General features: G+C 68.9%; 84 protein-coding genes and 6 pseudogenes. 43 read left to right on the forward strand and 47 right to left on the reverse strand.

Annotated elements, in window-relative coordinates:
• Positions 1–76: 76 nt before the first annotated feature.
• On the reverse strand, positions 77–451 hold the full coding sequence (locus tag ACYVO6_RS27765) for a peptidoglycan-binding domain-containing protein (protein WP_461065773.1): 375 nt from the start codon (positions 449–451) through the stop codon (positions 77–79).
• Between the two features lie 179 nt (positions 452–630).
• Between ACYVO6_RS27765 and ACYVO6_RS27770 the strand changes: the two are divergent.
• A pseudogene (locus ACYVO6_RS27770) lies at positions 631–2,289 on the forward strand (AfsR/SARP family transcriptional regulator); the annotation flags it as partial.
• A 738-nt stretch (positions 2,290–3,027) separates the two neighbouring features.
• Here ACYVO6_RS27770 and mqnP read toward each other — a convergent pair.
• Both mqnP and ACYVO6_RS27780 read right to left on the reverse strand, forming a co-directional pair.
• Positions 3,028–3,930 carry a menaquinone biosynthesis prenyltransferase MqnP gene (gene mqnP, locus ACYVO6_RS27775; protein ID WP_461065985.1) on the reverse strand — a complete coding sequence of 301 codons (903 nt, stop codon included), beginning with the start codon at positions 3,928–3,930 and terminating at the stop codon, positions 3,028–3,030.
• The gene (locus tag ACYVO6_RS27780) at positions 3,927–5,381 is read right to left on the reverse strand and encodes a menaquinone biosynthesis decarboxylase (protein ID WP_461065775.1); all 1,455 of its coding nucleotides are present in this window, start codon (positions 5,379–5,381) and stop codon (positions 3,927–3,929) included. The genes mqnP and ACYVO6_RS27780 overlap by 4 nt, the downstream gene beginning before the upstream one ends.
• Positions 5,382–5,466: 85 nt before the next feature.
• On the opposite strand from ACYVO6_RS27780, the gene ACYVO6_RS27785 reads away from it, so the two are divergent.
• Entirely contained in the window at positions 5,467–5,859 is a 393-nt protein-coding gene (locus ACYVO6_RS27785) for a PLD nuclease N-terminal domain-containing protein (RefSeq protein WP_461065777.1), read from the forward strand.
• On the opposite strand, the gene erm is transcribed toward ACYVO6_RS27785, so the two are convergent.
• Positions 5,856–6,635 carry a 23S ribosomal RNA methyltransferase Erm gene (gene erm, locus ACYVO6_RS27790; RefSeq protein ID WP_461065779.1) on the reverse strand — a complete coding sequence of 260 codons (780 nt, stop codon included), beginning with the start codon at positions 6,633–6,635 and terminating at the stop codon, positions 5,856–5,858. The two genes, ACYVO6_RS27785 and erm, sit on opposite strands and share 4 nt — an antisense overlap.
• A 259-nt stretch (positions 6,636–6,894) precedes the next feature.
• On the opposite strand from erm, the gene ACYVO6_RS27795 reads away from it, so the two are divergent.
• On the forward strand, positions 6,895–7,353 hold the full coding sequence (locus tag ACYVO6_RS27795; protein ID WP_461065781.1) for a nucleoside deaminase: 459 nt from the start codon (positions 6,895–6,897) through the stop codon (positions 7,351–7,353).
• Positions 7,334–8,311, forward strand: a complete 978-nt coding sequence (locus ACYVO6_RS27800; protein ID WP_461065783.1) for an isopenicillin N synthase family dioxygenase — start codon at positions 7,334–7,336, stop codon at positions 8,309–8,311. Before ACYVO6_RS27795 ends, ACYVO6_RS27800 begins: the two co-directional genes overlap by 20 nt.
• Before the next feature lie 34 nt (positions 8,312–8,345).
• On the opposite strand, the gene ACYVO6_RS27805 is transcribed toward ACYVO6_RS27800, so the two are convergent.
• The 5 genes from ACYVO6_RS27805 to ACYVO6_RS27825 form a co-directional block, all read right to left on the reverse strand.
• A complete protein-coding gene (locus tag ACYVO6_RS27805; RefSeq protein ID WP_461065785.1) occupies positions 8,346–9,962 on the reverse strand; it encodes an FAD-binding oxidoreductase in 1,617 nt (538 codons plus the stop codon).
• 316 nt (positions 9,963–10,278) lie between these two features.
• Complete coding sequence (locus ACYVO6_RS27810; protein ID WP_461065787.1) at positions 10,279–11,229, reverse strand: phosphotransferase; 951 nt, start codon at positions 11,227–11,229, stop codon at positions 10,279–10,281.
• Between the two features lie 80 nt (positions 11,230–11,309).
• Positions 11,310–12,956: a ribosomal protection-like ABC-F family protein gene (gene abc-f, locus ACYVO6_RS27815; protein WP_461065789.1), complete on the reverse strand. Its 1,647-nt coding sequence runs from the start codon at positions 12,954–12,956 to the stop codon at positions 11,310–11,312.
• Between the two features lie 140 nt (positions 12,957–13,096).
• Positions 13,097–13,489: a DUF7848 domain-containing protein gene (locus ACYVO6_RS27820; protein ID WP_461065791.1), complete on the reverse strand. Its 393-nt coding sequence runs from the start codon at positions 13,487–13,489 to the stop codon at positions 13,097–13,099.
• Entirely contained in the window at positions 13,489–13,716 is a 228-nt protein-coding gene (locus ACYVO6_RS27825; protein ID WP_461065793.1) for a hypothetical protein, read from the reverse strand. Before ACYVO6_RS27825 ends, ACYVO6_RS27820 begins: the two co-directional genes overlap by 1 nt.
• Before the next feature lie 141 nt (positions 13,717–13,857).
• On the opposite strand from ACYVO6_RS27825, the pseudogene ACYVO6_RS27830 reads away from it, so the two are divergent.
• Together ACYVO6_RS27830 and ACYVO6_RS27835 are read left to right on the forward strand one after the other, a co-directional pair.
• Positions 13,858–14,601 (forward strand): annotated as a pseudogene (locus ACYVO6_RS27830) (helix-turn-helix domain-containing protein); the annotation flags it as partial.
• Positions 14,602–14,686: 85 nt separating this feature from the next.
• A complete protein-coding gene (locus ACYVO6_RS27835; RefSeq protein WP_461065795.1) occupies positions 14,687–14,953 on the forward strand; it encodes a DUF397 domain-containing protein in 267 nt (88 codons plus the stop codon).
• Between the two features lie 22 nt (positions 14,954–14,975).
• Here ACYVO6_RS27835 and ACYVO6_RS27840 read toward each other — a convergent pair whose 3' ends face one another.
• The 4 genes from ACYVO6_RS27840 to ACYVO6_RS27855 are packed head-to-tail and all read right to left on the reverse strand — an operon-like array spanning position 14,976 to position 16,835.
• Complete coding sequence (locus tag ACYVO6_RS27840; protein WP_461065797.1) at positions 14,976–15,386, reverse strand: DUF7144 family membrane protein; 411 nt, start codon at positions 15,384–15,386, stop codon at positions 14,976–14,978.
• A 39-nt stretch (positions 15,387–15,425) separates the two neighbouring features.
• Positions 15,426–16,058: a GAP family protein gene (locus ACYVO6_RS27845; RefSeq protein WP_461065799.1), complete on the reverse strand. Its 633-nt coding sequence runs from the start codon at positions 16,056–16,058 to the stop codon at positions 15,426–15,428.
• 9 nt (positions 16,059–16,067) lie between these two features.
• On the reverse strand, positions 16,068–16,337 hold the full coding sequence (locus tag ACYVO6_RS27850; protein ID WP_461065801.1) for an SHOCT domain-containing protein: 270 nt from the start codon (positions 16,335–16,337) through the stop codon (positions 16,068–16,070).
• A 30-nt stretch (positions 16,338–16,367) separates the two neighbouring features.
• Positions 16,368–16,835: a DUF6325 family protein gene (locus tag ACYVO6_RS27855; RefSeq protein ID WP_461065803.1), complete on the reverse strand. Its 468-nt coding sequence runs from the start codon at positions 16,833–16,835 to the stop codon at positions 16,368–16,370.
• 186 nt (positions 16,836–17,021) lie between these two features.
• On the opposite strand from ACYVO6_RS27855, the gene ACYVO6_RS27860 reads away from it, so the two are divergent.
• The 5 genes from ACYVO6_RS27860 (at position 17,022) to ACYVO6_RS27880 (ending at position 21,567) form a co-directional block, all read left to right on the forward strand.
• On the forward strand, positions 17,022–18,821 hold the full coding sequence (locus ACYVO6_RS27860; protein ID WP_461065805.1) for a cation:proton antiporter: 1,800 nt from the start codon (positions 17,022–17,024) through the stop codon (positions 18,819–18,821).
• A gap of 69 nt (positions 18,822–18,890) precedes the next feature.
• A complete protein-coding gene (locus ACYVO6_RS27865; RefSeq protein WP_461065807.1) occupies positions 18,891–19,205 on the forward strand; it encodes a hypothetical protein in 315 nt (104 codons plus the stop codon).
• Positions 19,206–19,328: 123 nt separating this feature from the next.
• Positions 19,329–20,627, forward strand: coding sequence for a hypothetical protein (locus ACYVO6_RS27870; protein WP_461065809.1), 1,299 nt, complete (start codon positions 19,329–19,331; stop codon positions 20,625–20,627).
• A 70-nt stretch (positions 20,628–20,697) separates the two neighbouring features.
• A complete protein-coding gene (locus tag ACYVO6_RS27875) occupies positions 20,698–21,045 on the forward strand; it encodes a carboxymuconolactone decarboxylase family protein (RefSeq protein ID WP_461065811.1) in 348 nt (115 codons plus the stop codon).
• 108 nt (positions 21,046–21,153) lie between these two features.
• Positions 21,154–21,567 (forward strand): SHOCT domain-containing protein, encoded by a 414-nt coding sequence (locus tag ACYVO6_RS27880; RefSeq protein WP_461065813.1) that lies wholly within the window; start codon positions 21,154–21,156, stop codon positions 21,565–21,567.
• Between the two features lie 54 nt (positions 21,568–21,621).
• On the opposite strand, the gene ACYVO6_RS27885 is transcribed toward ACYVO6_RS27880, so the two are convergent.
• The 9 genes from ACYVO6_RS27885 to hemL form a co-directional block, all read right to left on the reverse strand.
• Positions 21,622–22,701 (reverse strand): CU044_5270 family protein, encoded by a 1,080-nt coding sequence (locus ACYVO6_RS27885; RefSeq protein WP_461065815.1) that lies wholly within the window; start codon positions 22,699–22,701, stop codon positions 21,622–21,624.
• On the reverse strand, positions 22,698–23,306 hold the full coding sequence (locus ACYVO6_RS27890; RefSeq protein WP_461065817.1) for an RNA polymerase sigma factor: 609 nt from the start codon (positions 23,304–23,306) through the stop codon (positions 22,698–22,700). Before ACYVO6_RS27890 ends, ACYVO6_RS27885 begins: the two co-directional genes overlap by 4 nt.
• A 122-nt stretch (positions 23,307–23,428) precedes the next feature.
• Positions 23,429–24,532: a c-type cytochrome biogenesis protein CcsB gene (gene ccsB / locus ACYVO6_RS27895; protein ID WP_461065819.1), complete on the reverse strand. Its 1,104-nt coding sequence runs from the start codon at positions 24,530–24,532 to the stop codon at positions 23,429–23,431.
• Positions 24,529–26,391 carry a cytochrome c biogenesis protein ResB gene (resB, locus tag ACYVO6_RS27900; protein WP_461065821.1) on the reverse strand — a complete coding sequence of 621 codons (1,863 nt, stop codon included), beginning with the start codon at positions 26,389–26,391 and terminating at the stop codon, positions 24,529–24,531. The genes ccsB and resB overlap by 4 nt, the downstream gene beginning before the upstream one ends.
• Before the next feature lie 3 nt (positions 26,392–26,394).
• Positions 26,395–27,132, reverse strand: coding sequence for a cytochrome c biogenesis CcdA family protein (locus tag ACYVO6_RS27905; protein WP_461065987.1), 738 nt, complete (start codon positions 27,130–27,132; stop codon positions 26,395–26,397).
• Positions 27,133–27,186: 54 nt separating this feature from the next.
• On the reverse strand, positions 27,187–27,828 hold the full coding sequence (locus ACYVO6_RS27910; protein WP_461065823.1) for a TlpA family protein disulfide reductase: 642 nt from the start codon (positions 27,826–27,828) through the stop codon (positions 27,187–27,189).
• A 66-nt stretch (positions 27,829–27,894) separates the two neighbouring features.
• Complete coding sequence (locus tag ACYVO6_RS27915) at positions 27,895–29,184, reverse strand: polysaccharide deacetylase family protein (protein ID WP_461065825.1); 1,290 nt, start codon at positions 29,182–29,184, stop codon at positions 27,895–27,897.
• Positions 29,185–29,376: 192 nt separating this feature from the next.
• Positions 29,377–30,051 carry a histidine phosphatase family protein gene (locus ACYVO6_RS27920; RefSeq protein WP_461065827.1) on the reverse strand — a complete coding sequence of 225 codons (675 nt, stop codon included), beginning with the start codon at positions 30,049–30,051 and terminating at the stop codon, positions 29,377–29,379.
• Complete coding sequence (hemL, locus tag ACYVO6_RS27925; protein ID WP_461065829.1) at positions 30,048–31,364, reverse strand: glutamate-1-semialdehyde 2,1-aminomutase; 1,317 nt, start codon at positions 31,362–31,364, stop codon at positions 30,048–30,050. The genes ACYVO6_RS27920 and hemL overlap by 4 nt, the downstream gene beginning before the upstream one ends.
• Before the next feature lie 147 nt (positions 31,365–31,511).
• On the opposite strand from hemL, the gene ACYVO6_RS27930 reads away from it, so the two are divergent.
• Entirely contained in the window at positions 31,512–32,171 is a 660-nt protein-coding gene (locus ACYVO6_RS27930) for a hypothetical protein (RefSeq protein WP_461065831.1), read from the forward strand.
• A 67-nt stretch (positions 32,172–32,238) separates the two neighbouring features.
• Here ACYVO6_RS27930 and ACYVO6_RS27935 read toward each other — a convergent pair.
• The 3 genes and pseudogenes from ACYVO6_RS27935 to ACYVO6_RS27945 all read right to left on the reverse strand — a co-directional run.
• Positions 32,239–32,539, reverse strand: a pseudogene (locus ACYVO6_RS27935) (tyrosine-type recombinase/integrase); the annotation flags it as partial.
• Between the two features lie 53 nt (positions 32,540–32,592).
• Complete coding sequence (locus ACYVO6_RS27940; RefSeq protein WP_461065833.1) at positions 32,593–33,789, reverse strand: helix-turn-helix domain-containing protein; 1,197 nt, start codon at positions 33,787–33,789, stop codon at positions 32,593–32,595.
• A 6-nt stretch (positions 33,790–33,795) separates the two neighbouring features.
• Positions 33,796–34,272, reverse strand: coding sequence for an NUDIX hydrolase (locus tag ACYVO6_RS27945; RefSeq protein WP_461065835.1), 477 nt, complete (start codon positions 34,270–34,272; stop codon positions 33,796–33,798).
• A gap of 168 nt (positions 34,273–34,440) precedes the next feature.
• On the opposite strand from ACYVO6_RS27945, the gene ACYVO6_RS27950 reads away from it, so the two are divergent.
• The 7 genes from ACYVO6_RS27950 (at position 34,441) to ACYVO6_RS27980 (ending at position 39,083) form a co-directional block, all read left to right on the forward strand.
• Complete coding sequence (locus ACYVO6_RS27950; RefSeq protein ID WP_461065837.1) at positions 34,441–35,265, forward strand: TauD/TfdA family dioxygenase; 825 nt, start codon at positions 34,441–34,443, stop codon at positions 35,263–35,265.
• A gap of 41 nt (positions 35,266–35,306) precedes the next feature.
• Entirely contained in the window at positions 35,307–35,489 is a 183-nt protein-coding gene (locus tag ACYVO6_RS27955) for a hypothetical protein (protein ID WP_461065989.1), read from the forward strand.
• Entirely contained in the window at positions 35,477–35,722 is a 246-nt protein-coding gene (locus tag ACYVO6_RS27960; protein ID WP_461065839.1) for a DUF7848 domain-containing protein, read from the forward strand. Before ACYVO6_RS27955 ends, ACYVO6_RS27960 begins: the two co-directional genes overlap by 13 nt.
• Before the next feature lie 297 nt (positions 35,723–36,019).
• Entirely contained in the window at positions 36,020–36,166 is a 147-nt protein-coding gene (locus tag ACYVO6_RS27965; protein ID WP_461065841.1) for a hypothetical protein, read from the forward strand.
• A gap of 16 nt (positions 36,167–36,182) precedes the next feature.
• Entirely contained in the window at positions 36,183–37,376 is a 1,194-nt protein-coding gene (locus ACYVO6_RS27970; protein WP_461065843.1) for a cupin domain-containing protein, read from the forward strand.
• Positions 37,373–38,278, forward strand: a complete 906-nt coding sequence (locus ACYVO6_RS27975) for an aldo/keto reductase (protein WP_461065845.1) — start codon at positions 37,373–37,375, stop codon at positions 38,276–38,278. Before ACYVO6_RS27970 ends, ACYVO6_RS27975 begins: the two co-directional genes overlap by 4 nt.
• Positions 38,259–39,083: a phosphotransferase gene (locus ACYVO6_RS27980; RefSeq protein ID WP_461065847.1), complete on the forward strand. Its 825-nt coding sequence runs from the start codon at positions 38,259–38,261 to the stop codon at positions 39,081–39,083. The genes ACYVO6_RS27975 and ACYVO6_RS27980 overlap by 20 nt, the downstream gene beginning before the upstream one ends.
• A gap of 432 nt (positions 39,084–39,515) precedes the next feature.
• Here the strand turns inward: ACYVO6_RS27980 and ACYVO6_RS27985 are convergent, their stop codons facing one another.
• On the reverse strand, positions 39,516–41,645 hold the full coding sequence (locus ACYVO6_RS27985) for an amylo-alpha-1,6-glucosidase (protein WP_461065849.1): 2,130 nt from the start codon (positions 41,643–41,645) through the stop codon (positions 39,516–39,518).
• A 121-nt stretch (positions 41,646–41,766) separates the two neighbouring features.
• On the opposite strand from ACYVO6_RS27985, the gene ACYVO6_RS27990 reads away from it, so the two are divergent.
• From ACYVO6_RS27990 to ACYVO6_RS28015, 6 genes and pseudogenes are all read left to right on the forward strand, one after another.
• The gene (locus tag ACYVO6_RS27990) at positions 41,767–42,840 is read left to right on the forward strand and encodes a LacI family DNA-binding transcriptional regulator (RefSeq protein WP_461065851.1); all 1,074 of its coding nucleotides are present in this window, start codon (positions 41,767–41,769) and stop codon (positions 42,838–42,840) included.
• 222 nt (positions 42,841–43,062) lie between these two features.
• Positions 43,063–44,307: a sugar ABC transporter substrate-binding protein gene (locus ACYVO6_RS27995; RefSeq protein ID WP_461065853.1), complete on the forward strand. Its 1,245-nt coding sequence runs from the start codon at positions 43,063–43,065 to the stop codon at positions 44,305–44,307.
• Between the two features lie 225 nt (positions 44,308–44,532).
• Positions 44,533–45,543, forward strand: a complete 1,011-nt coding sequence (locus tag ACYVO6_RS28000) for a carbohydrate ABC transporter permease (RefSeq protein WP_461065991.1) — start codon at positions 44,533–44,535, stop codon at positions 45,541–45,543.
• Entirely contained in the window at positions 45,540–46,439 is a 900-nt protein-coding gene (locus ACYVO6_RS28005) for a carbohydrate ABC transporter permease (RefSeq protein WP_461065855.1), read from the forward strand. The genes ACYVO6_RS28000 and ACYVO6_RS28005 overlap by 4 nt, the downstream gene beginning before the upstream one ends.
• Positions 46,440–46,498: 59 nt before the next feature.
• A complete protein-coding gene (locus ACYVO6_RS28010) occupies positions 46,499–48,127 on the forward strand; it encodes a glycoside hydrolase family 13 protein (RefSeq protein ID WP_461065857.1) in 1,629 nt (542 codons plus the stop codon).
• 208 nt (positions 48,128–48,335) lie between these two features.
• Positions 48,336–48,974 (forward strand): annotated as a pseudogene (locus ACYVO6_RS28015) (phosphotransferase); the annotation flags it as partial.
• 159 nt (positions 48,975–49,133) lie between these two features.
• On the opposite strand, the gene ACYVO6_RS28020 reads toward ACYVO6_RS28015, so the two are convergent.
• The gene (locus ACYVO6_RS28020; protein ID WP_461065859.1) at positions 49,134–49,658 is read right to left on the reverse strand and encodes an AAA family ATPase; all 525 of its coding nucleotides are present in this window, start codon (positions 49,656–49,658) and stop codon (positions 49,134–49,136) included.
• 158 nt (positions 49,659–49,816) lie between these two features.
• On the opposite strand from ACYVO6_RS28020, the gene ACYVO6_RS28025 reads away from it, so the two are divergent.
• From ACYVO6_RS28025 to ACYVO6_RS28035, 3 genes are all read left to right on the forward strand, one after another.
• On the forward strand, positions 49,817–50,290 hold the full coding sequence (locus ACYVO6_RS28025) for an HIT family protein (RefSeq protein WP_461065861.1): 474 nt from the start codon (positions 49,817–49,819) through the stop codon (positions 50,288–50,290).
• A 50-nt stretch (positions 50,291–50,340) separates the two neighbouring features.
• Positions 50,341–51,318: a phosphotransferase gene (locus ACYVO6_RS28030; protein ID WP_461065863.1), complete on the forward strand. Its 978-nt coding sequence runs from the start codon at positions 50,341–50,343 to the stop codon at positions 51,316–51,318.
• 86 nt (positions 51,319–51,404) lie between these two features.
• The gene (locus tag ACYVO6_RS28035; RefSeq protein WP_461065993.1) at positions 51,405–52,319 is read left to right on the forward strand and encodes an aminoglycoside phosphotransferase family protein; all 915 of its coding nucleotides are present in this window, start codon (positions 51,405–51,407) and stop codon (positions 52,317–52,319) included.
• Between the two features lie 167 nt (positions 52,320–52,486).
• On the opposite strand, the gene ACYVO6_RS28040 is transcribed toward ACYVO6_RS28035, so the two are convergent.
• From ACYVO6_RS28040 to ACYVO6_RS28055, 4 genes are all read right to left on the reverse strand, one after another.
• The gene (locus tag ACYVO6_RS28040; RefSeq protein WP_461065865.1) at positions 52,487–53,278 is read right to left on the reverse strand and encodes a phosphotransferase family protein; all 792 of its coding nucleotides are present in this window, start codon (positions 53,276–53,278) and stop codon (positions 52,487–52,489) included.
• A 128-nt stretch (positions 53,279–53,406) separates the two neighbouring features.
• A complete protein-coding gene (locus ACYVO6_RS28045; protein WP_461065867.1) occupies positions 53,407–53,958 on the reverse strand; it encodes an HIT family protein in 552 nt (183 codons plus the stop codon).
• A 372-nt stretch (positions 53,959–54,330) separates the two neighbouring features.
• A complete protein-coding gene (locus ACYVO6_RS28050) occupies positions 54,331–54,747 on the reverse strand; it encodes an SHOCT domain-containing protein (protein WP_461065869.1) in 417 nt (138 codons plus the stop codon).
• Between the two features lie 24 nt (positions 54,748–54,771).
• Positions 54,772–56,172, reverse strand: a complete 1,401-nt coding sequence (locus ACYVO6_RS28055; protein ID WP_461065871.1) for a DUF2252 domain-containing protein — start codon at positions 56,170–56,172, stop codon at positions 54,772–54,774.
• A gap of 243 nt (positions 56,173–56,415) precedes the next feature.
• Between ACYVO6_RS28055 and ACYVO6_RS28060 the strand changes: the two genes are divergently transcribed.
• From ACYVO6_RS28060 to ACYVO6_RS28075, 4 genes are all read left to right on the forward strand, one after another.
• Complete coding sequence (locus ACYVO6_RS28060; protein ID WP_461065873.1) at positions 56,416–56,685, forward strand: hypothetical protein; 270 nt, start codon at positions 56,416–56,418, stop codon at positions 56,683–56,685.
• A 249-nt stretch (positions 56,686–56,934) separates the two neighbouring features.
• Entirely contained in the window at positions 56,935–57,090 is a 156-nt protein-coding gene (locus ACYVO6_RS28065) for a DUF7144 family membrane protein (RefSeq protein WP_461065875.1), read from the forward strand.
• A 403-nt stretch (positions 57,091–57,493) separates the two neighbouring features.
• The gene (locus ACYVO6_RS28070) at positions 57,494–59,068 is read left to right on the forward strand and encodes a hypothetical protein (protein ID WP_461065877.1); all 1,575 of its coding nucleotides are present in this window, start codon (positions 57,494–57,496) and stop codon (positions 59,066–59,068) included.
• Positions 59,069–59,093: 25 nt separating this feature from the next.
• Complete coding sequence (locus tag ACYVO6_RS28075; RefSeq protein WP_461065879.1) at positions 59,094–59,489, forward strand: hypothetical protein; 396 nt, start codon at positions 59,094–59,096, stop codon at positions 59,487–59,489.
• Between the two features lie 19 nt (positions 59,490–59,508).
• On the opposite strand, the pseudogene ACYVO6_RS28080 reads toward ACYVO6_RS28075, so the two are convergent.
• The 4 genes and pseudogenes from ACYVO6_RS28080 to ACYVO6_RS28095 all read right to left on the reverse strand — a co-directional run.
• Positions 59,509–59,784, reverse strand: a pseudogene (locus ACYVO6_RS28080) (flavoprotein); the annotation flags it as partial.
• Between the two features lie 251 nt (positions 59,785–60,035).
• Positions 60,036–60,710: a hypothetical protein gene (locus ACYVO6_RS28085; RefSeq protein WP_461065881.1), complete on the reverse strand. Its 675-nt coding sequence runs from the start codon at positions 60,708–60,710 to the stop codon at positions 60,036–60,038.
• On the reverse strand, positions 60,707–61,930 hold the full coding sequence (locus tag ACYVO6_RS28090) for an AAA family ATPase (protein WP_461065883.1): 1,224 nt from the start codon (positions 61,928–61,930) through the stop codon (positions 60,707–60,709). The genes ACYVO6_RS28085 and ACYVO6_RS28090 overlap by 4 nt, the downstream gene beginning before the upstream one ends.
• Before the next feature lie 142 nt (positions 61,931–62,072).
• Positions 62,073–62,471 (reverse strand): ATP-binding protein, encoded by a 399-nt coding sequence (locus ACYVO6_RS28095; protein WP_461065885.1) that lies wholly within the window; start codon positions 62,469–62,471, stop codon positions 62,073–62,075.
• A gap of 212 nt (positions 62,472–62,683) precedes the next feature.
• Here ACYVO6_RS28095 and ACYVO6_RS28100 point away from each other — a divergent pair, with 212 nt between their 5' ends.
• The 4 genes from ACYVO6_RS28100 to ACYVO6_RS28115 all read left to right on the forward strand — a co-directional run bounded on the left by ACYVO6_RS28100 (position 62,684) and on the right by ACYVO6_RS28115 (position 64,853).
• Positions 62,684–63,529: a helix-turn-helix domain-containing protein gene (locus ACYVO6_RS28100; RefSeq protein ID WP_461065887.1), complete on the forward strand. Its 846-nt coding sequence runs from the start codon at positions 62,684–62,686 to the stop codon at positions 63,527–63,529.
• A 10-nt stretch (positions 63,530–63,539) separates the two neighbouring features.
• Positions 63,540–63,725 (forward strand): DUF397 domain-containing protein, encoded by a 186-nt coding sequence (locus ACYVO6_RS28105; protein WP_461065889.1) that lies wholly within the window; start codon positions 63,540–63,542, stop codon positions 63,723–63,725.
• A complete protein-coding gene (locus ACYVO6_RS28110; protein ID WP_461065891.1) occupies positions 63,722–64,495 on the forward strand; it encodes a transglutaminase domain-containing protein in 774 nt (257 codons plus the stop codon). The genes ACYVO6_RS28105 and ACYVO6_RS28110 overlap by 4 nt, the downstream gene beginning before the upstream one ends.
• 154 nt (positions 64,496–64,649) lie before the next feature.
• The gene (locus tag ACYVO6_RS28115) at positions 64,650–64,853 is read left to right on the forward strand and encodes a hypothetical protein (RefSeq protein WP_461065893.1); all 204 of its coding nucleotides are present in this window, start codon (positions 64,650–64,652) and stop codon (positions 64,851–64,853) included.
• A gap of 18 nt (positions 64,854–64,871) precedes the next feature.
• Here the strand turns inward: ACYVO6_RS28115 and ACYVO6_RS28120 are convergent, their stop codons facing one another.
• The 4 genes and pseudogenes from ACYVO6_RS28120 to ACYVO6_RS28135 form a co-directional block, all read right to left on the reverse strand.
• Positions 64,872–66,068, reverse strand: coding sequence for a MalY/PatB family protein (locus tag ACYVO6_RS28120; protein WP_461065895.1), 1,197 nt, complete (start codon positions 66,066–66,068; stop codon positions 64,872–64,874).
• A gap of 60 nt (positions 66,069–66,128) precedes the next feature.
• Positions 66,129–67,439: an FtsX-like permease family protein gene (locus tag ACYVO6_RS28125; protein WP_461065995.1), complete on the reverse strand. Its 1,311-nt coding sequence runs from the start codon at positions 67,437–67,439 to the stop codon at positions 66,129–66,131.
• Positions 67,440–67,451: 12 nt separating this feature from the next.
• Positions 67,452–68,240: an ABC transporter ATP-binding protein gene (locus ACYVO6_RS28130; RefSeq protein WP_461065897.1), complete on the reverse strand. Its 789-nt coding sequence runs from the start codon at positions 68,238–68,240 to the stop codon at positions 67,452–67,454.
• A 217-nt stretch (positions 68,241–68,457) separates the two neighbouring features.
• Positions 68,458–68,837 (reverse strand): annotated as a pseudogene (locus ACYVO6_RS28135) (response regulator transcription factor); the annotation flags it as partial.
• Positions 68,838–69,029: 192 nt separating this feature from the next.
• Between ACYVO6_RS28135 and ACYVO6_RS28140 the strand changes: the two are divergent.
• Positions 69,030–70,268, forward strand: coding sequence for a glycosyltransferase family 4 protein (locus ACYVO6_RS28140; RefSeq protein ID WP_461065899.1), 1,239 nt, complete (start codon positions 69,030–69,032; stop codon positions 70,266–70,268).
• 24 nt (positions 70,269–70,292) lie between these two features.
• Here the strand turns inward: ACYVO6_RS28140 and ACYVO6_RS28145 are convergent, their stop codons facing one another.
• From ACYVO6_RS28145 to ACYVO6_RS28155, 3 genes are all read right to left on the reverse strand, one after another.
• Positions 70,293–70,463, reverse strand: a complete 171-nt coding sequence (locus tag ACYVO6_RS28145; protein ID WP_461065900.1) for a hypothetical protein — start codon at positions 70,461–70,463, stop codon at positions 70,293–70,295.
• The gene (locus ACYVO6_RS28150; RefSeq protein WP_461065902.1) at positions 70,463–71,233 is read right to left on the reverse strand and encodes an SDR family NAD(P)-dependent oxidoreductase; all 771 of its coding nucleotides are present in this window, start codon (positions 71,231–71,233) and stop codon (positions 70,463–70,465) included. The genes ACYVO6_RS28145 and ACYVO6_RS28150 overlap by 1 nt, the downstream gene beginning before the upstream one ends.
• Positions 71,234–71,351: 118 nt before the next feature.
• The gene (locus ACYVO6_RS28155; protein ID WP_461065904.1) at positions 71,352–71,690 is read right to left on the reverse strand and encodes a YnfA family protein; all 339 of its coding nucleotides are present in this window, start codon (positions 71,688–71,690) and stop codon (positions 71,352–71,354) included.
• 98 nt (positions 71,691–71,788) lie between these two features.
• On the opposite strand from ACYVO6_RS28155, the gene ACYVO6_RS28160 reads away from it, so the two are divergent.
• Positions 71,789–72,313: a MarR family winged helix-turn-helix transcriptional regulator gene (locus ACYVO6_RS28160; RefSeq protein ID WP_461065906.1), complete on the forward strand. Its 525-nt coding sequence runs from the start codon at positions 71,789–71,791 to the stop codon at positions 72,311–72,313.
• On the opposite strand, the gene ACYVO6_RS28165 is transcribed toward ACYVO6_RS28160, so the two are convergent.
• Positions 72,261–72,674: a winged helix-turn-helix transcriptional regulator gene (locus ACYVO6_RS28165; RefSeq protein WP_461065908.1), complete on the reverse strand. Its 414-nt coding sequence runs from the start codon at positions 72,672–72,674 to the stop codon at positions 72,261–72,263. The genes ACYVO6_RS28160 and ACYVO6_RS28165 overlap by 53 nt on opposite strands.
• A 135-nt stretch (positions 72,675–72,809) precedes the next feature.
• Between ACYVO6_RS28165 and ACYVO6_RS28170 the strand changes: the two genes are divergently transcribed.
• Complete coding sequence (locus ACYVO6_RS28170; RefSeq protein WP_461065910.1) at positions 72,810–73,703, forward strand: NADP-dependent oxidoreductase; 894 nt, start codon at positions 72,810–72,812, stop codon at positions 73,701–73,703.
• Here ACYVO6_RS28170 and ACYVO6_RS28175 read toward each other — a convergent pair.
• Positions 73,700–74,536 carry a DUF6597 domain-containing transcriptional factor gene (locus ACYVO6_RS28175; protein WP_461065912.1) on the reverse strand — a complete coding sequence of 279 codons (837 nt, stop codon included), beginning with the start codon at positions 74,534–74,536 and terminating at the stop codon, positions 73,700–73,702. The genes ACYVO6_RS28170 and ACYVO6_RS28175 overlap by 4 nt on opposite strands.
• Positions 74,537–74,600: 64 nt before the next feature.
• Between ACYVO6_RS28175 and ACYVO6_RS28180 the strand changes: the two genes are divergently transcribed.
• Positions 74,601–75,218, forward strand: coding sequence for a TIGR03086 family metal-binding protein (locus ACYVO6_RS28180; protein ID WP_461065914.1), 618 nt, complete (start codon positions 74,601–74,603; stop codon positions 75,216–75,218).
• 156 nt (positions 75,219–75,374) lie between these two features.
• On the opposite strand, the gene ACYVO6_RS28185 is transcribed toward ACYVO6_RS28180, so the two are convergent.
• The 3 genes from ACYVO6_RS28185 to ACYVO6_RS28195 form a co-directional block, all read right to left on the reverse strand.
• The gene (locus ACYVO6_RS28185) at positions 75,375–76,241 is read right to left on the reverse strand and encodes a carbohydrate deacetylase (RefSeq protein ID WP_461065917.1); all 867 of its coding nucleotides are present in this window, start codon (positions 76,239–76,241) and stop codon (positions 75,375–75,377) included.
• 425 nt (positions 76,242–76,666) lie between these two features.
• Positions 76,667–77,905, reverse strand: a complete 1,239-nt coding sequence (locus ACYVO6_RS28190) for an RNA-guided endonuclease InsQ/TnpB family protein (protein ID WP_461065919.1) — start codon at positions 77,903–77,905, stop codon at positions 76,667–76,669.
• Positions 77,906–78,295: 390 nt separating this feature from the next.
• Positions 78,296–79,489: an RtcB family protein gene (locus ACYVO6_RS28195; protein WP_461065997.1), complete on the reverse strand. Its 1,194-nt coding sequence runs from the start codon at positions 79,487–79,489 to the stop codon at positions 78,296–78,298.
• A gap of 170 nt (positions 79,490–79,659) precedes the next feature.
• Here ACYVO6_RS28195 and ACYVO6_RS28200 point away from each other — a divergent pair, with 170 nt between their 5' ends.
• From ACYVO6_RS28200 to ACYVO6_RS28210, 3 genes are all read left to right on the forward strand, one after another.
• Positions 79,660–80,571, forward strand: a complete 912-nt coding sequence (locus tag ACYVO6_RS28200) for a DUF3558 domain-containing protein (RefSeq protein WP_461065921.1) — start codon at positions 79,660–79,662, stop codon at positions 80,569–80,571.
• Between the two features lie 118 nt (positions 80,572–80,689).
• Positions 80,690–81,541, forward strand: a complete 852-nt coding sequence (locus ACYVO6_RS28205) for a DUF3558 domain-containing protein (RefSeq protein WP_461065923.1) — start codon at positions 80,690–80,692, stop codon at positions 81,539–81,541.
• 148 nt (positions 81,542–81,689) lie between these two features.
• A complete protein-coding gene (locus ACYVO6_RS28210; protein WP_461065925.1) occupies positions 81,690–83,093 on the forward strand; it encodes a DUF2637 domain-containing protein in 1,404 nt (467 codons plus the stop codon).
• Positions 83,094–83,114: the final 21 nt, after the last annotated feature.

An 83,114-nucleotide genomic window follows, 5' to 3' on the forward strand; every position in this document is an offset into this window, starting at 1 on the left:
GATCCCAGGGGTCCCGGGGGATCAGCGGCCGGGAGTGCTACGACAGTGCGTCAGCACGCATGGGCACGACAGCTCGTCAGCACACATAACTGCTCGACGCGGCCCAGGAATTGAGCCGTCCCCAAGTGATGGGGCCGATGATCGCGTCGTCGTCGATGCCCGCACAACGCTGGAACCTCACCACCGCGGCCCGGGTGTCCGAGCCGAAGTAACCGTCCACCGCGATGTTGGCGCCGGTCATGGACCAGTTCAGCTCGCACTGCGCCTGCTTCACCGCGAGCTTGTACGTGTTGGGTGCGTACGAGAGCTGGGGCTGGCTGGAGGTGTACTCGCAGCGGCCCGGGATGATCGCGGCATGGGCGGGTGCCGCGATGGCGAGCGGCAGCGCGCCGGCGACACCCACAGTCGCGAGACCGGCCACCATCAGCGAGACGATTCGCTTACGGATCACTTGTTTCCCCCTGTTAGAGATACCTGCGGTGGGACCGGAGCGCTCCCGCTTGCGCTGCGGGCATGCGCTCGGCCGGAACCACTGTCGGACCGGGCGCCGCAACCGGAGCGCAGTTCCGGTGCAGCCCTGGTGCAGTGGCGGTGCAGTGACGGCTGGTTCTGGGGTTGTTCGATCGGCTCATGAGCGCCGATCCTGGACAGCGGCGGGCTGGTACCTCTGGACGCCCGGCGGACTGTCGGGCGGACCGCCGGGCGGACGTCATCAGGGGATATCCGGGGGACATTTCGGGGGGAAATGTGGAGTTCCGTCTGCTCGGTCCTGTGGAGGTATGGGCCTCTGGCCGGCCGCTGGCGCCGTTCGCGCGGAAGCCGACCGCGCTGCTGACGGCCGGACTACTCGACGCCGGGCGGGTGGTGTCGGTCGACCGGCTGATCGACGCCGTGTGGGGTGAGGGCCCCCCGGACACGGCCGCCAAGCTGGTGCAGAGCTATGTGTCCCGGCTCAGACAGGTGCTGCACCGGCCGGACCGCCCCGAGGTGATCGTGACCCGGCCCGGCGGCTACCTCTTCCTGGCCGGGCAGGACGGACTCGATGTGCGCCGCTTCCAGGAACTGCTGGAACGCGGCCGTACAGAGGCGGGGAAGGGCGAGCACACGACTGCCGCGAACACCCTGAAGGCGGCGCTCAGCCTGTGGCGCGGTCCCGCGCTCGGCGGCCCGGCGACCTCGTCGCTCCAGTTGGAGGCGGCCCTGCTGGAGGAGATGCGGATGACCGCCGTCGAGGAGATGCTCGACGCGCGGCTGGCGGCGGGCGGCGGGGCCGAGCTGGTCGGCGAGCTGACCCGGCTCGTGGCCGGACAGCCGCTGCGGGAGCGGCTGCGCGGCCTGCTCATGGCGGCCCTGCACCGCTGCGGGCGCCGGGCAGAGGCCCTGCGGGTGTACCGGGACGGCCACCGGGTGCTCCGTACGGAACTGGGCATCGAGCCGAGCCACGCGTTACGGGACCTGCACGCGCGGCTGCTGACCGGTGATGCCCGGGACACCGCCCGCCCGGCAGACGGTGTCCCGGGCATCGGGAACCGCACCCGTACCCCGGCCACCACCCCTGCTGAGCACCAGGAGGAACACCAGAAGGAGACCAGGAGGAGCACCGCTCCTTCCGCCCCGGTACCGACTCCCACCCGCGCCGTCCCACCAGTACGACGCGGACGACCGGGCAGGAGACCCGGCCTGCCACCGCCCGCGCAGCTCCCCGCCCCTCCTCGCCGGCTGACCGGCCGCGACGCCGAGGCCGACCACCTCGTATCCGCCCTGCTCGACACCGACACCGACACCGGCCCACGCCTCTGCGTCGTCCACGGCATGGCGGGCGTCGGCAAGTCCGCGCTCACCTTGGAGGTGGCCAACCGGCTGGCGGCGGCCTTCCCGGACGGACAGTTGTACGCCGAGCTGTGCGGCGCGGACCCCGCACAGGCGGTGCCGCCGGACAGGATCCTCGGCGGATTCCTCCGCGCACTGGGCGTACGGCCCGCCCGCCTCCCCGCGTCGACGGCCGAACGCGCCGCCGCGTATCGCAGTCTCCTGGCCGGCCGACGCGTCCTCGTCGTACTGGACGACGCCGCCGGAGAGCACCAGGTTCGGCCGCTCTTCCCGGGCGCCGGTGCCAGCGCGGTGCTGGTCAGCAGCCGCCGGACCCTGCCCGGCCTCGAGGTGACAGCCCGTGTCGGTCTGGAGGTGCTCGACCGGGAGCAGACGCTCCGGCTTCTCGGCCGACTGGTGGGCCACGACCGGCTCACCGCCGAGGCCACCGCCGCCGCCGAGATCGCCCGGTTGTCCGGTGGCCTGCCGCTCGCCGTACAGGTCGTGGGGTCCCGGCTCCGCACCAGCGACCGGTGGCGGCTGCGGACACTCGCCGACCGGCTCCGCGACGAGAGCCACCGGCTGGACGAGCTGGCCTGCGGGGACTTGGACGTCCGCGCCAGCATCGAGGTCGGTTACCGGGCCCTGCCGGAGCGGGAACGCCGCGCCTTCCACCGACTGGGCATGCTGGACCTGCCCGACTTCGCGGCCTGGGTCGCCGGACCGCTGCTGGCCGTGGACCTGCCGTCCGCTCAGCACCTGGTCGAACGACTGGCGGAGGCGCGGCTGCTGGAACCGCTCGGCGTGGACGAGGCCGGGCAGACCAGATACCGGTTCCACGACCTGGTACGGCTGTACGCGCGGGAGCGGGCCGAGCGGGAAGTGACCCCCGAGCAGCGCCGCGCGGCGGTGTCACGGCTGCTGCACTCCTGGCTGACGCTGGTCTGCCGGGCCGGTGCCATCGAGGCCGGCGGCACCGTTCACCTCAAGCCCCGGGCCGCGGGCGACGCGGCCGATCCCACGCTCGCGGCGATGCTGCTCGACCGGCCGAGGGCCTGGCTCGCGTCCGAACACACGTCGCTGGTGACCGCCGTGGACCGGGCCGCCGGGCTCGGCCTCGACGAGCAGGCGTGCGGACCTGGCGACGGCGCTCGTTCAGATGTGCTTCCGGGTCGCCAATCAGTTCGACGCATAGTGGTGCACCCCCGCCACGGCCCTCTACGGCGTGAGGCCCCGCACCAGCAGGTCCAGCAGCGCGCACACGAACAGGGCGATGCCGATGAAGCCGTTGACCTGGAAGAACGCCCGGTTGAGGCGGGACAAGTCGTGCGGCTTGACGATCGTGTGCTCGTACACGAACGCGGCCGCGACGACCACCAGGCCCAGCCAGAGGAAGGCACCCGCCTCCGTGGCCAGGGCGTACCAGACGAAGAGGGCCGTGGTGAGTGCGTGGCACCCCCTGGCTCCCCAGACCGCGGCCGGGATGCCGAAGCGGGCCGGGACCGACATGACGCCGATCTCGCGGTCCGTCTCGACGTCCTGGCAGGCGTAGATCAGGTCGAAGCCGCCGATCCAGATTCCCACCGCGAGGCCGAGGATCACCGCGTCCCAGGACCACTCGCCGGTGATCGCCAGCCAGCCGCCGACCGGGCCCATGGCCTGGGCGAGACCGAGGATGGCCTGTGGGAAGTTCGTGAACCGCTTGCCGTAGGGGTAGACCACCATCGGGATCACGGCGATGGGGGCCAGCGCGAGGCAGAGCGGGTTGAGCAGGGCCGCGGCGCCGAGGAAGAAGACCAGGGCGACCAGCGCGCCCGTCCACGCGTGCCTCACCGTCATCGCGCCGGTGACCAACTCCCGTTGCGCGGTACGGGGGTTGCGGGCGTCGATCTCGCGGTCGATGATCCGGTTCGCGGCCATGGCGAACGTCCGCAGCCCGACCATCGCGACGGTGACGAGGAGCAGCCGGCCCCAGTGAATGTTCCGGTCTAGCTGGAACATCGCCGTCAGCGCCGCGATGTACGCGAAGGGCAGCGCGAAGACGGAGTGCTCGATCATGACGAGGCGAAGGAAGGCCTTCGTACGGCCGGGTTGCGGGATCGCCGCGGAAGCACTGCTCACGAGAGTCCGTACTCCTTCCAGCGGCGGTCGACCGTCGCCGCCGTCTCCGGGTCGGACAGCACCATGTCCGGCCAGCCGCCGTCCCGCGTATAGCCCTCCTCGGGCCACTTCTTCGTCGCGTCGATACCCGCCTTGCCGCCCCAGAACTGCTGGTAGGAGGCGTGATCGAGGTGGTCGACCGGGCCTTCGACGACCGTGAGATCGCGGGCGTAGTCCGTGTTGCCCAGCGCGCGCCACGCGACCTCGTGCAGATCGTGGACGTCACAGTCCGAGTCGACGATCACGATCAGCTTGGTCAGGGACATCATGTGCGCGCCCCAGATCGCGTGCATCACCTTCTGGGCGTGCTTCGGATACTTCTTGTCGATCGCGATGATCGCGCAGTTGTGGAAACCGCCCGCCTCAGGGAGGTGGTAGTCCACGATGTCGGGAACGATGATCTTGAGGAGCGGCAGGAAGAACCGCTCCGTAGCCCGCCCCAGCGGTCCGTCCTCCGTCGGCGGCCGGCCGACCACGATCGACTGGAGCAGCGGCCGCTTGCGCATCGTGACGCAGTCGATGGTCAGGGCGGGGAAGGGTTCCTGCGGCGTGTAGAAACCGGTGTGGTCGCCGAAGGGCCCCTCCGGGAGCATCTCGCCCGGCTCCAGCCATCCCTCCAGTACGACCTCTGCCTGAGCCGGCACCTGGAGCGGCACCGTCTTGCAGTCGACCATCTCGATCCGCTTGCCCTGGATGAACCCGGCGAAGAGGTACTCGTCGATGTCGCCGGGGAGGGGAGCGGTGGAGGCGTAGGTGACGGCGGGCGGGCACCCGAACGCGATCGCGATCGGGAGCTTCTCGCCTCGCCGCGCGGCCACTTGATAGTGGTTGCGGCTGTCCTTGTGGATCTGCCAGTGCATGCCGATGGTGCGCTTGTCGTGGCGCTGGAGGCGATAGAGCCCGAGGTTGCGGATGCCGCTCTCCGGGTCCTTGGTGTGGGTGAGGCCGAGGTTGAAGAAGGACCCGCCGTCCTTCGGCCAGGTGAAGAGGGCCGGGAGCTGCTCCAGATCGACGTCGTCGCCGCGCAGTACGACCTCCTGCACGGGGGCGTCCTTGACCTTCTTCGGCGGTACGTGCGTCATGGCGCCGAGCTTCCCGAAGGCCTCGCGCACACCGACGAACCCGTGCGGCAGCTCGGGCTTGAGCAGCCCGCCGATCTTCTCGCTGATCTCGCCGTACGACTTCAGGCCGAGCGCCTTGAGGAGCCGCCGGTCGGTCCCGAAGACGTTCATGGCGAGCGGCATGGCCGACCCGCGTACGTTCTCGAAGAGCAGCGCCGGGCCGCCCGACTTCTGTACCCGGTCGACGATCTCCCCCACTTCCAGATACGGGTCGACCTCGGCCTTGACACGCTTGAGGTCGCCCTCGCGTTCCAGTGCCCTGAGCAGGGAGCGAAGATCGTCGTAAGCCATGCGTCCCAGTATCGGCTACGGGCTACCCTGGCCCCGTAACGGGGCCTGGTCCAGTGGCCCCGATCGCAACGCAAGGGGAGTGCTCATGCTCAGGGTGCTGATGGTGCTGGTACCGCTGGGGCTCAGCATCTACGCGTTCATCGACTGCATCAGCACCGATGAGAAGCAGATCCGGTACATCCCGAAGCCGCTCTGGGCCATGCTCGTACTGCTCTTCCCGCTGGTGGGCTCCATCTCCTGGCTGCTCGTGGGCAAGGAGCGCACGGCACCGCGCCCCGCCGGCGGACGCCGCCGCGACGGCTGGGTGGCGCCGGACGACAACCCCGAGTTCCTGAAGTCCTTGAAGGACGAGGAGTTCCCGAAGGGCTCCTCCGATACCTCCGACTCCTCCGACTCCTCCAAGGACGCGCCGAAGGACTCCCCCGAGGACTCCCCGAAGGGCGAGAAGCGCGAGCGGGACGAGGGTGGCGAGAGCTAACGCTCCTGCCGCAGCCGGAACAGCTCCGCCCACTGCTCCGCCGTCAGGCTCTTCGGCAGGGCGTTCGGCGCGATCCGGTGCTGTCGCGTCCAGTGGCGGATCCGTTGGCGTGGCAGCTCGGGTGCGGCGGTGGCGAGCATCTGTGGCAGGCCGCGTCCCTTGCCGGTGAACACCCGCTGTACGAAGTCCTGGTAGCGACGCTGGTCTCGGCGGTCGACGAGAGGGCGTTCCCGGCGGGACACCGTCATCAGCCCGCCGTCGACTCCGGGACGCGGCCGGAACGCCGCGGCCGGAACGCGTCGTACGAGCCGGAACTCGAACCACGGCCACCACTGCGCCGTCATCATCGTCGCCCCGCCCACACCGGCCCGCCGCCGCGCGACCTCCCACTGCACGAGCAGGACGGCCTCGGTCCAGCCGGGGGCGTGCAGGATGCGCCGGAGCATCGCGGTCGTCTGGTGGAAGGGCAGGTTGCCCACCAGGACATGGGGTGTGGTGGGGACCGTATAGCGCAGGAAGTCCGCCTGGACGATCGCGGTCGACGGGCGCGTACGGCGATCGAGCCGGGCCGCGCGACGGTCGTCGAGCTCGATACCGGTCAGGGGCCGGGCGAGGCGTTGCAGGGGCAGGGTGAGCGCGCCGTCGCCCGCGCCGATCTCGATGATCGGGCCGTCGGTACGGGTCACAAGGTCGACGATGGTGTCGATGACGCTCTGGTCGATGAGGAAGTTCTGGCCGAGTTCGTGACGGCCAGGACGAGGATGCTGGGTGCGCACAGGATCTCCGCGGCTTCGAAGGGAAGCCGGGCAGCACGGCAGGGACCGCCCGGCGGAAGGTCTCCGGAGCGGCGGATGCTCTCGATACGCGCGATCGTTACGCGCTGCGTGTGAGAGTGCCGCCGCTAGAAGCGGCGGATCCTGGTCATAGCTGCGGCTGCGCACATGCCGATCAAGCTACGTCACCCCAAGTACCCCTCGGCAACTGATTTTTCCCGCAGGAGATTTCCCCGTAGGAGACCCGTAGGAGAGTGGAGTCATGGAGCGCTTGGATCAGGCACAGGCACGCGCGTGGCTCGCCACCGCCGTCGAGGAGGCGCGGGCGGGGCTCGCCGAGGGCGGTATCCCCATCGGGGCCGCGCTCTACGGCGCCGACGGCACGCTCCTCGGGCGCGGCCACAACCGCCGCGTCCAGGACGACGACCCCTCCATGCATGCGGAGACCGCCGCCTTTCGCGCTGCCGGGCGGCAGCGGACGTACCGCGGTACGACGATGGTGACGACCCTCTCGCCGTGCTGGTACTGCTCCGGCCTGGTGCGGCAGTTCGGCATCTCGCGGGTGGTGATCGGCGAGGCGGCCACCTTCCACGGCGGCCATGACTGGCTGGCCGAACACGGCGTGGAGATCGTCCTGTTGGACGACCCCGAGTGCACCGACCTGATGCGCGACTTCATCAAGAACAACCCGGCCCTGTGGAATGAGGACATTGGTGAGTGACGCCCGTATCCCCACGATCGACCTCCGCCCCTGGCTCTCCGGCGACCCCGAGGCCCGCAAGGAGATCGCCCGTACGGTCGACGAGGCCCTGCAGACGGCCGGGTTCCTGCTCGTGACGGGCCACGGCGTGGACCCGGCGCTGCGGACGGCCATCCGGGACTCCGCCCGCGCCTTCTTCCGGCTGCCCGCCGAGGTCAAGCAGCGGTACGCCGCCCAGGTCGGCGGGCGTGGCTGGCTCGGCCCTGGCGCGGAGGCCAACGGCTACTCGGAGGGGACCGAGACCCCGCCGGACCTGAAGGAGTCGCTGACGTTCGCGACGCACGAGCCCTTCGAGGACCCGGAGACCAATGCGGAGTGGTACGCGCCGAACGTCTGGCCCGAGGAGGCTCCCGAGCTGCAGCCGCTCTGCGAGGAGTACCTGGCCCGGATGGCCGAGCTGGAGAACCACCTCCTCGCCCTCCTCGGCGAAGCCCTCGGCCTCGAACCGGACTTCTTCACCCGGCACATGAGCCACCCCACCTACGGCTTCAACATCAACTGGTATCCGGGCCGGGATGTGATGGGCGAGCCCGAGCCGGACCAGTTCCGTATCGGCCCGCACACCGACTTCGGCACGGTCACGATCCTCGACCGGCAGGCGGGCAAGGGCGGCCTCCAGGTCTTCACGGACGACGGCGGCTGGGAGGACGCGCCGTACGACCCCGAGGCGTTCACCATCAACATCGGTGACCTGATGGCCCGTTGGACGGGAGACAGGTGGCGCTCGGGCCGGCACCGGGTGCTCCCGCCGCCCGCCGACGCACCCGCCGAGGAGCTGATGTCCCTCGTCTACTTCGGCGAGTGCACGCCGGGGACGCCCGTGGAGTCGGTGCCGGCGCCGGTGGGGCGGGTGGCGTACGAGCCCGTGGACTCGCACACGTACCTGCGGGAGAAGCTCGACTCGATCAGCGTCGGCTGATCACTGTCCAGGGATTCTCCGCTTCATCGCCGGCTCATGCCGGGCGTATCGAGAGTGCGTGGTGGAAGATGTCGCGGGGGTCCCACATCGCCTTGATCCGCTGGAGCCGGGGGTAGTTGTCCCTGTAGTAGAGCGTGTGCCAGGGGGCGCCGGTGTTCCAGGCGGGGTCGGCGAGGTCGTTGTCCGGGTAGTTGATGAACGCGCCGTCGGCGGCCGCGGGGACGCCGCCGGTGTCGGCGTACAGGTCCCGGTAGAGCTCCCGTAGCCAGGTGATGTGCCGGGCGTCGTCCCGAGGGTCCTCCCAGCCGTTGACGTAGAACATCTTCATGATCGTGTCGCGGTGCGGTGTCGCAGTCGCGTCCGGGGCCACCGTGTTGACCTTGCCGCCGAAGGTGTAGAGGCTCAGGCTCCCGCCCGGGTGGTCGTAGTCGGACCGGGTGAGGTGGTGGTGCAGGACCTCGATCTGCCGGTCCGTCAGGCGTCGCCGCAGATACCCCGACTTGACCTTCAACCGGTAGACGGGACCCGGATCACCCGGCGAGCCGGCCAGGGCCGCGGCCAGCCAGGCCTGGTTCCTCACTGTGCGCACCGGCTGGGCCGGAACGCCCTGGTTGATCGCGGTCAAGTGGTCGTCCAGCAGCCGCTGGGCTCCGGAATCCGCGGCCACCTGGCCGATCAGGCCGATCGTGCCCAACGGGCGGCGGTTGAGCTGGAGTTCGCTGTAGAGCCCGAGATACGGCGAGTCCGGGGCGCTGTGCCGTTCGACCCACTCACCGTGGTTGCGCACAAGCCGTGCGAAGGACGCCTTGTCGAGCTTCTGCCAATCCCAGTCGACCGAGAAGCTCAGCACTCCGGCGGGCGGCGAGGGCAGCAGCCCGGAAGGGTCGTCACCGCGCGCGCCAGGTGACCTGAACCAGTAGCGCGTGACGATCCCGAAGCTGCCGCCTCCGCCGCCGGTGTGCGCCCACCACAGATCCCGGTTCGCATCCGATCGCTCTCGGGTGGCCACCACGCTGCGCGCCCTGCCCTCGCGGTCCACGACCACCACTTCGACGCCGTACAGGTGGTCGACGGCCAGGCCCAGCAGCCGGGACAGCGGGCCGAAGCCGCCACCCAGGACGTGCCCGCCGGCGCCCACCGTGGGACACCAGCCGGCGGGGATGGTCACCCCCCACCCCAGATACAGCTTCCGGTACACCTCGCCCAGCAGCGCTCCGGCCTCCACGGCGAAGGCACGGCGACCGGGATCGTAGGAGACGGCCGTCATGGCGGAGGTGTCGATGACGACCTCCACCGCCGGATCGGCGACGAAGTCCTCGAAGCCATGACCACCGCTGCGGACCGTGACCCGTCGGCCGCTGTCCACCGCCTCCTGCACCGCCCGTACGACATGCTCGGTCGCGCCCACTACCCACACGTGCTCGGGCTCTCCCTCGAAACGCCGGTTGTAGCCCCGGGAGGCCAGGGACCGATAGCGCGGATCACCTCGCCCGACCCTGGACGGGCCGGGCGGCGGAAGACACGGTGCCGCGTCGGCAGCCGTGGGCGCGGACACCGCCCTGGCGCTCGCACCTGTCCCTGCGACGACGGCCCCCGCCGCCGTCGCGGCCAGGCCGCCCCGCAGGACGTTCCTTCTACTGAACTCGTTCACCGAGATTCCCCCTCGCTCCAGGTGGCCAGTGGACAGCAAACCTAGGCGGCAGAAAGGGCACGGGCAGTCGTCCCAGCACCACCAACTCGGTGGGGCTGGCACCCCAATCGTGCAGTCGCGGTGGCGTTGTTGAATCATTTGTTGGCGAGACGCCAAAGCGACCCCGTCCCGAGGTCGAATGCGGTACGGCGACCCGCGCGATGGTCCGCCGGTGTGGGGAGCGGCCCTTTCAGAGAGATGACGTAGGAGGGTCGCACAGCACTCTCGCCGCAGACGAACCAGCCCATGGGGCCACGGCGCTGTGTACTTGTCGGTGTCAGTCGGCCATGCCGCCGGCGAACGGCATCGTCTGCCATTGGTCGACGGCCGGCTTGATGTACTCCACCAGCTCGGGCAGTTGCGGCGCGAGTGTGAGGGTGGCGATGGCCCGCAGCATCCCCACGGCGTTCACGAAGCTCAGGACATCCTCGTTCAACAGTCTCGTGCCGTTGCGCTGCGCGCCGCGGTTGTAGGCGGATTCGTGGACGGACCCGAGAGCGGCCAGGTCCCACTCGACGGGGCCCAACGTCACCAGCTCGAAGTCGGAGTAGAGGTCCCCGTCCACCCCGGAGAAGATGTTCGCGGGCGGGGAGTCGCCGTGGATGGGCTGGAGATCGATCCCCGGGAACGCTTCTTCGAACGCCGTGCGTGAGCGCACGAAAGGTTCCAGGATCTGCCACTCGCGGCGTGCGCGGTCCAGCTCGCTCGCACCGACGAGGCCGGGGAGCTTTTCGAGCAGAGCAAGGCTTTCCGCAATGAACTGCGGGTCGGCTGCGGACAGAAACGACAGACGGCCCGGGTATGCGCGCATCGCAGCGTGCAGGTCGGCAACGCTTTCGGAGTTCGCCACGTAGTCGGGTTCTTTGTCCCGGTCCTCCTCGACGAACTGCCAGAACGTCATCGAGAACCCGTCGCGCTGAACGGGTTCCCGTGGCACGAGAGGGCTGGGAGGGATCACGGGGGTTCCCTGGTCGGCGAGCCAACGTGCCACGTCCAGTTCCGCCCGCTGGCGGCGCGCAAGGGAATCGAGGCCTTCGCAGTGCGGCAGGACGGTGGGAATCCGGGCCACGACCGGTGAGGGCGCAAGGTGGACAACGACGGAGAAAACGTCATGGAGCACCGTGGCATCAGCCACGGTGAGTCCGAGAGCGCGCCCTGCTCCGACAGCCGCGTCGACTGCGGCGGAGGTGCGGTGGGCGACGTGTTGTGGTGTCACGAAATCGGTCATGGCTCAGTCGTTCCCATCGTTGCGGGTGAATTTCTGACAGTCGGGCAGGTCGAGGCGGGCAGCCGGTTTCCCGGCCAGGGTCAGCATCTGCGGCCGCCGCGCAACTCCAGCCGCTCCCCTGGGAAGCGCTCGCGGAAGCCGCGGTCGTGCGAGACCACGACCACCGCCCCCGGGTACGCCGCGAGCGCCGCCTCCAGGTCCTCGACCAGGTCGAGCGCGACGTGGTTCGTCGGCTCGTCGAGTACAAGAAGGTCCGCGGGCCGGGTCATCAGGCTCGCGATCTGCAGCCGCCGCTGCTGCCCCGCGGACAGCGCCGCGACCGGGACGTGCAGGTCCTCCTCGCGGAACAGGCCCAGTGCCAGCAGCTGCTCGGCGTACTCCTCCGGCAGCCCGGGCCGTCCGGCCGCGAAGGCGGCGAGCAGCGGGAGCCGCGTGGAGCGCGCGGGCAACTCCTGCTCCAGGTACCCGATCCGGGCGGAGCGGCGTACCGCACCCGTCTCCGGCTCCAGGTCGCCCGCCAGGACGCGCAGCAGCGTCGTCTTGCCCGCCCCGTTCTCGCCCGTGACCAGCAGCCGCTGCCCGGGCGTGATCGTCAGCAGTCCGTCCAGACGCAGCCGTTCACCGACCGCCACGCCGTCGAGCTCGACGAGCGGACGGTCGACGGGATGCTCTCCGTCCGCCGCCGTCAGCGCCGCCGTGAACCGCAGCGGTTCCGGCGGCGGCGCCACCGGGTTGCGCCGCAGGTGGGCCAGCCGCTCCCGGGCCGCCCGCACCTGCCCGCCGAGCTTCGCCTCGTGCGAGCGGCGGTGCTTGCCGAAGCCCTGCCGCGGGTCCCTGCCGGTGGTGGCCAGCCGCCTCCCGGCGGCTTCGACCAGCTCCTCGGTACGGGCCACCTCCTGGAGCCAGTCCGCGTATTCCTGCTCCGCGCGGCGCCGGGCGGCGGCCTTCGCGGCGCGGTAGCCGGCCCAGCCGTCGCCGTACCGGTGCACCGTACGCGCATCCCGGTCGACCTCCAGGATCGTGGTGGCGATGCGCTCCAGGAAGCCGCGGTCGTGGGTGACCGCGACGACGGTGCCGCGGTGCGCGCGCAGGTGCTCCTCGAGCCAGCGCACAGCCGCCGCGTCCAGGTGGTTCGTCGGCTCGTCGAGGAGCAGCAGCTCGGGGGCGGCGGCCAGCACACAGGCGAGCGCGAGCCGCGACTGCTCGCCGCCGGACAGTGAGCCCAGCACGCGGTCGCGGGTGATCCCGGCGAGCCCGAGCCCGTGCATGGCGGCATCCACGCGGGCGTCCGCCTCGTATCCGCCGAGATCCTCGTACGCGATCAACAGCTCGCCGTACGCGGCGAGTTCGTCCTCCGACGCCTCGCCGAGGCGCTCCTCCGCCGTGCGCAGCCGGCGCTCCATGTCGCGCAGTTCGGCGAGGGCGAGGTCGACGGCGTCCCGCACCGTGCAGACCGGGTCGAGGTCCAGGGTCTGGGTGAGATGGCCGGTGCCGCCGGGGAAGCCGACGGTGATCTCCCCGGCGTCCGGCATCTCGGCCGCGGCCAGCAGCCGCAGCAGGGTGGACTTGCCGGAGCCGTTCTCGCCGATGACGGCGGTCTTCTCGCCTGGGCGGACGGTTAAGGTGACCTGGTCGAGGACGGTCCGGGTGCCGTAGGACTTGGTGACGTTCTTGACGGACAGCTGTGCCACGGCGGCGGGCACAACGGTATGGGCGCGTTCGCGCATGTGACTTTCCCTGGGGATGCGAAATGTCTACGGGCAGCAGAAACGGCGGCGTCGGCCGTGCCCGGACTCAGAGAAAGTAGAAGAAAGCCATGCGTGCACTGTAGCAAGACGAAGCGTATCGTCTCAACTCGTACCCCGGTTCAAAAGGGCTCCATGACCGCGTAGTCGGCGAACGTACGGCGGTAGCGGGTGTGTTGGGTCTGTTGGGTGTGGGTGTGTTGCCAGTCCTCGATCTGGGCGCGGTCGTGGTGTGGGCCCGAAGAAGCGCCGCAGGCGGTGTCGGTTCCCGAGGCGCAGTGGGACTCGTACTGCGGCTTTGTCGAGGGGTCCTGCACGATCGTGTAAGCGGTGCGGGAGACGTGGTCGCGGCGCAGGTGGTGACGCAGGAGGACGTTGGCGTCGGTTTCCGCGCTGCGGTTGCAGCGGGCGCGGGCGTCGTCGCGCCGTATGGCGAGTTCGGTGCAAGGCCCGCAGCCGGGGACCGGGACGGGTGGGCGGCCGAGGTCGTCTGGCTGAACGGGCTGATGCAACATCACACCCTCCGCTTCGTACGGTGGTTGGCCGCCCTCAGCGTGGCGTCGATCCGTTCCTCCTGCGTCACCGGGCGGAGCAGGGCCGGGTCGGCCTCCCACTCACGGCCGCCGCCGACCGGGCGCAGCATCGCGTACGGGCCCGCCTTGTCGCGGTACTCCCCCACCTTGCGCGTCCGCGGGTCGTAGACGAGCGCCCCCGGCTCCAACTGCCCTGCTTCGTCCGCCATTTCCACTCCGTACGTTCTTTGCCATTCGCACCTGCCAGGGGCGCATGACTCGTTACTCTGGGTGAAGCCAGCGTTGCGCAGCGGAGCGTGGCGTTTCAACGCCGGACGCGTGCCACTGGGCCACTGTCACGGAGGGATGTTGTGAGCCGACGTAATGCCGAGGGGGGTTCGGCCGCCACCACCGGGGCCGTTTTCGGGGAGCTGCTCAAGCACTTCCGCGAGGCGGCAGGGCTGACGCAGGAGGGGCTGGCCAAGGAGATCCCGTGCGATCGCTCGCATGTGGCGCGGGTGGAGGCGGGGACGAGGGTCCCGCAGGACACGTTCGCCAAGAAGTGCGACGAAGTGCTGGATACGGGTGGGGTGTTGCTGCGGTTGTGGGGGCGGATTGACTGGTATCCGCAAGTGGAGCATCCGGATTGGTTTCGGCGGAGGGCCGAGATGGATGCGGTGGCCGCAGAACTGCACGAGTATCAGGAGCAGGTCATCCCGGGCCTGTTGCAGACAGAGGACTACGCGCGGGCGCTGCTCTCCCAGACCGCGAGTGGCGACGAGGTGGAAGAGCGAGTTCGGGCGCGCCTGAGCCGACAGCAGCGCTTCCTCGCCGACGACGGGCCGCTGTACGTCGCCGTCCTGGACGAGAGTTGCCTACGTCAGGTGATCGGGAGCCCGGCCGTGATGCGCGACCAGTGCGCCCACTTGCTGAAGGTCGGGCAGCGCTCCAACATCCGCATTCAGGTCGTCCCGGCCGCCTGCATCGGGGTCGTACGCCCCACGACATCCATGTCGCTGATCACGCTCCCCGGAGGAGAGCGCTGGGTCTACTCGGAATCGCTGAGCCGTGGTCATTTCAACAATGATCCGGACATCTACGCGCTCCATAACCGAACCTATGATGTCCTGAGGGCCGACGCTCTGTCTGCCCCGAAGTCTGCCGCTTGGATCGGCGAGACGATGGAAAGGTACGGGCGCGATGGACAGGATCGACCTCAGCACGGCGACCTGGATCAGGAGCAGCTACAGCGGCAACGACGGCGGCAACTGCCTGGAAATGGCGACCTGGATCAAGAGCAGCTACAGCGGCACAAACGGCGGCGACTGCATCGAGGTAGCCCCCGATTTCCCCGCCGTCGTCCCCGTCCGCGACAGCAAAACCCCTGACGGACCGGTCCTGTTGATCAACCGCTCAGCCTGGTCGTCGTTCGTGTCAGCCGTACGAGAGCCTGAGCTCAACGTCTGACTACGGCGGGCGTATCGCTTATTCACATGTCCCGCGGCTGGACGACGCACAGTGCCCAGATGATGAAGCCGTACATCGCGATCAGGACGACTGACCAGACCGGGTAGTACGGCAGGGTCAGGAAGCTGGTGATGAGGAGCAGTCCTGCCAGCACGACCCCGACGACGCGGGCCCAGGTGCGGGCTTGGAAGAGGCTGAGGCCGACCGCAACGGCCAGGGCGCCGAGGATCAGGTGGATCCATCCCCAGCCGGTGGTGTCGAACTCGAACACGTAGTTCGGCGTGTTGATGATGATGTCGTCCTCGGCGATGGCCATGATGCCGCGGAAAATGTCGAGAACGCCTCCGATGAGCAGCATGACCGCGCCGAATGCCACCAGGCCGCCGGCGAATGCTGCGGTTCGCGGTGGGCGTTGGTATGTCGTCTGAGCCATGACGTTCTCCTTGTCACTTGCGCGTGGGTCACTTGCGGGTCAGGCGAGGATCAGGACGATGAAGATCGCGCACGCGATGATGTTCACCAGCCAGCTGTGCGTGTTCATCCAGTCGCGGATCTTCGGCATGGTGGCGTCGGCATGATCGCCGAACAGCAGGCGCACCAGTAGCGGAAGTGCTGCGACAAGGACCGTCAGGGCGATGAACGGCAGTGCCGCGGCGAAGGAGTCGCCGCCCTGCTCCAGATGGACACCGACGGTCGTCATGATCACGATGTCGGACGGCATCAGGAGGATGACCAGCAGGCCGATCTTGAACGCCTTGCCCGGGTTCGCGGTCATCAGGGTGCCGAGCCACTTGGGCGGCTCGATGCTTTCGCGTCTGATCCAGTTCTTGAGCGCGGCGGCGGCCAGGAGAGCGACGAGTACGTACTGGATGATCCGGCCGACGGAACCGTTGTCGGACGAGTCGCCGAAGTCGACGGCATTGCCGAGGGCGGCTGCGATGCCCACCATGATGGCCACACCCGCCGTGGTGGCGACCGCCACGCCGGCCAGGAATCCCAGGGAAACCCGGACCGCTTTCGGCGCCGTCACGAAGATGACGGCCGACATGATCTGGGGTCCGACCATCATGGTGACGGCAAGAGGGAGAATGTTCAGGCCGTCCACAGCTGGTGGTCACCCGGTGAGGATCTGACGCTTCTGGTCCTCGAACTCCGCTTCCGTCAGCACGCCCTGTGCTTTCAGATCGCCCAGCTCCTTCAGCAGGGCGATCTTGTCTTCCGTTGATGCGGACGGCGATGCGGACGGAGGCTGCGCGGGTGCGGCCTGTTGTACGTCCTGCTGGGCCCACCGGCCCGCCTGGCGCCGGGACACGCGGTTCGACACTGCCGTCGCCGTGCCGGCGATGGCAGCGGTTCGGGCAACACCGCGAAGGAGACGGGGCATGGTCGGCACCTCCTGTGCTCTGCGTGCTGTTCAGGGCCGGGTGCCGGACGCCGCGGCCTCCACCGAGTCGAGCGCCGCGATGAAGTCCGGTCCCGGGATCCTTCCGGCGGCCACCAGCCGGGCGCCGCTGCGCCGCAGGGCACCGGCGAGGGGTGCGGCCCAGAGGTTCTCGTACATCACGATGGCGGCCGTACTGCCGGGGCCGATCACCTCTCCGGCCTCTTCGACGTCGTCCTGACCGAGCAGGCCCGAGGTGGCGCCTTCGAACACCGCGAGGTCCGGGTTCTCGTCCTGGACGAGATTGGCCAGTTCGACTGCTGCGACGGAACCGTCGGGGTCCTTGCGGACGAAGAAGAGGTCGAGGATGCGGATCAGGCCCCGGTCGACCAGGTCGACGAGGTACGGAAGGGCTTCGCCGGTGGGGCGGCTGCCCGGGTACTCGACCACCAGGTAATCGATGGGGCCCACGTCGTCGAATGCGTCGCTTTCGTTGCTCACGGCAACTCCTCAGGCCAATAGCAACTCCCTTATCCAGTGGACCACTCGACCGGGGGATCCGCATGTCGGTCGGCTCCGTCGGCTGCCCCACATGCCACCCGAGAGGCCGGGGGCTTCCCGCCGAGTGACCATGGGAGGCGAACTGTGGTCGACGGGAATGGCGGGAGGGGGTGAGGAGGGCGAGCGGTGACGACCGACGAGATCCTTTTCGGCGTGGGCCTGATCTTCGTACTCGCGGTCGGTTCCCAAGTGGTCGCCACCCGTGCGCGCGTTCCGGCGCTGATCATCCTGCTCCCGGTGGGCTTCGTCGCGGGGGCTCTGACCGACGACATCCACCCCGACCGGTTGCTGGGTGCGGCCTTCGAGCCTCTGGTGTCGCTGTCCGTGGCGGTGATCCTGTACGACGCCGGGCTCGGTCTCGACCCGCGTAAGCTCCGTGGGCACACGCGCCGCACCGTGGTCAGGCTGATCGGGGCCGGCGTGGCCCTGTCCTGGGCGACCGTCGCGCTGCTCGCCGTGCCTTTGCTGGACATGTCCGCGGACGCTGCGGTGCTGCTCGGTGCGATCCTCGTGGTCTCGGGGCCGACGGTCGTCGGACCGCTGCTCGCCTTCGTCCGACCGGCAGACCGGCTCCAGCGGATCCTCGCCTGGGAGGGCTCCCTGGTCGACCCGGTGGGGGCCATTCTGGGAGCCCTCGTTTTCGCCGCCGTCCTGGACGACAGCGACGACAGGCACTTCGGCAGTCAGGCGGTGCAGTTCGCGGTCAGCGTCGGGGTCGGTCTGGCCGGAGCCGCGGTGGGGACGGCATTGCTGTGGCTGCTGCTGGTCCGGCTCCGGCCCGGCGAGGTGCTCGCCACCTCCGGACAGCTGGCCACGGTGATCGCGGTGGCCGCGGCCTGTGACATGGTCCGCGACGACACCGGGCTCATCGCCGCCATCGTCATGGGCCTCGCGGTGGTCTACCTGCCCCGCATCGACATGCCCGAGCACCGTCCCTTCTTCGAGACACTGGTCCAGTTGGTCATCGGGTTGCTGTTCGTGTCCATCTCCTCCACGGTCACCCCGGCCTCCCTGCGCCATGTGGTCCTTCCGACCCTCGGCATCGTCGCGGTCCTCGTCCTGTTCACGCGCCCTCTCGCCGCGTGGCTGGCCACGCTCGGGTCGGGCCTGCCCCGGGGCGAGCGAGGCTTCGTCGCGTGGATGGCCCCGCGCGGCATCGTGGCCGCGGCCAACGCCTCGACCTTCTCCTCCGGCCTGGTCACCGCGGGCGTCGGCGGGGCTTCCAAGATTCTCCCGGCCACCTTTCTGACGATCGCCGCGACCGTGACGCTCTACGGCCTGACAGCGGTCCCCGTCGCCCGCCGCCTGGGTGCTTCCCGCCCCGCCCGTGCCCGCCCTCTCCTGGTCGGCGGCGACCCGTGGGCGATCGATCTCGGGCGCGCTCTGCGATCGGCCGGGCTGGACGTGCTGATGTGGGCGGGCTCCGAGGAACAGCGCGGGCGTATCAGGGAAGCGGGCCTGGAACTGGCGCCCGGGGAGCTGCTGGCGGCGGCCACGGGACGCAGGGCCCGGCTCGAGGGCATCACCGCCGTACTGCTCCTCACGGACGAGGACGACTTCAACGCCCTGGCGTCCACGGTGCTGAGCCGCGGCGGCGGAGTCCCGGTCCACCGACTCGGACCACGCAGCGACGATCACGGCGTCGTCGCTCCCTACGGCGGTGACGAGACCCTGCTCGCCCCGGGACTCACCCGCCTCGGCGTGGCCCACCGGTACGCACAGGGGGCGCGCATCGTGACGCAACGCGTCGACACCACGGCCGGCACGCTCCCGGACCGGCACGACCTGCTGCTCCTGGTACGTCCCGGCGGTCAGCTGGTGCCCGCCGACGGCCGTGCCGCACCCTCACCGCAGCCCGGCGACATCGCCGTCATGCTCGGCCCGCCGCTTGACCATGCGACATCCGCAGACCCTCGGTACGGTTGACAAGATGGCAAAACGTGCCAAAACGCATCGCCGACGGCTTCGTGGTCGGCGATGGAACGGATGGCAACCATGACCGCATCAACTGTCGCCCCACGGGATGCCCGCCCCCTCCAGGGTGGTGCCTCGGGCGCGGAAGCGAAGACGCCAAGTGCGGCCGCTGAACGCGCTGTCGCGCACCACACCGTGACTCTCGACGTGTTCGGTGCGCGTCTTGAGCTGCCCCCTCCCGAGCAGCTCGCCTTTCTCGCCGGCGTTGGCGTACTGGCCGCTCTGGAGATCCTCGAATGGCCGGTGGCTCTGGTCCTGGCGGTCGGACACCAGCTCGCCCACAGCCATCACGGCCGGGTGCTGCGCGAGTTCGGTGAGGCCCTGGAAGAAGCCTGAGGCCGCCTTGCCCCTACGTGGCTCTTCAAGCCAAAGCCGCAAGCCAAAGGGCGACTCATGGATTCCTCTGATGGTTCGTCATCGGCTTCCGAAGGCCCTGACCGTCCGGCCGCCGGCCCTCCCTTGAACGCCGCGGAACGGGACGAGTACGAACGGCTGCGCAAGGCGGCGACCGTTCGTCACCGGCACCTGCGCTATACGGCCACCTCCCTGCTACTGCTGCTGGCCTTCCTCCTGGCGCCGCTGGCCGTGGTCGCGGCCTGGGTGGACTCCGAGGTCTCCGACACCGACCGGTACGTCCAGACCGTCGCCCCGATCGCCACGGAGCCCTCCGTCCAGAACACCCTGACCGACCGGCTCACCAAGCGCGTCGTCGACAACGTCGATGTCGCCGCCTTCACCGCAGCCGTCGCCCGGACGTTGCAGCGGGACGGGGCGCCACCTCAGGTGGTCGAGGGCGCCAAGGCGCTGACCGGCCCGCTGAAGAACGCGCTCAACTCGGCCGTCCACGACATCGTGCACAGGGTGGTGACCAGCGACCAGTTCGCCGAAGTGTGGGACGACGCCAACCGGCGGGCCCACGCCGCCGTGGTGAAGGTCCTCACCGGCGAGGGCAGCAGCGCCGTTCAGGCCGGCGACGGCACCATCGACCTGAACCTCGGCACCGTCATCGACAACGTCAAGCAACGACTGGTGGACGCGGGTTTCGCCCAAGCCTCGAAGATCCCCGAGGTCGACAAGACGATCACTCTGCTGCACACCGACAAGCTGAACGAGGCCCAGGACGGCATGCGTCTGCTGAACGTGATCGGCACCTGGCTCCCCGTCGTGGTCCTGATCCTGGCGGCGCTCGCCGTGTGGAGCGCCCCCGCGCATCGCGCCGCCCTGCTGACCGCGGCCATCGGCGTCGGGGTCATGATGATCGTGCTGCTCGTCGGCCTTGCCGTGATGCGCCAGGTCTATCTGGACTCCGTCCCCACGACCGCTCTGCCGCGGGACGCCGCAGCCGACATCTACGACACCTTCGTCCGCTTCCTGAGGAGCAGCACGCGTACGGTCCTGGTCATCGCGGTGATCACCGCGTTGGCCGCCTATCTGTACGGTCCCGGACGCGGCGCCCGGTGGATCAGATCAGGGGCGGCAGGCGGAACCGGGGCCACCGGCCGGGCCATGGCGCGCCACGGTCTGCGTACCGGCGCGGCCGGCCACTGGCTGGGCGCGCACGGCAGTTGGACCACCGGCATCGTCATCGCCGGCGGCGTACTCGCCCTGGTGCTGTGGAACTACCCCACCCCCGGGGCCGTGGCGCTCGTCCTCGGCATTGTCGTCCTCGTGCTGGCTCTTCTCGGAATCCTCGCCGCGGCCTCCGGCACAGCAGAACGCCCGACCGCCGACGATCAGCCGATCATCCGCCCCGGGTGATGCCGTCCGGCGCTCGCCGGGGCTCGCCTGAAGACGTACGTCACACCAACCGCCAGGAAAGGAGCCTGAGATGGCTGAGAAGGAGACAGGGGCGGCCGGCGTCGCTGCCCTCGCCGAAGCGAACGCGCCTGTGTTCGAGACACTCGTCCAGATGACGCTCGACACGTTCGAGCGGTCCGGGCTGGATCAGGAGACGTATCTGCTGGCACGTATCGCGGCTCTGGTGGCCATGGATGCCTCTGCCCCCTCGTACCTCCTCAACATCGGCACAGCCGCGGAACTCGGCGTGCCGCTGGAGAAGATCCAGGGAACGCTCGTGGCGATCGCCCCCGTGGTGGGCAGCGCCCGCATCGTGTCCGCCGCCCGCGCCATCGGCGACGCCTTCGGGCTGGAACTTCCCGGCGAAGAGGAGCAGTAACGACCGGCGCGGCCCGGGCCGCGAGCCCCGCCCCCTCCGCAAGGGGCCCGCGGCTTCCGCCCCGACACGCGCCGCGACCTCAACGCAACGACACCAACAGGAGAAGCAATGGGCAGTGTGAATCTGGCCTACGACTACCCGGTCCTGGGCGCCTTCTGGACAGTCATGTGGATCTTCCTCTGGGTCATGTGGATCTTCCTGCTCTTCCGTGTCGTCGTCGACATCTTCCGCGACGACTCCATGGGTGGATGGGGCAAGACGGGATGGCTGGTCTTCACGATCGTCCTTCCGTTCCTGGGCGTCTTCGTCTATCTCATTGCCCGGGGCAAGGACATGGGCAGGCGTGAACAAGAGCACGTCAGGGCCCAGTTGGAGGAGACGAACCGGTACGTCCGCGAGGCCGTCGGCGCCACCGGCCCAGCCAGCGAGGCGGATCAACTCGCCAAGCTCTCGGAGATCCGGGCCCGCGGCGACATCTCCGATGAGGAGTTCCGCCGGGCCAAGGAGAAGGTCCTCCACTGACCCGAAAATCCACTGTCCCGTATCCGTAGTCGCCGGTCAGGGGGCTCACGGCGCTCAGGGCCTCTGGCTGGTCGTATCTACGACGCCCCGGGCGAGTACGGCGGTCGAGCTGACGAGGTCCCCCGCTTCGAGCGGGTCGCACTTCTCCGTCGGGGCCTCGAGGTTGACCACGCTCTCCCCCAGGAACGCCAGCGCCTTCTCGTCGAAGATCAGCTCGGCGCGGATCTTGCCCTGCGGTCCGTCGAACGCGGTGCCCAGCGCGCCCGAGGTGTCCAGCGCGACGGCGACACCGGTACGGCCCGCCGCGTCCTTGGCGTCCTCGACGGCGATCAGGCCGGGGATCTCGGCGAGCGCCCGGTAGAGCGCGGCGGCGACCTTCGGCGGGAGGAGGTTCGTGGTGAGCAGGTTGCCGGCCTTCGCGAAGGCGTTCTCGTCCGCGGACTTGCTGCCGGACGGCTTCTCGCCGGGGTCGAGACCGTAGAGCCAGCGGTGCATGGCCTGCACGTCGGTGGGGAGTTCCTCGGCCTGTCGGTAGAAGTTGACCGTGTTCTTGCCGGGCAGCTGGGGGGCGATCTTCCGCTCGATCGCCTCGCCGTTGCTCCTGGGCTGCCGGGACAGCCCCTCACTCCGGCCGTCGACGGACTCCCAGAGTTCGCGTACGCCGGACTCGTAGCCCTCGAGCGTCGTGGCACAACCGTCGGGCACGCCCTTGTCGGGGTCCACTTTCCAGTGGTAGATCTCGCGCTTCGTGTAGACGAACTGGTCGTTCTTGATCTCGCCGGGCAGTTCCTCTCCGGCCGCCACGGCGAGCCGCTCCAGCAGAGGGTCGGGGTCTTCCGTGATCGTCGGCTGCGCCATGGGGCTGTCCGTCCCGCCCGGCCGGGGGTCGTCGGTGGCGGCGTCGCGGGTGACGCCGACTCCTACCGCGATGGCGATGGTGAGGGTCGCGGCTGCCACCGGGGCCACGAAGGCAGGGCGGCGCCAGAAGGTCCGTACCGGCTGGTCCCGGTCCTCTTCCGAACCGCTCGTACGGTCTTGCGCTGTGCCGGTCTCGCGGCGGATCTCGCGCATCAGGTGCTCCCTCAGGACGCGGTGACGGCCCGGCGGGAGGTCCTTCTCGGGAATCTCGGTCACTGGTTCCCCTCCTGGATGGGCCCGGCCATAGGCGTGTGGCCGTCTTTCATCTGTCCGCGCCCGGCGGCGAGTTCCGTGGCGAGCTTCGTACGGGCCCGGGAGAGCCGGGAGCGTACGGTGCCGACCGGAATGCCGAGCGCTTCGGCGGCTGCCGCGTAGTCGAGGCCGCCCCAGGCGCACAGCGCGAGCACCTCGCGCTCGGGGCGGCGTAGGCGGTCGACGGCGACGCGTACGGCCCTGAGGTACGCCAAGTCGTCGATGCGTCCGGCGACTTCGTCGGCGAAGTCGCGCTCGTCCTCGGCGGGTGGCAGCCGGGACACGGCCGCCGCGTGCCGGCGGGTGGCGCGGCGGGTGTTGCGGGCCACGTTCGTGGCGATGCCGAGCAGCCACGGGCGCGGCGAACCGCCCTCCGCGTCCAGCCGTTCCCGCAGCCGCCATGCCTCCAGGAACGTCAGCGACACGATGTCCTCGGCCGTCGACCAGTCGCCGGTCAGCCGGAAGGCGTGGTTGTAGACGGAGCGTGCGTACGCGTCGAAGAGCTCGCCGAACGCCTCCGCGTCTCCGGCCCGTATACGGACCCGGAGTTCCCCCCTGTTTGTCTCCACGTCCCCCACCTGTCCGTACGACGAAGGCCGGTTCCCGTGACGTATGTCACATGGAACCGGCCTCGGATCGTATGAAGGTGTCAGGCCTTGGTGAACAGATGGGGTTCAGCCCTCGGGGGCGCTCAGCCGACGTCGGCGTACGAGTGCTTGCCGCTCACGAAGATGTTCACGCCGTAGTAGTTGAACAGCCAGCAGGCGAAGGCGATGAGGGCGATGTACGCGGCCTTGCGGCCCTTCCAGCCGGCCGTGGCGCGGGCGTGCAGATAGCAGGCGTACGCGACCCAGGTGATGAACGCCCAGGTCTCCTTGGGGTCCCAGCCCCAGTAGCGGCCCCACGCGTCGCCCGCCCAGATCGCGCCGGCGATGATCGTGAAGGTCCACAGCGGAAAGACGGCGGCGTTCACGCGGTACGCGAACTTGTCGAGGGAGGCAGAGGCGGGCAGCCGCTCCATGACGGAGGTCGCGAAACGGCCGGGCGTGCCGCCGCTCGCCAGCTTGTTCTCGTACGAGTCCTTGAAGAGGTACAGGATCGTGCCGACCGCGCCCACGTAGAAGACGGCGCCGCAGAAGATCGCGGTGGAGACGTGGATGTAGAGCCAGTACGAGTCGAGGGCGGGAACCAACTGGTCGCTGGCGGTGTACAAGACGGTGACGGCGAGACCGAGGTCGAGGAGGACCGAGGTGACCAGGGGGAGCCCAAGCCAGCGGACGTTCTTCTTCAACGCGAGGAGGGAGAGGTACACGCCTACGGCAACGGTGGAGAAGGTGATGTTGAACTCGTACATGTTGCCCCACGGCGCCCGCTGCACCGACAGGGCCCGCGTGAGCACACCGCCGAACTCGATGAAGAAGGCGAGCACGGTGAGGGACACGGCGATACGCCCGTAGAGGTCCCCCTGCTCGTCCCCGCCGTGCGCCCCGGGCCCGTCCGGCACGTCCCGCGCCCCGGCGGCGGCCCGCGTGACGACCTTGGGCCGCTCCAGTACGGCGGTGCCACCCGCCTTCTTCACGGTGACCGCGGGCGCTTCGGCCTTCTTGCTCTGCGTGCCGGTGAGCGCGGCGGCCGTCCGGCTGACCTTGCTGCGGCTGCCGAAGGTCCACTCGGCGATGTACGCGAAGAAGGCCAGGGTGTACACGGCCATCGACGAGTAGATCAACGTGTTGCTGATGTTCGCGAGGTTTTCGTTGGTGGCGGCGGCCAGCTCGGTCGCGGCGGCGAGAGTCATTTCGTCTCAGCCCCTTCGGCAGGTGCGGCTTGGGGGTCGGGGGTGGGGTCGGCTTCGGAAGTCTTGCCGTCCGGTTCGGGGTCTTCGTCGGCGTCGGGCTCGGGGTCTGGGTCCGGTGCGCCGGGAGCTGTGTCGTAAAGGATGGCCGCCAAGTGGCCCAGTTCCTCCGGGACCTTCGCGGACTCGCTGCGGCCGAGGCCGGCCATCTCGACGACCGTGACACCGTCCGCACCCGCGGTCGCCCGCACCCAGACGCGGCGACGCTGGATGAAGAGCGAGGCGGCGAGGCCGAAGATCGCGGCCATGGATCCGGCCAGGGCCCAGCCGCTGCCGGGCTCGTGGGTAACCTGGAAGCCGGCCCACTCCTTGACGTCCTTCTCGAAGGTGATCGAGCCGTTGCCGCCGGGGAGCTTCATGGTCTCGCCGGGCAGGAGCCGCTGCTTGAGCAGGTCGCCCTTGGAGTCCTTGAACTCCTTCATGTTGGTCCTGTCGAGCTGGTACACGCTCTGCGGGAGCCCCGAGTTGACGCCCAGGTCGCCGTGGTACGCGGAGAGCGCCAACACCGGGAAGTCCAGCGCGGGGAACTGCGAGAGCATCTGGCCCTTGCCGGCACCGGCGAACGTCGGCACGAAGAAAGCGTTGAAGCCGAGCTGTTCCTTCTCGCCCTTGGCGTTCGTGTAGCCGTCAAGGACCTTGATCGCTCCGGAGGAGGTGACGTTGGAGTCGAGCGGCAGCAGCGGCACGGCCTGGCTGAAGACGACGTCACCCTTGCCGTTGCGGACGGTGACGACAGGAGCGTAACCGTGGCTGACGAGGTAGACATTCGAGCCGTCGAGCCTCAGCGGATCGGTCGGCCCGATCTTGGCCTTCTGCTCCTTGCCGTCGGCACCCTCGCTGTAGGTGAGGGTGGCCTCGTAGATGCGCGGCGTGCCCCTGTTGGGCCCTGTCCTTGCGTACGTGCCCTTGAAGTCCTTCAGGGTGAAGCTGAACGGCGGCAGGTCGTCGGTACTGAAGAGGTTCCCGGACTTGAAGTCGTCGTACTGCGTGAGGGTGTTGGCGAACCCGTCGCCCTCGACGATCAGCTTGTTGCCCTCGGACCTGAAGAGCTGCCCCCAGGCGAAGGCGATCAGCATCACGATCAGCGCGATGTGGAAGGCGAGGTTGCCGACCTCGCGGAGGTAGCCCTTCTCGGCGGCGACGGCGTCTCCGGCGACGTGCGCACGGAAGCGCCGCTTCTTCAGCAGCGCGAGCGCGGCCTCGCGGACCTTCTCGGGCTCGACCTCGGTACGCCACGTCGTGTACGCGGGCAGCCGGGTCAGCCGGCGGGGCGCGCCCGGCGGCCGACCGCGCAACTGGCCGACGAACTGCCAGGTGCGGGGCACGATGCAGCCGATGAGCGAGACGAACAGCAGGATGTAGATCGCCGAGAACCACACGGAGCTGTAGACGTGGAACAGCCCGAGCTTCTCGTAGATCGGCGTCAGCGTCGAGTGATCCTGCGCGAACTGCTCCACCTTCATCTCGTCGGTCCCGCTCTGCGGGATCAGCGAGCCGGGGATCGCGCCGAGCGACAGCAGGAAGAGCAGGATCAGCGCGACCCGCATGGAGGTGAGCTGCCGCCAGAACCAGCGGGCCCAGCCAGCGGCCTCGCGGCCGGCCCAGGCCAACCACCCGGCGGCACCGGGGGTGCGCGCACCCCCGAAGGAGCCGGGCACCACGATCTCCCGGGGCGCGGTGGACAACTGCGCCCCAGCCTCGCCGAGATCACGCGCGTCCCGCGCCACGGCGGCTTCGCCGTCGGCGTCCGGCGCTGCGGCCCCGCCGCCGGTCCGCACGTCCGTGTCCCGTGTCGTGCTCATGGATCAGACCCCTACCGTGAAGCCGTCGGACCAGCCCTGCATCTCCTGCACGATGCTGTCCCACGCACCGGTCAGCAGCAGCAGGCCGGTCGCGATCATCATGCCGCCGCCGATGCGCATCACCCACACGTAATGACGCTTGACCCAGCCGAAGGCACCGAGCGCCCTGCGGAAGGCGACCGCGGCAAGCACGAAGGGCACGCCCAGGCCGAGGCAGTACGCGACGGTCAGTATGGCCCCGCGGCCCGCGCTCGCCTGGTCGAACGACAGCGCCTGCACGGATGCGAGGGTCGGGCCGATGCAGGGCGTCCAGCCGATCCCGAAGAGTGCGCCGAGCAGCGGGGCGCCCGCCAGTCCGGCCACCGGCCGCTTGTGGAACCGGAATTCACGCTGGGTGAGACCCGGCATCAGGCCCATGAAGAAGATGCCCATGAGGATCATGAGCCCGCCGAGCACCTTGGACAGGACGCTTTGATAATCGAGGAGAGTCGAGCCGAAGTACCCGAAGAGCGCCCCGCCGGAGACGAACACGGCCGTGAAGCCGAGTACGAACAGCGCGGCACCCGCGGCCATCCGCCCACGCCGCGCCTCGGCGAGGTCCGTGCCGCCGACCCCGGTGACGTAGGAGAGATAGCCGGGCACGAGCGGCAGGACGCACGGCGAGAAGAAGGAGACGAGCCCGCCGAGGACGGCGATCGGCAGGGCGAGCAGCAGGGCACCGCTGTAGACGGTCTGGTTCATGTCCGTGGCGGCGGCAAGCTCAGTGGCGGAGGCGGCGAGGAGGGACACGAGCGGTCACTTCTCCGCGAGAATCGGCTTGAGCATCTTGCGGAGCTTGTCCTCGCTGAGCGCCTGCAGCGAGCGGGACGCGATCCTGCCCTCCCGGTCGATGACGATCGTGGAGGGGATCGCCTGCGGGTTGAGCGTGCCCTTCTCAAAACGGAGCATGAGCTTGCCCGTCGGGTCGTACAGGCTCGGATAGGTGACCCCGTACTCCTTCTCGAAGGCCACCGCGGGCTTGGTGCTGGTGTCGCGGGTGTTGATGCCGACGAACTGTACGCCCTGGTCCTTGAGGTCCTCGGAGACCTTGACGAAGTTCTTCGCCTCCAGGCGGCAGGGCCCGCACCAGGAGCCCCAGACGTTGAGTACGACGATGTCGCCCTTGTAGTCGGCGACATCGAGTTGCTTGCCGTCGATGGTCTTGCCGGACAGGTCGGGGGCCGCTGCCCGCTCGCCCTTCTCGACCGTGGCGATGCCGTCGGTGCCGGTGACGAAGCCGGTGTCGCCCGACCCCCCGGACGTACCCCCCGATCCGCACGCGGACAGCAGCAGCGCCGTGACGGCGGCGCCGCTGGTGAACAGGGCGGCGCGACTACGCGTACGGATAGAGGAGCGGGTGCGTTTCGAGCGCTGGGGGTCGTGGCTTGCGGCACTCATGTGAAAAGTTTCGCATGTCCGTTCCGGGGATCTTGCGCACCCCCCTCACGGGTGGAAACCCGCATTTCAGGCGGCCTTTTCGGACTCCTTCTCGGGCCCCTTCGAGGAGCTCACGGCCGTGTCCCCGAGGTACTCGTTCCAGCCACCCACCGGCTGCTGCCCGACGTCCAGCAACTGAAGCTTCTCCAGCACCTCCGGTTTCTGTACGTCCAGCCAGTCCACGAACTGCCGGAACGACACGAGTCGTACATCCTTCTTGCCGGCCATGTGCTTCAGCGCTTCCTCGACGGCGTCCATGTAGATGCCGCCGTTCCAGTCCTCGAAGTGGTTGCCGATGAAGAAAGGCGCGCGATTCGTCTCGTATGCCCGGTCGAATCCGGCGATGTACGCCTCGGTGGCCTGCTTGCGCCAGCCCGGGTAGTTGGCGGGCGGGGCCTGGGTGGAGTTGAGGGACTGGTTGGCGAGGATGTTGTAGTCCATCGAGAGGACCTCGAAGGTGTGGCCGGGGAACGGGATCGCCTGGAGTGGCAGATCCCACAGGCCCTGGCTCTTTCCGGGCCACTGCTGACGGCCGCCGGGCGAGGAGGCGTCGTAGCGCCAGCCGAGTTCGCGGGCCGTGGGCAGTAGGTTCTCCTGGCCGAGCAGGCAGGGCGTGCGGCCGCCGATGAGTTCCTTCTCGTAGTCGAAGGGCAGTGCGGGCAGATCGGTCCAGCCCGTGTTCGTACGCCATTCCTTGACGAAGGACTTCGCCTGGTCGATTTCGCTGCGCCACTGCTTGGGCGTCCAGTTGGCGACGGTGCCGGTGCCGCCGCAGAAGTGGCCGTTGAAGTGCGTGCCGATCTCATGGCCGTCGAGCCAGGCCTGTCGTACGTACTTCAGTGTCGACTTGATGTGGTCGTCGGTCAGATAACCGATGTCGGAGGCGCCGGGCGCATTGTTCGGCGGAAGGTACTTGCGCTTTTTCGACTCGGGCAGCAGATAGAGCCCGGAGAGAAAGAACGTCATGTGTGCGTCGTGTTCTTTGGAGAGTTTCAGGAACCGCTCGAAGAGTCCGTTCCCGACGTCTCCCGCGCCGTCCCAGGAGAACACCACGAACTGCGGCGGGGTCTGGCCGGGTTCGAGGGGTTCGGGCTTCGTTGGCTGGTTGGGCTGCTTGCCGGTGTAGGCGGTGGAGCCGTCGCCTATGGGGCGGTCGGTGCTTCCCTTGCCGTTGCCCTTGCCGTTGCCGGGGTCTTTTCCGGAACCTTCGTCACTGCCGAAACCGTTTCCCAATTCAGTACCACAGCCCGCGAGTCCCACAGCCGCCGCAGCACCGGCCCCGAGTCCCAGCATTCCCCGTCGTGTGATGTGGCGCATTCCCACCCCGTTCGTCGCGCTGTTCCGTGCCGGATGACACCGGATTAGAGGGCGCGACGAACGTGGGGGTTCCTGGAGAGAGCGTCACATTTCCCGTGCTGGACGGGGGTGAACCTGTTACAGACGGAATGGAACCAGGGAGGCAGGGTTGGTCATCTCTATTCTGATGGGCTGCAAGGGATTTGAGATTCCCTACGCCCCAAATGCCTTGTCCTTGCCCTTGACCGGCTTCGCCCCCGCCAACAGATGCGCCGGTACGAGATCCCTGGCCGGCTCGGTGTAGCCGACGGAGACGATCTTGTCGCCCTGGTACGTGAACGTCGTCAGCGAGGCGAGTGTGCACTGCCGCTTGCGCGGGTCGTGCCACAGCCGGCGCCGCTCCACGTAAGAGCGCACGATCCAGATCGGCAACTGATGCGAGACGCACACCGCTTCATGCCCGCGCGCCGCGTCCTTGGCGGCGTCCAGCGCCCCCATCATCCGCACGACCTGCTCCAGATACGGCTCACCCCAGGACGGCCTGAAGGGGTTGAGGAGGTGCTTCCAGTTCTCGGGCCGACGCAGCGCACCGTCGCCGACCCCGAAGGTCCTGCCCTGGAAGACGTTGCCGGCCTCGATGAGCCGGCGGTCGGTCGTGAGGTCGAGGCCGTGTCTCTCGGCGATCGGGGCGGCCGTCTCCCGCGCCCGCTCCAGCGGTGAGGAGACGATGTGCGTGATGTCCCTGGTGGCGAGGTGCTCGGCGACCCGCTCGGCCATCCGCAGCCCGAGCTCGGACAGGTGGTAGCCGGGCAGGCGCCCGTAAAGAACTCCGTCCGGGTTGGCGACCTCGCCGTGCCGCACCACGTGTACGACGGTGATGTCACTCATGCTGCCGTGGCCTCCGCTGCTGCCCGTGCCGCCGCCGGAAGGGCGTCGGCGATCCGCTGGACCGCCCGCTCGTCGTGAGCCGTCGAGACGAACCAGGACTCGAAGGACGACGGGGGCAGATAGACGCCCTGCGCGAGCATCGAGTGGAAGAAGGCGGTGAAGCGGTACGACTCCTGCGCCTTCGCGTCCTCGTAGTTCTTGACGGGGCGGTCGGTGAAGAACACGGAGAACATACTCGAGGCGTTCTGCACCCGGTGCGCCACACCCTCCTTGGTGAGCGCGTCCGACACCAGCGCACGGACCTGCTCGGACACCGCGTCGACCTTGTCGTACGCGGCGTCGTCGAGGAGCCGCAGCTGGGCGAGCCCGGCGGCGGTGGCGACCGGGTTCCCGGAGAGGGTGCCGGCCTGGTAGACGGGGCCGGCGGGCGCGAGGTGCGCCATGACATCCGGCCGGCCACCGAAAGCGGCGGCCGGGAAGCCGCCGCCCATGACCTTGCCGAAGGTCATGAGATCAGGACGTACGCCGTCGATCCCGAACCAACCGGCCTTACTGGTCCGGAACCCGGTCATGACCTCGTCCGAGATGTACAGCGCACCGTTTTCCGCACAGGCGTCCTTGAGCCCCTGGTTGAAGCCGGGCTCGGGCGGCACGACCCCCATGTTCCCGGGCGAGGCCTCGGTGATCACGCAGGCGATCTGGCCGGGGTGGGCGCGGAAGGCCTCGCGGACGGCGTCGAGATCGTTGTACGGGAGGACGACGGTGTCCGCGGCCTGGGCACCGGTGACGCCGGGAGTGTCGGGCAGCGCGAACGTGGCGAGTCCGCTTCCCGCGGCGGCGAGCAGGGCGTCCACATGTCCGTGATAGCAGCCGGCGAACTTGATCACCTTGGCCCGCCCCGTGTAGCCGCGGGCGAGCCGGATGGCGGACATGGTCGCCTCGGTGCCGCTGGAGACGAGCCGGACCTGGGCGACGGGCTCGATACGGGCGACGATCTCCTCGGCGAGCGCTACCTCGCCCTCGCCGGGCGTACCGAAGGAGGTACCGCGGGCCACGGCGGCCTGGACCGCCGCGATCACCTCCGGATGGGAGTGGCCGAGGATCATCGGCCCCCAGGAGCAGACGAGGTCCACGTACTCCCTTCCGTCGGCGTCGGTCAGGTACGGACCGGTGCCGGACACCATGAACCGGGGCGTACCACCCACGGCGCGGAACGCTCGCACGGGAGAGTTCACGCCGCCGGGTGTGACGGCCGCCGCACGGTTGAAAAGAGCATGAGAAACTGGGGCGTCGTATTCGTACGGATAGTTCACACAGCCATGGTGTCAGAGGCCTCGAAGATCCTGCGGACACGTGTTTCAACGCACGTTTCGGCGGGCGGTCGCGGGGGAGGTCACTGACATGATGATCGGGTTGCGTGGCGGGGATGGCGCACCTTAGATAAGCAGTCGGGTGGAGATATGCATCGCGGTGGCGGACTGGGCGAGGGGACCGATGACCTCGGTCCTCGGCGTGCCCGGCGGGGAAGGCACCGGCGCGAGGCGGAAGCGGCGGCCGAGACACGCGAAACCCGCGAGGTACGGCAGACGGAGAGTGAGCCCGACCCGGGCGAGCGGATCGACGGACTCAACGGAATCCGTCGGATCGACGCCCCACGGGCAGGGAGCAGGAATGGTGGCCGGGTGGGGGTGACCTACAAATACTTCGGGGCCCCGGACGGCGCGACCGCCGCTCGAGTCCCCATCTCCATGCGCCCCGAGGAACTCGGCGGCGACGAGCTCGGCATGAACGGCATGTTCACGAAGATCAAGCCGGAGACGATGGCCGCGATGGTCCTCACCGGCATCGAGGGCATCCCGCTCCACAAGGTCCCTCCGCTCGAGCTCGTAGTCCTCCACCCGGACTACGCCGTAGTCAAGCTCCCCATGACGGTCGTAGACCCCCTACGCGGAATCGGCGAGGAGGCGGTCGGCGCGGCGGCCTTCATCTGGTCGACGGTGCCGGACCGGGGTGGGCCGCGGGACGCGTTCAACGTGTACCAGCTGCTGCACGAGTGGCAGGACTTCTCGCATCGGTTGCATGAGGCGGGGCATCAGCCTTATTGCTTGGTGTGGCCCTGAGCTGGGATTTCGTGAGATTTGGGCGGGGCTTTCGGGCCCCGCCCTCGTCATGTGCCCAGAGGGGCCGTCAGGCGGCCAGGGCACATTGAGGGCACGTGGGTTTGGGCGGGGGCACTGAGGTGCCCTCAGCCTCCGGCGTACCGTCATCTTCTTCCACCTCGGCTTCGGTGAAGGCGTCGTCGATCGCCTTGCGGGTGCGGGTCTCGCTGGACGGCAGCAGGTGCGTGTACGTCCGCAGCGTGAAGCCGGGGTCCGAGTGGCCCAGGAACTCGGAGAGCGCCTTGATGCTCTCCCCCGCGTCCAGGAAGCACGTAGGCGTAGGCGTGCCGGAGAGCGTGCATGCCGTCTTCCGGCGCCGCCTGGAGGTGACAAGGATGGTCAGTTCCTGACGCCACGGCCCAACTACTCGCCCGGACCTGGATCAGGCGGCCATCTCGCTGCGTATCCGGTCCAGTGACTGTGAAGCGGCGGCCTGCTGAGCAGGGAGCCGTGGCCCCGCAGTTCGCATGATCCGCTGCAGTTGATGAGGGAGGCGCTGCACAACGGCCTCCTGGGTTGCGGTATCGAGCGACTGGGCGGCGCCGCCCGTGTCGTTGGCGAGTAGTTGGACGTGCGCGACAGTGATCAGTTCGATGACGCGCCACTGTGGAGCCACGACAGTCGTGGGCACTGGACTGTGTTCCACCAGCCGCATGGCCATGTCGGTGTGCCCGGTTGAGACGAGACCGCGCAGGCGGATCTCGTGGAGGGAGAAGGGGTTGAACAGGCTGGTGTGGTCGACGCGGTCGAGCAGGGCGTCAGTCTCCCGCATCACCCGGTCGAACAGTTCGCCGTTGCCCAGCCCGCCGGCGGCCCGGGCGAGCAGCGGCAGTGCGGCAGCGCGGGCGTTGTCGTCGGGTGCGGTGGCGGCAGCGCGGCACAACCGCTGGACCGCCGCGCCCCGTAGGTTGGCCTTGCGCAGCTCGTTGCCGTGCATGCGCAGCACGTACGAGGTCATGCCTGGGTCCCCGAAGTACTCGGCAATATCAAGGCTCTTGGCCGTCCAGCGGGCGGCGGTGGCAAGGCGTTCCTCGGGCAGCACATTGCCCAGGGCGACGCCGAGGCCGACGCGGGCCCGGGCAAGCAGCCGCAGAACGTCCCGCTCGGTGTGGCCGTCGTCGACACGGGCTTCGAGCCGAGCAACGAGCGGCCACAGCTCGGAGACGGCTTCGGAGGCGTGCCCGGACTGGCGGGCGATCTCGGCGAGCCGGACAGTCGACTCCCCGAACTGCAGCATCGCCCGGTGGTCCGTGTCGGTGGGCTCGGTGATGCCGAGGACGTGGGGCGGCAACCGCAGAGCCTCGCAGACACGGCGCCGGGAACCGATGTCGTCGAGGGCGCGCTTCCCCAACTCCAAGGCGGAGATGTAGGTCTTGTCGTAGCCGAGGAGTTCAGCGAGCGCCGTCTGGTTCAGGCCGTGCACACGTCGGTAGAAGCGAAGGATGTCGGCCAGATCCCCTGCAGCCAGTACAAGTTGGGCCTGCGGTGTCGCCCAGTGCCACTGGGCGTGCCGGGCCGAGGGCCGGGGAGGCGGGAGCCTGCTCTCACCCGCCCGCTTCGCGATCTCGCTCCCGGCCATCGTCGGCTACATCCGCTCGTAGTCGTCCAGGGCCGTCGTGCCGTCGTGCCCGCTGCCGTACCAAGCGGCGATGGCCCGCTTGTAGCCGTCGGGCATGTTCAGTTCCGGTACCTCGTCGGCGGTGAACAGGCCCAGCTGCTTGTGCTCGTGACTGACAACAGGCGGTCGCTCGGGGGTCAGCACAGTGCAGCCGTAGGTCACGATCAGCACCCGCCGCCCCGGGATGGGCTGGTAGACCCACACGCCGCCGTCGATGAGCGGGCCGGCCTTGACCTCCCAGCCGGTCTCCTCCTGGATCTCACGCTCCAGCGCCGACTCAGGGCTGCTGTCCGGCAGTTGTTCGCCATCGGGGCTGCCGATCTCCAGGCGGCCTCCGGGCAGCTCCCACTCATCACGTTCGTTCCGCAGCAGCAACACGCGATCACGCGCGTCGAGCGCAACGCCCTTCACAGAGACGGGCCAGAGCGGCGGCGTGTACGTCATGACAGTCCTCGTCCTGCGGTGTGCGAGCCGGGTCTTCGGAACGTAGCACGCTCCCTTCAACCCGCCGCCCAGACGACCGATTTGTCCGAGTCGACAGTCTGTCGCTTTACCCAGACCACCCCGCCTCCCCACTCTGATCACACCGACCCCGATCGAAGGAGTACGGCGATGCTCGACGCCTCCGCAGGCTCCGAGACGCTCTTCGCGGACCACTACGTCGACCTCCGCGCCCCGCACGCCAGCGACGTGATCGCCGCACAGCTTCGTGAGACCGGCCTGGTCGCCCTCAACGGACTGACGACCCGGCAGGAGGTCCTGGCGTTTGCCTCCCGGATGATGGCGATCACGTCTCACCCGCACGGCGCCCCGGACGGCCTGACCCTGATCCACGACACGGGCAGCCACGCCCACCGCGCCGGCTTCGCCGGCCTCGGCAGCGGCGAACTGCAGGCCCACACCGAACGGTCGGGCACCCCCACGCCGCCACGCCTGATCCTCCTGGTATGCCTGCAGCCGGCGTCCGCAGGCGGGGAGACCCTCCTCGCCGACGGACGCGAAGTCCACGCCCGCCTCATGGGCGAGAACCGAGACGCAGCAGTCGCGCTCTGCCAGCCCAGGACCGCCTACTTCGGCGCGGGCTCCGGCCATGCCACCCAGGTCTTCACTGTCCAGGCCGACAGCCGTTTCTCCATACGGCTGCGCCAGGACGGTCTGGCCCGATGGAGTCCCCTCGTCCAGCCCTACCTCCCCGTCCTCCGCAGCGCCATCGCCACCAGCCAGCACCGCCTCCTGCTCCAGGCCGGGCAGGGCTATCTGTTGGACAACCACCGCTGGCTGCACGCCCGCACACGCTTCACCGGGGACCGGAGGCTCATGCGTGCCCTGGGGGAACCCCGTTTCGCCCTGCCCGGCGGTTTCGCCGCACACCCGACATCCGCCGTCCTTCCCAAGACCAGCGAGCCCGTCTCAGCGGCCCGCGCCCCGAGGAGGTGACCGATGTGACGGACGCCGAACAGGCCGACGTGGGAAAGCTGATGGTCGACAAGCGCAACGACCAGGTGGGTGTGGTCATGGGGCACGCGGGGCCCTACGTCCAACTCCGCCCCCTGAAGGGCGGCAGGGAGTGGGACGTTCCCCCTACGGAACTTCGCCATCCCACCCAGGCCGAGGAGCTGAGCGCCAAGGTGGCCGTAGCGAACGGACGGTGGGGACGATGAGCCCGCGCGCCGTCCTCCGGCACGAGACCTGGACGCTCGAACCCGACCGGGAACCCGATGCCGAGCCGACCACTTACGCGATGCAGTGCGCCGTGGACGGCGAGACGTCCCCGTCCAGCGAAGACTTCGCCGAGCCCCAGAACTGGGTGCTGGAGCACTGCGGCCGACACCCGTCGCACCACACGTACCGAGAGATCATCACTCGGCCCTGGCGCACCTGGCGGCGTACGTGACGCGGCGACCGTTGGCCTGGCTGTGTCATTTCGCAGGACCACTACTGATCATCGTAATCGCCGCCTCGTACGGCTTCGTGATCGGCGTCGCGGTCTCCCCCACCCCGGCCGACCGATGAGTTCCCGTCCCTGCCGGACGTAGCCGATCGAGAGGTTCCCCCCACCCCGGGAAGCCCTGGCAGGGACGGGCCGCAAACCCCGCTCCGGACGGATCAACCGCCCGAACCCATGGACAGGTCGAGCGCCGTCCGGAGCGGGTCCGCATGGCCACTTCGTCCCCAACTCCGAGGAGGAACAATGCCGAACAACACGGCCCCCAGCCCGACGACCGATCCGGCCCAGCCCGGCCTGGTCAAGGCACGCCGCCGGATCCAGGCCGCCCGCGAGCGCGGCGTCACCCCGTCCGACGGCGGCAGCACCGGCCGTACCGACGGCAACGACTGATCCGGGAGGAGACGCGTTGTCGCCGCTGAACCTGGCGGCCCACCTGGGCCAGGACGAGTTCCTGGCCCAGGTGCTCCACCGCCACCACCGCCACGTCCCCGCCGCCCTCCCCTACCCAGGCGAGCTGATCACCTGGGACGACGTCAACACCATCCTGGCCACCCACCGCCTGGAGCCGCCCCGCTTCCGCCTGTCCGCAGACGGCGAGATGCTGCCCGCCCACCGCTACACCGCCCCGGTCACCACCCGTCGGCACACGGTCTGGCAGCGCCTGCACCCCACCGAACTGCACGCCTGCCTCGCCGAGGGCGCCTCCCTGGTCATCGACGCCGTCGATGAACTCCACCCGCCCGTCGGCCGCGCCGCCATGGAGCTGGAGCGGTGGCTGCGCACCGGCGTGCAGGCCAACCTGTACGCCTCCTTCACTGCCCGCGAGGGCTTCGGCGTGCACTGGGACGACCACGACGTGATCGTCATCCAGATCGACGGCGCCAAACGCTGGAAGCTGTACGGCCCCACCCGCACCGCCCCCATGTACAAGGACATCGACGAGCCCGAGCCACCCCCGGAGGAGCCGGTCGCGGAACTGGTCCTTCGCCCCGGGGACCTGCTGTATCTCCCGCGCGGCTGGTGGCACTCGGTGGCCGCCTCCGAGGGCGAGCACTCCCTGCACCTCACCCTCGGCATCCAGAGCACCACCGGCGCCCAGCTGCTCTCCTGGCTCGCCGACGACCTGCGCCGCCACGACGTCCTGCGCGAGGACCTGCCCGTGCACGCGACCGCCGCTCAGCAGGCCGCCTACCTGGAACGGCTACGCAAGGAAGTCACCGCCGCGCTGGAAGACCCGGATCTCATCGGCCGGTACACGGCGATGCGCGACGGAACCGACCTCACCCGCCTGCGGCCGAGCCTGCCCCACATCGCCGGCGTCCCGGCCGACCCGGAGGTGCGCGTCAGGCTGACCACCACACGCGCCCGCCTGGACCGTGCCATCGGCGGGGACGGGGTGGTGTTCAGGGCCTGCGACAACGAGTGGGAGATGGCCGAGGAAGCCCGGCCACTGCTCCGGCGCCTGATGTCCGCCACGCCCAGCGTCATGACCCTCGGTGAGCTGGCTGCCGCAACATGCACCTCCGTCGCGGACGTCGCGGCCGTCGTCTCCGAGCTCATGGACGGCCAAGCAGTCACGGTAGAAGGGGGCGAGCGATGACGACGACCCTGGGTCTGGGCACTTACCGCATCCGCCCCTCCGCACTGAACGACGCCGTCGTCCGCGCGGCCACCGATCCCGCCGCCGCATGGATCGACACCGCACCCAACTACCTCGGAGGGCAGGCGCAGCCGCTGCTCGCCCCCGTTCTGGTTCGGCATCCCGTCCCGGTCTCCACCAAAGTCGGCTTCCTCACCGACCAGGCCGCCAAGGAAGCCGTTTCCGACGGAAGTCTCACCGCCCAAGACGCGGATCGCGGACACTGCCTGAGCACCCCGTACGTCCACTGGCAGTGCGCCCGCAACCGCACCGAACTCGGCCGCGACCACCTTGACCTCGTCTTCGTCCACAACCCCGAGCGCACCGACGGCAACCCGCACGAAGCCCTGTGCGGCGCCTTCACCGCGCTCGAAGCTGAAGCAGCAGCCGGTGCCCTGACTGCATACGGCGTCGCAACCTGGGACGGCTTCGACACCGGCACCCTGAGCATCCCCGCCCTGCACCAACTGGCCGTCGAAGCCGCCGGCACAGAGCGGCACCACCTGCGAGCCGTCCAACTGCCCGTATCCCTCGTCACTGCCACCGCCTTCGCCCAAGCACTGGACGGAAAGGGCCCCATCGCACAGGCAGCTGACCTCGGATGGCAGGTGTACGCCTCGGCACCCCTGTTCGGCGGCGAACTGCCCCACCTGGCCACCCGCGAACTCACCGCACTGCTGAACCCGGACCTGACCACCGCGCAGGCATGCCTAATGGCGGCGGCATCCTGCCCCGGGGTGACGCGGATTCTGCTCTCCGCATCCACCCCGGCACACTGGGCCGAGGCCCAGGCCGCTCTGCGAAACCCGGCCGTCCCGGTTCCTACGCTGCGAAAGGTGCTGGATGTACTCGCCGCCAACTGAGCCCACGGCCCAGCAGCGCATGCGCCGTGCCTTCGCGGCGTCCGCCGAGACCCTGGGCGTCACGATCGCCGGCCCCGAGGTCTGGGGCTGGCACGGCCGCACCCTCAGCAGCCGCGTCGAGCACCCGGACCGAGGCGCCTGCTGGCTGAGACTGCTCTCCGCACCGCAGGACAAAGCGGCAGGAAAGATCTGGGAGGGCAACTGCAAGGCCGCTGCGCTGTTCGACGGACACGTCCACAAGCCCCTGCTGTACGACACCACCAAGTCAAACAGCGACGGCCACGCGTACCGGGCGGAGCTGTACCAATACGTCGACGAACCTGTCTTCTCCCCCAGCCCCGCCCTGCGCACGGATCTCGATCCGCCGCGCTCGTGGTGGGATTCCCTCCGCACCGACCTGGGGTACGTGAACACCGTCCCCACGGACCGAGTGGCCGTACGGCAGGAGTGGGTGGACCGCAGCGTCCCCCGCTTCCTCGGCATGCCCGGCCCCCGGATCACGGACTGGACGACGGCCCACGGAGACCTGCACACCGCCAACCTCACCAACACCACCCCCTACCTCCTCGACTGGGAAGGCTTCGGCCAGGCGCCCGCCGGTTACGACGCGGCCATGCTGCTGGCGTACTCCCTGCTCGTGCCCGGATTCGCCCACCGCGTCCGGGATGCTTTCCCCGTGCTCAAGACAGAACCCGGACGCGTCGCACAGATCATCGTCATCACCGAACTGCTCCAGTCGGCTTCGCGTGGAGACCACCGCGAACTCGTCCCCGCGCTCCAAGCCCTGGCCACAGAACTGGCTTGATCAGGCTGTCGGACACGGCTCTCGAAGTGATTCCGCACCTGGTACTGGAGGGCGTGCGCCAGACGCCGATACCGCTCTCCAAGCCTCTCGCCCTATAGGGCCGCGAGGGCACATCCAGGGCACATGAGCCTGGGAAACGGCGTCGACCAGTGAGAACTACCGAGAGTCGTTTCTGCAGGTCAGCGCACATGCACCCAAGAAATCCCAGGTCAGCATCCCACCGCTCCCATTCGGCTGCATGAGTGGCAGGACTTCTCGCATCGGCTGCATGAGGCGGGGCATCAGCCTTATTGCCTGGTGTGGCTCTGACCTGGGATTTCATGAGTAGCGGGCGGGGTTTCCGACCCCGCCCTCGTCATGTGATGGCCATGTAGCGGGTTCTGACCGCGTGTCCGGACGGGCGGCCAGAACCACGTAGCGCGCTCAGTCACATCAGGCCATGGTCACGACCAACTCCCCCGGTGCCGTCACCTGCGCTGCTCCGTCCGCTGTCACCGTGACGTCCAGTCGGTTCCCATCGACCTGGAACCCGTTCAGGGACAGCGGTCCGTAGTTCCGGGCGAACGTGGAGGCCACGGTGACCGTGCCGCCCGGGACGTCCGCGTTCAGGCCCAAGGCCGCTTGAAGCACGAGGAGCGAGGACGCGGCCGCCCACGCCTGGGGACGGCAGGACGCTGGATAGGGGGCCGGGCCGGGGCCCGCCTCGGTGCCGTGGCCGGCGAAGAGTTCGGGCAGGCGGGCGTCGAATGCTGCCGACGCCGTCAGCAGGCCGTCGGCCAGGGATGCCGCGGCGTCCGGGAAGCCGGCCCTGATCAGGCCGTGTACGGCGATCGCGGTGTCGTGCGGCCAGATCGAACCGACGTGATAGCCGTACGGGTTGTAGCCCACCGCGTCACTGCTGTAAGTGCGCAGACCGTGCCCCGCGTCGAGGTCGGGCTCGGCGAGCCGGGCGGCCAGCAGCGCACTCTCCTCCGCGTTGAGCAGGCCCGTGCCCAGGAGGTGGCCGAAGCCAGAGGTGACCGAGTCGACCGGCCTGCTGTCGCCGTCGAGCGCGACCGCCGGGTACGGACCCTTCTCGTCCTCCACCCAGAAACGCTCCCGGAAGCGGGCGGCCAGCTGGTCCGCCCAGTCCTCCCAGGCGTCCGCGCCCGGGCGGCCGAACGCGCGCAGCAGTGCCGCTCCGGCGTGCGCGGCCTCGTAGGCGTATGCCTGGACCTCGCACAGCGCGATCGGAGCGTGGGCGCGGCGGCCGTCGCGGTAGCGGATGGAGTCGTCGGAGTCCTTCCAGCCCTGGTTGGACAGGCCGTGGCCGGTCTGGTCGACGTACTTGAGGAAGCCGTCGCCGGAAGCGTCCGCAGCCTCGCGCATCCAGGCGAGCGCGGCCTCGGCGTGCGGAAGCAACTCCTCGACCTCGGCCGGGTTCAGGCCCCAGCGCCAGGCGTCGTGGAGCAGGGTGATCCACAGCGGTGTGGCGTCGACGGTGCCGTAGTACACCGGCGGGAGGGAGAGGCGGTCCGCGATCTGGAGGGTGTCGCGGCGCACTTCGTGCAGGATCTTGCCCGGCTGCTCCTCCGTGGCCGGGTCGGTGACCAGGCCCTGGCGGCGGGCGAGCGTACGCAGGGTTCCGGCGGCGAGCTCGGTGCCGAGCGGGAGGAGCATGCGGGCGGCCCAGAGCGAGTCGCGGCCGAAGAGGGTCAGGAACCAGGGGGCGCCGGCGGCCAGGAACTGGTCCGGGCGGTCCGGGTCGGGCGACTGCGGGTCCGTCAGGCGCAGCCGGTCCAGGTCGGCGAGGGACTGCTCCAGCCACCGGTCGAAGCGACGGTCCGCGCTGCGCAGCACGGGGATGCGCCAGGGCAGTCGGTCCGCGCGCGGGGCCGGGAACTGGTCGCCGTCCGCATAGGCCGCGGTGCAGGTCAGCGCCACACTCCACGAGGTACCGGGCTTGAGGTCGATGTCGTAGGACAGTTCGCCCGTCGGCACCCGAAGCGCGTCCGGTGCGGGCTCGGCGGCCAGTCGTACGGTGAAGTCGTCCGTGGACCAGGCGAGGTCGATGGCGTCGCCGTCCGCGACCTGCGGCGACGCCTCCGCGATGACGTGTCCAGACTTGACCTCTTCCATGGTGGCGAGGTCCGTGCCCGCGCTCACCGTCAGCCGGAGGCGGACGTGCTCGCTGCCCGCGTTGGTGACCTCGAAGACCTCCTCGAAGCGGCCGTCGGAGGTGCTGCGGCGGCGGTGCAGGGCGACGGCCGGGTCCGGTGTCACCTCGCCGAGCCCGCGCAGGATCGCCCGGAAGCCGGCGCGGTCCGCGCCCCGCAGCCCGCCCTGAACGGGCGCCAGAGCGATGCCCTCGGCGGTGACGGTCAGCCGGGAAAGCGCCCGCCGGTCGCCGTGGTAAAAGCCGTCCGCACCCCCGCTGAGCTGCCCGTCTTCTCTCGATATCACGAGGCTCGGCGCGTGCAGTGTGACGACCGCGTCATGCAAGAACGGCTGCAGACCGCCGGTCACGGGGGAGGGAGCCGTGACCGAGTCGTTGGTGTCCTGGGTCTTGACAGTGGTGTCCAAGGAAGTAGAACCTCTCAGCGTTAGATCGTTCAAAAGACACTAAGTCAATCGTCAGAGCGATGACAACGCTTTTGGATCGCTAAAACCAAGCCCACATCTCCTCAGCAAGCCGGAGAGCCGCATGCCCCGCTCCAAGAACAGTTCCTCGGCCAAGAGCGGCCCGGTGACCCTCGCGATGGTCGCCGGCCGGGCCGGGGTCTCCCCGCAGACCGTGTCGAACGCGATCAACTCACCGGACATGCTGCGGCCCGAGACCCTGGAACGGGTAAGCCGCGTGATCAAGGAGATGGGCTACCGCCCCAGCCGCGCCGCGCAGACGCTCCGCACCCGCTCCAGCAAGCTGATCGGCTACGGCATCCTGCCCACACTGAGCAGCAACCCGGTCCTGGACCGGTTCCTGCACGCCTTGTCGCAGGCCGCCGATGAGGCCGGATACCGGATCCTGCTGTTCGCCTGCCCGCCCGGCGGCCCGACCCTTCAGGGGTACGAGGAACTGCTGGACCAGCACGAGGTCGACGGCTTCGTGCTCAGCGGCACCGCCCGCAACGACCCGCGCCAGGCGTGGCTCGCCAAACGGGGTGTGCCGTTCGTCGCCTTCGGCCGGATCTGGTCGGGGCGGCAGATCGGCGACTGGGTCGATGTCGACGGCGCCTCGGGCACGGACGCCGCGGTCGAGCACCTGGTCGCCCTCGGGCATCGCAAGATCGCCTTCCTGGGCTGGGAACGCGGCTCCGGCTCCGGTGACGACCGTGCCGAGGGCTGGCAGCGGGCCATGCGTCGGCACGGACTGCCGACCCGCGGGCGGCGCGCGCAGACGGTGGGTGACATCGACGCGGCCCGCACCGCCGTGAAACCGCTCCTGGACGCGGGCGCGACCGCCGTGATCGCGGCCAGCGACATGCTGGCCCTCGGCTGCTACCAGACGCTGCGCGAGCGCGGCGCCGCCCCCGGCCGCGATGTCGCCGTGGTCGGCTTCGACGACTCGCCGACCGCCGAGAACCTCTTCCCCGCGCTGACCTCCGTCGCCCAGCCGCTGGAGGAGGTCGGCCGGGAGTGCGTACGGCTGCTGTTGGCGCGGATCGCCGCCCCCGACGCGGCCCCGGAGCGCTTGCTGCTGGAGCCGTCGCTGGTCGTGCGCGACAGCAGCGGCGCAGCGGGCGACGGCACCGCGGACGCGACCGAGTTAGCCGAGTAGCAGCCGCTGGGCGCCCGTAGCCGAGTGCAGCCGCCCTGACCAGGCAGCCCGCTCCGGCGCCCCCTCCCTTGCCCCGGACAGCAGCCGCCAGGCCGGGCGACCAGTCTGCCCGGCCCCCCTTCATCTTCGAGACTTCTCCCTCTCCTCCCCTCACCCCGGACCCGCATCCCGCGCGGACCGGGTGGAGCCGCACGTAACACCCGTATCCCACGGAGGAATTCCATGGTCAACCGAAAGGCCACCGCGGCCATCGTCACCTGCGCGGCGCTGCTGGCCGCCACAGGCTGCTCGTCGAGTTTCGGCGGCGACAAGGAAGCACAGCAGGACACCGGCTCCGGCCAGAAACTGACGGTCCTCATCGGCACCTCGGGCGACGCCGAGACCAAGGCCGTCAGGGAGGCGGCGGCCGCGTACGCGAAGCAGTCCGGCAACACGGTGACCGTGGAGCTCGCCAAGGATCTCAACCAGCAGCTCACGCAGTCATTCGCCGGGAGCAAGCCGCCGGACGTCTTCTACGTTCCGTCCGACCTGTTCGCCAACTACGCCAAGGGCGGCTCCCTCTACGCCTACGGCGACCAGGTGAAGGACGTCGACGACTTCGCCGCGCCGCTGCGGTCGTCCTTCACCTACGACGGGAAGCTGATGTGTCTGCCCAAGGACACCTCCACGCTCGCCCTGGCGATCAACACCGACCTGTGGAAGAAGGCCGGGCTGACGGACAAGGACTACCCGACCACCTGGGCCGAGCTGAAGACCGTCGCGGCCAAGCTCACCAGCGGTGATGTCACGGGCCTGGTGACCAACGACGAGTACGTGCGGCTCGGCGCCTTCATGAAGGAGGCCGGCGGTGCGATCACCAACGCCGGCCAGACGAAGATGACCGCCGACAGCAGCCAGAACATCGAAGCGCTCACCTATGTGCAGTCGCTGCTGAAGGATGGCTCCCTGAAGTACGCCAAGCAGGTCGACACCGCCTGGGGCGGTGAGGCGTTCGGCAAGGGCAAGGCCGCCATGACCATCGAGGGCAACTGGCTCACCGGCGCCATGAAGCTCGACTTCCCGGACATCAAGTACAAGGCCGTGCCCCTGCCCGAAGGACCAGCAGGGAAGGGCTCGCTCGCCTTCAGCACCTGCTGGGGTGTAGCCACCGACAGCAGCCACCAGGCAGCCGCCGTGGACCTGGTCCAGTACCTCACCACCAGCGAGCAGCAGCTGAAGTTCGCCGACGCCTTCGGCGTGATGCCCTCGCGCACCAGCGCCCAGGCCACCTACGCCGACAAGGTGCCCGACGCCAAGGCATGGGTCGACGCGAACGCCTACGCCCAGGGCCCGGTGACCATACCCGGCTTCGAGAAGGTCCTCGGCCAGTTCAACACCGGCCTTCAGTCGCTGCGCACCGGCGATCCGGCGAAGATCCTCGCCGACCTGCAGCGCAACGGCGAACAAGCCCTGGCGAAGGGCGAATGAGCCGCCATGGTTTCCCGTCCGACGCGCCGCTCGGGCCGGGCGCCCGGCGGCGCCACCCCCACCGCCACCCCTGCGTCCGCAGCTGCGGACCCCCGAACGGCCGGCTCACCGGGCACACCTGACACGCCCGGTGGGACCGGTCCGCACGCGGCGCCCCGCGCACACCTTGCCCCGCGCGCGGGGCGCCGCCGGGAAGGACTCTGGGGCTGGCTGTTCGTCAGCCCCATGGTGATCATCCTCGGCCTGTTCCTGGTGCTGCCGATCCTGATGGCGGCTTGGGTGAGCCTGCTGAACTGGGACGGCCAGTCCAACCCGTTCAGCGGCCAGGCGACGTTCGTGGGCCTCGGCAACTACCGCGCACTCCTCACCGAGGACGGCCTGGACCGCACGCTGTTCACGACCTCGCTGCGCAACACCGCCTACTACGTGCTGCTCACCGTGCCGCTCCAGACCTGCCTCGCGCTGGGCCTGGCCATGATCGTCAACCAGCGGCTGCTGCGCGCCCGGGGCGCCCTGCGCACCACGTTCTACTTCCCGTCGGTCACCAGCTCCATCGCCGTCTCCACCATCTTCCTGTTCCTGTTCCAGGGCAGCGGCGCCGTCAACACGCTGCTGTCCTGGGTCGGGATCAAGGGACCCAACTGGTTCGCCGACTCGCGCGGCGTGCTCTCACTCCTGCTCGGCGCCCTCGGCATCGTCGACCCCGACAGGCCCTCGGGATTCCTGGCCGACCACTCCTTCATGGGCCTTTCCTGGTTCGAGTGGCTGTCCGGGCCGTCCGTCGCGATGTGCACGCTCATCGTGCTCGCCGTGTGGACGACGTCCGGCACCCTGATGCTGATCTTTCTGGCCGCCCTCCAGGACGTCCCCCGGGAACTGGAAGAATCGGCCGCCATCGAAGGCGTCAACCGTATGCAGCTGCTGCGCCATGTGACGCTGCCCGCCCTGCGACCCGTACTCTTCTTCGTCCTCACGCTCGGCCTGATCGGCTCGTGGCAGGTCTTCGACCAGGTGTACGTCGTGAGTCAGGGCGGCCCGGCCAACACGACGCTGACGCCCGCCTTCCTGTCCTACACGGCGGGTTTCGGTGACGGCGACTTCGGCCAGGGCGCGGCCATCGCCTTCATCCTGCTCGCCCTGATCCTGGCCATGACCGTGCTGCAGCGCTGGGCGCTGCGCGAGCGCGCCCCCCGGCCCAGCTCCCGTATCCGTCTCCGTCTCGGGAGGAACCGATGAAGGCCAAGGCCACGGCCGTCCGGGCCCAGGAACGCCCCGTGCTCGGACGGCACCCGACGCACCTGCGGATACTCGGATACACGCTCGTGCTGGGGCTCGGGCTGCTGTATCTGATGCCGTTCGTCATCCAGCTCGTTACCGGGTTCAAGACGGACCCGGACGCGGCGGCCCACCCCCTCGGACTGATCCCGTCGCCGCCGACGACCGCCTCCTACCAGCGACTGTTCGGGCTGAGCCAGAACGGGGACGGCGTCCCCTTCCTGCGCTGGCTGGGCAACTCGACGTTCATCGCCGTCGTGGCCACGGCCGGGCATGTGCTGTTCGACTCCATGGCCGGGTACGCGCTGGCCCGGCTGCGCTTCCGGGGACGCACGCTGCTGTTCGGCTTCGTCATCGCCGTGATGGCGGTGCCCGGCATCGCCCTGCTGATCCCGCGGTTCCTGGTGCTCAACACCCTCGGGCTCTTCGACACCTACACCGGCATGATCCTGCCGATGCTGGTGGGCGCGGGCGGCATCTTCCTGATGAAGCAGTTCTTCGAGTCCATCCCGCGGGAAGTGGAGGAAGCCGCGCGGGTGGACGGCGCCGGGGTGTTCCGCACCTTCTGGTCGGTGGTCCTGCCGATGGCCCGGCCCGCCCTGATCACCCTGACCATCCTGTCGTTCCAGGGCTCCTGGAACGAGTTCACCCACTTCCTGGTCGCCACCCAGTCCGCCCAGTACGAGACGCTGACGACCGGACTGGCCCGGTTCGTCTCCGGTGGCCTGGGCAGCGGCACCCAGTACCCGCTGAAACTGGCGGCGGCCCTGCTGTCGACGCTGCCGGTGGCGGTGCTGTTCTTCTGCTTCCAGCGGTACTTCGTCCGGGGCGCCAACGCCGGAGCCGTCAAGGAGTAGCGGCGGGCGAACCCGTAGCGACCCGCACCGCGCCCCCACCGAAGGAGTCGCACAACCGCATGCCGACAACCGGTAACACCGCACCGTGGTGGCGCAGCGCCGTCATCTACCAGGTCTATATCCGCAGCTTCGCCGACGGCAACGGTGACGGCGTCGGCGACATCGCCGGCCTCCGCTCCCGTCTGCCGTACCTCAAGTCGCTCGGTGTGGACGCCCTCTGGATCAACCCCTGGTACAAGTCCCCGATGGCGGACCACGGTTACGACGTGGCCGACTTCCGCGAGATCGACCCGCTGTTCGGCACCGTCGCTGAGGCCGAGCAGCTCATCGAGGAGGCACACGGGTACGGGATCCGCGTCATCCCGGACATCGTCCCGAACCACACCTCGCACCAACACACCTGGTTCCAGGCGGCGCTGGCCGCCGGCCCCGGCACCCCGGAGCGGGAGCGCTACATCTTCCGCCCCGGCCGCGGTCCCGACGGCACCCAGCCGCCCAACAACTGGGTGTCGATCTTCGGCGGCCCCGCCTGGACCCGGCTGCCCGACGGCGAGTGGTACCTGCACCTGTTCGCTCCGGAGCAGCCCGACCTCAACTGGCAACACCCGGAAGTGCGGGAGGAGTTCGAGTCGATCCTGCGGTTCTGGTTCAGCCGGGGCGTGGACGGCTTCCGTATCGATGTGGCGCACGGCCTGATCAAGGACCCCGAACTGCCCGACCTGCCACCCCGCCAGGACACGGGACACCCGCACTGGGACCGCGATGAGGTCCACGACATCTTCCGGACCTGGCGCCGGCTGGCCGACGAGTACGGGGGCGACCGGGCGTTCGTGGCGGAAGCCTGGACGGACACCCCGGAGCGCCTCGCCGCCTACGTCCGCGGGGACGGCCTGCACACCGCCTTCAACTTCGATTTTCTGATGGCCAGTTGGGATCCGAAGGACCTGCGTACGGTCATCGACGACTCGCTCACTCTCCTCAGCGCGGTCGACGCGCCGGCCACCTGGGTGCTCTCCAACCACGACGTCATGCGCCACGCCAGCCGCTACGCCCGCAAGACGGTCAGACGCTGGTCACCCACCGAGCCCTACCGACCCGACGGACCCCCCGACCCGGCCCTCGGCACCCGCCGCGCCCGCGCGGCGGCCCTGCTGATGCTCGGCCTCCCCGGCGGCGCCTACGTCTACCAGGGCGAGGAACTCGGCCTGCCCGAGGTCGAGGACCTCCCGGAATCCGTCCTCCAGGACCCCATCTGGGAACGCTCCGCCCACACCGACCGCGGCCGGGACGGCTGCCGGGTTCCGATCCCCTGGTCCGGCCGGACCACCCCCTTCGGCTTCAGCCCCGACGACGCCTCCGCCGCCCCCTGGCTCCCCCAACCCGCCAACTGGGGCGAGCACACCGTGCAGGCACAGACCGGCGACAAGACCAAGACGTCGATGCTGGAGCTCTACCGCACGGCCCTGCACCTGCGCCGCGAACACCCCGCCCTCGGCGACGGCACCCTCACCTGGCTGGACACCCCCGACGGAGTCCTCGCCTTCAACCGCACCCCCGGCTTCACCTGCGTGGTCAACCTCTCCGCCGAGCCGTACCCACTCCCCGAACACGCCTCGATCCTGCTCTCCAGCGGCCCCGTAGAAGACGACCTGCTGGCACCTGACCAGGCAGCCTGGCTCTCGGTATAACCACCACAGGAAAGAGCGCCGGACAACTGCCCGCCCCGATCCACCCCCTGAGGCAGCCAGGGCCTGTCCGGTGCCCTCCCCGCCCACCGGACAGGCCCTGGCTCTTCCGCCCTTCCAAAGCGCGGCAACCTCTCGCCGCGAACAGTTGTGATCGTGAGGGAGATGCGGTGACTGCTGAGGGCCACAGCAACGCAAGCCGGTCGCCAAGGGTGCGCCAGGCCCGCTGTTCGACGGTCCGTGGTCGGTGTACGCCTGGTACCCCGGGCAGACGCTGAACCGCGCCGGTGCCGGGGAAGCCGATCTGGTCGCTGTCGCGGTGGGCCTGGGCGAGTTCCTGACGGCCCTGCGCGCCGCGCCGACGCAGGACGCCCCGCCGCCGGGGACGCACAACTTCTCGCGTGGCGCCGAATTCACGGTCTACGCCGACGAGGCCATCCTGGCTCTCGCCGGGCTCGCGCTTGAGGTGCGGGAGGTGGGCGAGCGGTGCGTCCGCCGCGCCACGGAGTCTTCGTGGATCGGAGCACCGGTGTGGCTGCACGGCGACATCGCGCCCGGAAACCTGCTGCTGAGCGAGGGACGGCTCTCGGCGGTCATCGACTTCGGCTGCTCCGCCGTCGGGGACCCTGCCTGCGACCTGGTGGCCGCGTGGACGATGTTCGACCGCGAGACGCGTCCGCTGTTCGTCCGCGCGGCCGGTCTGGACCAGGACACCTGGCACCGCGCCCAGGGTTGGGCGGCCTGGAAGGCGGCGATCACCCTCGCCGGGGCCGACAGCACGCCGGAGGTGCGGTCGCTGGCGGAGCGAACCCTCGCCGAGCTGGCCGAGGACGTCGCGCAGCAAGCCTGAATCGGGGGCGGGAGTCAGGCCACCTGCACCACGATTCCCGACGCCTCCAGCGAGCGGAGGACCTCTGGGTCGGCCTCGGGACCCGAGCCGTGGGGCGGGCCCGCTCGCCTCTCGCAGGGCCTCGTCACTGATCGGGCGGGCGGATCGTCACTCGTACCGCTACCAAGCTGCCGCCTTGAGCGCTCGTACGGCGATGTCCTGAACCGACCGGCCGTCGGTCGCGATACGGGCAGTGCCCGCCGGAGCCTCCTCGTCCAGTTGCCGTGCCAGCCGCAGGCTCCGCTCTATGTGTGGGTTGAGCTGCGAGCCGATCTCGCGTTGCGCGAGCCGTTCCCGCACGGTCGCCTCCTCAGCCGTGAGCAGGACACAGGTGGCTCTGACCTCGCTTCCGCCCATGGCCCGGCTGATCATCGGCTCTTCCAGGATGCTCACCGAGTTCGTGTAGATGAGGCGATGCTGGCCGAGAGCGGCGTAGTTCGCCCAGACCGCCGCGGTGTTCCGCTCCGTGATGGCTGCGCGGTGAGGGTCGTCGGCCGGGGCCGGATGGATCTGGTCCATGTAGTCGCCCTCGATAAGACAGTGCGGCGTTCCCCTCCCTTGCAACGCTGCGGATACCTCCCATGCGACGGTCGTCTTGCCGACGCCCGCCCCACCACCGATGAGCAACAGTTCGTATGCGGTCACGATTCGTCAGCCTGGCAGTGCCGGATCGTCACGTCGACCGAAATACCCGGAGCCAGAATTTGCGCTTCGTCGCGAGGCCATGGGAAATCGACCGGCGCCAGGCGGGTCACACGTGTTCTCCTCAGGGGCACGACACGTCTTCGAACTGAGGGGGCAGATTGTCGGGCGACGGATGTGTTTTCTGCGCGATCGCGAGAGGTCAGGCCGAGGCGAGCATCGCCTTCGAGGACGAATGGGTCATCGCGTTCATGGATCTCCAACCCGTGACCCCGGGGCACCTGCTCGTCATCCCGAAGTCACATGCGGTGGGACTGGGAGATCTGCCGGACGACCTCGGAGCGCGGGTCTGGACGGTGGCACACCGACTCGGACGCGCACTGCCGCTGTCCGGTCTGCGGTGCGAGGGAGTCAATCTTTTCCTGGCCGATGGCGAGGCGGCCTTCCAGGAGGTGTTTCACGTCCATCTGCATGTCTTCCCCCGCTTCAAGGGGGATCCGTTCCGCATCGAGGCGGACTGGCAGGTACACGAACGTCATCTGCTCGACGAGGCAGCTTTGGCGGTCCGTAGCGGAATCACCGCTCTGGAGGCGGCGGGTCGAGTCGGGCCGGCGGGCGTCTTGGAGCAGCCGTAGGACACCTCGCGCGGAATCATCACCATCCGCCGAAGACGGGAAGACTCACGATGGAGCGCGATCCCGGAGACCACCTCGTCCCGGCGGGCCACGGCATGCCCGTGGCCACAGGCAGCCAGCGGATGACCTGGGCGGCGATGCCGCGCGAGGTGACCGCCGGGATCGAGCGGTTGCTCGGCAGCCCGGTGGCCGACGCGATCAGCCAGCCGGGCGGGTTCTCCGAGGGCCTGGCCGCACGAGTGCGCTTGGCGAACGGCAGGCGTGCGTTTGTCAAGGCGACGAACTCGCTGACGGCACCGGCGGTGGCGGACTTCCACCGCCGGGAGATCGCCGTGTCCGGGCAGCTTCCAGAGGAGGCGCCGGCCCCACGGATGCTTGACGCGTACGACGACGGCACCTGGGTGGTACTGGCCTTCGAGGAGATCCGGGGACATCTGCCTGCGCAGCCGTGGCAGCGGGAGGAACTCGCCAGGGTACTCGCGGCGGTGACCGACATGGCGGAGGTACTGACGCCGTCGCCCGTGGACGAGGCGCTCTTGGGCGAGCCGCGCCTTGGAGGATGGCTGGCGGTGGCGGACGATGCCTCAGTCAGGGGCAAGGTGGGAGAGCTGTCGTCGTGGGCGGCCCGCCACTTCGACGAACTCGCGGCGTTGGAGGAGAACGCTTCGCTGGATGGCTCCACCCTCCTGCACGGAGACCTGTACCCGTTCAACATCATGCTGACCGCGGACCGCGTCTTCGTCGTCGACTGGCCGCACGCCTGGATCGGCCCCCGCCACTGTGACGCGGTCACGTTGATGTCCAGTGCTTCCCTCAGCGGCGTGGATCCGCAGCCGATCGCCGAGCACCACCCGCTCACCCGCGTTCTCGACCCCGTCCAGGTCAACGAAGTGCTGGCACTGCACGCCGGATTCCTCCTGCGAGCCGCTGCCACGGCCGGGCCGACCGCCGATCCCCACCTGGTGACCATGATGGCCACGTTGGGGCTCGCTTCACTGCGCTGGCTACGACAGCGACGACGGCTGTGAAGTGGCTGATGCCGGGCTGCCGACAGGCAAGGTTGCGCGACAAGAAACAGGTTGCAGTTGAAGATCGTGACGCGGATGCTTTCACCGTGAAGATGCACGCCAACCAGCTGACGGTGTCACCTGAGACGGTGCGCACGTTGGTCGAGCAGCAGTTTCCTGAGTGGCGGAGCCTGCCAGTCAGGAGCATCGCGGCGCAGGGTACGGTCAACGCCCTCTTCCGCATCGGCGATCGGTTCGCAGCTCGATTCCCTCTTGAGTCCGCAGACGTCGAGCCGACCCGGCGCTGGCTGGAGTCCGAGGCGGAAGCAGCTCGAGAGCTGGCAGGTCGCACGCGTTTCCCCACGCCCGAGCCGGTCGCGCTCGGTGAACCCGGCGCAGGCTACCCGCTTCCGTGGTCGGTGCAGACGTGGCTGCCCGGGATCGTGGCCGACGATGAGGACCCCGGCGAATCGGTGGCGTTTGCCCACGACTTGGCCGATCTCATCGGCGACCTACGCGCGATCGACACGCATGGCCGCACGTTTGCCGGCACAGGCCGAGGAGGCGACCTGCAAACCCATGACGCCTGGATGGAGACCTGTTTCAGACACAGTGAGCAACTCCTGGACGTCCCTCGGCTGCGCCGCATCTGGGCAACTTTGCGCGATCTGCCGCGAAGTGCGGCTGAGGACGTCATGGCCCATTGCGATCTGATTCCTGGCAACGTGCTCGTGTCCGCCGGCCGTCTGGCGGGGATTCTCGACGTTGGCGGCTTCGGGCCGGCTGACCCTTCTCTGGATCTCGTGAGCGCGTGGCATCTGCTCGAGGCCGGGCCGCGGCAGGTGCTCCGCGATCACCTGGGCAGCGACGACCTTGAATGGGAGCGAGGCAGGGCGTGGGCTTTCGTTCAAGCGATGGGGTTGGTCTGGTACTACGTCGAAAGCAACCCGGCCATGAGTCGGATGGGTCACCGATCCTTGGAGCGCATCCTGGCGGACGGTTCGCTTCGGTCATCGACGTGAGGACGATGCGCCGGCGATGAGATGGATGTTGGTCAGGCAGCGGCCTCCATCACGGCCGGGGCGATCGGTGCCCGTGCTGATCGTCGAGTCGGCTGCTTCTTCGCCCAGTCGACGAGGGTGCCCGCGTAGGCGGAGTCCGCCCAGACGATTGCGATTTTCCTGAGCTGTCACGCGTCGAGCCAACGCTCCGCGAGCTCGAGAGTCCTTCGGCGTACGCGGGCGATCCCCAGGGCACCGTTGAAGGCGGCGAAGGACGGCCACAGCAAGAGGAAGACCGCGAGTTCCTCCGCCAGCAACGCGCGCTGCAGCGTGTGGCGTTCACACGGCCGACTGTCCACGTACGCGTCGATCAGCGCCTGAGGGACCGTCGTGCCGGCAGGTGTGGCGCGAACGCTGAGGAACGCCAGATCGGAGGCGGGGCGGCCGATACCGGCTGCCTGCCAGTCGCAGAAGACCACGGAACCGGCTCCGCGGGAGTACACGAGATTGTCCGTGTGGCAGTCGCCGTGGATGAAGACCGGCGGTACGGCGTCCATCTGGTCCCCCAACTCGGCTCGATGAGCGAGGAGTTCGGGGAGCTGCGGGAGCGTGGAGGCCCAGAAGGCATTGATCTGCTCCAGGTCCGGATCGGCGAGATCCTCGCACAGCGCGTCGGGGCGGGTCCACTCCGCCTCCGTAGGCAACGGCATGCTGTGCAGACCTGCCAACTCCCGGCCCAGGTCGGCCCACATGCGTGCCGTCCACGCACCGGGCTCATGGGCCTCGCCCGCCGCCTCAAGGAGTACGGCCACGCCGTCCTCAGTGTCCAGGTGGTCGAGGAGCCTCGGCGTGCGTACCGGCGCGAGGGGTGCGAGGCGCTGATAGAACCGCAGCTCCCGCCGAGCCGCCGCGATCGCCTCCGGGCCCAGCACGGCAGGAGTGACCTTGAGGTACGCGCCCTGGCCGTCGACCGTGCGCACGGCATGAACTCCGGCTCCGGACCGCGACTCAAGTGGTGAAGGGGACGCGCGGCGCACCAGCCTCAACGAGTCCAGGGCGGCTGTCGCGAAATCACTCGGTATCCGGGCTCCCGGGACTTGAGATCCGGTCACAGCACCCGGAGCCCGCCGCGGGCCGCGATGCGTTCACGGATACGCGCGGCCATGTCGACGGACTCCTCGGGGCTCATGGCCAGCACACCGCCTTCGGCCATCAGGGCGTGGAACTGCTGCTGCTCATAGGGCACGTCCGGCGGCAGGCCGGCGATGTGCCAGTGCAGATGCGCGTTGCCCTGCTGGCTCCCCAGCGAGTACAGGTACGTCCGCTCGGCTCCCACGCAGTCCTCCACCGCGAGGGCGACCTCCCGAACGACGAGCATGAGCCGGACGTACGCCTCTTGGTCGAGATCACGAACGACATGCTCGACATGCCTCTTCGGCGCGACCAGGACCTTGCCGGCCAGGGTGGGCCACCGGTCGAGGAAGGCGACGTGGTCCTCGTCCTCGAAGACCGTGTGATGCCCGTAGTCGGGGTGCCCCGAGACAAAGGCACACACGAAGCACGGCCCACGACGCGCTCTGTCCTCGTAGGCGTCCAAGTCAGCTCGCTGCCGTTCCGTGGAGTTCGTCACGCGTTGATGCGAGGCACGGGGCGTGATCATCCACCGAGTATGGCGAGGCGGTAAATCCCGCACAAGGCGCCGTGGCCGGCTTCCAGATCAGCGTGGGCGGGGGGGCGCGTCCCGACCGGCCGAAGGCACGTCCAGGGCACATCCAGGGCACATGAGCATGGGAAACGGCGTAGACCGATGAGAACTGCGGGGAGGTGTTCCCGCAGGTCAACGCACATCCCGCCAAAAAACCCCAGGTCAGCACCCCACCTCTTCCAATCGCTGCATGAGTGGCAGGACTTCAGCCATCGGCTGCATGAGGCGGGGCATCAGCCGTATTGCTTGGTGTGGCCCTGAGCTGGGATTTCTTGGTCTTCGGGCAGGGTCTTCGGACCCCGCCCTTTTCAGTGCCCCTGGTCGGGGTCAGGACGTCAGGACCTTCTGCTTGGCGTGCTGGAACTCCGCCTCGGTGATGTCGCCGCTGTTCTTGAGTTCGGAGAGCTTGACCAGCTCGTCCGCATGACCCGTGCCCGAACGTGCGGCGGTTCCCCCGAGGTACGCCTCGAGCGACTCCTGCCGTGCCCTGGCGGCCCGCTGTTCACGCTTGCCCATGTCACGACCCCGGGCGATCAGGTACACGAAGATTCCGAGGAACGGCGTGATGATCACGAAGAAGGTCCATCCCGTCTTTCCCCAGCCACTCAGCGAGTCGTCGAGGAAGACATCGCCGATGACGCGGAACAGCAGGACGATCCACAGGATCCACAGGAAGATCCACATCATGGTCCAGAACGCGCCCAGGAGCGGATAGTCGTATGCCAGATACAGCTCGTTGCTCATAGTCGTCCTCCTGCGCGGTACGGGTTACGCGTTGTGGGCGGGGACTCGGCCGTCGTGTACGGCGGCGGTGAGGGCTTGGTGGTCGCGTTCGTTCTGGTCGGCGTAGCTCTCGGCGAACTCGGTGAGTGCGCGGTCGAAGACATCTCCGGCACCCAGGTATGCGGCGATGGCGATGCGGTCTCCGGAGCGGGCGTGGGCGCGGGCGAGGGTGGCGCCGCAGAGTTCACCGAAGGCGCGCATGTCCTTGGGGACCATGAGCTGAGGTTCGGCGATGCCTTTCCAGTCCCGCAACTGGCGTACGTAGAAGTCGCGTTGGCGTCCGTCGATGCCGGTGACGCGTTCCCAGCCGAGGAAGATGTCGCCGACGGCCTGCATGAGGCGCTGCCCGGCGACGACACGTTGGCCCTGGTTGTCGTAGGCGCTCGTGCCGGCGTACGGGGCCAGCACCGACCGGTCGGCTTCCTTGGCCTGGAGCAGCAGCGGATCCTCGTCGTCCCTGCCGAGCAGCAGGATGATCCAGCAGCGGGTGCCGACGCTGCCGACCCCGACGACCTTGCGGGCCATGTCGACGACCCGGTACTGCCGCAGCAGATGGCGGCGGTCGGACTGCAGGCTGTGGCTGTACCGCTCGATCAGTTCGCGCAACTGCTCCTCCAGCGCTTCGCGCTCGACGCCCGGCAGCAGGTCCTGCAGCGGCACGATCAGGGGCGGGTCGGGGGCGAGCCTGCGTCGGCCGTCGACCACGTGCGTGAGCTTCTCGAAGGCCTGGAGGCTGTCGCGGCCGCGGGCCTTGGCCATGGCCCGCCGGGTACGCTCACGGCCCCGCGCTCCCAGCTTCCGGTCCGCCAGCGCCCGCAGCACGTCCGCGTCGGCCTGGGTGTACCAGACGGCGAGGTTGCCCAGGCCGGCGAAGTGGCGCATCCGCTCGCGGTAAGACCGTACGGTGGCCCGCACCACGGAGGACCGCTCGGCATCCGTGTAGCCATTCTCGCGTCCGGCGATGGCCAGGCTGGCGGCCAGCCGCTTGACGTCCCACTCCCAGGGGCCGGGCAGGGTCTCGTCGAAGTCGTTGATGTCGAACACCAGATGCCGCTCGGGCGAGCCGAGCAGCCGGAAGTTCAGCAGATGCGCGTCCCCGCAGAGCTGCGCGGTGATTCCCGAGCGGGGGGTGTCGGCCAGGTCACCGGCCATGATGGCGGCGGCACCCCGGTAGAAACGGAAGGGGGACTCCAGCATCCGCCCGTACCGGATGGGCACGAGTTCCGGCAGCCGGGCCGCCGACTGCGCCTCGATGGTGTCCACCGGGTCCGGTCGCTTCGCCGAGGGCTGGTACTCCGCGTGAGCGGAGCGCGGCGCGTCCGCCCGCGCCGCCCGGCCCCGCGCCGCCCGTTCCTCCGGAAGCCTCCCGCCGACCTGGTCAGCCATGACGCCACCTCCTGGGCGGAGCGGCCCTGTGGAGCACCTGCCCCGATCCGGGCGCTCCCGGCCCTCTCCCACCGTTCCACAGCCCGCACAGGCCAGCATCTCGGCCATCGGCGCCATCGGCGTCCTGCGAGGGGATGGCCCCGAGCCGCCGTGGCAACACGCGGTCCCGCCACTCCTTCGGTAGCGAGCCGCGTGCTGGAAGAGGACGCTGGATGAAGGGGCAACGTGATGGAGAGACATCTCATGGCTCGGACCAGCACAGACCAGAAGCCGCACACACCATTCCTTTCCCGCCCCGGTGTCCGCCGCCTCACACCGTTCGTTCTGATCACTGCGATCGCTCTGGTCTTCATCTTCGAAAACCGCGCGAGTACCAAGATCCGCCTTCTCATCCCAGAGGTGACCATGCCGCTCTGGGGTGCCCTTCTGATCGCCTGGGGCCTCGGCATGTTCGCCTGTGCTTTTACCGTGCGTCGGCGCCGGGACCGACATACACGACGACCGGGTGTGTGATTCCCTGCGGCTCCTGCCCCCGCAACCGCGTCGATATAGCCCCTGGCCTGCACAGATGGTCTGCGAACTACTCATCAAGAGCTACCCGTCAGGCACTCCGAGGTGCGCAGCGCACCCGACAGGACGAGATGGGAAGTGCCCGACCGGCCGAACGCGAATGCGCGGCTGTGTGGGCCGTACGACACAGCCGTACGGCACAAAGGAGCCGGCGATGACCAGTCATGGAGTGGGGCCCGCTCGGGAGCGGCGGTGCGGAGTTCAGAGAGGACCGGTATCGGCAGCGGCTGGGTGGTCTTCGGTGGCCCGATGACGCTCTTCGCGGGCATCGCCGCCATCGCCGATGACGAGGTGTTCGTCGCCACCCGCAACTACGTGTTCGAGTTCGATCTCACCGGATGGGGCTGAATCCATCTGATCATGGGCGTAGTCATCACTCTCGCCGGTGGCGCCCTGGCCGCCCCCTCACACACGCCGACCGGGTCGGCCACGGCTCACAGGCCCTGCTGACCGACGCCGTCACCCACCGCGAACTGGACCCGCCGACGCAGTCGAAGCGCCTTCCACTAACTCCGCTGCGCGCAGGCGCCTTTCGGTCAATGTTCGGCATAGGCACCGCCATGCGCGGCTTGTGCGGGTTTGCGGTATGGCGGCGCTTGCCGCGCGCTTAGACGATGCCCCCTGCGTCCGCCGTTGCGTCATCGCCGACGGACATCGGAAAACACGGGGGTGGAAGTTGTCGTTTGCGGAGCACCAGTCGATCTTCTCGTCGCCCGCGGTACCTCTGGGGACTGCGGAAGTTGCCGGGGAAGTGATCCGGCACGGGGCGTACACGGAGGGCGTCACCCGCCGATTGAGCGCCGCCGCCTTCGCCCGCACGGACTGGCTGGCCGTACTCCGCGCCCAACTGGCAGAACTGTGGAAGGCGCTGAAGGCAGCCGTGCGGAAACGGCTGCGGTGGCTGCTTCCCGCCAAGGATGAAGAGAAGCCGCTCAGCTCGTCCGAACCGACGCCACCCTCGGTCGTGCTTGGCGAGGACTACGCGGTCTGGGTCCGGCGCCGCATCAAGAAGTCGGCGCGACCGGTACCGGTGTACGGGTTCCACCAGGAACCCGTCCTTCACGCCAGCGACCGTGCCATCCGCCACATGCGAAGACGCCGCTTAGCCGTCACCGCAGTGATCGTGCTCGTCGTCTGGCAGACCATCGCCGACGCTCTGACGGCGAGCTGGGCCGCCCTGGCCCTGCTGGCCGGCGTGTGGGGCGTCTATCTCGTCGATCGCTACCTGGCGCAGGTGCGGCTCAACGCCCTGCTGGCCGGCGAACTGCACGCGCCTTCGGCGGCCGTGCAGGCTCACGCCCTGCCGTATCTCCACGAACGTGGCCCAAGCGGCGAACGGCACCGGTTCCTCGGGGCAGGTCTTCAGGCATGGCACGAGGCGGTCATCGGCATCGACGTCGAGCGCGCCCCTGAGGGCCAGGACGAGGAAGATGACACCACCGGGCTGCCTCCAGGCTTCAGTTCACCGGCGCAGAGCCCTGGCCAGCCCGACATGGCGGAGGTGGCCAAGGCCGTCTTGGATGCGCTGGCCAAGCACAACAAGCCGGTGGCCCGTAAGCCGCTGAAGCACTTCACAGCCGCCCAGTTGCACGCCCACATCGCACGCCGCCTGGGCGACCCGGCGCCCTCCCATCACCGTGATCACCCGAAACTGCGTGTGGAGGTCATCGGCATCGCCGGCATCCACTTCAAGCGGTGGGACCAGATCGACGACGACATGTGGCGTAGCCTGCACACCCTCGCCGTGGACAACCTCGGCGACAAGCCCGCCGAGGAGATCGCCCGCCGCTACATATGGGCCCGGGTCACCGCCTGGAACGGCGACCTCATCGCCGCCATACTCGTCCACTTCGCCTATCAGGGCGGGTTCCTGCGTGTCACCGTCCGCCCGCACATCATGGGCCCGCTCAACCCGCAGGTCGCCGGTCTCGCTTCCGCCGACCTCCGCAGTCTGAAGTGGCTCGGCCGCACCGCCTTCAACGCCCTCGGCGACATCTACGTCGGGCTCGACCGGCTCATACGGCGCAAGCCCCGCAAGCGCCCCGAACTCGACCCTGGCAGCGGACCGGTCAGCCTCCGCGAGGTCTACAGCGTCCGCTGGCTCGAGGACATGCACATGTACGACGACGCCCGCTATTACGTGCAGATGATGCAGCGCCGCGTCTTCGACTCCACCGAGATCTTCCTGCGCGACCACAACGTGGACATCGCCGCCTACCAGCAACAGGCTACCGCGATCTACAACTTCGGCGTCATGAACGGCGGCACCATGACCGGCCCCGTACAGGCCACGCCGTTCTCCAACAACCCCTCGATGACGAACTGACCCACGAGCCCGCCAGGAGCCCCGCATGGCCATCCGCCGCCAGCCCGACCCGATCCCGAACGGCCCCAACTTCGGCATCATCAACAACGGTCACATGACCGGCCCTGCCCAAGCCGCGCCGTTCTCCCAGAACGCCACCCAGACCAACCACATCACCAACGAAGCCGTCGACAAGGCCCGCGAGAGCATCACCGACCTGCGACGGCGCCTGGAGGAACTGCGCGGCCAGTACCCCGAAGTGGACGCCGCCCTGCGCGACCTCGACATGATCACCCCGCACCTCGACGAACCCGACCGCGATCCCCGCACTCTGCGCTACATGCTCCAGAACCTCGTCGAACGCTGCGGCGGCATCCCCAACCTCCTCGCCGGCGCCCAGCTCGTCCAGTCCACCGTCACGGCGCTGCTACCCGGCTCCTGACCACCGCAGCCCCTCAGGTTCAACCAGCGAGCCTTGGCTCCAGCAGGTCCAAGGCTTCCTCCCAACGAAAGAGATCCGCGCCACCGCCCGCCTTGGGGCGATGTGGCTCGTAGCTACCGATCAGGACTCCCATCCCGCCCAGCCGCTCCAGGCTCTCCCGGTATGCGGGGTGGGCGGCCTGGGCCGCGTTCAGGTAAGGCAGGACGGCGGTGGGGATGTCCATGCCGTACGCCTCGCACAGGATGCCCAGGGCGAGGGTGTCGGAGATACCGACGGCCCACTTGTTGACCGTGTTGACTGGACTGCCGGGCGCGGCAAGGGATCCGGCAGCCGCGGCAAGGGCGGCCGCACTACCCTCGCCGCCCGCGTCGACGAGGCGTTCGACGCCATTCCCGAGGCAGTCACGCTGACGGCTGGCTAACTCCTCGGCTCGACTTGACGGTTCCGCCGACTACCTGTGGTGAGTCACCCATGGCGGCGACAGGCTCCGAGGAGCCCTCCGACTGAGACTGGGCGAATGGCAGGCAGAGAAGCGAACCAGGTTCCTCATCGGACCGAGCGAGGAGGAACCGGCCACTTGGCCAGGTCCGCGACGAACTCGCTGTACGAACGGTTCGATCCTATGGGCTCGTTGATCAGTCCGTGGGCCAGAGCCTTGGAGGCGATCTCCGGCCCGTCGCTCTCCCGGTAGCGCGGGCACTGGAGCTCGGTTGCGAGGTCTTCCTTGGGGGTCTGGCGTCGGCCCGTGTCTTTGCCGCGCCACGAGGCGGGAAGCTTCCAAGACGGCCTGTGAAGAGGGAACGCGTCGGGGAACAGCATGAGCCACGCTTCGGACTCGGCGGCGGCGAGAGCGTAGACGGACGAACCTTCTCCAGATGCTTTGGCCAGTGCCACGGAGACGGTTCGACGCGCGCTGTCGTAGGCCGGACCGGGGCAGGCATCCATGTCTTCGTGGACAGCGATGCCCACGAACTCCGCCTCCTTCAACTTGGCTTTGCCGCGTGCCTTCTTCACCAAGGTGTTCGCGGCCGTCGCCAGTTCGATGCCCGACTTCTTCCGCAGCCGCACCGGGTCGGTGATCTCGGTGAGAACTACGGCAGCAGCAAGGTCCGGGTAGGCGGCCTTGATGAAGGCAGCCAGTATGCGACGGTCATTGGAGCTTTCGCCCGCAAGGACGACGATCCCCCTGCCGGATGCCTTCTTTATGCCTCTGCGGCTCACAGTTCGTCCCCTGTCAGGTCGCCGCCCAGCACGCCGGAGAACCACAGCTCACCCAGTGGCTGGTCCCCTGTCTCCGCAACGATTGCCTTGACCTCGTCCATCGAGAGCGCCGGGATGATGGAAGCGCCGTCCTCGTCACGGTCGCAGACTAGGAACTCCCGGGGCTCCAGGCGGTCAACGAGTGCCGGAGAGTGCGTGGCCACGATCAGCTGAGTCCGTTCGGATGCCTCGCGTAGCCGCTCCACGATGAGTTCGAGGGCTTGAGGGTGCAGACCGTGGTCGATCTCCTCAACGCAGGTAAGCGCCGGTGGGTGAGGGTCGTAGAGCATGGCCAGCAAGCCCAGAAGGCGAACTGTGCCGTATGACGCGTCGGCCAGCGGGGTGGTACGGCGGAGGCCTCGTTCATGAAGTACGACAGCAAGTCGATCCGCATAGCCCCCGACTTGCTCGAATTCGATGGCCTCCAGTTGTGGCAGCAGTCGGCGCGCGTCCTCCGTCAGAAGGCTCCAGAGTTCCTCGTTGGCGCTGAGTTGGACAAGAAAGGCCGCCAGGTTCTCCGCATGCGGTTCCAGACGGCCGGCGAGCGTGGAGCGCGCCCTGGTCGGTTGACGCGCGGCGGCCACATTCACATCGAACACCCGGAACGAGGAGAGACGCTCGGCCACACGCGTCACCTCCTCGCCGCCGTCAGAGCGGCCAAGGCGCGGCAGCGTCGACAGTCCGCTGCTCAGCCGCTGGATGCCGAAGCTGCCGCCGTCCGACTCCCGGCCTGCGCGATCGTCGACCACACGGGCCTCTCCGCCCGAGATCGTGATACGCCGTCCTCGGCCCTGTGTGCGCTTGAACTGGAAGCTCTCCTCGCGTGACAGGGTGTAGGAGTCGCGCTTGCTCGGCGCGGAGCGCCTGCGAATGGTCAGCGAGTACTCGTCCGGCGCCTTGAGACTCGCATGGGTCGTCCAGGTGGCCTTGAGATGGATCTTCAGCGAGGTCGGAGGCTTTTCACCACCCCAGAAGGCCACTTCGTCGAAGCCACCCTGTTCGTCGAGAGCCGGCTGAAGATCTGTGCGAATGATCGCGGCGAGGAAGTCGAAAACCTTCAGCACATTGGACTTGCCGACCCCGTTCGGGCCCACGAGCACAGTCAGCGGACCGAGAGGGATGGTCACGTCTCGCAGGCTGCGGAAGTTCTCGACGTGGAGTTCCAAGAGGCGGCCGGGCATGGGATGAACCTATCGGGTGGGTGATACCGGAGTGGGAAAGTGGGCGCACTGGGTCAAAGCAGCGTAGGGGCTCCGACTGACAGCCAAGCTCTCCTGCAACGAAGCCGGGCCTGGCATGCCCGCACCGGTCACCGCAGTGCGTTTAGGTCGAACCACACCGCCTTGCCTCCGGGTGGGCCGGGCCGCCGCAGGGGAGGGCCTGACTCGTTCCCCAGCAGCCGTCCGTGAGGGCATCCACGAGGTAGAGCCCGCGCCCGCTCGTTTCCCACGTCTCGGGCGTCGATCCCCTTGTGGTCGGCGGATTCTTGTCCCCGTCGTACACGACCACACGCACTCGCTCGGGTTCCACCGCCATCCACAGCGTCGCGCCATCACCCCCCTTCGCGTGCACGCAGGCATTCGTGACGAGTTCGGAGGTGCACAACGTCGCCGCGTCCACCAGCGCGTCGAGTCTCAGCGCGCGCAGGACAGAGGCGACGAAGTCGCGGGCGATGTGCGGGGAAGTCTCCAGGCTTGGGCAGAACATGGCGTACGAGGGCATGGGGCATCAACTCCGTTGCGGTGAGGGAGCCCTGCGGTGTTGGTGACCTCGCCTCGGGTGTCGACGGCCCGGGGTGGCACTTCCAACTTGCGTTGGGCAAAGGAACATTGCGGATGAGTGACCGATCAGACACTCTCCGTGAGCATGCGAAGACAGTACTCGATATATTTGCAACGCCGCAACCGCGTCGCTGCATTGACCAGGAGGACACCATGCCGCCGAGGGGCACACCCACCGCACGCCAGGCACGCCTCGGTGCGGAATTGCGCAAGTTGCGCGAGGCGGCAGGCGTGGTTTCCCGTGACGTCGCCGCCTGGTTGGGCACGAGCCAGGCGCAGATCAGCAACATCGAGGCCGGGAAGCACGGAATCAGCGAGGAAAGGCTGCGCAGGCTGGCCGAGTTCTACGAGTGCGACGATGCCCCACTCGTCGAGGCGCTGGTCGAGATGGCCATTGACCGGGACAAGGGCTGGTGGCAGGAGTTCCGGGACTTGATGCCCACGAAGGCCCTCGACCTCGCCGAGTTGGAGCACCACGGCGCGTACATCCGCACCTTCCAGGTCGTGCACATCCCAGGGCTTCTCCAGACGGAGGACCACATTCGGGCGGCTTCAAGGTTCGTCGAGCCGAGTCTGCCGAAGCGCGAGCTGGAGAATCGCGTCGCGTTCCGTCTCCGCCGCCAACAGGTGCTCGATGCCGGACGTCCGTACGACGCGGTCGTTCACGAAGCGGCCCTACGCATGCGCGTTGGTGGCTCCAAAACGGCCCGCGCGCAGCTGGAGCGCATCCTGCAAGAGTCCGAGCGGAAGTGGGTCACCATCAGAGCCATCCCGTTCACGGCTGACGACTTCGCGGGGATGGGACTGTCGATGTTCTACGTCGGCGGCAAGGTGCCCCAGCTCGACACCGTGCAGGAAGATACTGGTCATGGGAGCCTTTTCATTGACGCAAGCGCCAAACTGCACCGCTACAGAGGCCGCTTGGACCGCATCAGCGGCATCGCCCTCGACCCAGCACCCTCGCTGGACCTCATCCGCTGTATCGCCAAGGAACTCTGAAAGGCAGCCCATGCCCCCGAACCTTCAATGGCAGAAGTCGTCGTTCTCCGCAGGGGACGCCGACAACGAATGCCTGGAGATAGCCGCCTCCCCCACGACCCTCCACCTCCGGGAAAGCGACCATCCCACCACCATCCTCACCCCGCCCCGCGCCGCTCTCCAGGCGCTCTTCGCCGAGGTGAAGGGGAAGCGGTGACCAGTCGGTTGTTGATGCCGTGGCGGGGTGCTGAGGTTCGGCCGGGAGCGGCGGCGGGCGGGGGCGGTTCGACGCGGGCCACCGCCATTCTGGACTGGGAGCAGCCCCTTGTGGCGGCGCTCGTGGAGCGCGTACGGCGCGAGGCGGGGCCGGGGGCAGCGGCTCGTGCGGTGCTGCAGGTGGCGCACGGAATCATCGCGCGTGAGGTGCGGCCGGTGTACTCCGTGGAGGACCGGCACCCGGCCTCGCGGACGCTGCGGCTGGGGCGTGGTTCCTGTAGTCAGCGGATGGCTGTGCTGGAGGCTGTCGCGCGGGCGATGGGCGTACGTACGCGGGTGCGCGGACTGCTGGTCGACGGGGCCTTCTGGTATCCGCGATTTCCCCGGCACAAGTTCCTCGTGCCGGAACAAGTGCTGCTCGCCTGGCCCGAGTTCATGCTGGAGCGGGACCAGGAGTGGGTGCCGGTCGGGGAGTTGTTCGACGGGGTGGCCGGAGGCGGCGAAGCCTTCAGCAATCGCGGCGGCGAGACGCTCTTCGATGCGGTGGCGCGGGTCGGCGTGGACTGGAGCGGGTCGGTGAGCTGCGGTGCGCAGGGCGGCACGGCGTGCGATCTGTCCGCCCAAGTCCTCGTCGATCTCGGGTACTTCGACTCTCGTGACGAACTCTTCGAGCAGCATGGACAGACGCTGTGCCGCCCGGCTCGCATCCTCCTGGAACCGGTACTGGGGCGCTGGAGCGCGGGCGCCCGCGTCACAGGCACGACGGCCTGAGCCGGGCCGACGCCGACCGATCGACCGCCGCGTCGGCGCCGGCAGGGAAGACTTCCGGCAGGGAAGACTTACGGGTTACCTCCAATAACCGCCCGGCCACTTTTGACGATCCCCTCACCTGCGTCCGCGGACCCGGGCTCGTTAGCGTCTCGCCATGACGCGACGTACGCGACGTAAACGGACCGGGACGGGGCGGATCAGGGCCTTACAGCAGGCGCGGGAACGGGCGCTGCGGCGGCGGGAGGGCAGGCTGTCCGGCGGATGGCTCCGGCGCCTGGGAGGGCGGGCCGAGCGGGTCCGTCCCTGGCTGCAGATCGTGACCGACCTCGCCACCCTCCTCGCACGACTGGTGAGGTGACCGGTAGTCCGGTGGTGCTCAGCCCACCGTCCGCGCCATCCGCCGCACCGCCTCCGTGAGCAGTTCCTGCGACGTCGCCAGGTTCAGGCGTACGTGGCCCGAGCCGCCCGTGCCGAAGGGGATGCCGGAGTTCAGGGCGACTCGGCCCCGGTCCAGGAAGGCGGACGCCGGGTCGTCGCCGAGGGGCAGGGCCCGGCAGTCCAGCCAGGCCAGGTAGGTGGACTCGGCGGGGGTGTAGCGGACGGCGGGGAGGTGTTCGGTCAGGAGGGTGGACAGGAGCCGGCGGTTTTCGTCGATGCCCGTCAGCAGTGCGTCGAGCCAGGGGCCCGCGTCCCGGAGGGCCGCCGTGTGGGCCAGGATGCCCAGGTGGCTGGGGCCGTGGCTCACCTCCTCGGGGAGCTCGGCCAAGTCCGTGGCCGCGTCGGGGCCCGCGATGGCCACGGCCGCCTTCAGGCCCGCCAGATTCCAGGCCTTGGAGGCGGACATCAGGGAGAAGGCGTTCTCGCCGCCGGGGACCGTCAGGTACGGGACGAAGCGGGCGCCCGGGGACACGAGCGGGGCGTGGATCTCGTCGGCCACCACGCGTATGCCGTACATGTGGGAAAGCCTTGCCACGGCGGTCAGTTCGGCGGCGGTGTGCAGCGTGCCGGTGGGATTGTGCGGGTTGCAGAGCAGATACGCGGCCCGGCGGCGCCCGCCCTCGGTGACCCGGTCGAACGCCGACTCCAGCTCCGCGAAGTCCAGGCGGCCGTCCTCGCCGAGCGGCGCCTCGACCACGGTGCGGTCCATGTTCCGTACGAACTGGTAAAACGGCGGGTAGACAGGGCAGTTGACGACCACCGAGTCCCCGGGGCTCGTGACCAGCTTCAGCATCTCGACGATGCCCAGCATCACGTCCGGCACGATGGCCGTACGCTCCACGGCGAAGTCGTCCCAGCCCCACCTCTTCCCGGCGAACTCCGCCAGCGCCTCGGCGTACCCCGTCCCGGCCGGGTAGCCCGTGTCGCCGAGCGCGATCGCGTCCGTGAGGGCACGCGCGATCGGCTCGGCGAGCGGGACGTCCATCTCGGCGACCCACAAGGGCAGTACGTCCTCCGGGAAGGCGCGCCATTTCGCGCTCGTACGGCGGCGGAGTTGTTCGAGGGAGAGTTGGCGGAGGGGGTTGGGGTGGGAGGGAGCGGCTGGAGTGGCGTCAGGGGCGGTTTCAGGCAGCATGGGGAAGATTCTTCCCCGTACGGGCGGAAGAATCTTCCCCGCATACCTCGTACGTCTCGTTCATGCGACCAGCGTCACCGCTCCCACCGCCGGTGTCCGCAGTGTGCGGCGGGCCGTGGCCAGGCTGGTCGCGAAGGTCGCCGCCGTGGCGATCGCGACGATGGCCAGCCAGGTGCCGAGGCCCTGGTCCGGCAGGAGTGAGTCCGTACGGACCGCGGTGAAGGGGATGAGCCCGGCGAGGCCGGCCGCCGTACCGAAGAACACGCCCGTCGCCGTGAGGACGAGGGACTCGACGCCGACCATGCCGAGGACCTGGCCCGGCGTCGCGCCCGCCAGGCGCTGCTGGCCGAACTCCCGACTGCGGTAAGTCGTCGCCGCGTACAGGGAGTTGATCAGCATGATGCAGGAGAAGACCACGATGATGCCGACGACCGTGAGGTTGAGGGTCTCGAGGTTCTTGGCGTCGACGGACTTCGGGACGCCGGACGCGTCGATGGCGTCGTTCTCGACCGCCTGCATATAGAGGGTGGCCGTCGCCATGCCGGTGAAGAGGATCAACGGCATGAGGACACCGGACAGTTGGGCGGCGCGCTGCCGCATGTTCCGTACGGCGAGATAGCCGCTCGGGCCGGAGAGGAGGAGCCGGTCGAGTACGGCCGTCAGCAGCTTCGGCGAGAGGAGTGCGAAGCCGACGGCGAGGAGGATCGCGCCGTACGCGGGCGGGGCCATCAGCGCGGCGTCGGTCGCGGAGAAGGCGAAGGTGGAGCAGACCGCCAGACCGCCGAGTGTCAGGGCGGCGTACGTGAAGAACTTCCGCCCCTTGCCTTGGGGTTGGCGCCTGCGCGTCGCCCGCCGTATCGCGAGGAACGCCGCACCCGCCGAGGCGAGGAGTGTGATGGCGACGCCTGACTGGAGCGCGATGGGGCCGAAGGAGTAGTCGACGGAGTCGGCCACCTGGCCGCTGTCCTGGAAGAGGGACAGCAGGGCGTGGCCGCCGAGCATCGCGGGGGCGATCGCGAGCAGCGCGGCAAGGAGGGCGACGGCTGTCGCCTCCCCCACGACCATGCGTTTGATCTGCGCCGGGGTCGCGCCCGAGGTGCGCAACAGGTCGATTTCGGCGGTTCGTTGGCGGACGTTCACGGTGAGGGTGGAGGCGATGGCGAAGAACACCAGCAGGGTGCCGTAGCCGCCGACCACTCCTGCCGCGGTGGACAGGGTCTCCGCGCTCGTCGCGTCGACGCCCTTCGCGCCGGCCGTGTCGTGCATCGAGTTGAACGTCATGATGATCGTCGCGCCCAGGAAGGCGGACAGAAGCGTCGCGGTGAAGCGGCCGGGGCGTTGCCGGATGGAACGCATCGCGAGAGCAAGCATGGTGAACACGGCTCACACCCCCGCCATCATGTCGTCGCCCAGGTGCGCCAGGCGTTCGGCGACCGCGTCCGCCGTCGGACGGCGCATCTCGCCCACGAGGCGGCCGTCGGCCAGGAAGAGAACCGCGTCGGCGTACGACGCCGCCACCGGGTCGTGGGTGACCATGACGACCGTACGGCCGTGGATCCGTACCGCCTCCTGGAGCAGGCGGAGGACGTCGCGGGCGCTTCGGGTGTCCAGGGCGCCGGTGGGTTCGTCGGCGAAGATCACGCTGGGTTCGGTGACCAGGGCTCGGGCGATGGCGACGCGTTGGCGCTGACCGCCGGAGAGCTGGTCGGGGCGGGCGCCGAGGCGGCCTTCGAGGCCGACGGACGCGAGGATCTCCTCCACGCGCTCGCGGTGGACGCGGCGGCGGGCGAGCTTGAGCGGCAGGATCGTGTTCTGGGCGACGGTGAGTGTGTCCAGGAGGTTGTACTGCTGGAAGACGAAGCCGATGCGGGTGCGGCGGAACCTGGTGAGTTCCGCCTCTGTTCCTCCGGTCATCTCGGTGCCGTCGACCATGACGATGCCGGTGTCCGGGGCGTCGAGGCCTGCCGCACACTGGAGGAGCGTGGACTTGCCGGAGCCTGAGGGGCCCATGACGGCGGTGAAGGTGGCTCGGGGGAGGCTGAGGGTCACCTCGTCCAGTGCGGTGACCTTGCTGTCGGCGGTTCCGTAGGTCTTGGTGACCTTTACCAGGCGTAGGGCTTCGGTGGAGCCTGTGTTGGTGTCGTGCGTACGTCGATCGGTTCGGCGAAGCATGGTTGTCACCCTCCTTTGGGCACTCCCTGTGCCCCGCGAAAGACGCTACGGAGGGCACGGGGCAGGCACATTGGGCGCAGAACCCGTACTGGGAGGTGTACTCAGCGACACCTCGTCCACCGGGAACCCCCCTTACGTACCGCTCACCGTGAACCCGATCGCCGAGCCTCCGCTCTCCCTTCGCCGGGCGAACGGCTCACCCCCGTTGTTACCTGGGTACGCCGACTGGGGTGTCCGTACGTCGCAGCAGTGCGCGCAGTCTGGCGAACACCTCGTCGACGTCGAAGGGTTGACGACGTAGTCGTCGGCTCCGGCGTCCAGACCGGCGATGCGGTCGGCGGTCTCCACGCGCGCGGTGAGCATCAGGATCGGCGTACGGTCGCCCTCGGCACGCAGGACGCGACACACCTGGAGGCCGTCGATGCCCGGCATCATGACGTCGAGGACGAGTACGTCGGGCGGGTGGCGATGGGCCCGCGCGAGTGCCTCCACGCCGTCGGCGACGGCCGTCACCTCGTACCCTTCAAGCGTCAGGGCGCGTTCCAGGGCGTGGCGGATGGCGCGGTCGTCCTCGGCGAGCAGCACGTTGTGGGGCACCCGACCAGTCTGCCAAGGCCTGGGATACGTAGTACCTGATGAGCAGGGGCACAACCGGGCCTCTTACCCGGTTCTCACCCCGCTGGGACCGGTGGCTTACCTCGCCCGGCCACCGTCTCCCCTGGGACCAGGGCGACGAGCCGCGACGGGGAAGGCACGTACCGTATGAAGCGTAGGAAGACCGCGAAACGCATGAGGATCGTGTTCCTGCTGCACAACGCTTACGCCATCGGGGGCACCGTCCGCACCACACTCAACCTCGCCGCGGCGCTCGCCGACCGGCACAGGGTCACGATCGTTTCGATGTCGCGGCACCGGGACGTGCCGCGCTTCGACGTCGACCCCCGCATCACACTCGTACCGCTCGTGGACACGCGGGAGGGCAGCGCCGACCTCGCCGATCCCCTGCACGCGGAGCCGGCGAGCGACTTCCCTTCCGCCGACAAGCGGTACAAGCAGTACAACCGCCTCACCGACATCCGCGTACGCGACTATCTGGCGGACTGCGACGCGGATGTGGTGATCGGCACACGCCCCGGCATCAACGTCTACGTCTCCCGCTTCGCCCCGCCCCGCGCCCTGCGCATCGGCCAGGAACACCTGAGTCACGATGCGCACAGCAAGAAGCTGCGGGCCGTACTGGCCGAGGAGTACGGCGAGTTGGACGCGCTCGTGACGACGACGAAGGCGGACGCGAAGGTGTACCGGAAGCGGATGCCGCTGCCGGGCGTACGGGTCACGGCCGTGCCGAACATCGTGCCCGCCCCGCGCGGCGTGGCCCCTTCCACCGGGGACGCGAAGGTGATCGCGGCGGCGGGGCGGCTCGTTCCCGGCAAGCGGTTCGACCTGCTGATCGAGGCGTTCTCGGCGGTCGCCACGAAGGAGCCGGAGTGGCGGCTGCGGATCTACGGCGGCGGGACCCAGCGCGAACACCTCCAGTCGCTGATCGACGGCCTCGGCCTGACCGGCCGCGCCCAGCTCATGGGCCCGCGCACCCCCATCGAGGCGGAGTTCACCCAGTCCTCACTCGTGGTCAGCGCCTCGGACGCGGAGTCGTTCGGAATGACACTCGTCGAGGCGATGCGCTGCGGCGTGCCCGTCATCAGCACGGACTGCCCCCTCGGCCCCGCCGAGATCATCACCCCGGGTGTCGACGGCCGCCTCGTCCCCGTGGGCGACACCCGCGCCCTCTCGGAAGCGATGCTCGACCTGATCGCGGACGAGTCCGCCCGACGGGAGATGGGGCGGGCGGCGCTGGCGAACGCCCACCGCTATGACGCCGAGCCCATCATCGAGCGCTACGAGGGGTTGTTCGGGGAGCTCCGGGCTGTGCGGCGGCGGGCTCGGATCGAGCAGTGGAAGCGGAGGGCTCGTCGGATGGTTCCGGGGCGGGGCGGGCGCTCCGAGGCGGCGGCTGCTTCGCGTGCGTGAGCGCGAACTTCGCAGGGGTGACGCCTACTTCGCGTGCGTGACCGCGTAGATCATGACGAACGCCACGATGTGGATGCCGAAGAGGAAGTACGCCAGATACCACCAGACGTAGCGTTCGTTCTTCTTCTCCTGGGCCAGGCGGCGTTTTTCCGGGGAGTCGGGGGACTCGGCGGAGGCGCCCTGGGAGTCGGGCATCACAACTCCCTGTGGACCTTCGTGTTGGAGGCCTGGGCCCGGGGGCGGACGATCATGAGGTCGATGTTGACGTGGGAGGGGCGGGTGACCGCCCAGGCGATCGTGTCGGCCACGTCGTCGGCGGTCAGGGGCTCGGCCACGCCCGCGTAGACCTTCGCCGCCTTCTCCTCGTCGCCGCCGAAACGGGTGAGGGCGAACTCGTCCGTCCTGACCATGCCGGGGGCGATCTCGATGACGCGCACCGGGGTTCCGACGATCTCCAGGCGAAGGGTCTCGGCGAGTACGTGGGCGCCGTGCTTGGCGGCGACGTAACCGGCGCCGCCCTCGTACGTGCCATGGCCCGCGGTGGACGACAGCACGACCACCGTGCCGTCGCCGCTCGCCGTGAGCGCGGGGAGCAGTGCCTGGGTGACGTTGAGCGTGCCGATGACGTTCGTCTCGTACATCTGACGCCAGTCCGCCGGGTCGCCCGTCGCGACCGGGTCTGCGCCGAGCGCGCCGCCCGCGTTGTTGACCAGCACACCGATCGTGCGGAACGCCGTCGCGAACTCGTCCACCGCCGCGCGGTCGGTGACGTCGAGCGCGTACGCCGCCGCCTGGTGGCCCGCCGCGTTGAGCTCCTCCGCCAGCGCCTCGATACGGTCCTTGCGGCGGGCCGTGAGGACCACCCGGTAGCCCGCCGCCGCCAGCTGCCGCGCCGTCGCGGCCCCGATGCCGCTGCTCGCACCGGTGACGACAGCGATACGGGAGTTGGGGGCGGGGGCGGTCATGGGCTGCTCCTCGGGCGGGCGTACGGGTTCGCGCTCTCTCGCGCGAGCCGGCGTTCGAATCCCCGCCAGGATAGGCCGGTGACGAGTACGGACGTCGAATGCCCTGGCAACGGCAGCCTCAGCTTCCGCCCCGGGGCGCGTACATGATCACGGCCATGCCCGCCAGGCAGATCAGGGCGCCGATCACGTCCCACCGGTCGGGCCGGAAGCCGTCCGCGACCATGCCCCAGGCGAGGGAGCCGGCGACGAAGACTCCGCCGTACGCGGCGAGAATGCGGCCGAAGTTCGCGTCGGGCTGGAGGGTGGCGACGAAGCCGTACGCGCCGAGGGCCATGACCCCGGCGCCGATCCACAGCCAGCCGCGGTGTTCGCGTACGCCCTGCCAGACCAGCCATGCGCCGCCGATCTCGAAGAGTGCGGCGAGGACGAAGAGGGCAGCGGAGCGGGCGACGAGCATGCGTGCAGCTTCGCATGGGGCGGTGTGTGTGCCGACGGGCCGGTTCCGTCACCTGTTCGCGGGGCTTGTCGGGGGTACCCGGTGGGATACATCCCCGTATGACCCTGTCCAGGTCCATGTCCATGTCCAGGTCCGGCACAACCACCGATGCGCGGCGCAGTCGTCTGCTCTCCGAGCTGGCCACCGAGTCGCGCCGCTGCATGGCCTTGTACGCCCTCTTCAACCAGGCCGTCGCCGACCAGCTGAACCTGCACCCCACGGACCTGCAGTGCCTCAACCTGCTCAGCCTCGAGAGAGGGCCGGTCACGACGGGGCGCGTCGCCGAGCTGACGGGGCTGACGACCGGCTCGGCGACGCGGCTCGTGGACCGGCTGGAGCGGGCCGGGTACGTCGTACGGCAGCGGGACGCCACCGACCGGCGACGCGTACTCGTGGCGACCGTGCCGGAGAAGGCCGAGGAGTTCGGCCGGATGTGGCGGCGGCTGAGCGGCGACTGGTACGCCCTCTTCGAGGAACTCGGGGACGACGAACTCGCCCTGCTCATCGGTCACATGAGGCGGACGGTGGAGTTCACGGCGACACAGACCGCTCGGCTTCGTCGTAGCGCTCCCGTGCCTCGTTGACCTCCTCGATGTGCACCTCCGCCCAGTCCTTCACTGCCACGAGGAGGCTGCAGAGGTTCATGCCGAGCGGAGTGAGTTCGTAGTCGACGCGCACCGGCACGGACGGCGTGACGGTCCGCGCCACGATCCCGTCGCGTTCCAGTGAACGCAGCGTCTGCGTCAGCATCTTGGGGCTGACACCCGCGATCTTGCGGCCGAGGTCGCTGTAGCGCATGGGCCCGGAGGCGAGCGCGGAGACGACGAGACTGACCCACTTGTCGCTGATGCGGGCGAGGAGCTGGTTGGTCGGGCAGGCCTTGAGGAAGGCGTCGTACTCGATCCGCGCCTGCTCACGCCGCTGGGCTGCCGTCTTGGTCGCCATGGCTCACGCCTCCGCACACCTCTGGGTGATGTACGCACCTTCAAGTGCCTACTTACGAAAAGATAGTAGCTCTTCCTAGGGTTGCCACAACGGGTTGGAAACCAGAATGAATCACCTGCAATAGGGAGAATTGACATGCGTGCAGCCGTGGTGACGACCTTCGGCGGTCCGGAAGCCGTGGAGATCATCGAGACCGACGTGCCGGAGCCGGCCGCCGGCGAGGTGCGGATCAAGGTCGCGGCCGCCACTCTCAACCCGGTCGACGCAAAGGTGCGCGCGGGCGTATTCGGTGGCGCGGGCGAGCGGCACGGTCTCGGCGGGGACGTGGCCGGGACGGTCGACGCGGCCGGGGCGGCGGCCGGCTGGAGCGTCGGCGACGAGGTGGTCGCGCTCGTGCCCTCCGTGGGCAAGCCCCTTGGCGCACACGCCGATTACGCGATCGTGGACGCCGACGCGGTGTCCAAGGCACCCACCACGGTCGACGCCGCACACGCCGCCACACTCCCGCTGAACGCCCTCACCGCCGCCCAGGCCCTGGATCAGCTGGACCTCCAGAAGGGCCAGGAACTCCTGGTGACGGGTGCGGCGGGCGCCGTCGGCGGTTACGCCGTCCAACTCGCCGCCCACCGCGGCATCTCCGTGACCGCCGTGGCCCGCGAGAGCGACGAGCAGCTCGTACGTTCCCTGGGAGCGGCCCACTTCGCGTCGTCGGGCGCCGTCGAGGCGGGCAGCGTGGACGCGGTGCTCGACACCGCGGTCCTCGGCGAGGCCGCGCTGGAATGGGTGCGCGACGGCGGCGCGTACGTCGGGGTCATCCCGCAGGGCGCCCCCGCCTCCGTACGCGGCGTGCGGACCGACACGGTGTCGGTGACCCCCGACGGAGCGCGCCTCGCGGAGCTGGTAGCGCTCCTGGACGAGGGAGTGCTGACGGCGCGAGTGGCCGAGACGTACGCCCTGGCCGACGCGGTCAAGGCGCACGCCCGATTGGCGGAGGGCGGCGTGCGGGGACGTATCGTGCTTGTTCCTTAAGGGCTGTGCCACTGCGCATACGCCGCCGGAGGCACCCCCACCGTCGACGTGAAGTCGCGTACGAGGTGGGCCTGGTCGGCATAGCCGAGGTCGGCGGCGAGGGCGGCCCAGTCGATGTCCCGCCGGGTGCCGGCCAGCTCCAGGGCCTCGTGGATCCGGTAACGGAGAATGATCCACTTCGGGCTGACGCCGACGTACGCCGCGAAGAGCCGTTGCAGCGCCCGTACCGAGACGCCCTCCGCGCGGGCGAAGTCGTCGACGCGGCGTACGGTGCGGTTCGCGCGGATGCGGGTGACGAGGTCGATGGCGAGGTCGGCCTGCGGGTTGGGGGCCGGGGCGAGGGAGAGCAGGAAGGCGTCGAGCGCGGCGATCCGGGCGGCGTCGTCGGCGGGGCTCACGACCTGGCGGGCGGTGTCGCAGGTGGCCTGCGCGAACACGTCCTGGGCGGGCAGTACGCGGCCCGTCCACCGCGACACGGGCACGTCCGGCACGAACGGCCGGAAGCCGCCGGGCCAGAACTTCGCCCCGCACACCCGCCCCCACCCCGTCAGCTTCCTGGTGAACAGCCCGAGCGCGACACCGTGCACCTCGCCGTAGGGCGCGCCCTCGCCCTCGTCCCACTGGAAGGAGACGTTGACGGACGGGTGCGGGACAACCTGGGAGACGTACGGCTCGGGCAGGTCCCAGTCGATGAACCAGTACGTCTCGACATGGCGCCGCAGCGGCTCGGCGGGCTCGTGACGACGGAACCGTACGCGGGTCAGAAGCCCCGAGGGGTCGACGATGCCCCGTGTGTCGCGGATCCCGCGGTTGTCGCGGCGGGGTACGGCCATGTCCGGATCGTATGCCGTCGCGTTTCTTCAAGAGGGTGCTGCGGGACGTTCGTACGGTCGTCGCATGGACACGAACCACGATGTGAACCAGCGGACATACGCCATCGGAGATCTGCTGGCGACGGCGGCCGAACGGGCCCTACCGGTGATAGGGGCACTTCCCGACGAACGACTGGCCGACCCCACACCATGCGCCGACTACGACGTAAAGGCCCTGGTCAACCATGTCCTCCACGTGGTTGTGCAATTCCAGAACCTGGCCGCCAAGAAGGACTCGGACTTCACCGCGACCCCGGACTACATCGCCGCGGATCCCACCTGGAGGGACCGTTTCGCAACCGAGTCGAGCCGCCTCGCGGCGGCCTGGTCCGCACCGGGCGCCGAGGAGGGCACGACCGGCGCCATGAACATGCCCGCACGGATCGTCGGCTCGCTGGCCCTGCTCGACCTCACCGTCCACGCATGGGACCTGGCCCGCGCCACGGACCAGGAACACCGACTGAACGACGCCACCGACCCGGTACTCGACCAAGTCACCGCAACGGTTGGGGAGATGGCACCAACCGCCCGCGCGATGGGGATGTTCGCCGCGCCGGTACCCGTGCCGGAGGGGGCGAACGCCTTCGACCGGCTGCTGGCGGAGACGGGCCGCGATCCACGCTGGGCCCGGACCGGGCGGTAACGGGGGGCGGGCACGGGCGGGCCATCACCGAGGCATCGGGCCACGAATTCGAGGTGGCTGCCCTCGGGAGTCGGGGGGGCATCGTCGGGAAAGTGTGACACTTTCGCGAAAAGTGTCACACTTTCCCGACGATGGGTCCTGGCCACCCGTCCATGACTAACGCCCGCCCGGCCAGCGGCTCCCTGACCACCGCTCCTGAACACCCTGGTAGTCGATCACAAAGACCCCCTCCTCCCGCAGGAGTTCACGAGCTTCGGCCGACATCAGAAACTCATGGTCGGTCTGCCGCACACGCCACCCCCCGGGCTCGACCACCCGCGACTCCGCGTCCCCCACCCCGGGATGCACCGCCCACTCGCTGAGCCCGACCGGCAACTCCCGCAGCAACCGGGCATACCGAGCCGCCTTGCCGTCGAGCCCCAGCGAGAAGCTGTCGAGGAATTCGTTGTCGGTGACCGGCAGCCCGCGCACCCTCCGCCGCCCGGCCTCACCCCAGACCCGTACAGCCAGCCCGTACTCGCCGGCCAACGCCAAGGTCAACTCGAAAATGTCCCCCCGCCCACCATCGGCCAGGCAATGCCAGTCCAGATGAGTAGGCGCCAACCCGGCCTCCAGCACGGCTTGGACCTGCGCCCGAAACTCGACCTCGATCTCCTCGATCCGAGCCCGCCCAAGCAACTCGTCACGCTTACCCGGCGAGAACAACTCCCCGGCCTCATCGAGCAACGACCCAACCCGCTCCTTCGAGGCAACCGGCCCCCACGCCCCCTCCGCATCACACACCAAGGTGAGATGAATCCCGAACGGAATCCCCGGCCGCTCCCGCAACAACCGCATCGCCTCTCCGGCCCCAGGACACGGCACCATCAGGCTGCACGAACTCGCAATCCCGCCCTCGATCGCCTCGACGACGGCGGCATTGATCCCACGACGCATCCCGAAGTCATCACAGTTGACGATGAGGACACGAGCGTCGGCGGGAAATCCCAACAACTCACTGGACAGCACGACGGGTTCAGTCACCCCCGCAGTGTGAACTCCACGGACGAAAACACGCTCGCGATTTACGCGGCCACGCGCGCGTGCAGAGGCGGTGTCCCTGTGGTGTTACGGAGTCTGGCGTGGCGGTGTGTCAGTGGCGCGGCGGTGGGCCCAGGGCGAGTCCCACGGCCTGAGCACTTCTTCCCGTCATGTTCACGCGTCGCTCGTTTGAGCGCCTGAAGGGCACACTCCCCCTGCTTGTTCAGGCTTTCGGAGGGACAGGGGTCCTGCGCCCGCGATGCGTGTACGTCCGGGGTGTGCGCGTCCGCGTGGGACTGTCCCGACCACCGCCCCGCCGGCGATACATCACTTCTGCGGACGCCCACGCGGGGCGACGAAAAGCGCATCACATAACTCACAAGGGTGAACCGGATGGATCACCCATACGGGACGTCAACTACCCAGCGCTAAAGCGCTGGGCTTGCACAACGGGCATCACTGGATGTGACGCTGCGTTTGCGTCCAGCCCCACCCCGACGTTTCGGGGGTGGGGCAGGGGCCGTTGACTGGGCCCCGCGTCGCCACAACTCCCACGCGCGAGCGCGGATGTTGCGGGAGCCGTTCCGGTCCGCGTGAGCAACGAATCCGCAGTTCCGGCACGCGAACCAGGCCTGACTGACCCGGTTCGCCCGGTCGATGTGCCCGCATTCGGCGCAGGTGCGGGAGGTGTACGCCGGATCGACGTGCACCACCGGTACCCCGGCCTTGCGGGCCTTGTACGCGATGAACTGCCCCAGCTGGTGAAAGGACCAGCTGGAGTGGGTGGCCCGTTGGGGCTTGCGAAGCCGTACCCGCTCGCGGATCCCTGTGAGGTCTTCCAGGGCGATCCCGCGACCGGTGCGTTCTGCCTCGGCCACCACATGTTTCGCGATCTTGTGGTTGATGTCCTTCGCCCGCCTGGCCTCCTTGCGGCGCCGCTTCTTCAGCCGGCGCCTGGCGGACGGGGTGTTCTTCTTCTGCAGCCTGGTGCGGAGTTTCCGCTCCCGGGTCCGGATGCGGTTCAGCTCACGCCCGGCCATGATCTCGCCGTCACTGGTGGTGGCGATGTTCACGATGCCCAGGTCGATGCCGAGGAAGTCCACCGGATCCGTGTGCGGCTCGGCCTCGGGGACCTCGCAGGTCGCGCTGAGGAACCACAGGCCGTCCCGGCAGACCAGGTCGGACTCGCCCTGGCGGTACAGCGCCAGGGTGGCCAGTTGCTCGGCCGAGGCGGTGAACGCCACGTTCTTGATCCGCCCGGAGACCGTCCAGATCGACACCGTCCGGTCCGGGATCTGCCAGGACAGCATCCGGTCGTCGTAGGGCTGCGCGCCCCGCGGGCGGAAGGCGATCGGCTTCTCGGTCGCCCGGCGGTAGCGCTTCGAGCCGGGCCGGCCCAGGTGTCCGGCCTTCAGGTTCGCCCTGAGCGTGGTGTACGCGTCGCACGTCTTCTTGATGACGTGCTGGGCGGCCTGTGCCCCCAGCCCCCAGCGGGACTTGACCTCGCCGTAGACCCGCCTGCGCACGGTGAAGTTCTTGAACTCCCCGCGCTCGAAGGCCATCTCACTCACCCAGGTGGCGGCCTGGTTGCAGGCGTGCAGGGTCGCCTCGAGTGCCGCCGCCTGCGCGGGCGTCGGCAGCAGCTTGACCTGCACCACCAGCTTCACAAGCACCGAACGTACACAGCTGTGCGAGACGGCACCGCACGTCCGGAGTCGATCACCTGAACGAGTGACACGCAGGGCCGTGCGCCGACGCCTTCACCAGACGAGAGATCCGACCGCTCCGCGGCCGGGCAGACCTCATGATGCTGCGGCGCCCCGCGCCGCCTGGCCAAAGATACGAGTCCCCCGGGCGTGAACGCCCGGGGATCCTCGCAAGACTCTGCTGAACAACGATGCTGCCGCCGCCATGGAACTCGGCCGAACCGAGAAGAGCTGCTATATCCGCCTCTGGCGCCTGCGCACCGGTCAAGTACCGATGCCCAGCGGCAATCAATGATCGATTGAACCTCGGGCCCCGGGCTGTTACAGCTCGGGGCCCATCGGGCGTCTGATTCAGCCCTTCACACAAACGACCTGCTTCAACTTCGCCACGACCTCCACGAGGTCGCGCTGCTGATCGATGACCTGCTCGATCGGCTTGTACGCGCCCGGGATCTCGTCGACGACGCCGGAGTCTTTACGGCACTCCACACCCCGCGTCTGCTCTTCCAGGTCCTTCGTCGAGAAGCGACGCTTCGCCGCGTTGCGGCTCATGCGCCGACCGGCGCCGTGCGAGGCCGAGTTGAAGGACTTCTCGTTGCCGAGGCCCTTCACGATGTACGAGCCGGTGCCCATCGAGCCGGGGATGATCCCGTACTCGCCGGAGCCCGCACGGATCGCGCCCTTACGGGTGACGAGGAGGTCCATGCCCTCGTACCGCTCCTCGCTTACATAATTGTGGTGGCACGAGATCTCCGGCTCGAAAGTCACCTTCGCCTTCTTGAACTCGCGGCGAATCACTTCCTTAGAGATCGCCATCATGATGGCACGGTTGTGCTTCGCATACTCCTGCGCCCAGAAGAGGTCATGCCGGTAGGCCGCCATCTGCGGTGTATCCGAGACGAAGACAGCCAGGTCGCGGTCGACAAGCCCCTGGTTGTGCGGGAGCTTCTGGGCGATACCGATGTGGTGCTCCGCAAGTTCCTTACCGATGTTCCGGGAACCGGAGTGCAACATGACCCAGACCGAATTGTCCGAATCGAGGCAAAGCTCCCAAAAATGATTTCCCTGGCCAAGGGTTCCCATTTGCGTAGTCGCCCGCCCCTTACGGAACCGCACCGCTTCCGCAACCCGGTCGAACCGCCCCCAGAAGTCATCCCACCCCGCGGTGGCCAACCCATGGAACCGCCCCGGCTCAACGGCAGTGTCATGCATCCCCCGCCCCACCGGAATAGCCTGCTCAATCTTCGACCGAAGCCGAGAAAGATCCCCCGGCAGATCATTCGCCGTCAGCGACGTCTTCACCGCCGACATCCCGCACCCAATGTCGACCCCGACCGCAGCAGGACACACGGCACCCCGCATCGCGATCACAGACCCGACCGTCGCGCCCTTCCCGTAGTGCACGTCCGGCATCACGGCCAGCCCCTTGATCCACGGCAACGTGGCGACGTTCTGGAGCTGCTGGAGGGCTCCGCCCTCGACCGACGCCGGGTCCGTCCACATGCGGATCGGGACCTTCGCTCCCGGTACCTCTACGTACGACATAACGTCCTCATTCCCCCGTAAAACAAACAAAGTTCGGGCATCGCAAATACCGGTGGCAAGGTCTACGAAAGGGGTGACCGACCGGCGTTCACGGCCGTGCGTGCGATAGACATTGTGGTCATCGGCCACCTTCGGGCGGCAAGCGAATAAGCAGAGCGAGAGGAGCCCCCGTGCAGCGGAAGGCGTACGTATTCGGCGTCGCCGCGCTCCTCGCGGCGACGGCGACGCTGGCCGGCTGCACCGGTTCGGACGGCGGCGAGGAGCCGGCGGACTCGAAGCGGGACGGTTCGGGTACGACGGCCAGCGCGGCGGAGCCCGGCCGGTACCGCACGCTGCCGGAGCCGTGTGGCGCCGTCGAGCGGGGCACGCTTGATTCGCTGCTGCCGGGGCTCAAGCAGGTCACGGACGGGGAGCAGCGGGAGAAGGCGTATGCGGGGACGCCGACGCTGACGTACGACACGGACCGGAAGGTCGGCTGTCGTTGGACGGTGGAGGCGACGAGTGCGACGGATCGCTTGTGGGTGGACTTCGAGCGCGTGACCTCGTACGACAACGCTTTGAGCGACGACAGCCGCGCCTCGCAGCTCTATGCGACGAAGGAGGAGGTGGCGGATCTGCCCGTACCTGTCCCGTCCGAGAGCGCTTCCCCGACCACGACTCCGACTGCGGATGAATCCGGTACGTCGGACGAAGCGACGGGCGGCGCGACAGACGAAACGGCTGGCGATCCGTCAGGCGACGCAACAGGCAGCGCGGACGACAGCTCAGACGACAGCGACGGCAGCTCCCCCACTCCCACCGACGACGAGAGCGCCACGCCGGGCTCCCCCTCCCCCAGCACCACCCCCGCCGCCCTCCAGCCCCGCACCCTCGACGATCTCGGCGACGAGGCCTTCCTGGACGACGCGCTGGGCGCCTCCCGGCAGCGGACGGTGACTGTGGTGTTCCGCACGTCCAATGTGATCGTGACGATCCGGTACGACGAGCAGCCGACGAGTACGACGGACGTCCCGAGCAGCGAGGACATGCAGGAAAGGGTGCGGGAACTGGCCGGCCAGCTCGACGACACGTTGAACGAGTAGCGGTCGCCCCGGAGCCGTGAGGCTGGGCGGAATGGAAGTCACATCCGTCCCGTACGGCGTACCGTGGCCCCTCGGACCCGACCGCACGCACACAAAACGCGTCTTGAGTGAAGGAACCATGCACCGACCCGCACGACTCACCCGCATCCTCGTCAGCGCAGCCGTTGTTCCGGTGGTGCTCGTCGCCGCAGGCTGCTCCTCGGATTCCGGCTCCGACTCCGAATCCGGTGACTCCGCGAAGAAGGACTCCGGCGCGAAGGCGTCCGCCTCCGCCTCGAAGGCGGCGGTGGTGAAGGAGGCCGCGTACGCGCAGTTGCCGGAGCCGTGCAAGGTGTTCTCGTCGAAGACTCTGGGCGAGCTGGTACCGAAGGCCTCCAAGTCCGGCAAGGAGGGCAGGTCGGACGACACGGCGACGCGCGGCAGCTGTTCCTGGGACAGCCTGGAGGACAAGGGCGTGAAGGGTTCCCAGTTCCGCTGGCTGAGCGTGTCCCTGCTGCGCTTCGAGTCGGACGAGACCCGGGGTACGGGCGAGAAGCTGGCGTCGACGTACTACGCGGAGCAGGTCCAGGACGCGCAGTCGGAGACCGGCGCGACGAACGCCAAGTCCGAGCCGGTGTCCGGTACGGGCAACGAGGCGACGTCGGTGAGTTACGACCTGAAGAAGAAGGAAGGCACCTTCAAGCAGCAGGCGGTCGTGGCCCGGGCCGAGAACATCGTGGTGTCGGTGGACTACAACGGCGCGGGCCTCGCGGGTGACAAGGCTCCGAGCGCGGAGGACCTGTCGAAGGCGGCGCTGAAGGCGGCGAAGGAGGCCGTGCAGGCGGTGGTGACCGCCAATCAGGCCGGCGGATCGGGATCGGGTTCTGGCTCCGGAGCGAGCGCGAGCCCGAGCAAGGGCGCGAGCGAGGCCCCGGCCAAGGATGCCAAGCCCTCCGCCTCGGCCAGCGAGTCCCCGGCGAAGAAGGACTGAGAAGAGGGGCTGAGGGGGCGGTCCCGCCGTATACCGAAGCCGTACCGAAGCGGCGGCGACGCCCTTCCTGCAACCCGTAAGCCGCACGCATGTGCCACCCTGTTCCGCGCAACACGTCGCAACATGTCGCAAAGGGAGAGGAGTACGGGTGGCCGCGCCAATGGAGCTCACCAGGACGCACCGGATCCTCATCGGGGTCGTCGTCTTCGGGGCGGTCGTCATCGCCGCCATCGGTTTCGCCGGTTCGTACGCGGCGGTGCGCGAACTCGCGCTGGAGAAGGGCTTCGGGAACTTCAGTTACGTCTTCCCGATCGGCATCGACGCGGGCATCTGCGTCCTGCTGGCCCTGGATCTGCTGCTGACCTGGATCCGCATCCCGTTCCCGCTGCTGCGTCAGACGGCGTGGCTGCTGACGGCGGCGACGATCGCGTTCAACGGCGCCGCCGCCTGGCCGGATCCGTTGGGTGTCGGTATGCATGCGGTCATCCCGATCCTGTTCGTGGTCTCGGTGGAGGCGGCCCGGCACGCGATCGGCCGGATCGCGGACATCACGGCCGACAAGCACATGGAGGGTGTACGGCTCACCCGCTGGCTCCTCTCCCCCGTCCCGACCTTTCTCCTGTGGCGTCGGATGAAGCTGTGGGAGCTGCGTTCGTATGACGCGGTGATCAAGCTGGAGCAGGAGCGTCTGGTCTACCGGGCGCGCCTTCGCTCCCGTTACGGCCGTGCCTGGCGCCGTAAGGCTCCGGTGGAGTCCCTGATGCCGCTGCGCCTGGCGCGCTATGGCGTGCCGCTGGCCGAGACCGCTCCTTCCGGTCTCGCGGCGGCGGGCATAGAGCCGGTACTGCTGCCTCCGGCGCCGCGTCAGTCGGACCTGGAGCTGGAGCGGGCCGACCGGGCGGTGGACTCGGCGGCACCCCGGCGCGAGCAGCGTCACGACCTCGAGAGCACTCCCGCTCCCGAGCAACTGGAGTACGCACAGGAAGCACCCCAGCCCGACCAGAACCCGTGGTTCAAGCCCCCGCAACAGGAGATCTCCTACGAGGGCGGCTACGACCCGTCGTACGACCCCGAGGAGCAGTACGAAGGCCGGCAGAACGACGAGCAGTGGTACGAGACCCAGCAGGTCCAGGAGTTCCAGCAGGCTCAGGAATTCCAGGAGTTCCAAAAGTTCCAGGAGGCTCAGCAGGCCCATCAGGTCCAGGAGTACGAGCCCGGCCCTGAGGACACGGGCAGTTGGCGCATCCCGTCGGGTCCGGGCGGCCGTACGCGGCAGCTGGGCGAGGGTGGCGGCCCTCCGGAACCCGAGCAGCTTCCCATCCCGGGACGGCGCGAGGAGCCCAGGCTGCCGGACGACATGTCCCGCGAGGACGCGTACTACCAGGTGTTCCGTCAGTCGATCAATGGCCAGGGCCTGCCTACGAAGCAGGAGTTCGGCGCGAACATCGAGGCCGCGTACGGCGTCTCGCTCAGCGACAGCTCCCTCAAGCGCTACATGAACCGTTTCCAGAACCGTCTGAACGCGGAACTGGAGGAGGACCACATCGCGTAACCGTCGTCTATACGTGGTTGG

Source organism: Streptomyces pseudoechinosporeus (assembly GCF_054783935.1).

Excerpts from the sequence above, each read along its gene's own strand:
- ACYVO6_RS27780 (WP_461065775.1), bottom strand. The coding sequence starts at position 5,381 with ATGGCTTACGACGATCTTCGCTCCCTGCTCAGGGCACTGGAACGCGAG.
- ACYVO6_RS27785 (WP_461065777.1), top strand. The coding sequence starts at position 5,467 with ATGCTCAGGGTGCTGATGGTGCTGGTACCGCTGGGGCTCAGCATCTAC.
- ACYVO6_RS27795 (WP_461065781.1), top strand. The coding sequence starts at position 6,895 with ATGGAGCGCTTGGATCAGGCACAGGCACGCGCGTGGCTCGCCACCGCC.
- ACYVO6_RS27800 (WP_461065783.1), top strand. The coding sequence starts at position 7,334 with ATGAGGACATTGGTGAGTGACGCCCGTATCCCCACGATCGACCTCCGC.
- ACYVO6_RS27810 (WP_461065787.1), bottom strand. The coding sequence starts at position 11,229 with ATGACCGATTTCGTGACACCACAACACGTCGCCCACCGCACCTCCGCC.
- abc-f (WP_461065789.1), bottom strand. The coding sequence starts at position 12,956 with ATGCGCGAACGCGCCCATACCGTTGTGCCCGCCGCCGTGGCACAGCTG.
- ACYVO6_RS27820 (WP_461065791.1), bottom strand. The coding sequence starts at position 13,489 with ATGTTGCATCAGCCCGTTCAGCCAGACGACCTCGGCCGCCCACCCGTC.
- ACYVO6_RS27825 (WP_461065793.1), bottom strand. The coding sequence starts at position 13,716 with ATGGCGGACGAAGCAGGGCAGTTGGAGCCGGGGGCGCTCGTCTACGAC.
- ACYVO6_RS27835 (WP_461065795.1), top strand. The coding sequence starts at position 14,687 with ATGGACAGGATCGACCTCAGCACGGCGACCTGGATCAGGAGCAGCTAC.
- ACYVO6_RS27840 (WP_461065797.1), bottom strand. The coding sequence starts at position 15,386 with ATGGCTCAGACGACATACCAACGCCCACCGCGAACCGCAGCATTCGCC.
- ACYVO6_RS27850 (WP_461065801.1), bottom strand. The coding sequence starts at position 16,337 with ATGCCCCGTCTCCTTCGCGGTGTTGCCCGAACCGCTGCCATCGCCGGC.
- ACYVO6_RS27865 (WP_461065807.1), top strand. The coding sequence starts at position 18,891 with ATGACCGCATCAACTGTCGCCCCACGGGATGCCCGCCCCCTCCAGGGT.
- ACYVO6_RS27875 (WP_461065811.1), top strand. The coding sequence starts at position 20,698 with ATGGCTGAGAAGGAGACAGGGGCGGCCGGCGTCGCTGCCCTCGCCGAA.
- ACYVO6_RS27880 (WP_461065813.1), top strand. The coding sequence starts at position 21,154 with ATGGGCAGTGTGAATCTGGCCTACGACTACCCGGTCCTGGGCGCCTTC.
- ccsB (WP_461065819.1), bottom strand. The coding sequence starts at position 24,532 with ATGACTCTCGCCGCCGCGACCGAGCTGGCCGCCGCCACCAACGAAAAC.
- resB (WP_461065821.1), bottom strand. The coding sequence starts at position 26,391 with ATGAGCACGACACGGGACACGGACGTGCGGACCGGCGGCGGGGCCGCA.
- ACYVO6_RS27905 (WP_461065987.1), bottom strand. The coding sequence starts at position 27,132 with ATGAACCAGACCGTCTACAGCGGTGCCCTGCTGCTCGCCCTGCCGATC.
- ACYVO6_RS27910 (WP_461065823.1), bottom strand. The coding sequence starts at position 27,828 with ATGAGTGCCGCAAGCCACGACCCCCAGCGCTCGAAACGCACCCGCTCC.
- ACYVO6_RS27915 (WP_461065825.1), bottom strand. The coding sequence starts at position 29,184 with ATGCGCCACATCACACGACGGGGAATGCTGGGACTCGGGGCCGGTGCT.
- ACYVO6_RS27920 (WP_461065827.1), bottom strand. The coding sequence starts at position 30,051 with ATGAGTGACATCACCGTCGTACACGTGGTGCGGCACGGCGAGGTCGCC.
- ACYVO6_RS27930 (WP_461065831.1), top strand. The coding sequence starts at position 31,512 with ATGCATCGCGGTGGCGGACTGGGCGAGGGGACCGATGACCTCGGTCCT.
- ACYVO6_RS27940 (WP_461065833.1), bottom strand. The coding sequence starts at position 33,789 with ATGGCCGGGAGCGAGATCGCGAAGCGGGCGGGTGAGAGCAGGCTCCCG.
- ACYVO6_RS27945 (WP_461065835.1), bottom strand. The coding sequence starts at position 34,272 with ATGACGTACACGCCGCCGCTCTGGCCCGTCTCTGTGAAGGGCGTTGCG.
- ACYVO6_RS27950 (WP_461065837.1), top strand. The coding sequence starts at position 34,441 with ATGCTCGACGCCTCCGCAGGCTCCGAGACGCTCTTCGCGGACCACTAC.
- ACYVO6_RS27955 (WP_461065989.1), top strand. The coding sequence starts at position 35,307 with ATGGTCGACAAGCGCAACGACCAGGTGGGTGTGGTCATGGGGCACGCG.
- ACYVO6_RS27965 (WP_461065841.1), top strand. The coding sequence starts at position 36,020 with ATGCCGAACAACACGGCCCCCAGCCCGACGACCGATCCGGCCCAGCCC.
- ACYVO6_RS27975 (WP_461065845.1), top strand. The coding sequence starts at position 37,373 with ATGACGACGACCCTGGGTCTGGGCACTTACCGCATCCGCCCCTCCGCA.
- ACYVO6_RS27980 (WP_461065847.1), top strand. The coding sequence starts at position 38,259 with ATGTACTCGCCGCCAACTGAGCCCACGGCCCAGCAGCGCATGCGCCGT.
- ACYVO6_RS27990 (WP_461065851.1), top strand. The coding sequence starts at position 41,767 with ATGCCCCGCTCCAAGAACAGTTCCTCGGCCAAGAGCGGCCCGGTGACC.
- ACYVO6_RS27995 (WP_461065853.1), top strand. The coding sequence starts at position 43,063 with ATGGTCAACCGAAAGGCCACCGCGGCCATCGTCACCTGCGCGGCGCTG.
- ACYVO6_RS28000 (WP_461065991.1), top strand. The coding sequence starts at position 44,533 with ATGGTGATCATCCTCGGCCTGTTCCTGGTGCTGCCGATCCTGATGGCG.
- ACYVO6_RS28005 (WP_461065855.1), top strand. The coding sequence starts at position 45,540 with ATGAAGGCCAAGGCCACGGCCGTCCGGGCCCAGGAACGCCCCGTGCTC.
- ACYVO6_RS28010 (WP_461065857.1), top strand. The coding sequence starts at position 46,499 with ATGCCGACAACCGGTAACACCGCACCGTGGTGGCGCAGCGCCGTCATC.
- ACYVO6_RS28030 (WP_461065863.1), top strand. The coding sequence starts at position 50,341 with ATGGAGCGCGATCCCGGAGACCACCTCGTCCCGGCGGGCCACGGCATG.
- ACYVO6_RS28045 (WP_461065867.1), bottom strand. The coding sequence starts at position 53,958 with ATGATCACGCCCCGTGCCTCGCATCAACGCGTGACGAACTCCACGGAA.
- ACYVO6_RS28050 (WP_461065869.1), bottom strand. The coding sequence starts at position 54,747 with ATGAGCAACGAGCTGTATCTGGCATACGACTATCCGCTCCTGGGCGCG.
- ACYVO6_RS28055 (WP_461065871.1), bottom strand. The coding sequence starts at position 56,172 with ATGGCTGACCAGGTCGGCGGGAGGCTTCCGGAGGAACGGGCGGCGCGG.
- ACYVO6_RS28060 (WP_461065873.1), top strand. The coding sequence starts at position 56,416 with ATGGCTCGGACCAGCACAGACCAGAAGCCGCACACACCATTCCTTTCC.
- ACYVO6_RS28075 (WP_461065879.1), top strand. The coding sequence starts at position 59,094 with ATGGCCATCCGCCGCCAGCCCGACCCGATCCCGAACGGCCCCAACTTC.
- ACYVO6_RS28090 (WP_461065883.1), bottom strand. The coding sequence starts at position 61,930 with ATGCCCGGCCGCCTCTTGGAACTCCACGTCGAGAACTTCCGCAGCCTG.
- ACYVO6_RS28095 (WP_461065885.1), bottom strand. The coding sequence starts at position 62,471 with ATGCCCTCGTACGCCATGTTCTGCCCAAGCCTGGAGACTTCCCCGCAC.
- ACYVO6_RS28100 (WP_461065887.1), top strand. The coding sequence starts at position 62,684 with ATGCCGCCGAGGGGCACACCCACCGCACGCCAGGCACGCCTCGGTGCG.
- ACYVO6_RS28105 (WP_461065889.1), top strand. The coding sequence starts at position 63,540 with ATGCCCCCGAACCTTCAATGGCAGAAGTCGTCGTTCTCCGCAGGGGAC.
- ACYVO6_RS28115 (WP_461065893.1), top strand. The coding sequence starts at position 64,650 with ATGACGCGACGTACGCGACGTAAACGGACCGGGACGGGGCGGATCAGG.
- ACYVO6_RS28120 (WP_461065895.1), bottom strand. The coding sequence starts at position 66,068 with ATGCTGCCTGAAACCGCCCCTGACGCCACTCCAGCCGCTCCCTCCCAC.
- ACYVO6_RS28125 (WP_461065995.1), bottom strand. The coding sequence starts at position 67,439 with ATGCTTGCTCTCGCGATGCGTTCCATCCGGCAACGCCCCGGCCGCTTC.
- ACYVO6_RS28130 (WP_461065897.1), bottom strand. The coding sequence starts at position 68,240 with ATGCTTCGCCGAACCGATCGACGTACGCACGACACCAACACAGGCTCC.
- ACYVO6_RS28140 (WP_461065899.1), top strand. The coding sequence starts at position 69,030 with ATGAGGATCGTGTTCCTGCTGCACAACGCTTACGCCATCGGGGGCACC.
- ACYVO6_RS28145 (WP_461065900.1), bottom strand. The coding sequence starts at position 70,463 with ATGCCCGACTCCCAGGGCGCCTCCGCCGAGTCCCCCGACTCCCCGGAA.
- ACYVO6_RS28150 (WP_461065902.1), bottom strand. The coding sequence starts at position 71,233 with ATGACCGCCCCCGCCCCCAACTCCCGTATCGCTGTCGTCACCGGTGCG.
- ACYVO6_RS28155 (WP_461065904.1), bottom strand. The coding sequence starts at position 71,690 with ATGCTCGTCGCCCGCTCCGCTGCCCTCTTCGTCCTCGCCGCACTCTTC.
- ACYVO6_RS28160 (WP_461065906.1), top strand. The coding sequence starts at position 71,789 with ATGACCCTGTCCAGGTCCATGTCCATGTCCAGGTCCGGCACAACCACC.
- ACYVO6_RS28165 (WP_461065908.1), bottom strand. The coding sequence starts at position 72,674 with ATGGCGACCAAGACGGCAGCCCAGCGGCGTGAGCAGGCGCGGATCGAG.
- ACYVO6_RS28170 (WP_461065910.1), top strand. The coding sequence starts at position 72,810 with ATGCGTGCAGCCGTGGTGACGACCTTCGGCGGTCCGGAAGCCGTGGAG.
- ACYVO6_RS28175 (WP_461065912.1), bottom strand. The coding sequence starts at position 74,536 with ATGGCCGTACCCCGCCGCGACAACCGCGGGATCCGCGACACACGGGGC.
- ACYVO6_RS28180 (WP_461065914.1), top strand. The coding sequence starts at position 74,601 with ATGGACACGAACCACGATGTGAACCAGCGGACATACGCCATCGGAGAT.
- ACYVO6_RS28195 (WP_461065997.1), bottom strand. The coding sequence starts at position 79,489 with ATGTCGTACGTAGAGGTACCGGGAGCGAAGGTCCCGATCCGCATGTGG.
- ACYVO6_RS28205 (WP_461065923.1), top strand. The coding sequence starts at position 80,690 with ATGCACCGACCCGCACGACTCACCCGCATCCTCGTCAGCGCAGCCGTT.